Here is a 112,779-nt window from a genome sequence, read left to right as displayed (position 1 = left end):
TGCACGCTGTTGAGTTCTCAAGGATCGGATGCTCCCACACACCACCCACACGGGGCTTAGCTGCGGGGCAACTTCTCGGTGGATCGGGAGGCGTCGAACCTGTCCTGCTCCGAGGAGCCGGTGGCCGATGATCTCCGTGATCCGATTGTTTCATCTAGGCTTCGAGAGCCAGGCCCGGACGATCGTCCGTTCCTTCTTGATGAGGTGTTCTCCGCTTGAGGGGAGCTGGACCCGAGGGCCTCCGCTCTACCCTGTGGGGCGAACAGGAACTAACTTACGCCCATCCGGCCTCGCTGTCGAATCTCTCCTGCAGCCCGGGCGTGTCGCGGCCGGTGTCCCGCTAGCGTTCACCCATGACGTCCCTTCGCGACCGACTGCGCGCCCTCCCCTCGTTCGCTGTAGACCTGCCGCCGTTTCCCGTGGAGAGCGCACCGGCTCGGCCGCTCCCGCTGCTGGTCGAGTGGCTCGACGCGGCGATCTCTGCCGGCGTCCTCGTCCCCCACGCCGTCACTCTCAGCACGGTCTCGGTCGCGGGCACCGCGAATGCGCGCACACTCATCGTGAAGGACGTCAACGACGACGGTGTGGTGTTCGCCACCCGCACCGACGGCCGCAAAGTGGCGGAGCTCGAGCGCGTCCCGCATGCGGCGCTCACGTTCTACTGGCGCGAACTGGGCCGACAGGTGCGGGTGCGCGGACTGGTCAGGCGCGAGCCCGAAGCGGTGGCCCGAGCGGACGAACAGGCGCGACCCGCGCATTCCCGCGCGGCCGGGCGCCTGGGCACGCAGAGCTCACCGTTGCCGTCCCGTCCGGAGTACATCCGCCTGTTCCGTGACGAGCTCGAGCGCATCGAGGGCGGGGAGGCCGATGTCTCCGGCATCTGGGCGGTGTTCACCGTTGTCGCGGACGAGGTGGAGTTCTGGGCTTCCACCCCCGACGAGGGCCAGATCCGCCTGGCGTACACACGCAGTGGCGACGAGTGGACCCGTTCACTGCTGTGGCCGTGACCTCACCGAGATCACGACGCACAGGGCCAGCGTGACCAGGCCCCACGCGCCGAGGGCAGGAAGCACGCCGTAGGCGAGGTGCCCGGCCGTGAAGGTCTCCCCCTGCGGCGCGCCGCCCGCCAGCACGAGTGCCCCCGCGATCAGCAGCACGACCGGAAGCGACGCCCACCAGAGCACACGGACCTTCCAGCTCACGCGCCGCCGGATCGCACGGACCGGCTGCCTTCGCAACCACAGCGCGCCCCACACCAGGAGGATGAGCAGGCCCATCACGCCGGAGCCGTACTGCAGCCACTTGTAGCCGGGTAACGGCCCCCAGAGCGCGTCGAGTCCGGCGAACGCCGTCCCCCCGCGCCCCTCGTGGCTGAACGAGTCCCAGAGGATGTGCGATGCCGCACCGAGAGCAATGGAGACGACGAGGATCGGTACGGTCAGGGCTCTGCTCCGCCCGCGGGTCCACGTCTCCCGAAGCGCGGCCCGGGCCGTGCCACTCCAGGACGACGGCAGGCGCTCGGCGATCCAGCGCGGCGCGAGCTCGACGGTCGCCGGCCGGAGGATGCATCGCCACAGCAGCAGAGCAACCAGGGCGACGGCAACGGTCATCGGCAACCAGGCGTAGTCATGCGTGCGGGCGTACGTAACCCCGACCACTCCCAGGGGACGCAGGAACATGGGCAGATCGGGGATCATCGATCCGATGGCGATCGCCGACGGGACGAGGGGCGTCCTGAGAAACGGCAGCGCGACGACCGCGTGACTGACTGTGAGCGGCACACGCTCCCCCTCTCGGCGCCCGGAGACGGATGCCCCCCGCGACGGCACCGAGTCTACGGATCACGGCAGAAGGGACCCGGAGCCACCAGGTGGTTCCGGGTCCCTTCTCGGGATCACGTCAGGAGACGAACAGACCGGCAAGCGTCTTCTTGCCGCGCCGCAGCACAGAGACCCCGCCGGGCAGGGCGCCCGTGACGACGGCGTTCTCATCGTCGATCTTGACTCCGTCGAGGGAGACGCCGCCCTGGCTGATCGCACGACGCGCTTCGCTGGCGCTGCTGCACAGGCCGGTGTCCACCAGTGCCTGCACGACGGTGGATCCGCGAGCCACGTCGGCGTGAGGAAGCTCTTCCAGTGCCGTGCGCAGCGTGTCGGCATCGAGCGCTGCCAGATCCCCCTTGCCGAACAGCGCCTCGGAAGCCGCAATGACCGCGTCGGTCGCCTCCGGACCGTGGACCGTCGTGGTCACCTCGAGCGCCAGTCGCTTCTGTGCCTCGCGACGGAAGGGCTCCTCGGCCACCAGGCGGGCGTAGTCCTCGATCTGATCGCGGGTGAGGAACGTGAACACCTTGAGACGATCGATCACGTCGGCGTCGTCCGTGTTCAGCCAGAACTGGTACATCCGGTAGGGGCTGCACATCGATGCGTCCAGCCAGATCGCGTTGCCCTCGGACTTGCCGAACTTGGTGCCGTCGCTGTTGGTGATCAGCGGGGTGCCGATGGCGTGAGCACTCACGCCCTCGACCTTGCGGATGAGATCGGTACCACTGGTGAGGTTTCCCCACTGGTCGGATCCGCCGGTCTGCAGCACACACCCGTACTGACGGTACAGCTCCAGGAAGTCCATCCCCTGCAGGATCTGGTAGCTGAACTCGGTGTAGCTGATGCCCTCTTCGGAGTTGAGCCGCGTGGCGACGGCATCCTTCTTCAGCATCGTGCCGACGCGGAAGTTCTTGCCGATCTCACGAAGGAAGTCGATCGCGCTGAGCGGCGCGGTCCAGTCCAGATTGTTCACGATGCGTGCGGCGTTGTCGCCTTCGAAGCTCAGGTAGCGTTCCACCTGCGAGCGCAGACGGTCCACCCAGGCCGCCACGGTCTCCGGCGTGTTGAGCGTGCGCTCGGCCGTGGGCCGCGGGTCGCCGATCAGCCCGGTGGAGCCTCCCACGAGCCCGAGAGGACGGTGACCGGCGAGCTGGATGCGGCGCAGCGTGAGCAGCTGAACCAGGTTCCCGAGGTGCAGCGAGGGCGCCGTCGGGTCGAAGCCGCAGTAATAGACGATCGGGTCCCCGCCGAGCAGCTCACGAAGAGCTTCCTGATCGGTGGACACGTGCACGAGTCCGCGCCAGACCAGCTCGTCCCACACGTTCTCGAACGCGGGATCTGCTGCGGGCGGCGTCGCGATATCAACTGCGGTTGCCATGCGTTCCAGCTTAGGTCGTGCGCGCACCCCGGCGTGACCGCTGCCCTCGATAGGGTGGGCGGGTGAGCGCGAAGCCCGACTTGGACACCGTTCGCCTGCTGCGGCGGGCTCGCGACCTCATCGACCGGCGATACGCGGACGGTCTCACGATTCCCGATGTCGCCGCCCACGTGCACCTCTCCCCGGCCCATTTCACCCGGTCGTTTCGCGCTCTGTACGGCGAGAGCCCGCACCAGTACCTGCTGACGCGGCGTCTCGAGCGAGCCGCCTGGCTGCTGCGCCAGGGCGCGAGCGTCACGGATGCCTGCATCGCGGTGGGTCTCAGCTCCGTGGGCTCGTTCAGCACGCGCTTCCGGGAGGTGTATGGGGAGACGCCATCCGCCTACGCGCGGCGCGAGCATGCCGACATCGAGCTGGTCCCGCCGTTCGTGGCCGCCCGTTTCACCCGTCGCCGCCGCTACGAGGACTGAGCGAGGTGGACGAGCAGATTCGAAGAAGCGCATCCCGCCCGGCGTTCGTAGGCTGACCGCATGACGATCAATCTGCAGTTCACCACCGTGCTCTCCGACGACATCCCCGCATCCACCGCGTTCTACCGCGACACCCTCGGCTTCTCCGTGCTGACAGAGGTCAACTACGGCGAGTTCAGCTGGGTCACGCTCGGCTCCGAGGCAGGCGCTCCGGGTCAGATCGTGCTGACCAGCCCGCGCGTGGGCGTCTCCCCGGAGGACGGCGAGACACTCTCCCGGCTGCTTGCGGCAGGATCTCTTCCCCAGCTCGTCCTGTCGACCGACGACCTCGATGCCGCCTACCGGCGAGCGGTGGACGCCGGCGCCGAGATCGTGCAGGACATCCTCGAGCAGGACTACGGCGTACGCGATTTCGCGCTGCGTGACCCTGCGGGCACGGCCATTCGTGTGCAGCAGCCACGGGGCTGAAATATTTCACGAGGAGTTTTCCGCAACGCCGCCACACGCGCGTAACATTTCGTCATAACCGCGGGTGCCAGCCGACTGACGTGCATCCGCACGATCGAGAGGAGTCGGCTATGGACCAGATGACGGACATGATGAAGATGATGCCCGCGTCCATGATGCAGGACAGCATGATGCAGAACATGGACATGATGGTGATGCAGGAGTGTATGGAGGCGTGCAACGCCTGTATGCAGGCGTGCACGATGTGCTCCGACGCCATGTCGGGCATGGACGGCATGGGCATGTGCGCGTCGATGTGCGCGATGTGCGCGGACGTCTGCTCCACCATGATGAAGATGATGATGCGCCCGATGAGCATGTCGGCCGAGACGATGATGCCCATGCTGCAGGCGTGCATCGCAATGTGCCGCGCCTGCATGGACGAGTGCGCCAAGCACGCGGACATGAGCGAGACCTGCCGCATGTGCATGATGGCCGCCGAGACCTGCATGAAGGCCTGCGAGAAGATGATGGCCTCGATGGGAGCGTAAGCGTCCCGAAACGAAGAAGGGTCCGTGCCTACAGGCACGGACCCTTCTTCGCGTGCGCGGCTCAGACCGCGATGTTCAGATGGAGTGCGCCGGCGGCGAGCACCTCGTAGCGCTCGTGCAGAGCCACCGGCTCGCCGGACACCAGCACCTCGCTGAGATCGGCATGGTTCCAGACCCGCACGAGGTCGCCGTCGGCGAGCAGGCGCAGATCGATCCAGCCGTCCGCGTCGACCGACTCGATGACGGCATCTCGCCATCCCGAGCGGGTGGTGAGGGCCAGGCGCAGGCGGATGCCCGTCAGACCATGGCCGGAACGGTCGTGCACGCACATCGCGCCGTGCTCGCAAGCGGTCTGGATGGACTGCTCGAGGCGCGTGGTGGTGGACATCGTTCCGTTCCCTTCTCGGGTCTGCTGATCGGTTGGTCCACGGTACGTCTCACGCAGCGGCCACGTCACGCGAGGCGTCACATAGCGACATGCACGTCGTCACGATCGGTCATGATGGCGTCATGGAAATCGTCGCCTGGGAGTCCGGATCGTGGACCACCGCCCCCGTCTCATCGTCCACTCTCGACGGTGCGCTCGCCGTCGAGGCCGCGGAGGGCAGCGATGCGTGGCTGCGCACCGCCTACGGCTTCACCCATGACAACGAGCACGCGCTCCTCGCGCCGCTGGAGGTCGGTGAGTCGATGGAGGTGGGCTTCCGTGGCGACTTCACCGGCGAGTTCGATCAGGCGGGAGTGTTCGTCCGAGCGGACGCGGAACGCTGGGTGAAGGCCGGCGTCGAGTTCGCCGACGGACACCTCGGCCTGGGCGCGGTGGTCACGAACGGCGCCTCGGATTGGTCGGTGGGTCACGTGGACGAGTGGGCGGGACGCGGACTGATCCTCCGTGTCAGCCGCTGGGCCGACGCCCTCATCATCCGCGCGCGATCCGGCGAGGACGAGCACTGGCGGCTGGTCCGGCTCGCGCCGTTCCCCGGCGACGTCCCGGTCACGGCGGGTCCGTTCCTGGCGGCTCCCACGCGCAGCGGGCTCGTCGTGACGTTCACTTCCTGGACGCGCGGGGCCGCCGACACCGAGATCCACTGATCGCCCGGCACCGGGCCATCAGCTCCAGACGTCGCGCTGAAAGGGACGAGGTGATCCCGTGCGCGACTGGCGGCGTGCAACGGCGAGGAGAGCTGCATCGTCTCGGCTGTTCATCTCATGGAGCACCGCCGGGCCCACGCGGTCGTTCCACGCCTGCGCGAACGCCACCGCCGTGCCGCGCCGGCGGCCGAGGTCCTTCGGTACCGCCAGCAGATCCCCACGGCCCCGAGTCGCTCGCATGGCGAGTCGGGATAGCGGGTCACCGACCACTCCACGGTCGACCTCGAGCAGGAAGCGCGGTGTGCGAACACGTTCGAACAGTCCGATGAGGCTGCGCCGGAAGACGGCTTGCTCGCCGGAGCCCGCGCCCTCCAGCACGATCCGAACCTCCCGCTCCACGATGCTCGCCCGGACAGTGTGAGGGCGAGAGAGCGCTCCGTCGGCCACCAGCGCGTCGCGGACGGCATGCGCAGTCTGTGTCCACAGCGCCATGTCATCCGGCACGCGGCGGCGCATCCGCCACCAGGAGATGCCGGCCGGCACCGTGAGCGCAGTCGTCAGCGCAGCGGCGCCGCCGATCCAGAATCCGGCCCCCGGCTGTGTGCCGAGCGCGAGCAGGGCCGCCGACGCTGCCGTCGTGAGTGATGCCAGCACGGCTCCTCCGGCCGACGCGGCTCCCAGAGAGCGCGAGAACCGCGCACGGAAGGGTGCGGGAGGCAGCGCTCTGTCCACCCCCGCGACCACCGTCATCCGTCGCTCGATGTTCTCGATCGGCTCCCCCAGGCGCCACCGGTCCCGTGTCTCGGCGCGCGAGCGAATCGGGGTGAGCTTCTGCAGGCGTGCGATGACGTCGCCGGGTGCTCGCCCTTCGCGCACCTGTGTGAGCAGGCCGCGCTGCGCTCCCGTGAGGGTGTGGCTCGGGCCGCGAACGACGTCAGGGGCGTTCTCCGCGCGCACACCCCACAGGGCATCGAGCTTGCGCCCGAGCCGTTTCACATCCGCGAGCGCTCCCGTCGTCCGCGCGGCCGGGAGCAGGGTGACCACGCTCCAGTTGTGTGCCACCTTCTCCGGCCAGCCCGGGTCCAGCCGCATGGTCCGCCCCCGAAGCTGCTGAGCGGCGGCCGACGTCGATGCGGTCGTGAGGTCGATGAGGGTGTTGACGGCGGGACAGTCCCAGCCCTCTCCGAGGAGTCCGCGCGTGCCGACGAGCACGCGGACGACACCCTCCCCGATGAGCGTCGAGACCCCGGCGATGACGCGCGCACGCGTCACGCCCGTCACGACGAGCTCGGTGGTGTCCCCCTCGACCACGCCGAGCTGCGGGACCGTGCCCAGCACGCGCTGCAATCGCGGCAGCAGGAACGACAGGTCTCGCGACGCCACCCGCACGTGTCTGGCGGTGACGAGGATGGCGGTGGCCTGCTGCAGCCGCGGATCCGCGACGAGCGCATCGAAGCACCGCAGTGCGCCACCGCGGCGCGCGGTGCGTCCTGCCCGGTTGCCGTGCTCGGCGAAGTCGCACACCACGACCGCACGAACGCGATCGGCCTCCGCAGAGGCGAGCTCCTGTGCCAGGATGTCTGCCGCCGCGCGGTCTTTTGCCGCCGAGGTGGCGAGTGTCGACTCGATCGGGTCCCGGGCACGTCGAAGACCACGGTCCGTCAGGGCATAGCCGAAATCCGCCAGGGTTCGCCGTGCGCGGGCCCAGTCCTCCGCTCGCGCGGGGTCCGGGAGCACGTGCTGGACGAGGAAACGCGCGAGAAGCCGCAGGGCGTCATCGCCGATCAAGCGTGATTCGTCCGGGAGCAGGGGCAGGAGGTCGTTCGTCGGCGCGACATCGCGGAGCACGGCGGCCGCAGCAGCAGCCATCGGGAAGTCGTCGACGTAGGCGCTCGAGATGCGCGCGTCGATCTCATCGCGTGTGAGCTGCCGACCGGCTCCCCGATCGCCGAGAAGCACGTCGAGGAGGAAGACGACCCCCTCATCGCGGCCGAGGGTGTTGCGGATCAGCGCGGCCAGGAGTCCATCGCGTCCCGCGAGGAACGTCGCCTCCTCCATCGTGGGTGCGGTGAACCAGGCGAGGTCCCGATACGGCGCCAGGGCGCCTTCCCGCACGACAGCCGGGGTGGGCGCCTCATAGTCGACCTCGCCCAGCAAGCCGGTGTAATTCTCGTAGCCCGTGGCGTCCTGGGGGGAGGGAACGGTGGCCGTCAGGCCGACGAGGAGCGGTTCGCTGCCGGCTTGCGCGATCCGGGCGCGCAGATAGGCGATCACTAGGGCCCAGTGATCGGTGAGATGGTGACATTCGTCGAGGACCACCGTCGTGACGCCGGCGTCGACGAGATCGTCGAGCAGCCGGCGCGCGTTCGGGTGCAGACATGCCGCCAGCTCTTCGGTGCTGTGGCGCACGAGGCTGCGCCGCAGCCTCGTCGCCCGTCGCGCGATCCCCGATCGGTAGGCCGCCGGGTTCTCCACCGCCAGCGCGGCTACGAGCGCCGTGGCCTCGGGCCGAGTTTGCCCTCCGTCCACGAGCTCGGTCACCCAGAGATCGCGAGCCATCGGCTCGAACGCATCGGACCGGTCGGGAACGCTGATGCGCTGATAGGTCAGCACCGTGAGATCGGCGATCCGGGCGGGATCGTCGGACACCGCACCCGGATGCGGTGCGAGGGCCAGCGCCTGGGTCATCCACTGGTGCGCGATCGTCGTTGTGGGCGCCAGCACCACGGCACGCGACCCCCGGCGCATCGCCAGGAGGAGACCCATGAGCGTCTTTCCCGCACCCGGCGGCGCGACCAGGTGCAGCGGCTCCGGCGGCCGCACGTGCACGGCGTCCAGCAGGGCCTGCTGCGAGGAACGCAGAACGCCGGAGAATGCCCATGTGCTCAGGGCGCTCTCCGGCGGCTGCGCGGTCGGGGTCATGCCCAGACGGCGACCAGTTCCCGCGCCTCGGCAGCGAGCTGCGTGCGCTGTTCGCTGACACGCACCGGGGCGGTGCCGCCGATGCCGTCGCGACTGGCCACCGAACCCTCGATCGACAGGACGCTGCGCACCTCCGGTGTGAGGTGCTCGGAGACCGCCGCGAGGAGGTCATCGTCGGCGTCCTCCAGCCCGATGCCCCGCTCCTCGCAGGCGCGAACGAGGGCTCCGGAGACCTCGTGCGCGACGCGGAACGGAACACGCTGCTTGACCAGCCACTCAGCGACGTCCGTCGCGAGCGAGAAGCCCTGTGGCGCGAGCTCCGCCATGCGGTCGGTGTGGAAGGTCAGGGTCGCGACCATGCCGGTGAAGGCGGGCAGGACCACCTCCAGCGTGGCGACGGAGTCGAAGACGGGCTCCTTGTCCTCCTGGAGATCGCGGTTGTATGCGAGCGGAAGGGCCTTGAGCGTCGCGAGCAGGCCGCTGAGGTTGCCGATGAGACGACCCGACTTCCCCCGCGCCAGCTCGGCGATATCCGGGTTCTTCTTCTGCGGCATGATGCTCGAGCCGGTCGAGTACGCGTCGTTCAACGTGACAAAGCCGAATTCGCGGGTGTTCCAGAGGATGATCTCCTCCGACAGGCGCGACAGGTTCACGCCCACCATGGCGGTGATGAAGGCGAACTCCGCCACCACATCACGGGCGGCCGTGCCGTCCATCGAATTGGGTGCCGGGCTCTGCAGGCCGAGCTCACGGGCGACGAGCGCCGGGTCCAGGCCGAGGGTGGAACCCGCCAGCGCTCCCCCGCCGTAGGGCGAGACGACCGCGCGGCGACGCCAGTCACGCAGGCGCTCCAGGTCGCGCACCAGCGGCCACGCCTGCGCCTGCAAGTGGTGTGCGAGAAGGACCGGCTGGGCGTGCTGGAGGTGCGTGCGCCCCGGCATGATCGCGGTTCCGGCCGCCTCCGCCTGCGCGAGCAGCGCGTCGATCAGGCCGCCGATCTCGCGGGCGATGATGGCCGCATGATCGAGCAGGAACATCCGCACGAGAGTGGCGATCTGGTCGTTGCGGCTGCGACCGGCGCGAATGCGGCCGCCCAGTTCTGCACCGGCGCGCTCGATCAGTCCGCGCTCGAGCGCACCGTGCACGTCTTCATCCGTGTCGGCGGCGACGAACGCACCGGAGGCGACGTCCGCAGCCAGCTGGTCCAGAGCAGCGTGCATGTCGTGCAGCTCGTCATCGGTGAGGTAGCCCGCAGCGTTCAACGCCGTGGCGTGCGCCTTCGAACCGCGGATGTCGTACGGCGCCAGCACCCAGTCGAAGTGGGTCGAGCGGCTGAGCGCGGCGAGGGCCGGCGACGGCCCCCCTGCGAACCGGGCGCCCCAGAGGGAGCCCTCGTTGGTTCCGTGCTGCCCGCTCATGCGTTCGCCTTCTGCAGCAGCCAGACCAGCAGCGCCTTCTGCGCGTGGAGGCGGTTCTCCGCCTCGTCCCAGATGACGGACTGGTCGCCGTCGATCACATCGGCGTCGACCTCGTATCCGCGGTCGGCGGGGAGGCAGTGCATGAAGATCGCATCCGACGCGGCCTGGGCCATGACGGCGGAGGTGACCTTGTACGCGCCGAGGGTGTCCAGGCGCGCCTGCTTCTCCTCCTCCTTACCCATGGAGACCCACGTGTCGGTGATCACGATGTCCGCGTCCGACGCGGCCTCGGCGATGTCCGTGGTCACGAGGATCGAGCCACCCGTCTGCGCGGCGATGGCACGGGCATCGGCGACCACATCGGCACGCGGCTCGTACCCCGCGGGCGAGGCGATCCGGACGTGCATTCCCGCGGTGGCCCCGGCGAGGAGGTACGAGTGGCCCATGTTGCTGGCCCCGTCGCCGAAGAAGGACAGGGTGAGCCCGGCGAGCTCGCCCTTGTGCTCCCGGATGGTGAGCAGGTCCGCCAGCAGCTGGCAGGGGTGGAAGTCATCGGACAGCGCGTTGACGACCGGCACGGTCGTGCCACGGGCCATCTCCTCGAGACCCGCCTGGCCGTAGGTGCGCCACACGATCGCAGCGACCTGGCGCTCGAGCACGCGCGCGGTGTCGGAGGGCGTCTCCTTCCCGCCGAGCTGGCTGGAGGCGGTGGTGATGATCAGCGGCGAGCCGCCGAGATCCGCGATTCCCACGGCGAAGGACACGCGGGTGCGCGTCGATGACTTGTCGAAGATCACCGCGACCGTCTGCGGTCCGGCCAGCGGCTTCGTCTGCCAGCGGTCCGTCTTCAGCTGCGTGGCAAGCGTCAGGATCTCCGCCTGCTCGGCGGGGGTGATGTCGTCGTCACGGAGGAAGTGACGGATCATGCGTGGTTCTCCTCGGGTGCGGTGCCGTTCACGTCCGCGAGCGCGGCGGCGAACAGACGGGTGAATTCTTCGACCTCGGCGTCGCCGATCGTGTAGGCCGGTGCGATGCGGATGACGTCATCGGTCGGCGCGTTGACGATCAGCCCGTGCCGGTGGGCCGCCTCGCGAACGGCACCGGCGTGCGGGCCGTCGAGCTGGATTCCGATGAGCAGGCCCGCTCCGGAGGTTCCGGCGACCAGGGGAAGATCGGCGACGGCCGCCCGCAGCTCCTCGCCGCGTGCACTCACGTTCGCGAGCAGGTCGTTGTCCTCGATCTCAGCGATGACGGCGATGCCGACGGCCGTGGCGAGCGGATTGCCGCCGAAGGTCGAGTTGTGGGTGCCCGGGTAGAACAGCTCGCTCGCATCGCCGAAGGTGACCAGCGCCCCCAGCGGGAAGCCGGCGGCGATGCCCTTGGCCAGCGTCATCGCATCCGGGACGATGCCCTCGCGCTGGAAGGCGAACCAGTCCCCCGTGCGTCCCATCCCGGTCTGCACCTCATCGACGATCAGCAGCGCGTCGTTCGCCGTGGCGAGCTCCCGGGCGCGGCGAAGGAAGCCAGCGGGGTGCTCGACCACTCCTGCTTCGCCCTGGATCGGCTCGATGAAGATCGCCGCGACGTCGGACCAGTCCAGCTCCTCCAGCGCGTCCAGGGTGTTGTCGATGTAGGTGACATCCGGCAGCAGCGGCTGGAAGGCGTCCTGATAGAGCGGCTTCGGCGTGAGCGACAAGGCCCCCATCGAACGACCGTGGAAGGCGTGGTTGAGGCTGACCAGCCCCTTCTTGCCGACCTTATTCCCGTGCAGACGGGCCAGCTTCACCGCCGTCTCGTTCGCCTCCGTGCCGGAATTGGCGAAGAAGACCCGCCCCGCGTCTCCGGTACCGGCCAGACGCTTCAGGGTGGCGGCAAGCTCGAGCTGCTGAGGGGTGGCGAAGTAGTTGGACACGTGCGAGAGCACCGCCGCCTGGTCTGAGACCGCCGCGACGAAAGCCGGGTGCGCGTGACCGAGGCTGTTGACGGCGATGCCGCCGAGGAAGTCCAGGTAGCGGTTGCCTTCTGCGTCCCACACCGCGGACCCCTCGCCGCGCACGAGCAGCGCCAGGCGGCCGCCCAGCCCCATCAGATCGCGCGTCGCGTCGTCCTGCCATGCGCTCATTGCGCCACCACTTCCGTTCCGATTCCCTGACTGGTGAAGAGTTCGACGAGCACCGAGTGCGGCACCCGTCCGTCGATGATCGCGGCGCTGCTCACACCACCGGAGACGGCGTCGAGACAGGCCTGCATCTTGGGGATCATGCCGCTCTCCAGACTCGGCATGAGTGCGCGCAGCTCCTGTGCGTTCAGGTGCGAGACGAGAGAGTCCCGGTTGGGCCAGTCCGCGTAGAGGCCGGCGACATCGGTGAGGATGACCAGCTTCTTCGCCCCCAGCGCGGTGGCGAGAGCCGCGGCCGCCGCGTCGGCGTTCACGTTGAGCGACTGACCGGGGTGATCCAGATCGGGCGCGATCGAGGACACCACGGGGATGCGCCCCGCGGCGAGATGATCGAGCACGGGGGTCGGATCGACGGTGACGACGTCGCCGACACGGCCCAGGGACTCCTCGACACCGTCGATCACCACGCCCCGGCGGCGACCGCCGAACAGGCCCGCATCCTCACCGGACAGTCCGGTGGCGATCGGCCCGTGGGAGTTGATCTTGGCGACCAGCTGCGGATTGATCTGGCCGGTGAGCACCATGCGCACCACGCTGATCGCCTCGGTGGAGGTGACGCGGTATCCGCCGCGGAACTCGCTCGGGATGGCGAGGCGATCGAGCATGTTCGAGATCTGCGGCCCCCCGCCATGCACAACCACCGGCTGGATGCCGACGTAGCGCAGATAGGCCATGTCGGCGGCGAACGCGTCTTGCAGCTCCTCGGACACCATCGCGTTTCCGCCGTACTTGACCACGATGATGGCGTCGCGGAACTTCTGCAGCCACGGCAGGGACTCGATCAGCATGGCCGCGCGCTCGGAGGCGGCGATCGGATCGGTGTGCTGGAGGTTGTCGTCGGTCATGAGGCGTAGGCGCTGTTCTCGTGCACGTAGTCGTGGGTCAGGTCGTTGGTGAGGATCGTTGCGGTGGCGTCCCCCGTCAGCAGATCGATGACGAGTTCGGTGGCACGCGGGGAGAGATCGACCTCTTCGCGCGGCGCGTCCGGCCCGCCTTCGTGGCAGACACGCACGCCGTTCATCCAAACGTCCACGTTGTACGGGTCGAACTCCGCCTGTGTGGTGCCGATGGCGGCGAGCACGCGGCCCCAGTTCGGGTCGTTGCCGAAGATCGCAGCCTTGAACAGGTTGTTGCGCGCGACGGAGCGCCCCACCTCGACGGCGTCGTCCTCGTTCGCCGCTCCCCGCACGACGATCGTGATGTCGTGACTGGCTCCCTCGGCATCGCCCTGGAGCTGCCGCGAGAGGTCTGCGCTCACCTCGGTCAGGGCCGCGGTGAAGTCGGCCAGGTCAGGGGTGATGCCCGAGGCACCGGAGACCAGAAGCGTGACCTGGTCGTTGGTGGACATGCAGCCATCGGAGTCCAGCCGGTCGAAGCTGACGTGCGTCGCGGCGCGCAGCGCGGTGTCGGCCTGCTCGCTGGTGAGCACGGCATCGGTGGTGATCACGACGAGCATCGTGGCCAGCCCCGGAGCGAGCATGCCCGCACCCTTCGCCATCGCGCCGATGGTCCAGCCATCGCGAGAGATCACGGAACGCTTGGGACGCGTGTCGGTGGTCATGATGGCGAGGGAAGCGTTCTCGCCGCCATCGGCGGACAGCTCCGCGATGCCCTGCGCAACACCCTCCAGCACCTTGCCGCGGAAGACCTCGTCGCCCGTGCCGATGAGACCGGTGGAGCACACCAGCACGTCACCCGCGCTGACGCCGAGGAGCTCGGCTGCGCGTTCGGCGGTCTGGTGCGTGGTCTGGAAGCCGAAGGAACCCGTGAAGCAGTTCGCCCCGCCGGAGTTCAGCACGATCGCCTCCACGACGCCGTCCTGGATCACCTGCTTCGACCAGATGATCGGGTTGGCCTGAGCGCGATTGGAGGTGAAGACGGCGGCGCCCACCTTCAGCGGACCGCGGTTGACGACCACCGCGACATCGCGGTTGCCCGTCGATTTGAGGCCGACCGCGACACCCGCGGCTTCGAATCCCTGTGCGGCCGTGACGCTCACGGTGCGACTCCGTTCACGGTGAGGGCCCGGTCCTCGGGGAGGCCGAGCGCGATGTTCATGGACTGAATAGCGGCACCGGCGGTGCCCTTGGCGAGGTTGTCGACAGCGGTGACCACGATCACGCGCCCGGCGCGGCGGTCGATGGACAGGCCGATCAGCGCGGTGTTCGCGCCGGTGACGTCGGCCGTCCGTGGCATCTGCCCTTCGGGCAGCAGCTGGACGAAGGTCTCGTCGCCGTACGCGTGCTGCCAGGCCTCACGGATCTGTGCGTCCGAGACGCCATCGGCGATCCGCGCCGTGGTGGTGGCGAGGATCCCCCGGGACATCGGGACGAGTACGGGGGTGAAGCTGATGCGCACCGGCCCGGTTGCTCCGGCCCACCGCAGCCCCTGCCGGATCTCGGGGATGTGCCGGTGGGTGCCGCCCACCGCGTAGGGGTTTGCGGAGCCGAGGATCTCGCTCGCGAGCAGGTTGGGCTTGAGGCTCTTGCCGGCACCGGAAGGTCCGACTGCGAGGACGGAGACGATGTCGTCCGCCTCAATCACACCGGCGGCGATCCCGGGGGCAAGGCTCAGCTCCACCGTCGAGGCGTTGCAGCCGGGAGCAGCGATGCGCGTGGCACCGGCCAGGCGCTCGCGCTGCTTGCGCGCGCCGCCGTCGATGAGCAGCTCCGGTACGCCGTACGTCCACGGTTCGTGGAAGTGGCCACCGTAGAAGTCATCCCAGTCACTCTGGTCCGTCAGGCGATGATCCGCGCCGGCGTCGATGACCAGGGCCACATCCGCCAGCTGGTCGGTGTACTGCCCGGACTGACCGTGCGGAAGGGCGAGGAACACGATGTCGTGGCCTGCGAGGATCTCCGGGGTGGTGTCCTGCAGCGTGAGATGTGCGAGGGACCGCAGATGCGGCTGGTGGAGGGCGAGCGGTTGACCGGCGTTCGAATGAGCCGTCACCGTGCGGATCTCGATGTCCGGATGGTTCGCGAGCAGGCGCAGGATCTCGCCGCCCGCGTAGCCGGATGCGCCGGAGACGGCGACCGAATACGTCATGTTTCTACCTTAAAGTCAGCGGAACGGGGCCAGGAAGGCGACACCGGCGTTCCGCCGCATGCAGACGCGACGAAAGCGGGGTCGCCTAGATTCGGCGTCCCGCCTGACGTCGACGCGCCACGACGCTCGTGACGAGCGTGATGCGGGTGAGCGTCTGCGACATAGAGGCCATGCTAGCGCGCCGGGCCCTGCCGCCCGAAATCGGAGTCCGTTCATGACCGCGCGGTGTTCCCGAGCGGGTCGTGAATCGAGGAGAATGCGCCGAAACAAGGAGAATGCGCCGAAACAAGGATGAATCGGTGGCTTCGGTCCTGTTTTCGCGCCCCGGTCCTGGATTCGAGACCGAGCACCGGCACACCGCACGCACGAGGGGCGGGCACCGGTCGGTGCCCGCCCCTCGTGCTCAGAGCTCAGTCGCGGATCTGTGCGCCCAGGCGCTCGGTGGCCACCGCCACGCCGGCGAGCTTCGCCTCCGTGGCCTCGGCCGCCGTCAGCGTGCGATCGGCCGCGCGGAAGCGCAGCGCGAAGGTGAGGCTCTTCGAGCCGTCCGGCAGTCCCTCGCCGCGGTAGTCGTCCACCAGCCGCACGGACTCCAGCAGATCACCCGCGCCTTCGGTGAGGGCGGCGGCGAGCGCACCCGCCGTCACCTCGGAACCGACGAGCAGCGAAACGTCCTGGGTGGCCGCGGGGAAAGTGGACAGCGATGCCGCCACGGTGCGCTCGGCGGCCGTGGAAAGCAGCAGGTCCAGGTCGAGCTCGGCGACGTACACCCGGCCGGGGATGTCGGCCTCCGCAGACACCTGCGGCAGGACCTCGCCGACATAGCCGACCTCGACCCCGGACACCGAGAGCACACCCGTGCGCCCCGGGTGCAGCGCTGCCCGCTCCCCCTGGGCCACATCGATGCTCACCCCGGCAGCCACGCCGATGGCGCGGACCGCATCCAGAGCGTCGACGAGGTCGTAGGTCTCGGCCGACTGGCCGGGCGCCTTGGCCACGCGGTTGCCCGTGAGCAGGATGGCGACGTGACGCGGCTGCGGAGGGATGGACGCGTTCAGCTCGGACAGCACCTCATCGCTCGGCCGTACCCCGAGCGGAGGCACGGTGTCGGTGCCGTACTGCACGCCCTCGACGGGGAGGAACACCGAGCCCACCTCGAACAGCGCGAGGTCGACGAGACCGCGCGACTGGTTGCGGTGCGCCACAGCGAGCAGACCAGGGATGAGCGAACGGCGCAGGAACGGCGCCGCGCCGTCGATCGCGTTGGCGAGACGGATCATCGGCACCGGTCCGCCCGCGGCTGAACCGTGCAGTTCGTTGGCGGCCCGGCCGACGAACGGGAACGACGGCGTCTCGACGAAGCCGGCGGCGGCCAGAGTGTTGGACACGCGACGACGGCCGGTCTGGGCTGCGGTGAAACCACGACCCGAGGGCGGGGTCGGCAGGACGGAGGGAATCCGGTCGAGCCCGTAGACGCGGGCGACCTCCTCGGCCAGGGTCCACTTGTCGGTGAGGTCGGGACGCCAGGTCGGAGGGATCACGACCGACATGGCGTCGGAATCGGTACGTGCGACCTGTGCGCCGATGGCCGTGAGGGCACCGACGATCTCCTCATCGGAATACTCGACGCCGATGAGTCCGGAGACGAAGCCATCGGGAAGGTCGATGCCGACCGACACCACTTCGCCACCGAGTTGTCCGCCCAGCTCGTCCAGCGTGCCTCCGGCGAGCTCGACCATGAGGTCGGCAGCGCGTCGAGCGGCGACGAAGCTCACCAGCGGGTCGACGCCGCGCTCGAAGCGGCGCGATGCCTCGCTGGGCAGCTTGTGGCGGCGTGCGCTGCGCGCGATCGAGACGGTGTCGAAGTTGGCGGCCTCGATCAGGACGTTACGCGTGGTCTCGCTCATCTCGGTGGTGAGCCCGCCCATCACGCCGGCAAGACCCAGCACCTGAGCGTCGTCGGTGATGAGCAGATCCTCGTCGCTGAGCGTGCGCTCCACGCCGTCGAGCGTGGTCAGCTTCTCCCCCGCGACGGCACGGCGCACGGTGATACCACCGGTGAGCTTGTCGAGGTCGTATCCGTGCAGCGGCTGACCGAGCTCGAGCATCACGTAGTTGGTGATGTCGATGAGGACACCGAGGGAGCGCATGCCCGCGAGGGACAGGCGCGCGATCATCCACGCGGGCGTGGGCGCCGACGGGTCGACTCCTCGCACCACGCGGGTGACGAACTCGGTGGCTCCCACGTTTCCGCGGATGGGGTTCTGGTCGTCCACCACCACGGAGAAACCGGTGCCCTCACCGATCTCCTCGGCGGGACGATCGGCGGGATCGGTGAAGTCGATACCGGCCGCGAGCGCGTACTCGCGCGCAACGCCGCGCACCGAGAGCGCGTAGCCGCGATCCGGTGTGACGTTGATGTCGATGGCCTGGTCATCCAGCCCCAGCAGCGCGATGGCGTCGGAGCCCACCGGCGCGTCGTCGAGCCCGAGCTCGACGAGTCGCAGGATGCCGTTGTGCTCGTCACCGAGGCCCAGCTCGCGCGCCGAGGCGATCATGCCGTCGGACACGTGGCCGTAGGTCTTGCGCGCGGCGATGGGGAACGGTCCGGGGAGGACGGCGCCCGGAAGGGTCACCACCACCTTGTCACCGGGGAAGAAGTTGCCGGCACCGCACACGATCCCGTGCACGGCGTCGCCGCCGTCGGCGGCCTTCTCGCCCTCGGGCGCGACCTGGACCTGGCACCAGCGGATGGTCTTGCCATTGGACTGGGGCTCCTCCTCGAAGGAGAGCACCTGCCCCACCACGATGGGACCGGACACGTCGAAGCCGTGCACGTCCTCCTCTTCGAAGCCGACCTTCACGAGGGTCGCGAGGACGTCCTCGGGGGTCGCATCTGCGGGGACCGCGACGTACTCGCGGAGCCAGGAGAGCGGGATACGCATCAGATCACCATTCCGAACTGCTCGCTGAAGCGGACATCGCCCTCGGCCATGTCTCGCATGTCCTGCACGTCGCTGCGGAACATGAGCGTGCGCTCAATGCCCATGCCGAAGGCGAAGCCCGAGTAGACCTCGGGGTCGATGCCGGCGGCGCGCAGGACGTTGGGGTTCACCATGCCGCAGCCGCCCCACTCGATCCAGCGGGCTCCGCCCGGGAACGTGGGGTGCCACAGATCCAGCTCCGCGCTGGGCTCGGTGAACGGGAAGAAGTTGGTGCGGAAGCGGGTCTTCGCCTCCGGGCCGAACAGCACCTTCGCGGCGTGATCCAGGGTGCCCTTGAGGTTCGCCATCGTGATGCCCTTGTCCACCACCAGACCTTCGAACTGCGTGAAGACCGGCAGGTGCGTGGCATCGAACTCGTCTGTGCGGTACACGCGCCCCGGGCACAGGACGTAGATGGGGACCTCCCGATCGAGCATCGAGCGCACCTGCACCGGGCTGGTGTGCGTGCGCATCACCAGGTGGCGGGCGACAGGGTCGACGAAGAACGTGTCCTGCATCTGCCGCGCGGGGTGGTCCACGTCGAAGTTGAGGGCGTCGAAGTTGAACCACTCGTGCTCGAGCTCGGGGCCCTCCGCGATCTCCCACCCCATACCGACGAAGATGTCGCTGACCTCGTCCTGCAGCAGGGTGAGGGGGTTGCGGGCGCCGACGGCGCGACGCGAACCGAGCGCGGTGATGTCCACGCGCTCAGCTTCGAGCTTCGCGGCCGTCTCGGCCGCCTCCAGCTCCTGCTCGCGGGCGACGAGAGCCTGCGTGACGCTGCCGCGAGCCTGACCCACCAGCTTGCCGAAAGCGGCCTTGTCGGCGGGGGCGACGGAGCGCATCGCGGCGTTGAGGGACGCCAGCGGCGACCCCTCGCCCTGGTGCGCGGCACGGACGGCCTTGAGCGCTGCGGTGTCGGGCGCGGCCGCGATCGCGGCGAGAGCGTCCGTCACGGCGGCGTTGACCGCTTCAGGAGTGATCACGGGAGATTCAGACACGCTTTCCAGTCTACCGGCGGGCATCCGACACGACGGACGGCCCCGGGCATCGCCCGGGGCCGTCCGTCGTGGGCACGGGTTCACACCCGAGGCGGGGTGTTCCCCTGGTCGTAGGTGCCCGACAGCGACTGCAGGCCGATGACCTCCGTGGTGGTCACCTCATGCTGGAGCGCCGGGTTCCCGCCGGTACCCTCGGCGTCGGACGCCAGTGCTCGCTGACGACGAACCATCCGTGTCTCCACCCACTTGGCGATGCCGGAGAGGATCAGGCACATGGAGATGTAGATCACCGCGACCACGAGTCCGGCCTGCAGCAGGGGACGTCCCGGCTGCGAGGAGAGGAACTTCGCGTAGTACAGCAGTTCCGGATACGTGATGATGAAGCCGAGCGCGGTGTCCTTGAGGGTCACCACGAGCTGCGCGATGATCACCGGCAGCATGTTGCGCACGGCCTGCGGGAGCAGGATCAGCGTCATCACGCCCGACTTGCGGAGCCCGATCGCGTAACCGGCCTCCTTCTGCCCGCGCGGGAGCGCCTCGATGCCGGCACGCAGCGCCTCCGCGAGCACGGAGCCGTTGTACAGCACCAGCCCGAGGACCACCGCGATGTACGGGGTCATCTTGAACGGAATGCCCGGGATCGAGTTGATGCCGTAGAAGAACAGCATCATCATCACGAGCACCGGGATGGCGCGGAAGGCCTCAGTAATCCACGTCACCGGCAGGCGGACCCATGCGTGATCGCTCAGCCGGCCGATGGCGAGCACGAACCCGAGGATCAGGCTGCCCACCGCCGCCACGAGGAACGCGCTGACCGTCGCCCAGAGCGCGGAGAGCATGCCGGTCCATACCGTGGTGTACGTGAAGATGTTCCACTTCGAGGCATTGAACTGGCCACTGTCCGCGAAGCGATAGATGATGAACCCGAGGATCGCAGCGACCAGCACCACGGTGACGACACCGAGGATCCGGTTGCGCAGGATCGCGCGGGGTCCGGGGACGTCGTAGAGGACGGACGTGCTCATCGTGCCACCTTCCACTTCTTCTCCATGCGGTTCTGAATCCAGCTGAGCACCAGCACCAGGACCACGAACACCACGGCCACCAGCAGCAGGATCTCCAGCATGGTTCCGGGGCGATCAGCGGAGTCGGCGACGGTCGCGCGCAGCGCGGCGAGATCCTTGATGCCGAAGCCGGCCGCGATCGTGGTGTTCTTCAGCAGGGCGATGAACACGCTCATCATGGGCGGCATCACCGAGCGGAACGCCTGCGGCAGCACGATGAGCGACATGACCTTGCCGAACGGAAGGCCGATCGCCCGGGCTGCTTCGGCCTGCCCCACCGGCACGGTATTGATACCGGCGCGCAGCACCTCCGCCACATACGTCGCCGTGTAGATGCTGATGGCTGCGATGCCGAGCACCAGCGGCGAAAGCGGCGGAAGGTCGAGCTTGGGATATCCGAACACGAAGAAGAAGAACACCAGCGTGAGCGGGGTGTTACGGATGATGTTGACGTACACGGTTCCGACCGCGCGCGCGACGGGAACCGGCGAGACGCGCATCGCGCCGACGATGAAGCCGAGCACGAGGGCGATAACCCCGCCGACGAGGAACAGGATCACGGTGTTCCCGATCGCCTGGCCCCACAGGTCGGCGTTGCCGAAGATGGCATCCACTGCCACTCCTTTCGAATATGCCGCGGCCGTCGCCCGAGGGACGACGGCCGCGGCACAGGTGGATTACTCCTCGACCTTGGGCTGCTCGACCGTGAGGCCGGTGGCACCGAGGTTGTTGTCGTAGATCTTCTGCCAGACGTCGTGTCCGTCGGTGAACATCGTGTTGACGAAGTCCTTCAGTGCGGTGTCGCCCTTGGGCAGACCCACGCCGTACTTCTCCGTGGTGAACGGTTCGCCGACGACCTTCAGCTCATCCGGGTCCTGCGCGGCATAGCCGAGCAGGATGGCCTGGTCGGTGGTCACGACGTCGACCGTCTTGTCGATCAGCTGATCGACGCATGCGGAGTAGAGGTCGAGGCCGACGGCCGTGGCACCGGGGAAGTTCGCCTCGATGTTCTGCAGCGGGGTGGACCCGGTCGCCGAGCACACCTTCTTGCCGTCCAGGTCCTTCTCGCTCTTGATGGTGTCGTCGTCCTTGCGCACCAGCAGGCCCTGACCGGTGATGAAGTACGGACCGGCGAAGTCGATCTGCTCCTTGCGCTTGTCGGTGATGGAGTAGGTGCCGACGTAGTAGTCGATGTCGCCATTGACCAGCGACTGCTCACGGTTGGCGGACGGGATCGCCTTGAACTCGATCTTGTCCTCGTCGAAACCGAGCGACGCTGCGATCCAGCGCGCGATGTCGACGTCGAAGCCCGTGCGATCACCCGTGGCCGCATCCTTGTAGCCGAGACCGGGCTGGTCCTCCTTGACGCCGATGACGATCTTGTCGGCCTTCGTGATCTTGTCGAACGTTGGCGAGCCTTCGAGCTTCACGTCGGTGGCGACGGTCCACGGGGTGGACGAGGCGCCGTCGCCCGCCCCCTCCGTCGAGCCGGTGCCGGCGCCGGTGGAGCCCGTCGGAGAGCCGCTGTTGCAGCCCGTCAGAGCGATGGCGGCGATGGCGATACCGCCGAGCGCCGCGAGAATACGTGCCTTGGACATGTGTTCCTCCTTGTTCGGTACGTTTTCGGGGGACGGGGGTCAGTGAGTGAGGAGCTTCGAGAGGAAGTCCTTCGCGCGGTCCGTCTGCGGGTTCGTGAAGAACTCCTCCGGGGTGGCCTGCTCCAGGATCCGGCCATCCGCCATGAAGACGACGCGGTCGGCGGCCTTGCGGGCAAAGCCCATCTCGTGCGTGACGACGATCATGGTCATGCCGCTCGCGGCGAGCTCGATCATCACATCGAGGACCTCGTTGATCATCTCCGGGTCCAGCGCGCTGGTGGGCTCATCGAAGAGCATCACCTTCGGTTGCATGGCGAGTGCGCGGGCGATCGCCACGCGCTGCTGCTGTCCACCGGACAGCTGTGCCGGCAGCTTCGAGGACTGCTGGTCGACGCCCACGCGACGCAGCAGCTCGTGGGCCTCCTTCTCGGCGTTGGCCTTGCTCACACCCTTCACCTGGATGGGACCGAGCGTGACGTTTTCCAGGATCGTCTTGTGCGCGAAGAGGTTGAACGACTGGAAGACCATTCCCACGTCGGCTCGCAGCTTTGCGAGCGCCTTCCCCTCCGCGGGCAACGGCTGGCCGTCGATCGTGACCGTTCCGCTGGTGATCGTCTCCAGGCGGTTGATCGTGCGGCACAGCGTCGACTTCCCCGAGCCGGAGGGGCCGATGATCACGACCACCTCTCCCCTGTTGACCGTGAGGTCGATGTCCTTGAGCGCATGGAAGTCGCCGTAGTGCTTCTGCACGTCCTTCACGACGACGAGCGGTTCACCTGTCTGTGGCATGGAGTCCACCTTGTCAGCACGACGCACGTTGCGGGGGCTGTTTACCGAGGCGTTATGTGAGAGGTTTCTCATCCAACTCGCCCCGCGGTAAGCGAATTGCTCGCCGCGGTCCCACGGTCGCCGCGCGACCGAGTCGCACGGATGAGTGCTATGGCAAATCTCGCCCGGCGAATCAGGCAATCAGGCCGGTCGAGAGCGGGTGGCGCGCCTCACGCTCGGAGAACACCGGGCGCTCTCAAAATGAGAGAGTTCTCATAGAGCACCCCCACATTCATCCACCGGCGGCGTGTCGTTGGGGTCAGGACCTGTGGGCGAACGCGCTTTCGTAGAGGCACACGCTGGCCGCCGTGGCGAGGTTCAGCGACTCTGCCCGGCCGAAGATCGGTAGCCGTAGCGCGGTGTCGGCCATCGCCAGAGCTTCGTCGTCGAGCCCTCGCGCCTCGTTACCGAACAACCAGGCCGTGGGCCGGGCCAGGAGGCCCTCCCCGCGGGCGGCGAGCAGATCGTCGCCCTTCACGTCGGCCGCGATCACGGTGAGCCCGCCCTCATGCGCAAGCGACACGACTTCGGTGAGATCAGCATTGAAAGCGACCGGGAGGTGGAAGAGGGATCCGGTGGTGGAGCGCACGACCTTCGGGTTGTACGGATCCACTGTCCGCCCCGTGAGCACGACGGCGTCCGCGCCTGCCGCATCGGCCGCGCGGATGATGGTCCCGAGGTTTCCGGGATCGCGCACCTGCTCACAGATGGCGATGAGGCGGGGACCAGCGGCGAATACGTCGCGCAGCGAGACGTGACGCTGACGGGCGACTGCGACCACGCCCTGTGGCGTCACGGTGTCGGCCATCGCCTCCAGCACGGAATCCCGCGCGTACGTCACCGTGATCCCGGCGCGTTCAGCGCTCGTGCGGAGATCCGCGTGCTTGTCCCAGGCAGCAGGAGTCGCGTACAGATCCTCGATCGTCTCCGGAGCGTACGCGAGAACCTCGCGAACGGCCTGCGGCCCCTCCAGCAGGTACAGGCCGGTCTCGGTGCGGGCGCTGCGCTTGGTCAGCTTCGCGACTGCGCGAACGCGGGGCGAGCGGGGGTTCTCGAGCACGCATCCAGTCTAGGCAGTGGCCCCGCTGTGACGCGAAACAGCGGACGTCGTGACCGGAAACGAAACGGGGCGTCCTCCCGCAGGAGGACGCCCCGTGTGGTGCGTGAGCTTACGCAGCCGACTTCGGCGCGTTCACGTCGGCCGGCAGCGCAGCCTTGGCGGTCGCGACGAGCGAGGCGAAGGTCGCCGGCTCGTTGACGGCCAGCTCAGCCAGCATGCGACGGTCAACCTGCACGCCCGCGAGGCCGAGGCCCTGGATGAAGCGGTTGTAGGTCATGCCGTTGGCGCGGGCCGCAGCGTTGATGCGCTGGATCCACAGGCGGCGGAAGTCGCCCTTGCGCTTGCGACGGTCACGGTACGCGTAGACCAGCGAGTGGGTGACCTGCTCCTTGGCCTTGCGGTAGAGGCGCGAACGCTGACCGCGGTAACCGGATGCGCGCTCGAGAATAACGCGACGCTTCTTGTGGGCGTTTACCGCCCGCTTGACACGTGCCATGTCTGTATTTTCCTAACTAGTACCGGGCGCGTTTCAGCGGCCGAGAAGCTTCTTGACGGCCTTGACGTCAGCCTTGGCGAGGACCTGGTCCTGGTTCAGGCGACCCTTGCGGCTGCTGGACTTGACCTCGAGCTTGTGGCGCATACCCGCCTGCTGCTTCATGATCTTGCCGCTACCGGTGACCTTGAAGCGCTTCTTGCTGCCCGAGTGGGTCTTCTGCTTCGGCATCTTTCTTCCTTACTGGTTACGCCCGCGCGGGCGTGGTTGCATCGCCACGGGGGCGGGGTCTGGGACTTACTCGGCTTCGGGCGCGGAGGCGCTCGCGCTCTTGTCAGCCGTCTTCGCGTCGCGGGCGGCCTGCTTGGTCGCTGCGCGCTGGGCGTTCTGCTCCGCCTTGGCATCGGACTTGTTGCGATGCGGGGCGATCACCATCACCATGTTGCGGCCATCGATGGTCGGGTTGGACTCGACCGTTCCGAACTCTGCGACGTCCTCCGCGAACTTGCGGAGCAGGCGCACACCCTGATCGGGGCGCGACTGCTCGCGTCCGCGGAAGAGGATCATCGCCTTGACCTTGTCGCCTGCCTTCAGGAAGCCCTCGGCGCGCTTGCGCTTGGTCTCGTAGTCGTGAGCATCGATCTTCAGACGGAAGCGGACTTCCTTGAGGACCGTGTTGGCCTGGTTACGACGTGCTTCCTTGGCCTTCTGAGCGGCTTCGTACTTGAACTTCCCGTAGTCCATGATCTTGACGACGGGAGGCTTCGAGTTGGGAGCCACCTCGACCAGGTCGAGGTCGGCCTCCTGTGCCAGGCGCAGCGCAACCTGAATGGCGACAACGCCAATCTGCTCGCCACCGGGGCCGACGAGTCGGACCTCCGGAACGCGGATGCGCTCGTTGGTGCGGGGATCGCTGATGCGGAACTCCTCTGCCTATGGTTTCTGTCAGCCACCACGACACGAGGGTTCGAATCGCGGGCGAAGTGATGCCATCTCCACCCACAGGCGTTGTGCACGCCGGCTTCGTGCGCCCTGGCAACCCCTGCGAAACAGAGGCGGAGCGCAAGACCCGGTAGCCTGGAACGGCAAGCGCGGGTGGGAATGAATCCACTTTCGTTCAGGGCAAAAGCCCCGAAGCCCGCACAAGTCTATCAGAGAGTGACACGTGAACACGATTCCCGTCGATCCGGTCCGCGATGACGGCGCTGAGCGCCAGGCCCGCTGGGAGGCGGAAGAGGCTGCCGCCGCATCCGCGAGCCGCGACATCGCCGACGTCCCCGCCGTCGAGGTCATCACCACCACGGCCGTGCACCTGCTCAGCGCCGCCGCGGTGAAAACCGGCCTCGCCGACGATCCCGAGCACCAGAAGGACCTCGATGAGGCCCGCAAGCTCATCAACGCCCTGGCGGGGCTGGTGACCGCAGCGGCCCCTGACATCAGCGACATGCATGCCCGCTCGCTGCGCGACGGCCTGCGCTCCGTGCAGCTGGCCTTCCGTGAGGCCTCCGCCATCCCGGACCCCATCGGCCAGGGCCCCGGCGAGAAGTACACCGGGCCCGTGAACTGACCCCTCGACGCGAGAGACCCCAGCACGTCGTGCTGGGGTCTCTCGCGTGAGGAGCCGGCGTCAGGAGGCGCGGCGGAGGCGGACGGAGAGCGAGTCCGCGAGGGTGGCCATCCGATCGTCGGCGGCCCACCGCTGTGCGAGGCGCTGGAGCACGGCATCGAGCTCGCGCTGATCCAGGCCGTCCATGAGCTCCAGCGTGATGACGAGCTCGGGTCCGCGCAGCCGGGCCTCGGGGTCGCCGGCAGACACCGTGGCGTCGATCACGGCCAGCTCGGTCCCCACCGACTCCTGCAGCGCAGTGAACACCGCGGGCGACTGCGGACTGGGCGTCCACGGCTGCTCCTGAGCGATGGCCCAGACCGCCGGACGACGCACCACGAACTCCGTGGATGAGGTCGGATCGATGACGATCAGCTCGGTGCCGTCCGAGGCTGCAGACACCGCTGCCCGCACACCCGCGACCGGGATCGGTCGCGCCTGCGGATCCCAGGCGCTCAGCGTCGCGACGCTGGAGAAAACGGGCAGCACGGTACGGCCGTCCGGAGCAGCCACGGTGATGAGCGAGAGCTCCTGCGTCTTGTCGACGGTGAGGCCCGTCGGCCCGACGCCCTCGTCGCCCTTCTCCGCCACGAGCGGAACGAGCACGCGCGCCTGTCGCAGCGCGTCGATCACGTCTTCCTGACGCGCCGTTCCGTCACGGAAGCCGCGCAGGGCGGCATCGAGCTTCGGATCAGCCGAACCGTCGTCCGCCGCGTTGCGGTTCTCCTCGAACCGGCGCCCCTCCCAGGGAACACCGGCCGAGTCGCCGAGATTACGCGCCGGCGACATCCAGCGCCTCAGCCAGCGTGAACGCGCCCGCGTAGAGCGCCTTGCCCACGATCGCTCCCTCGACGCCGAGCGGGACGAGCTCACGAAGCGCCGCAATGTCGTCGAGGCTCGACACACCGCCGGATGCGACGATCGGCTTGGGCGTGCGCTGGGTCATCTCGCGCAGCAGCTCCAGGTTCGGACCGCGCAGCGTGCCGTCCTTGGTCACGTCGGTCACCACATAACGGCTGCAGCCGGCGTCTTCGAGGCGGTCGAGCACCTCCCAGAGGTCACCGCCGTCCTGTGTCCAGCCACGAGCGGCGAGGGTCGTGCCCCGCACGTCCAGGCCCACCGCGATCGCGTCGCCGTAGCGGGCGATGACGTCGGCGGCCCACTCGGGGTTCTCCAGCGCCGCCGTACCCAGGTTGATGCGCGTCGCCCCGCTCTCCAGCGCCGCCTCCAGGGACGCGTCGTCGCGGATGCCGCCGGAGAGTTCGATGCTGACGCCGCGCAGAGAACGGATCACCTTGCGGAGGATGCCGGTGTTGTTGCCACGCCCGAAGGCGGCGTCGAGATCCACCAGGTGCACCCACTCGGCACCCTGCTCCGCCCAGGCGAGCGCGGCATCGACGGGGTCGCCGTAGCTGGTCTCCGAGCCGGCCTCACCCTGGGTCAGGCGCACCGCCTTGCCATCGGCGACGTCGACGGCGGGAAGCAGCGTGAGTGCGGGGGTGGACGCGAAGTCGTTCATTTTTTCCTCGTGTACGGCGGTCACAACAGGTTCAGAGACTAGCTCGGTCGAGACTGCCGATCCAATTCGCGAGCAGGCGGATGCCCGCGTCGCCCGACTTCTCGGGGTGGAACTGCGTGGCCGACAGGGGGCCGTTCTCGACAGCCGCGAGGAAGCGGTCACCGTGGGTGGCCCAGGTGAGCTGGGGCTTCGGGAAGCTGCCGTAGACCTCCAGGGGCCATTCCTTGGCGGCATAGGAGTGCACGAAGTAGAAGCGCTCATCCGCGATGCCGCGGAACAGCACCGAGTCCTCCGGGGCCTCGACGGTGTCCCACCCCATGTGCGGGAGGACCGGGGCGTTCAGCTCGGTGACCGTCCCGGGCCACTCATCGAGACCGTCCGCTTCGATCCCCCGCTCGATGCCGCGCTCGAACAGCACCTGCATGCCCACGCAGATGCCGAGGACAGGTCGGCCCCCAGCGAGGCGACGTCCGATCAGCTCGTGGGCGCGCTGGGCTCGCAGAGCCTCCGCCACCGCGGCGAACGCGCCGACGCCGGGCACGACCAGCCCATCGGCCTCAAGCACCAGGGCGCGGTCGTTCGTGAGGCGGGCGTCCGCCCCCGCGGCCTCGAGCGCCTTGACGGCGGAGTGGACATTGCCCGAACCGTAGTCCAGGACCGCGACGACGGGGCGGGTCCCGGCGCTCACAATGCACCCTTGGTGCTGGGAACGCCGTCCACCAGCGGGTCGAGCGCCTTGGCCTGCCGGAACGCGCGGGCGAACGCCTTGAACTCGGCCTCGGCGATGTGGTGCGGGTCGCGACCCGAGACGACGTTGACGTGCACGGTGAGGCCGGCGTTGAACGCGATGGCCTCGAAAACGTGACGGACCAGCGAGCCGGTGAAGTGCCCCCCGATCAGGTGGAACTCGTATCCGTCAGGCTCGCCCGTGTGCACCAGGTAGGGCCGGCCGGAGATGTCCACGACCGCCTGCGCCAGTGCTTCGTCGAGCGGGACGAGGGCGTCGCCGTAGCGGGCGATGCCGCTCTTGTCGCCGAGCGCCTCCCGGATGGCCTGCCCCAGCACGATCGCGACATCCTCCACCGTGTGGTGGGCGTCGATGTCGGTGTCGCCGTGCGCCCGGACGGTGAGGTCGGTGAGCGAGTGCTTGGCGAACGCCGTCAGCAGGTGGTTGAAGAACGGCACGGTCGTGTCGATCGTGCTGCGCCCCGTGCCGTCGAGGTCGATCTCCAGTTCGACGGTGGACTCGCTGGTGGCGCGCGAGCGACGGGCGGTGCGGTGGGTGAGATCAGCGGTCATATCAGGCTCCGAGAGAGGCGAGGGCGTCGAGGAATGCGGTGGTCTCCTCCTCGGTGCCGGCGGTGACGCGCAGCGATCCGGGGATACCGACGTCGCGGATGAGCACGCCCTGGTCGTAGAGGGCCTGCCAGGTGGCCGCGGGATCGTCCACCCCACCGAACAGGATGAAGTTGGTCCACGACGGCGAGGGCTCGTAGCCGAGCGCCTCCAGGGTGGCGAACATGCGATCGCGCTGGACGACGATCTCGTCGACCATCGCGAGCATCTCGTCGGCGTGCTCCAGAGCGGCCAGCGCCGCCGCCTGCGTGATCGCACTGAGGTGGTACGGCAGGCGCACCAGACGCAGCGCGTCGATGAAGGCGGGATCGGCGGCGAGGTAGCCGACGCGCGCGCCGGCGAAGGCGAACGCCTTGCTCATCGTGCGCGACACCGCGAGGCGCGGGCGTCCCTCCAGCAGTGTCAGAGCGCTGGGCTGATCATGGGGGGCGAACTCCCAGTAGGCCTCGTCGACGACGACGATGCCGTCCGTCGCCTCGTAGACCGCCTCGATCACGTCCAGAGTGAGGGGCGTGCCGGTCGGGTTGTTCGGCGAGCAGAGCAGCACGATGTCGGGTGCGGCGGCCCGCACCTGCGCCGCAGCCGACTCCGCCGTCAGGGTGTAGTCCACACCCCGCTCCCCCACAGCCCACGTCGCGCCGGTGCCGCGGGCGAGCAGACCGTACATCGAATAGGTCGGGCCGAAACCGTACACCGTGCGCCCGGGCCCGCCGAAGGCCTGCATGATGTGCTGAAGCACCTCGTTGGAGCCGTTCGCGGCCCAGATCTGCTCTGCGCCGAGGCCGTGCCCCAGGTACTTCGCGAAGGCCTCACGGAGCGCCGTGAACTCGCGGTCGGGGTACCGGTTGACGTCGCGGATGATGAGGGAGATCGCGTCGATGATCCCACTCGCCACATCGTCGGGAATCGGATGCGTGTTCTCGTTGACGTTGAGTGCCACCGGCAGAGCGGCTTGCGGGGCGCCGTAGGGCGTCATCCCGCGCAGATCATCACGAAGGGGAAGGTCACCGAGAGAGGCAGTCACCGCTCCATGCTAGGCCGCGCGGCACCGCGACGCCCATTCTGAACCGTCATGATCGGACACGGCCGGACGATGCGTCCCCGTCGGGGCATCCCGTGCACCGATCCGGCACCGGGATGACGACCCTCCGCAGGACGGACGAAAATCGCGCGGCACCGGGACGAGGTGTGCCCCACCGCACGCGCAGACTGTCCGTCCGGCCACCCCGACGCCGTACGGGATCCGCTCAGTCACCCGGGAACGACGAAGCCGGTCCGTGCACGAGAGGGAAGATGCGCGGACCGGCTGAATCGAACGGGGACCTCGCGCACCAGTCGGTGCGGCAGGCCCGGAGGATTACTCGGCGTCGAAATACGAGCTCGGGATGGCGAGGGTCTGCCCCGCCGACAGCGTGTCCGAGTGCAGGTTGTTCAGGCGGGAGATCTCCGCGACCACGTCGCGCGGGTCCGCCTCCGGAGCAACGGTGGTCGCAATGCTCCAGAGCGAGTCACCGGGCATCACCGAGATGTTGGTGAAGGTACCCGCCGGGGCCCCGGCCTCGTGGGAGGCGATGGCCGACCCGCCGCTGAGCACGGCGACGGCGATGGCGGCGATGAGGGGAAGGCTCGCGAGGACGGCGAGCACGCGGCGACCGCGGGTGGTGATGCGCAGACGTGTCCGGGGAGACGCCGACGTGAGACGCGGGGCCTGCGGGGCGGTGACGCCGGTGGTGACGCTGATGGTGCTCATGATCTGTCCTCCCTCTCGGTATGGTTCGCATCCGGTCCTCGGCCGGGAGGGCCGGATGCGAACCTACGTACCGAATATATGTTCGATGTACGAATCCGTCAACCCGTTTTTCGAAACCCGGCTGATCAAGATCAGCGACACGCTCGAACAAAAGTCCTCGGATCGTTCGAAACTCGGATACGGTTTCGATACGCACAGCACACCACGGACCACCGACATTGGCGTTTTCGCCCGAAGGAGCAAGGACATGAGCGAGGCATCCGGCCCCGACACCACGCTGGAGAGCGGCCCCGCGACAGGCTCCGATCGCCCCGTGGAGAGCACCGGTCGCGCGGGAACGCGGCGCCGTCGCAGCCTGAGCGAGAAGCAGCTCGCCATTCTGGAGGTCATCCAGCGCTCCATCGCACGCAACGGCTATCCGCCGAGCATGCGCGAGATCGGGGACGCCGTGGGCCTCAAATCCCTCTCCAGCGTCACGCACCAGCTCGGCCAGCTCGAGCTCAGCGGCTACCTGCGACGCGACCCCGGCAAGACGCGGGCGATGGAGGTCCTGATCGACCTTCCCGGCACCGCTGCCGAGAATCCCGCTGACGCCATGACACCAGTCGGAGACGCCGCGCTCGTGCCGCTGGTCGGGCAGATCGCAGCGGGTGTGCCGATCACCGCGGAGCAGCAGGTGGAGGAGATCTTCCCGCTGCCCCGACAGCTGGTGGGCAAGGGCGAGCTGTTCATGCTGAAGGTGAACGGCGAGTCGATGATCGACGCCGCGATCTGCGACGGCGACTGGGTGGTGGTGCGCGTGCAGAACGACGCGGACAACGGTGACATCGTGGCGGCGATGCTGGATGGCGAGGCGACGGTCAAGACCTTCCGTCGTCGTGACGGTCACACCTGGCTGCTCCCCCGCAACACGGCGTTCGAGCCCATCCTCGGCGACGAGGCCACGGTCCTGGGCAAGGTCGTGGCGGTGCTGCGCGCCGTCTGATCCTCCTCACCAATGCCAGAGGGCCCCGGATCCGAGATCCGGGGCCCTCTGGCGTTGTCAGCTCAGGCGCTGATGCCGGCGCGGACGTTCTTCGTGGCCGCCACGAGGTTGCGCAGCGACTCGACCGTCTCGTCATAGCCACGCGTCTTCAGACCGCAGTCCGGGTTCGCCCACACCAGCTGGTGCGGCAGCGCGTCCACCGCACGCTGCAGGATCGCCTGCTGCTCGTCCACCGAGGGAACACGCGGCGAGTGGATGTCCCACACCCCGGGTCCGACGCCGTGCGGGAAGCCGGAGTCGCGGATGTCGTCGATCACGTCGCCGCGGCTGCGAGCGGCCTCGATCGAGGTGACATCGGCGTCCAGCGCGGTGATCGCGTCGATGACGACGGAGAACTCGGAGTAGCACAGGTGCGTGTGGATCTGCGTGGCGTTTCGCGCGCCCGCGGTCGCGAGCCGGAACGATCCGACCGACCAGTCGAGGTACGCCGCCTGGTCGTCCGCCTTCAGCGGCAGGAGCTCGCGAAGAGCGGGCTCGTCCACCTGGATGATCTGGATCCCGGCGTTCTCCAGGTCGGCGATCTCGTCCCGCAGCGCCAGGCCCACCTGGTTCGCGGTCTCGGCCAGCGGCTGGTCATCGCGCACGAAGGACCACGCCAGGATCGTCACCGGGCCGGTGAGCATGCCCTTGACGTGCTTCTGGCTGAGCGACTGCGCATACTCGGCCCAGCGCACCGTCATCGGCGCCGGACGGGAGACGTCGCCCCAGAGGATCGACGGGCGCGTGGCACGGGAGCCGTACGACTGCACCCAGCCGTTCTGGGTGACCGCGAAGCCGTCGAGCAGCTCGGCGAAGTACTGCACCATGTCGTTGCGCTCGGCCTCGCCGTGCACCAGCACGTCGATGTCGAGGTCGTGCTGCAGATCGATCACACGGGAGATCTCCTCGCGCAGGAATCCCTCGTAGGCGGCGTCATCGATCTCGCCCTTGGCGTGCGCGGCACGAGCACGGCGGATGTCACCGGTCTGTGGGAACGATCCGATGGTGGTGGTGGGGAGCACGGGAAGCCCGAGTGCGGCGGTCTGCTCGGCGACGCGCTCCTCCTCGTTGCCGCGCTCGAAGTCCGCGGCAGCAAGGGACGCGGTGCGGGCGCGTACGGCATCGACGCGCACGCCCGGTGCCGCGGCGCGATCCGCCAGCGCCGCGGTCGCGGCCTCCAGATCGGCGGCGATCGACTCACGGCCATCCACCAGACCGCGCGCCAGGACGACGACCTGCTCGACCTTCTGGTCGGCAAATGCCAGCCAGGAGCGCAGTCGCTCATCCAGCTGCGCCTCATCCGCCACGTCGTGCGGCACGTGCTGCAGGGAGGTGGACGTTCCCACCGAGACCTGAGCCGCGCCGAGGCCGCGGGCGGCCTCGAGCTTGTCGAACGCGGCCGCGAGATCGCCTCGCCAGATGTTGCGTCCGTCGACGACACCGGCTACGAGAACCTTGCTGTCCAGGCCAGAAGCCGATGCCGGCAGCGATCCGCGGGTGAGATCGATCGCGAGAGCCTCGATCGGAGCTGCGGCCAGCACGCTCCATGCCTCGGCGGACAGCTGCGCGTATCCGGCGGCGACGAGGATCTGCGGACGATCGGCCGCGGCACCGAGCACCGCATAGGCGCGCTCGGCGGCGGCCGCCAGCTCGGCGTCCGCATACGGCAGGCTCTGGCTGACCAGCGCCGGCTCATCGAGCTGCACCCAGTCGGCACCGGCGGCGCGCAGGGATGCGAGAAGCTCGACGTAGACCGGAAGCACGTCCTCCAGCCGATCGAGCGGACGGTAGTCCGCGCCGGCCTCGTCGGACGCCTTGGCCAGAGCGAGGAAGGTGACGGGGCCGACCAGCACGGGGCGGGTGGTGAAGCCATCCTCACGCGCCTCGGCCACCTGCTGGGCGAAGCGGCCGGACGACAGCGAGAACGCCGTCTCGGGGCCGATCTCCGGCACGAGGTAGTGGTAGTTGGTGTCGAACCACTTGGTCATCTCGAGCGGGGCGTGCTCACCCACGCCGCGCGCCGCGGTGAACAGGGCGTCGAGGCCGAACGAGCCGTCCGCGCCGCGGAGGTTCTGGAAGCGCGTGGGCAACGCGCCGAGCGCCACGGACAGGTCGAGCACCTGGTCGTAATAGGAGAAGGACTCGGGGATGGAGGAGTCGGTGCGACCGAGACCGAGGTCGGCGAGGCGACGACGGGTGGCGGCGCGCAGTTCTGCGGCCGTGCTCTCCAGCTCATCGGCACTGCTCTTTCCCGCCCAGTGCGCCTCCACTGCTCGCTTGAGCTCGCGGCGGCGTCCGATGCGCGGGTAGCCGAGGATCGTCCCGGCGGGGAAAGCGGTCATCGTGCAGTCTCCTTATGTGAGGTGAGGATGCCGGCCTCGCGGAGCACCGCGAGGACCGTGTCGTGATTGTTGAACGCATAGAGATGGACCCCGGGGGCGCCGCCGTCGACCACGGCACGCGCGAGCTGTGCGGCGTAGGCGACGCCGAGCGCGCGCTGGCCCTCGGGAGTCGGCTCGATCTCGAGGCCGACGGTCAGCTCGCCCGGGATGTCCTCGCCGGTGAGCTCGAGCACCCGGCGCAGCCGCTGTGGGGATGTGATCGGCATGATGCCGGGAAGGATCGGGATGGTGACGCCGGCCTCACGAGCGCGGCTGACGAATCCGAGGTAGTCCTCCGGGTGGAAGAAGAGCTGGGTGATCGCCAGCGTCGCACCGGCCGCCTGCTTGGCCAGCAATGCGTCGATATGCTCGCGCGGAAACCGGGACCGCGGATGGCCGTTGGGGAATGCGGCAACGGCGATGTCGACCCGTTCCCGCGGATCGACGCGAGCCGCTCCCGGAAGACCCGGCAGGTCGGCCTCCACGTAGGGGGCACGCTCCGCCTGGACGCGATCGATCAGCTGCACGAGCTGCGCGGCGGATTCCAGATCCCCCTCGAACGCATCCGCCTCGCTCATCCCGGCGGGAAGGTCACCGCGCAGGGCCAGGAAGCTGCGGATGTCGGCATCCAGGAACTCACGGATGAGCGTAGCGGCGCCGGTGTAGGTGTTGCCCACGCAGGTGAGGTGTGCCAGCGGCTCGACCGCGGTGTGCTGGCGGATGTACTTCAGGACCTCGAGAGACCGTCCGCCGACGGACCCTCCCGCACCGTAGGTGACCGAGATGAACCGGGGACCTGCCGCCGCGAGGGCCTGGATGGTGGTCTGCAGGGCCTCCCGCGACTGCTCAGAGCGCGGCGGGTACAGCTCGAAGGAGAACGGTACGGAGGAGGTGGTACAGGACATCGGTCAATCTCGGTGAATGGGGACGGATGGCGGGCCCCCTCCGCGCCGTCGCTGGACTCCGCGGCGGTGGGTCAAAGATAGGTCACGATCACAGGGGCATCGAAATGGGTGTGACGCCGTGTGTCAGCGGTGTGACGCCGTGTGTCGGCACGCTGTTGTGCCGCAGCTTCGCACCCCCGCCAGCGGGCGATGTCGGCACCGCCGAGTAGGGTCGAGTCATGAGCGAGACCCTCCCCTACGGAACCTGGCCGTCGATCATCACCGCGGCTGACGTCGCCGCCGCGGCGCCCCGGTACGACGGAGCCGCGTTTGTCGGCAGCGAGGTGTGGTGGGCACAATCCATTCCGTCGGAGGGCGGACGCATGGCGGTCTTCCGGGACGGGGCCGACACTCCCCTCCTCCCGGCACCGTGGAGCGCCGGCTCCCGCGTGCACGAGTACGGCGGCGGCGCATGGGCGGCGGACGAGGCGGGTCAGCTGTTCTTCGTCGAGAAGAGCGATCAGCGGGTGTACCGGTTCGCCGCGGGCGGCGATGAGCCGACTCCGCTGACGCCGATCGACCCTGCTGCGCGCTTCGGAGGGCTGCGCCTCCAGCGCGGCCGCCTGCTCGCCGTGCGTGAAGTGCACACCTCCTCCCCCGTTCCGGAGCGGGACGTGGTGGACATCCCGCTCGACGGCTCGGCGGTGGACGATCCCGCTGCAGTGACCTCGCTCGCCACCGGCAGCGACTTCGTCGCCTGCCCCACCATCAGCCCCGACGGCACCCGTCTGGCGTGGATCGCCTGGAGCCACCCGTCCATGCCCTGGGACGCCGCCGAGGCGCGCGTCGGCATCCTCGGTGCCGACGGCGTGCACGATGTCCGCACCGTGTCGCGCACGTGCGCCACACAGGTCGCCTGGACAGCGGCCGGCTCGCTGCTGTTCACCGATGACCCGACCGGACGCTGGAACCTGTACCTCACGTCGCCGGACGACGACGCGCCGCGCGCCGTCGCACCGGCGGATGCCGATACCGGGGGTCCACTCTGGGTGCTCGGCTCGCGGTGGTTCGCCGCGCTGGATGACGGGCGCATCGTCGCGGTTCGCACCAACGGCACGGACGAGCTCGTGCTCATCACGGGCGACCATGTTCAGAGGGTGCCCCTCCCTCTCACCAGCGACGTCCACATCGAGGACGTCGACGGGTCCCGGATCCTGGTGTCCGGGAGCAGCGCCACCATTCCCACCGGATTCTGGGTGATCGACGTGGATGAGAACACGGCGCCACAGCGGGTCGCCGGCGGTGTGCTCCCCTGGGACCCTTCCTGGCTGCCCGTGTCGCGTCAGGTCAGCTTCTCCGGCGAGCGCGGCGAGATCCACGCCTTCGACTACCCCCCGACCCATCCCAGCGCGACGGCGCCGGCCGGAGAGCGGCCTCCGTACGTGGTGCTGGCACACGGCGGTCCGACATCCCACGTGTCCGGCGGCGTGTCCTCGGTGATCGCCTACTTCACGAGCCGCGGAATCGGCGTGCTGGACGTGAACTACGGCGGATCGACCGGCTACGGGCGAGCCTACCGTGAGCGTCTCGCGGGGGCCTGGGGCATCGTCGACATCGACGACGTATTGAACGCGGCCTCGTCGTTCGCCGCGACCGGCGCGGCCGATCCCGAACGGCTGGCCGTGAAGGGGGGCTCCGCCGGCGGCCTCACGGTGTACGGCGCGCTGGAGCGCGGCAGCACCTTCTCGGCGGGTATCAGCCGGTACGGCGTCGCCGACCTGCGTACACTCGCCACGGACACCCACGACTTCGAGGCCCGCTACCTCGACGGGCTGATCGGCCGGTTCCCCGACGACGAGGACGTCTACATCGAACGCTCTCCGCTCACACACGCCGATCGCATCGCCGCCCCCGTGCTGATCCTGCAGGGAGCCGATGATCCGGTGGTGCCACCGTCCCAGTCCGAGATGATCCGCGATGCTCTCGCCGAACGCGGTGTCCCGCACGCGTATGTCCTCTACCCCGGTGAGTCCCACGGCTTCCGCAGTCGCGAAACGGTGATCGATGCCACCGAGCGTGAACTGGCATTCCTCGCCGCCGCGTGGGGCTTCGATCCCGACGGTATCGCTCCGCTGAGTTTCGACTGAGATCCAACGACGAAACGGACGGCGCCCGGAAGGAGGCACCGTCCGTTTCGTCCGGGTTACTTCGACGTTCCCTGTGACACGGAACCCTGCAGCTGGCGCTGGAACAGGATGTAGACGATGAGCACGGGGATGATCGTGATCATCACGGCCGCGAACATCTGACCGAAGTCCAGGGCGTAGCCCGCCGACGACGCATACGATGCCATGCCCTGCGAGAGCACGTAGTTGTCCTTGTTCGTGTTCAGCGAGATCGGCAGCAGGAACTGGTTCCACAGGCCGAGGAAGTTCATGATCGCGACCGCCGCCATGCCGGGCTTGGCCATGGGGAGCATCACCTGGAAGAACGTGCGCCATTCACTGGCGCCGTCGACGTAGGCCGCCTCCTGGATCTCGTACGGCAGCGACTTGAAGAACGAGAACAGGAAGAACACCGTGAACGGGAGCGCGAAGGCCACATAGGTGATGATCAGACCGGGCAGCGTGTTCAGCAGTCCCATGCCCTGCAGGATGAAGAACAGCGGCACGATCGCGAGGAACACCGGGAAGGTGAGACCCGCGAGCATCAGGTAGTAGATCACCCGGCTTCCCGGCAGCTCGAAACGCGCCAGCACATACGCGCACATCGCGCCGAGCACCATGACGAGCACCAGCGAGACGCCCACGACGATGACGGTGTTGATGAACATCCGGCCGAACGCGTTGTCGACCCAGGCGCTGACGTAGTTGTCGAAGTTCCAGTTGGCCGGCAGACCGAACGGCGACGCGAAGATCTCCTTCGTCGTCTTGAACGAGCCGATGAGGGTCCACACCATCGGAAGGATCACGACCAGAGACCACAGCGCCATCACGATGTGAGAGGCGCCCCCGACCACCTTGTCGCCGGCGGTGGACTTCACGGTCCGCACCGGCGGCTGGGCGCGGGACTTGCGGTTGATCGTCACGGAGGCACGGGTGTCGTCGCTCATGAGCGATCTCCTTCATCCCGGCCGGCGAAGAGACGGAACAGACCGATGATCAGGGCGGCGAACAGCAGCGTGATCACGGCGAGCACGATGCCCATCGCAGTCGCGAGGCCGAACTGCCCCTTCTCGAACGCCGTGCGGAACAGGTACTGGCTCATCACCAGCGTGCTGTTGCCCGGGCCACCGGTGGAGTTCAGGCCGGCCATGTACACGAACGCGTCGAGCGCCATGATGCCGAGGTAGATGTACGCCGTCTGCACGTTGTCGCGCATCTGCGGCAGCAGGATCGATCGCACGGTCCGCCAGCGGCCGGCACCGTCGATGCGGGCGGCCTCCAGCGTCTCCGCAGGAATGCCCTTGATGGCGGCGATGAACAGGATCATGTAGAACCCGACCATGCTCCACACGATGACGAAGATGGTCGCGCCCATCGCGGTGCGTTCGTCACCGAGCCAGGAGAACTGGTGGGTGTCGATGCCCACGAGTCCGAGCAGACCGTTGAACAGCCCCGTGGGGGCGTAGATCATGTTCCACAGGATCGCAATCACGATCGCCGGGATCACGTACGGGAAGAACGAGATCACGCGGTAGAAGCTGGAGCCCTTGAGCCCGCGCACCTGGCCGTGGCTGGGTCCGCCCACCGTGATCATGCTCGCAAAGATGAGGGCGATGACGATGGTGATCAGCGGCACGATCAGGGCGAGCACGATGTTGTTCAGCATCGCGCGCATGAAGATCGGGTCGTTGAAGAGGGTGACGAAGTTCTGGATCCCGGTGAACTGCATGTTCGGCGAGAAGCCGGTCCAGTTGGTCATGCCGTAGTACAGGGCCTGCACGAACGGCGAGATGACGAAGATCAGGAAGATCGCCAGCGGCACCCCGAGGAAGACCACCAGGAAGGAGACGAAGTCGAACGTCAGCTTGCGCCGCCCCAGGCGGGGCGGCTTGCGCCGCCCCGCCCGAGCTGTGGTGACCGCGGCCGTCGCCAGGGCCGGTCCACCGCTGACGGTGGAATTGCTCACTTGATCTCGATCTTCTCGACAGAACTGTCGTTGCGGACCTTGTCGACCAGCGCCTGCAGCTGCTTGGTGATCTCCTCGACCGTCATCTTGCCGTCCAGGAACGAGTTCCAGATGGGCAGCTGGTCGGAGTTCATGCCGTACAGGTTCGTCGACTTGATGGTGAACATGCCCGAGCCCGCGGCGTCGATCATCTCGACCTGAGACACCAGCGCGGTGGAGCCGAAGCCGTCATCGGGCACCGTGCCCTTGACGACGGTGGGAGCGAGCTTCTCCTTGGAGAACGCGGCAGCCGCCTCCTTCGACAGCATGGTGCGCAGCAGCTCCTTGCCGCCGGCGGGGTTCTTGCTGTTGCTGGGCACCACGAACGGCTCGCCGGCCTCGGCGCGCATGTACCCGGGAGGGGTGGTGGCCTTGTCGTCCCACGGCAGCTCGCGCACGCCCTTCATCTGGAAGTTGTCGGCCGTGGTCTTCTTCATCTCGTTCTCGATCCACGAGCCCGAGGGGTACAGCAACGCCTCCTGGTCGAGGCTCCACTGCGACTGCGCCTGCGTGAACTGCGTGCCGCCGCCACCGGGCTTGACGTAGCCCGCCTGGATCAGCGCGTAGAACTCGGTGAGGATCGCCTGCAGTGTGGGGTGGGACCAGCAGTTCTCGGCGAGGTTCTCGAGGGGAAGACGCACGTCGTCTCCCGACTGGATGACAGCGGAGTCGATGACGAAGGTCTGGTAGTAGGTCGCGGCCTCCTTGCCCCACAGGAAGAGGTACTTGCCCTTCTCCTTCGCGGCGGCACCGAGCGCCTTGAGGTCCTGCCAGGTCTTGGGCGGCTCCCAGCCGTTCTCCTCGAACAGCGATGCGGAATACCACAGGCCGTACGTCGTGAACACGTAGTTCAGTGCAGCGAACTTGTCGCCGAACGTGCCCGGGGCCTTCACACCATCGAACAGCGTGTCTGCGATCTTCTCGCCCTCGAGGTTGTTGGCCTCCAGCACCTCGCTGAGGTCTTCCAGCTGGTCGAGGATGGTGTTCCAGCCGATGGAGTTGGCGCCCGAGTTGTCGATGAGGTCCGGCGGGTTGCCACCGACGAAACGCGGCTGCAGCTCCTGCGCGATCTTCGTCGAGGCCGAGACCTTCACGCTGACGCCGGACAGGCCCTTGTTGCCCTCCATGATCTTCGCGGCGTTCTCGACGTAGTCCACGCCGTAGCCACCATCGAAGATGACCGCGTCGACGGTGGAGTCCGCGGCGACACCGAACGGGTTGTCGGCGGTGACCTCACCGGCCGGGGTGGTGGCCCCGCCGCCGCCGGTGCTGCCACCGGGAGCAGCGCACGAGGCGAGGGTCATGCCGAACGGCACCAGAACCGCTGCGGCTGCCGCACCACGCAGCACAGTGCGACGACTGATGGACGCTTCGTTGAGTTCCATCTTCCTACCTTCCATGGTGATGTGATGTTGACCGGAGGGGGAAATTCCGGTCAGGTCCCCCGTCGGATGCGCCCACGGTACAGGGCTTCCAACGCGGAGTTGTGCTCATCGCCGCCGGGAATGTTGGCGGAGATGTAGACAGGGGGAACCTCACCGCGGGCCGCGATCGTGCGGGCCACGCCGAGGGTGAGGGACTGGGCGATGAACGCTCCGGTCATGGAGGAGACGGCTCCCACACGGACATCGTCATTGATGTCGAGAGTGGTGTCGCCGTACGGGGCCAGGTTGTCGATGACGACATCGGCGACCTCGCTCAGCCGCTTGCCGCTGGGGTGTTTCGGCTGCACACGCGCGGTGTGCTCGAGGCTCGTCACCGCGATGACACGGTGACCGCGTTCCTTCGCCCACAGCGCTGTGCCCACGATGGATCCGTTCACGCCGGAGTTGGAGGCGATGAGGAACACATCGTGCTCTCCGACCGGAACGGTCTGCATGAGCTCGTCGACGAGTGAGGGCTCCCGTTCCAGCGTCGCGGTGAGCTCCGAGGTCTGGCGGTTGCCGTGAAGGACCAGGTCGGTGAGCGAGAAGCTGTTCGTGGGGATGAGGCCACCCGCACGGCCGGCGATCTCCATCGCGAAGGCCTGCGAATGTCCCGTGCCGAAGGCCTGAAGCACTCCGCCCGCATCGAGAGCCTCGACCATGTACGCCACGGCGGTATCGAGCGCGCCCGCATCCGCATCGGCGGCGAGCCGCTCCAGGCGGGTGGTCGCCTCCCGGAGGAGGTCGGCGGCAGTGACCGTCATCGTGTCATCTCCTCGGGGTTGTGCACCGACAATACCGCGCCGGTGACCAGCGCAACACCCCGAACGTTTGCGCTATCATTTCGAACCTTCGTCGGTCTCGGCATGATCGTCACCTGCTCCCCGGTACTCTCACAGGCAAACTATGCGCATGCGGCGCAAACGTCAAACAGCACGTCGTCACGAATGAGTCACGAATGAGTCACGAACCTCTGGTCCTCGGCATCGACGCCGGCGGCACCTCGACACGCGCCCTGCTCAGCAACAGCCGCGGTGACAGCCTCGGGTTCGGGGCTGGCGGGCGCGGAAATCCCGTATCTGCGGGAGCTCAGCGCGCCGCGACCGGTGTGCTCACCGCGGTGGAGGCGGCGCTCGCCACCAGCGGCGCATCCCTCGCCGAGATCCCCGTCATCGTGGCCGCGATGGCGGGGATGCAGTCCTCCGCGAACGCGGACTGGCTGCTCGGCCCGCTCACCGAACGCGGCTTCCGCGGAACCCTGACGTTCGAGGCGGATCTCCTGGCCATCTACTTCAGCGGCGCGGCCGCCGCAGCGGGATACGCGATGGTGTCCGGCACCGGCGCCTGCATGATCCGGGTGGAGGACGGCGACGTCGCCGGAACCGCCGACGGACTCGGCTGGTTGCTGGGAGATCGCGGCAGCGGCTTCTGGATCGGCCAGCAGGTGATCCGTGCCGTGGCAGAAGACCTCGACGGCACCGGAGCAGGCACGTCGCTGACGCGGCGGGTGCTGGAGCACTACGACCTGGCGACGACGCCGGCGACGAGAGAGGGGCGCCCGGAGGCGCTGTGGCGCCTGGTGGCGACCGCCTATGATCGGGCACCGATCGAGCTCGCCGCTCTCACACCGGCCGCCTTCGATGCCGCCCAGGAGAACGACGCGGTCGCGATCGGCATCCTCCGGGAGGCGGGCCAGCAGCTGGCGCGCTCCTTGCGTGCGATCCTGCGAGCACCCGGACCACTGGTGATCGGGGGCAGCGTGCTCTCACGCGCCGGGGTGGTGCGGGATGCGTTCCTCGCGACGCTCGGCGAGGCGGCCGATGCTCTGGTGCTCCGGAACGTCGGCGATGGCGCCGTCGGAGCCGCGATGCTCGCACTGCGGGCCCACGGCACCGCCCCGGATGAGACGGTCCGGGAGCGACTGACCGCGACGCTGCAACGATTCCGGTGAGGTCGACGATTCCGGTGAGGTCGCGGGCCGGCACCCTGGCAGGTGCCGGCCGGCGACATCACACGGCGTAGGGGCGAAGCTCCGCCGCGAGACGTTCGCCCACGTGGGCGTGGACGAGCGTTCCCGCTTCCTGATGCTCCGACGAGAGCAGGAAGCCGGTCTCATGAATGGCGGAGACCAGATCACCGCGGTCGTACGGAACCACCGCGGTGATCTCGACCGCGGGCAGCGGCAGTGCGGCCTCGACCGCGGCGCGCAGCTCCGCAATGCCCTCGCCCGTGCGCGAGGACACGAAGAACGCCTGCGGCTGCAGGCCGCGCAGCACGAGCCGGGTGTCGTCGTCCACCAGATCGGCCTTGTTGAACACCACGATCTCGTGCGCGTCCCGCGCACCCACGTCGGCCATCACGTCCCGCACCGTCTGCAGCTGGGCCGCCGGGTCCGGGTGCGCAGCATCCACGACGTGCAGGATGACATCGGCGTCGCCGACCTCCTCCAGTGTGGAGCGGAAGGCCTCCACCAGCTGGTGCGGAAGGTTGCGCACGAAGCCCACGGTGTCGGTCAGCGTGAAGATCCGCCCGTCCGCCGTCTCGCTGCGCCGAGTGGTGGCATCGAGAGTGGCGAACAGGGCGTTCTCCACGAGCACGCCCGCGCCGGTGAGCTTGTTGAGCAGACTCGACTTGCCCGCGTTGGTGTAGCCCGCGATCGCGACCGACGGGATGGTGTTGCGGCGACGTTCCGCACGTTTGGCCTCACGAGCGGGCTTGAAGTCGGCGATCTGCTTGCGCAGCAGCGCCATCTTCGTGCGGATGCGCCGCCGGTCGAGTTCGATCTTGGTCTCACCGGGACCACGCGACCCCATACCGGCGCCGCCGGCGCCCACCTGGCCTCCGGCCTGGCGGGACATGGAGTCACCCCACCCGCGCAAGCGCGGGAGGAGGTACTCGAGCTGAGCGAGCTCGACCTGCGCCTTGCCCTCCCGGCTCTTCGCGTGCTGGCTGAAGATATCGAGGATGACGGTTGTCCGGTCGATCACCTTGACCTTGACGACGTCCTCCAGCGCACGACGCTGCGAGGGCGCGAGTTCGGAGTCGGCGATCACGGTGTCGGCACCGAGAGCCGCGACGATGTCGCGCAGTTCCTGGGCCTTGCCGCGACCGATGTAGGTGGCCGGGTCCGGGTGGGGCCTGCGCTGCAGCAGGCCGTCGAGCACGATGGCGCCTGCGGTCTCGGCCAGCGCAGACAGCTCACGCAGGGAGTTCTCTGCCTCCTCGGCCGACCCCTGCGGGTAGACGCCGACGAGCACGACGTTCTCCAGCCGCAGCTGGCGGTACTCGACCTCGGTGACGTCCTCCAGCTCGGTGGACAGTCCTGCCACACGGCGAAGCGCGTGACGCTCCTCGAGGTCCCACTGCTCGCCGTCGGCGCTTCCGTGGCCGGCGGTGGCATCGTCCTGGAGTGCCTGCGCCGCGCCGAACACGCGGACACCGGATCGGGCATCGGCGTTTGCGAGCACGCGCTCCACCGGGTCGGTGCCGTCGAACTCTGCGGCGTCGTCGAATCGGTCGTCGTTGGGGGTGTTGTTCATGTGTCCTTTCGGGGGCGACCGCCATCGTCGGCGGGCGCGGATCAGTAAAGCCTAACCTCCGCAGCGACGGTCGCTGCGGTAATGTGGCTCCTCATGGCAAGCGACCACTACTTCAGCTCGGAGCCCTCCAGCGCCGAGAGGCCGCGCCGTATCACCGTGACGCTGGCTGGCCGCTCTGTGGAACTCAACACCGCAGGCGGCACTTTCAGTCCCGACCACCTGGACACCGGCACCGCGGTGCTCCTCTCGCACACCCCGCCACCGCCGCCCGGGGGCGACTTCCTCGACCTCGGCTGCGGTTGGGGCCCCATCGCGCTCACCATGGCCATGCTCTCCCCGCACGCGCGTATCTGGGCCGTCGACGTCAACCAGCGATCCCTGGAGCTGACGCGGCGAAACGCAGCGGAGCTGGGGTTGGACAACGTCACCGCGGTCACGCCGGACGAGGTTCCCGATGACGTGACGTTCCGCACGATCTGGTCGAATCCCCCGATCCGGGTGGGCAAGAACGAACTGCACGGACTGCTGCAGCGATGGATCCCACGCCTGGACGAGCGCAGCGACGGCTGGTTCGTTGTTGCGCGCAACCTCGGTTCGGATTCACTGCAGCGATGGCTCGCGGCGGAGTTCCCGTCGGGCTACAGCGTTCACCGCGCGGCGACGAGCAAGGGCTTCCGCGTGCTGCGTGTGCGACGCCACGGTTCCACCCCCACCGACTCGATCGTTCTGCCCTGACCCGACCGGAACATGCGCGCCTCTTGACGGATCGAGCGTCGCGCGCAGACTGGAATGATGGGCGAACTCGACACACGGATACGGCACTACTACACCGACCTGTTCGACGAGGACGCCCGCCTGACCACCCGCTCACCCCAGGGCCCCCTGGAGTTTGATCGCACACAGGCGCTGCTGGCTGCCGCGATCGCCGACGGCTCCCGCGTGCTGGACATCGGCGGGGGCACGGGGCATCATGCGCGCGCCCTCGCTGAGCGCGGCTGCATCGTCGAGATGCTCGATCCCGTTCCCGCACACGTGAAGACGGCAGCCTCCCAGGGCGTGCGCGCGAGCGTGGGCGATGCCCGCGCCCTCGACTATCCGGATGACTCCTTCGATGCCGCGATCTTGCTGGGGCCGCTGTACCACCTGGATCGCGCCGGCCGCGAACGGGCACTCACCGAAGCCGTGCGTGTGACCCGCCCCGGAGGCGTCATCGCCGCCGTCGGACTCTCGCGCTGGGTGGCCTTCCAGCGCGCCGCCTCCGGCGACGGCCCGCTGAGCGCGGAAGCGCTGGACGTGCTCCGGCACGGGCGGCCCCTCCGTGGCCAGCGTTTCCCCGCCGCGCACTTCCACACGGCGAACGAGCTGGCGGCGGAGCTTGCGCGCGCGGGCATCGACCAGGTGGTCGTCCATGGCGTCGAGGGACCGGTCGGCACCCTTCTGGAGTCCGTCAGCGCCGAGGATGCCCTCGCCGTCGCGGAGTCCGCACGCCTGATCGCCGAACTCGCGGACGACGTTCCCGCGCTGCGCGACCAGAGCGTGCACTTGCTGGCCATCGGCGTCGTGGACTGAGCCACGGCGCCGCGCGGTCAGTCGGCGAGCGAGATCTGTCCGGTGTAGACGAGCTGGGCAGGGCCCGACAGGGCGACGTGCTCGCCATCCTGAGTGGGGAACATGCGCACGGCCAGCGTGCCGCCGGGCACCTCCACGCGCCAGTGGTGGGGTGCCAGTGCGCCGGCCCAGTGACGCACCGCCAGGGCAGCAGCCGCGGTGCCGGTCCCACAGCTCAGGGTCTCCCCCACACCGCGCTCGAACACGCGCATCCGGATCTGACCGATGCCGTCCTGAACGAGCGGATCGGACGGAACGACGAATTCGACGTTGGCCCCCTCCGGCAGGGCGGGATCCAGGATGGGGATCACCGACAGATCCAGGGCCTCGAGCTCGGCGATCGAGCTGAGTGCGACCACGACATGCGGGTTGCCGACGTCGATGCCCAGCGCCGGTCGCGCCACGTCCAGTCCACGAGCGCGCACCAGCGGATCATCGCCGGAGAGCTTCCACCGGCCCAGATCGACCTGGAATCCCTGCGCACTGGCCGTGAGGTCACGAACGCCGGCCCGGGTTCCGATCGGCAGGGTCGATCCGGCCGGAAGCTGGGCGAGCCCGGATTCCAGCAGGTACTTGACGAACACGCGGGTCCCGTTGCCGCACATCTGCGCCTTCGAGCCATCAGCGTTGCGGTAGTCCATGAACCACTCGGCCTCGGGCTCCTCCGCGAGGCTCGCGGCGCCCTCGGCGATGGCGCGCGATCGCACCACGCGCAGCAGTCCATCCGCACCGATGCCGAAGTTGCGGTCGCACATCGCGGCGACCTGGTCGTCGCTGAGGTCGAGTTCCCCGTCGGGGTCGGCGACGATCACGAAGTCGTTGCCGGTGCCGTGGCCTTTGGTGAACGCGATGGTGGGCATGCCTCCATCCTACGGAGCAGGCGCACCGGCATCGCCCTCAGGAGTCGGCGATCAGGCGCTTCGCGGCGTTGTGAACCTGGAACGGCTCGTATCCGTTCGTCGCATAGAAATCCAGCACGCCTTCGTTGCCCTCGCGGACCATCAGGTTCACCTTCGGGCAGCCGAGGGCGATCAGCAGTTCCTCGGCACGTGCGATGAGGGCCGCTGCGATCCCCTCCCCCCGGCGATCCGGGTCGGTGCCGACGTAGTACAGCCACCCGCGGTGACCGTCGTAGCCGGCCATGGTGGTGCCGATGACGCGATCGCCGTCCACGGCGACCAGGAACAGCTCCGGCTGGACGGTGAGCTTTCGGGCGATGTCGGCGCGGGCGTCGTTCCACGGGCGGGTGAGACCGCACGCGTCCCAGAGGGCGACGACCTGATCGGTATCGGCGGGCTGAAAGGCACGGACGTGATGAGGCACTCCCCCATCCTCTCTGAACCACCCGCGCGCCCGCGAGTCCTCCGCGCGCGGGTGACCATCAGCGCACCGCGGCGATGACCGCCCGCAGGCGGACGCCTCGCGTCAGGTGGCGAGGATGCGGGCTGAACGCACTCGCGCACGGTAGGCGGCGGCCTTGGCCCGGTTGCCACACGACTGCATCGAGCACCATTCGCGGCGATGTCCACGCGAGCGGTCGAGGTAGATCGTGGTGCACTCCGGACGGGAGCACTCCCGCAGCAGTGCACCCTCCTCGCCGCCGACGATCTCGATGGCCTCGCGCGCGAGGTCGGCCAGACACGCGGTGGGGTCGCCGTCGCGCACCACCCCCCGTGCCGTGAGCGCGGGCGACACCGGAGGGTCCTGGGCGCGCGCGTTCACGACGGCGAGAGCGCCCTCCGGAATCGAAGCGCCGTTCAGGCGATGCCAGAACACCGTGTAGAGAGCCTCACGCAGCTCGATGGCCGCGACAAGATCGGCGTCGTCGGTCACCCGACCCGAGGTGCGCACTCCCGACTCCACCCACCACGAATCCAGAGACCCGGCATCCGCGAGGAACTCGTAGGGCTGCTCCTCGCGACGGGCGCGCAGGGTCGCGACGAAGTCCAGCACGCGCGTGCCGCAGGGGAACTCGTGATTCACGTAACCATCTTGACAGGTGACGATGGGTGCGGCAAGCTCGTCACCAGTTCAACCGGTTACCTTCGTCAGCCGGAGTCTGAGAGGAAAACATGTCCACGCAGCCCTACGTCGCCGTCGCCACCTCCACGGGAGACGGACGCGACGGCCACGTCGAAACCAGCGACGCCGTCCTCGCGCTCGACCTCAGCATGCCGGGTACCGGTCGCGCCGGCACCAACCCCGAGCAGTTGTTCGCCGCCGGGTGGTCGGCGTGCTTCCACTCCGCGATGAAGCTTGTCGCGCGCCGTCAGGGACTGACCCTGACGGACTCCGCCGTCGTCGCCGAGGTCACGCTGAACCTGGACCCCGAGGCCGGACCGTCGCTGAGCGCGGCCCTTCACGCGGAAGTGTCGGGAATCGACCAGGAGGCCGCGGACGCGCTCGTCGCCGCCGCCCACCAGGTGTGCCCCTACTCCAAGGCCACTCGCGGGAACATCCCCGTCACCATCGACGCGACCGTCGCCTGAGACAACGCGGACCGGCTCCCTCTCCGCCCGGTGAGGGAGCCGGCTGCTGTCTCGCACAGGGGCACGCAGCCGCTCCAGAGCACGCATCGCGGGTTCTCGATCCTGCAGCCAAATCGCCTACGCTCATCGCCGTCGGTCGAGACGTGCCCGAGCGATCACCGCCTCCCCGGGCGGCCGGCGAACATCCGCCGCACATCGCCCCTCACCACGCGTCCCGCCGTCCCGGCCAGGCCATGCACCCGCCGCCCATCGGGGACGGGCGGCATCGGTCCGCCAGCCCGTGACGAGGGCGCCGGTCCACCCGCTCACCCGGAGAAGGCGTCGTCTCCACGAATTGGCTGCCGATGAGAGGCCGGATTCGTCACAGGACGGCGGAGGGGCGGGTCTGCGATGGATCGATCCACTCGGCATCCGCGTAGCGGCGGAACCAGGACACCTGCCGACGCGCATAGCGGCGCGTCAGGGCCTGTGTCTCGGCGATGGCCTCGTGCTCGGTCATCGTGCCGTCGAGCTGGGCGAACGCCTGCGCGTAGCCGATGGCGCGCGCCGCCGTCGTCCCCGGCTCCAGACCGGCCTCTCGCAGGCTGCTCACCTCCGCCAGGAGTCCCTGCTGCCACATCCGCTCGACGCGCGCGTCCAGCCGGAGGACGAGCTCCTCCCGCGGTGCGGACAGGGCGAGGATGCGGTGCGGCGCCCACGGCACCGGCGCCTCCGGCAGGGCAGCACCATGCGTGCTCTCCCCGAGCTCCAGGATCTCCAGCGCCCGGATGACCCGGCGACCGTTGCGCGCATCGATGCGCGCCGCCGTGGCGGGATCGAGGGTCCGCAGCCGCTCGAACAGCACGCCCGGTCCCTGCGCCTCGAGCTCGCCCGCCAGGCGGGCCCGCAGGGCCTCGTCGCGCGGCGGGAAGCGGAAGTCCCATAGCACGCTGGAGACATAGAGCCCGGACCCGCCGACGAGGACGGCGTCATGGCCGCGGCTCCAGATCTCCGAGATCGCCTCGCGCGCGGCCTGCTGATACCACGCGACGGCAGCGTCCTCCCCCGGCTCCAGAACGTCGATCAGGTGATGCACGATGCCGCGGCGTTCGTCGACGGGCAGCTTCGCCGTGGCGATGTCCATGCCCCGGTAGAGCTGCATCGCATCGGCCCCGACGATCTCGGCGTCGCGACCCCGTTCCCGCAGCGTCTCGACGAGATCCAGCGCGAACTCGCTCTTGCCCGTCCCGGTCGCGCCAACGACGGCGAACAGGCCGGGAACGGCCGTCACGCCTGGGGACGCAATCCGGGAAGCCCGAGCCCGATCACGCGCTTCCCGTCAGCCGACAGTGAGGCCGGTGCCGGCACACCGCACGACTCCGCCTGCGCCCGATCCCAGGCGTCGCCCGCACGGGTTCGGCGAAGGCGCAGCGGCTGCCCGGCGGGGGCGTCCGCGATCAGGTAGTGCGGGGCGGCGCGCGTGATCGTCACGGTCACGACATCGCCGGGACGCGGAGTCTCGGCACCGTCCGGGAGCGTGAAGTGGACCAGCCGGTTGTCCTCCGCACGGCCGGACAGGCGGCGGGTGGCGGCGTCCTTCTTGCCTTCGCCGGTGGAGACGAGGACGTGGACGTCCTGGCCGACCAGCTTCTCGTTCTCCTCCAGGCTGATGCGCTCCTGAAGGGCGATGAGCCGGTTGTACCGGTCCTGGACCACGGCCTTGGGCACCTGGTCCTCCATCGTGGCAGCCGGAGTGCCCTCGCGGATCGAGTACTGGAAAGTGAAGGCGCTGGCGAAGCGGGACTGCTCCACCACCCGCATGGTCTCCAGGAAGTCCTCCTCCGTCTCACCGGGGAAGCCGACGATGATGTCGGTGGTGATCGCCGCGTTGGGGATCTTCGCCCGCACCCGGTCGAGAATGCCGAGGAACTTCTCCGAGCGGTAGGAACGTCGCATCGCCTTGAGGATGCGGTCGGAGCCCGACTGCAACGGCATGTGCAGCTGAGGCATGACCGCGGGAGTCTCCGCCATGGCATCGATCACGTCGTCGGTGAACGCCGCCGGATGAGGGCTCGTGAAGCGGATGCGTTCGAGACCCTCGATCTCGCCCGCCGCGCGCAGCAGCTTGCCGAAGGCCTGGCGGTCGCCGAATTCAACGCCGTAGGAGTTGACGTTCTGTCCGAGGAGCGTGACTTCGATCGCGCCGTCGTCCACGATCAGCTTGATCTCGCTGAGGATGTCGCCAGGTCGACGGTCCTTCTCCTTGCCGCGCAGGCTCGGCACGATGCAGAACGTGCAGGTGTTGTTGCAGCCGACCGAGATCGACACCCATCCGGCGTACGAGCTGTCGCGCTTGGTCGGCAGTGTGGACGGGAACACCTCCAGCGACTCGAGGATCTCCACCTCCGCCTCGTGATTGTGTGCCGCACGCTCCAGCAGGCCGGGGAGCGAGCCCATGTTGTGCGTGCCGAAGACGACGTCCACGTACGGGGCCTTGTCGACCACGGCCTGCTTGTCCATCTGCGCGAGGCATCCGCCGACCGCGATCTGCATGCCGTCGCGCCGGCGCTTCACCGAGGCGAGGTGTCCCAGCGTGCCGTAGAGCTTCGACGACGCGTTCTCGCGCACCGCGCAGGTGTTGATGACGACGACATCGGCCTCCTCGCCGAACTCCGCCTTCACGTAGCCGGCGCTCTCGAGCGAACCGGACAGGCGCTCGGAGTCGTGCACGTTCATCTGACAGCCGAGAGTGCGCACCTCGTAGGTGCGGGCGGTCCCATCCGGGCGCAGCGCCGAGGGCGATGCGGGGATGATCGTCGGGGCATTCGAAGGCGAAGACATGATTCCGCCATTCTACGATCCGTCGCCGGCCTCGGCGCCGTCCCCCGGCCTCGGCGCCGCGCCCTGCCTCTTCACCGCGTCTGGGGCATCAGAGGAGGACAGGGAGCACCGCGTCATCCGTCGCGTCTGCAGCACCCCCGTCCCGCCGCCCCTTGCGCGACGACGTCCGGCAGGGCTGAATGGACGGGTGCCCGTCGCCCGGTTGTTCGTGGAGGGCCGCAGCGACGTCGCCGCGGTGGTCGCGCTGGCACGCTCCCAGAACGTTTCGCTGGCGGCGGTGGAGGTCGTCTCGCTCGAGGGCATCACGAATGTGCGTCGTGAGTTGCGAGCGCAGCACGATGGCGCACGGACCGCGGTGCTGTGCGATGCCGGAGAGACCGGATTCGTGACGCGCGCGCTCGCCGCCGACGATCTCCCCAGACTTCCGCCCGTACGTGTCTTCGTCTGCGACCGGGATCTCGAGGAAGAGCTCATCCGCGCACTCGGGGCACGGCGCGCGGCCGAGGTGGTGCGCCAGGTGGGTATCGGCGACAGCTTCGACCGGATGTCACGGCAGCCACAGTGGCGTGATGAACCCGTCGCCGCCCAGCTGCGACGGTTCGCCGGTGCGGGGGCGGGCCGCAAGGAGCTTCTCGCAGCAGCCTGGGCGACCGCTCTTCCGGCGGACGCGGTACCGCGCCCGCTGGCGGATGCCGTGGCATGGCTGCGCGCGACGCCCTAGCCGCGCGTGCGCGGGCCGCCTGGTTCCGGCGCATGTCCGCGAACACTCTCCGGTCCGCCCCATCAGCGTCTCCAGAACACGGGACGGCGACAGGTGCCCGCCCGCGCTCGGCGTCTGACAGGGCTTCGAGAACGGGCACGCACGTCTGATACCGCCCCGGCACCGCCAGCGACAGCGACAGCGACACCGCCACCGCCACCGCCACCGCCACCGCCACCGCCACCGCCACCGCCACCGCCACCGCCACCGCCACCGCCACCGACAGCGACAGCGACAGCGACAGCGACAGCGACAGCGACAGCGACAGCGACAGCGACAGCGACAGCGACAGCGACAGCATGCTACCGACGGCGTGGTGTGGGGGCGTCAGCGGAACCGAACCGTCGATCCGCCGGCTTCGCTGAGCGCGGTCTTGGCAGCACGCATGGCGCTGCTCCCGCCGAAACCACGCCGGGCGAGCTGCCCGAGCAGCCGTCGCAACGCCACCTCCGGCTCCAGCTTCGCAAGGGAGCGCGCCTTTGACCGGGCGAATTCGAGCGCCCGTTCATCGTCATCGTCGGGCAGTTCCTCGAGGGCCGCGTCGATGACCTCGCGAGGGATCCCACGCGCGGACAGCGACTGCGCGATCACGCGGCGTCCCTGACCCTTGCGAGATGTCGCCGTGTAGATCAGCTGTTCAGCGAGGACTGCGTCATCGAGATAGCGGAGGGAGAGGAATTCGTCGACGAGGTCGTCGGCGATCTCCGGTGCGATGTCGAGTCCGATCACGAAAGCCCGCGCCTCCCGGACCGACAATCCCCGTCCGCGTAGCTTCTTGAGTAGTGCCGCCTCGCCCCGTTCACGCTGCGTCTGGGGGTCCTCCGGTGCCGCGTGGTCATCGGGCTCCGGCGCGGACGACTCCAGCAGACGGAGCCGGGGCGCCCGCGCTGGCTGCGCAGGACGCGAGGGGCGGGCGTCGAGACCTGCACGGAGGTCGGAACCCTCGGCAGCGGTAGCGTCCGCAGCCGAACGCTCGCCGTGATCCGCGACGACCTCCCCGGGCGGCCGGCTGCTCCGATCGCCGTGCGCGTGCGGCGATGACGAGCGGTCATCCGCGGAGGATTCGCCGGATCGCGAGTCTCGCCACCCCCGAGTCGGAAGGGCAACTGGCTGGCTCGATCGCTCGCCATCCGGCTTCAGGAGATCAGATGCCCGCATGAGCGGGGGCGTGTTGTCGCGCTCCCCCACATCCGCCCCGTTCGTGGCACGCATGGCCGGGCTACGTTTCACCGACGACCCCGTGCGCGGCTCTGGCTCGACGCCAGACCGACGCTTCGGGCCACTGCCCGAGGAGCTGTCGGACTCGGAGTCCTGCGGTGCCGGATCCGCATCAGGATCGATCCACCAGCCGTCGGCGTCATACCGATCCACGGATCCGGCGCGGTGACGCCCCGCGGCGGATGCACCGGACGCTCCGCCAGGACGAGAGCGCCCGGCTTCGTCCGATGTGGAATCCTCGACTTCGGTGAATCGCACCCGGCGCGGCGCGCCGATTTCGCGTGGCTGCCGAATCGGGTCGCTGCTGGCCGCCGATCCGGCTTGCCGGGGGTGCTCATTCTCAGCACCCGTGCGCGCGTGCCCCGTACCGGAGGCCGGCTTCTCTCCCCGCCGTCCGAACAACGGGGTGACGGGGGCGAGGTGCTCCCCGCCCCCGTTTTGCGTGTCATCGATCATGGATGTCGACAATCATGTTCGAGCGCCCCCGTCGGAGCGCATTTCGGGCCGCTCGCTCAGCCTTACGCCGTCTTCAGCGCCGGCGCCGGAGCGGCCTGCGGTACTGCCTGGTCCTTCGGCTGGCCGATACCGAGCTTCTCGAGGATCTTGCGCTCGATCTCCGCAGCCACGTCCGCATTCTTGATGAGGAAGTTCCGGGCGTTCTCCTTGCCCTGACCGAGCTGCTCACCGTCGTAGGTGTACCAGGCCCCGGACTTCTTGACGATGCCCTGCTCGACGCCGTAATCGATCAGCGAACCCTCACGCGAGATGCCGACACCGTAGAGGATGTCGAACTCCGCCTGCTTGAACGGCGGGGCCATCTTGTTCTTGACCACCTTGACGCGCGTGCGGTTACCGACGGCCTCGGAGCCGTCCTTGAGCGTCTCGATGCGACGGATGTCCAGACGCACCGACGCGTAGAACTTCAGCGCCTTACCACCGGCGGTGGTCTCCGGAGAGCCGAAGAAGACACCGATCTTCTCGCGAAGCTGGTTGATGAAGATAGCCGTGGTCTTGGTCTGGTTCAGACCGCCCGTGAGCTTACGCAGCGCCTGCGACATAAGGCGCGCCTGCAGACCGACGTGGGAGTCGCCCATATCGCCCTCGATCTCCGCCTTGGGCACGAGCGCCGCCACGGAGTCGATGACGACAAGATCGATGGCACCGGACCGCACCAGCATGTCGGCGATCTCGAGGGCCTGCTCACCCGTGTCGGGCTGCGAGACGAGAAGCTGGTCGATGTCGACGCCCAGCTTCTGCGCGTACTCGGGGTCGAGTGCGTGCTCGGCGTCGATGAAGGCTGCGATGCCGCCGTTGCGCTGAGCATTGGCGATGGCGTGGAGCGTGAGGGTGGTCTTACCGGAGGACTCCGGACCATAGATCTCGATGATGCGTCCGCGCGGCAGGCCGCCGATGCCGAGAGCGACATCGAGGGCGATGGAGCCGGTGGGGATGATCTCGACGGGCGCGCGCTCGTCGCTGCCCAGGCGCATGATCGCACCCTTGCCGAACTGACGGTCGATCTGTGCGAGGGCTGCGTCGAGCGCCTTCTCGCGGTCCTTTTCCGATGGCATGTCTTGCTCCTTCTGCGTGTTGTGCGGCTGCCCAGAGGCTGTCGTGTCCGAGGAACGGATCTCCGACAAGGCGTGTGGCCCGTTCGCCGTGGATCACGCTACGCGGGGCCTCCGACATTGATCGGGGACGGGTGCGGAATGTGAGGGAACCGGCGATCGATTCCACCTGTGCAGGAGCTTACGCCGAATCGAACACGCGTTCGAGTGCGACACGGCGGCGTGTCGAACATTCTCCCGGTGAAGGTCAGATGGTCTCGTCCGCCGCGAGGAAGGCGAAGTCGTAGACATGCACATCGCCATCGGGCTCGATCCGCATGCCCGCCGGTCGGCGCTCGGCGAACTCATGAATCGCCTCCTGCACCCGCTCCGACAGCTCACGGAACTCCTCGCGTGTCACGCGCACCGACCCCGCCATCGCCATGCCGCGCAGTTGCGGGTCCTCCCCCGTGACGTACTTCGCACTCCAGGCACTGACTCGTTCCAGGAGCTCGCGCTGCTCCGCCGCGAATACCGTCAGAACGGCGAGTCCGGCGTCGCGGTCTTCCGCCGGGTGCTCGGGGGAGCCGACGTTCAGCGCACTCGGCACGAGACGCCAGACACGATCGCGACCATCGCGCGCGAGTTCCGGCGCCTCCTCGAGCCAGCCGATCTCACTCAGGGCCCGCAGATGGAAGCTCACCTGATTGGCGGGCTTGCCCACGATGCGCGCCAGATCCGCCGCCCGGCCGTACCCCTCGCGAGACAGCACACGCATGAGCTGGCGGCGCAGCGGGTGGGCGTATGCCTTCAGCTTCGCCGAGGTCATGTACTCGACATCGGCGGCAGCAGACTCGCGCTCGGACGGCTCCTTCTCACCCATGACACCGAGCCTATCCAGTCGGCGGGAATCCCGCACGCGCAGTTGCGCACGTACACTTGCGCAACTGCGCGTGCGCAATCTATCGTGATGCCATGAGCGATTCCCCTCCCGTCGCGGACACCCGCGAACCCGCCGATGTCGTGGTGCCGCTGCGGCACACGCCGTACCCGTACTGGCTCGTGAGCGACACCGGCAGCGGCCTGTCGATGCGGATGCTGTCGTTCGCGATGCCACTGATCGCCCTGATGATCACGAACTCCCCCGTGCAGGCCGGCATCATCTCCGCGGTCACCGTGGTGGTCACCATCGTCGCCACGATGCTCGGCGGCGTCCTGGCCGATCGCCACTCGCGCGGACGGATCATGGTGGTCGGTGGCGTCGCCAGCACGGCGCTCTCCGCGGCGTTCACCGCATTGGCCTGGAGCGGGTCGCTCACGTTCGCCACGCTCCTCACGGCGAGCATCGTGATGGGGTTCTCCTCCACCGTGTTCGCGATGGCGACGGATCCGATGCTGAAGGACATCGTGCCGGCCGCGATGGTCGGCCGCGCCACGGCCGCGAACCAGGGCCGCGATGCGACGATCAGCCTCGCGAGCGGGCCGCTCAGCGGCTCCCTGCTGGGGGCCGGCGCCTGGCTAGTGGGCGCGGTGATGACGGTGGTCGATGCCATCGCGCTGGTGGCGTCGGCGCTCCTCGTGCGCCGGACCGAGCGCGATGCGGCCCGCCCGTCCGCAACCGAACGCGAAAGCGCGGCGGCACCGACGTCCCGCCGCGGCCTGCGTGCAGCACGGGCCGAGCTCGGCGAAGCCTTCGGATGGTTGTGGCGGCGAGGCGATCTGATGAACCTGATCGTCATCGTCATGCTCATCAACATGGGCCTCGGCGTCATCGTGACGACCACCATCTACGCGCTACAGCAAAACGGCGCCTCCGGCTTCGAGATCGGACTCGTCTCCGCATCCGGAGGCGTGGGCATGCTCCTCGGTTCTTTCGCTGCACCGTGGGCCGTGCGCACAGTGCCGACCGGGATGCTCGTGGTGGTCGCCCTCGCGTGGTTCACCGCCGGCAGCGCGCTGCTCGTGGTCATCGACTCCCTCTGGGGCATCGCGGTCACACTCATGCTGTGCTGCCTGGTGTCCCCCGCGGTGAACGCGTGCATCGGCGGATACATGATGGTGGCGACACCCTCGGCAATGCTCGGCCGCGTGAACGCCGCCGAGTCCGTGATGATGGGGATCGTTGCCCCGGTGGCGCCGCTCGTCGCGGGAATCGGATTCACCTTTCTCGGCCGGTCATCCACGATCGGCATCGGAATCGCCCTCACCGTCGCCTCGATCGTCGTGATGCTCGCGACGAAACCCACTCGCTCGATCCCCGTCGATTCCGGATGGGAAGCGCACGCCGCGTCGTTCCAGCGGGAGCCGGTCGTGGCACGCGCCTAAGCCGACACGCAGAACAGCCCCGGAGTCCGCGAACTCCGGGGCTGTTGTGCGTGTCAGCGACGGCGCTCGAGGCGGCCGGCGCCGTGTCGGTGGGATTCAGGCACGTCCATCTCGACACAGAGCGCCAGCCACACCTCACGCGGCGGGACGCCGGCTTCGATCGCTTCGGTTGCGGTGCGCTGCCCCACCGCCGTCAGGACGAGGTCCTGGACGATGGACGGGGCCCGCGCTCCGAACTCCGCGTCGACGGCGCGATGGAATTCGCTGCGCCGCACGCTCAGCGCAGCGACAGCTCGGACTCGACCGAGGCCATCAGCTCGTCGGGCACCACGTCGGGAACGGTGGAGATGCCCTCAAGGACGGCGATGCGGTCTCCGACTTCCCGCATGATCATCGAGATGGGCACATCGAGTGCGTCGGCGAGAGATGCGAGGATCTCGCTGGACGCCTCCTTCTGGCCGCGCTCGACTTCACTGAGGTATCCGAGTGCGACGCTGGCGCGTGACGCGACCTGCCGAAGGGTCTGGCCCTTCTGCTGTCGGAGGTCACGAAGAACATCGCCGATCTCCTGGCGTACAAGGATCATGTCGTGCCTCCCTCTGTCTGGTGGGTGTTTCCGGGTGAGTAACTGTACAACATCCGTGGCCCCACTCTAGCCGTGTGTTCTGGAGTTTCTCCCAGAACCCATTGGAGTGAACCCCCGTTGACACGAGGGTATTCCCCCGCACACGGGCAGAGCGTCAGCGGGCGCTGAGGGTCTGCTGTGCGAGGGCTATGACCTCGGCGACCGTGGCGTGACGGATCGCGGTGCGATCCCCCGTCAGCTGAAGCCCGCGCACCTCGGCGCCGTCCGGCCACGCCACCGCGACGAACACCGTTCCCACCGGATGCCCGTCCTGGGGATCAGGGCCGGCAACGCCTGTCGTGGCCAGGCCCACCTGGGCCGGCCCGGCGGCCGTGGCGAGCGCGGATCGCACACCGTGGGCCATCTGACGGGCCACGTCCGGGTCCACCGCCCCACGCCGGGCGAGCAGATCCGCATCGACGCCGAGAACGGCGCGCTTCACGTCGGTGTCGTAGGCGACCACGCCGCCACGCACCGCGCGTGAGGCTCCCGGAACGTCCACCAGTGCGGATGTGAGCAGACCGCCGGTGAGCGATTCCGCGCACGCCACGCTCCACTGTCGCTGGATCAGGCTATCCAGCAGCGCCGCCGCGGTCACGGCGTCTTCCGGCGGCCGCGGACCTCGCTGACGATGTAGTCGATACCGCTGGCGATCGTGAGCACCACGGCGATCGTCATGAAGACGCCGTTGACCCACCAGATCCACTCCCCGACCACGTGCCACAGCGGCAGCAGCGCGAGCGAGAGCGCGATCGCCTGGAACACCGTCTTCAGCTTGCCCATCCAGGCGGCAGCGAGCACGTGATCGGAGATGACCACAAAGCGGTACACCGTGATCCCGATCTCGCGGAGGAGAACCAGAATGGTGACCCACCAGGGCAGCTCCGCCAGAATCGACAGTCCGACGAAGGCGAGCCCGGTCAGTGCCTTATCGGCGATCGGATCCAGGAGCTTGCCAAGGTCGGTGACGATCTCGTACTTGCGGGCAAGGTACCCGTCGATGCCGTCGGTGGCGATCGCCACGATGAACAGCACGGCTGCCCACCAGCGCAGCGCTCCGTCTGCTCCTGCGTCGGCAAGGAGCATCCAGAGGAAGACCGGTGCGCACAGGATGCGCACGATCGTGATCGCGTTGGGCAATTGCCGGGGAACGGCCACGGGAGGCTCCTTCTGTTGGCGGACGCTCAGTCGCGGCCGGTGAGCTGCCAGGCGTCTTCGTCGCCCTCGTCGTCCTCCACCGGGCGACCCGCGAACTGGGCCTCGATGGGATCGACGTCATAGCGATCATCACCGATGACCGTCGTGGGCGCGGTCTCGGACGCGGCCGGCGCAGCCGGGAGCTCATCGGCGGAGTCGGCAGCTGGCGCGGCGGCAGCCGGGGGCGGAGTCTCCCCGCGCAGGGTCGCCAGGATCACCGGCAGCTGCTCCAGCGTCACGAGCACGTCCCGAGCCTTGGATCCCTCGGACGGACCGACGATCTCGCGAGACTCCATGAGGTCCATGAGCCGGCCGGCCTTGGCGAAGCCGACGCGGAGCTTGCGCTGCAGCATGGAGGTGGAGCCGAACTGGCTCGAGACCACCAGTTCGACGGCCGCGAGGAGCAGTTCCAGGTCGTCTCCGATGTCGGCGTCGACCTCCTTCTTCTCCGTGACCGCTTCGACATCGGCACGGTACTCCGGCCGGGCCTCCGCCGTGACGTGCTTGACGACCTTCTCGATCTCCGCCTCGGTCACCCAGGCGCCCTGAACGCGCAGGGGCTTGGCTGCACCCATCGGCAGGAACAGGCCGTCACCCTGACCGATGAGCCGGTCGGCACCCGGCTGGTCGAGGATGACGCGGCTGTCGGTGACGCTGGTCACCGCGAACGCGAAGCGGGACGGGACGTTGGCCTTGATGAGACCCGTGACCACGTCGACGGACGGACGCTGCGTGGCCAGCACCAGGTGGATGCCGGAGGCACGGGCGAGCTGAGTGATGCGCACGATCGAGTCTTCGACGTCACGCGGGGCCACCATCATGAGGTCCGCGAGCTCGTCGACGACCACCAGCAGGTAGGGGTAGGGCTTGAGCACGCGCTCGGAGCCGGCCGGGAGCTGGATCTCGCCCGCCACCACGGCCTTGTTGAAATCGTCGATGTGACGGAACCCGAACGACGCGAGGTCGTCGTAGCGCATGTCCATCTCCTTCACGACCCACTGCAGCGCCTCTGCGGCCTTCTTGGGGTTCGTGATGATCGGAGTGATCAGGTGGGGCACGCCCGCATAGGCGGTGAGCTCCACGCGCTTGGGGTCCACCAGCACCATGCGCACCTCGCTGGGCTTCGCGCGCATGAGCAGGCTGGTGATCATCGAGTTGACGAAGGAGGACTTACCCGAACCCGTGGATCCGGCCACGAGAAGGTGGGGCATCTTCGCGAGGTTCGCGACCACGAACCCGCCGCCGACGTCCTTGCCGACGCCGATGGTCATGGGGTGCTTGCTGCTGGTGGCAGCCGCGGAGCGCAGCACGTCACCGAGGGTGACCGTCTCGCGATCGGTGTTGGGGATCTCGACGCCGATCGCGCTCTTGCCCGGGATCGGCGCGAGGATGCGGACCTCGTTGGAGGCCACCGCGTATGCGATGTTGTTGGTGAGGGCGGTGATTCGCTCGACCTTGACGCCGGGCCCGAGCTCGATCTCGTACTGCGTGACCGTCGGTCCGCGCGAGAAGCCGACGACCTTCGCGTCGACCTTGAACTGCTCGAGGACCTCGGTCAGCGCCGCCACGACGGCGTCGTTGGCCGCAGAACGGGTGACCCCCGCGGGACCCGTTCCGAGCGTGGTGATGCTCGGCAGGTGATAGGGCGCCGCAGGAGCCTGCGGGCCGCCGGGAGCGGGGCCGTCCGTGCCGAAGCTGGACAGTCCGGGAAGGTCGTCGTCCTCGTCCTCGAGGTCGACGCCGAGATCGTCCATCATGCTGGTCGCGCCGTGCGGGGCCGCCGGGCTGCTCAGCGAATCCGCGACGGCACGCACGTCCGAGAGGACTTCCGTGGCGGCATCCGGCGAGGCAGCCGGCACGCTTCGTGTGGGCGTGGGTGAGGTGATGGCCTGCTCGAAGCTGCCCTCGATACTCGGCTCCAGGAGCGCGGTGAGATCGTCGGAGCCGAGGTGCCCGTCCTGGTCCTCCTCGCGGCCGGTCTTGTTGCGCCGCCACCACGGCAGATCCGCCTGAGCGGGATCCGCGTTCTCTTCCTCATCGGACGGCTCGAAGCGCGGTTTGCGCTCACGCGGCTCGCGCGGCTCGGCGCCGAAGAGCCAGGCGTACAGCTCACCCAGACGGGAGAAGATCTTGTTCGGCGGCGTCTTGGTCAGAATCAGCACGCTCAGCAGGGCGAGGATCGAGAGCACGATGTACGCGCCGATCGCGGACAGCAGGGAAAGTGGCTGACCGAGCATCCAGCCGAACAGGCCCCCGGCACCGCTCAGCGCAGGCAGGCCCTTGGTTGGCTGCGGCAGGCCACCGGCCACGTGGCAGAAGCCCGCCAGCGAGAGCGTGAAGAGGATGAAGCCGATGCCGATGCGGCCGTTGTCGTGCACGGAGGACGGGTGGCGGAACAGCCACGCCGCCAGCAGGACCAGCATGACGGGGAAGACGAACGCGACACGGCCGATCAGCGCGCCGAACGAGTACGCGGAGATGTTGGTGGCGACCTCGGCGCCGATGAAGAACCACTCCACCACGGCGCCCGCGATGGCCAGCAGCACGAGGAAGAAGGGCAGCCCGTCGCGGCGCTGATCCTTCTCCAGGGTCTCCGGACCGAAGGCGCGGAACAGCCCGCCGACGGCGTGGGCCAGTCCGTTCCACGCGCGCACGGCGACGGGAGGCCTGTCGGCCTCGTCGACGAACTTCTTCGGCGCCGGTTCGGTCTTCCGTGCGCGCGGCGTCGTCTGCTTGGCCGGGGCGCGCTCCGTCTTGGCGGGCAGGCGCTCGGTCTTGGCCGTGCTGTTGGACGAACGTGGCATGCTCCCACGGTACGTCCGGCGTCCGACATCAGCCCGGATCGACGCGGCTTTTCAGCGGAGAGACGGGACGGCGAAGGCCGCTGCCGCAACGCGGCAGCGGCCTTCCGACGCTCTCAGGCGGAGATCACCAGCGGGACGATCATCGGCCGGCGACGCAGCCGCTGGTTCACCCAGCGCCCGATCGTGCGCCGGACGATCTGGCTGAGCGCATGCGTGTCGCGAACACCGTTGCCTGCGGCCTCGGCCAGCGCTGCGGCGATCTTCGGCTTGATGTCGTCGAATACGGCGTCGTCCTCGGCCATGCCGCGGGCGTGGATCTCCGGCCCCGAGATCACCTTGCCGGTCTTGGCGTCCACCACGACGATGATCGAGACGAACCCCTCCTCCGCGAGGATGCGGCGGTCCTTCAGCTCGTTCTCCGTGACGCCGCCCACCGAGGAGCCATCGACGTACACGAAGCCGAGGTCGAGCTGACCGACCACCTTCGCATCGCCGTCCTTGAGGTCGACGACGGTGCCGTTCTCGCCGATGATGGTGCGATCTGCCGGGATGCCGGTGTCCTGGGCCAGCCGGGCGTTGGCGACCAGGTGACGGTACTCGCCGTGGATCGGCATCACGTTGCGGGGCTTGAGGATGTTGTAGCAGTACAGCAGTTCGCCGGCGGCCGCGTGGCCCGACACGTGAACCTTGGCGTTGCCCTTGTGGACCACCGTCGCACCGAGCTTGGTGAGGCCGTCGATCACGCGGTAGACCGCGTTCTCGTTGCCGGGGATGAGGCTGGAGGCGAGGATGATGGTGTCCCCCGGGCCGGGCTCGATCGCGTGATCGAGGTTGGCCATGCGCGAGAGCACGGCCATCGGCTCGCCCTGCGAACCGGTGGACATGTAGACGATCTTGTCGTCCGGCAGGTCCTTCGCCTTCTTGTAGTCGATGAGCACGCCGTCGGGCACGTGCAGGTAGCCCAGGTCTTCGGCGATGGTCATGTTGCGCACCATCGAGCGTCCGAGCAGCGCGACGCGACGGCCGTGCTTGTGGGCTGCATCGATCACCTGCTGCACGCGGTGCACGTGGCTGGAGAAGCTGGCGACGATGACGCGGCGCGGAGAGCGTCCGATGACATCCTCCAGCACCGGGCCGATCGCGCGCTCGGTGGGCGTGAAGCCGGGGACGTCCGCGTTCGTGGAGTCCACCATGAACAGGTCGACGCCCTCCTCGCCCAGCCGGGCGAAGGCGCGCAGGTCCGTGATCCGGCCGTCCAGCGGGAGCTGGTCCATCTTGAAGTCACCGGTGCCGAGCACCGTACCCGCTGGCGTGCGGATGACCACGGCGAGGGCGTCGGGGATGGAGTGGTTGACCGCGACGAACTCGAGGTCGAACGGGCCGACGGACAGCCGCTGGCCCTCGCGGACCACGCGGGTGTCCGCCTTGATGCGGTGCTCCTTGAGCTTCGCCTCGGTGAGGGCGAGCGTGAGCGCCGAGCCCATCAGGGGGATGTCGTTGCGGTTGCGCAGCAGATACGGCACGCCGCCGATGTGGTCTTCGTGGCCGTGCGTCAGCACGACGCCCTCGACGTCGCGGAGGCGATCGCGGATCGGCTCCATGTCGGCGAGGATGAGGTCGACGCCGGGCTGGTGCTCCTCGGGGAAGAGCACACCGCAGTCGACGATGAGGAGCTTGCCCTCGTACTCGAAGACGGTCATGTTGCGACCGACCTCGCCGAGACCGCCGAGCGGTGTGATGCGGAGGGTTCCCGCCGCCAGTGCGGGAGGAGTGACGATCGTGGTGCCTGCCATGTGGGCCTTTCAGCGTGTTGTGCCGTGCACCTTCGGCAGGGCTCCACCCGCCGCCGCGTTGCGATCCGGGCGGAAGTTGGAGAAGTCGACGCCCTCGACATCGGTCACGAGCGCCAGCTCGTCCTCGATGATCGCGGCTTCCCACTCCTCCGGCCCCACCAGGGGAAGGCGAACGCGGGGGCTGGAGATGCGTCCCAGCCCATGCAAGATGTACTTCGCGGCGATGGTCCCCGGCACATGCGTCATGGTGGCGCGAACCAGCGGTTCGAGCTTCTTGTGCTGCGCGGTGGCTGCCGCGAGGTCGCCGCGGTTGACCGCGTCGACGATGGTCCGATAGGGCGCTGCGGCGATGTTCGCCGTGACGCCGATGAGTCCGGTGGCGCCGATCGCGAGGTGCGGGAGCACGTTCGCATCGTCGCCGGAGAAGTACATGAGGTCGGTCTGGTTCAGCACGCGGCTGACCTCGCTGAAGTCGCCCTTGGCGTCCTTCACGGCGAGGATGTTCGGGTGCTTGGCCAGACGAAGGATGGTCTCGTACTTGATCGGGACGCCGGTGCGTCCGGGGATGTCGTACAGGATGACCGGGAGATCCGTCGCGTCGGCGACGAGACGGAAGTGCGTGAGGATGCCCGCCTGGGTGGGCTTGTTGTAGTACGGGGTGACGATCATGATGCCGTCGGCTCCGGCCTTCTCACTGGCCTTGTAGAGCTCGATGGCGTGCGCGGTCTCGTTCGAGCCGCCGCCGGTGATGATCTTCGCGCGACCGGCTGCGACGTCCTTTCCGACCTCGACCAGGCGCAGCTTCTCGGCGTCGGTCAGGGTGGAGGTCTCGCCCGTGGTTCCCGTGACCACGATGCCGTCCGCACCGCTGCGGATGACGTCGTCGATGTGCTTCTCGACGGAGGGCCAGTCGACCTCACCGTCGGCCGTCATCGGAGTGACGAGCGCGACGAGCACCTGTCCAAAGGGATTGCTCGTTTGCGTCATGCTCTCAGGGTACCGGTCCGAGGCGGTGCCGACGCACCGAGCCGTCACCGCACGTCTCGGGAGACGGCACAGCGCGCCGGTGCGTGCGTAGGCTGAGCGGATGACGTGGACGACGCGCGGATCGCGCACGGTGTACGAGAACCGCTGGATCAGCGTGCGCGAAGACCAGGTGACCGGTCCCGCGGGCGACGGCGTCTACGGTGTGGTGACCATGCAGCATCCGGCGGTCTTCATCGTGGCGGTGGACGACGCGGAGCGAGTGTGCCTGGTGCGTCTGGATCGATACACGACGGGGACGGGGTGGGAGGTGCCTGCCGGCGGAACCGACGGCGAGGAGCCGGAGATCGCCGCGCGACGGGAACTGCGCGAGGAGACCGGTCTCGTCGCGACGGAATGGGCGATGATCGGCCGCATGAACGCCCTCAACGGCATCGCCGAGGCCCCGGAGTACGTGTTCCTCGCCCGCGGTGTCCGCGCGACGGCCGACGACGGCGCCGAGCAGGCGCTGGAGGGCATCGACGCCGTGCGCTGGGCGGCTCTGACGGACGTGCTCGCCATGGTGCGCGACGGCGAGATCTCCGACGGCGAGAGCGTCGCGGCTCTGCTGTACGCGCTGATCCATCTGCGTCCGGAGCTGCTCGCGCGCTGACAGATCACTGCCCGGCCTCGGCGGCCCGCACGCGATCCTCCAGCGCTCGCACGCTCCCCCGCAGCGCGCGTTCGGCGTCCCACCCGTTCTCGCGGGCCTGCGCGACGAGTGCGAGCAGGGCGTCCCCGAACTGCGCCTCATCGGCCGGCGCGACGCCGGGCGCAGCCGCCCGCACCCCGACCGACGACGCGCGACCGAGCACCTTCTGCGCGCGCGCCAGCGCAGGCATCGCGGCGGGGATGCCGTCGAGCACGCTGCGACGCTCGCGCTTCTCCGCCGCCTTCGCCGCGTTCCAGTGCCGGAGCACTTCCTGCGGAGTGCGGGCGATCTCGCCCGCGAAGACGTGCGGGTGGCGTCGGATCATCTTCTCGGCCAGATCATTCGCGACATCGTCGATGCCGAACTCCCCCGCACGCGCCGAGATCTCGGCATGGAAGAGCACCTGCCAGAGCAGGTCTCCCAGCTCCTCCCTCAGGTCGGCGCTCGTGCCCGTCTCGACCGCCTCGACGACTTCCGCACTCTCCTCCAGCAGGTACGGGATCAGCTCCTCGTGCGTCATCTGCTGCGTCCAGACGCATCGTTCTCGGACGTCGTGCATCACCGCCGCCGCGCGATCGAGGCTGGATGCATCGGAGAGGTGATCGCTCATGAGCCCGACGATACCCGCGCGGGAGGTGTCAGCCGCGCGCGGCCCGCGCCGCGTGTGACTGAGCGCGGCGGTAGGCGCGCGCTCGCACGCTGACGAACACCGCGGATGCGAGCATGGCGATCACGGAGCCGCCGAGCACGGCAAGCGTCACCTCGGCGCCGAGCTCGTGATCCGCACCGAAGGCGAGCTGTCCCAGCAGGAGGGAGACGGTGAATCCGATGCCACCCAGCGTTCCCGCCATGAGCAGATCCACGAGCGGCAGGCGCGCCGCCGTGCTCGTGCGCAGCAGCCGCTGGCCGATGAGCCCGGCCGCAGTGATGCCCACGATCTTGCCGACCGGGAGGGCGATCAGCACGCCCCAGAAAGCGGGGCTGAGGTTGGCCGGCTCGACAGCGGGAACGACCACGGCCGCCGCGACGAAGGCGAACACGGGCAGCACGACGCCGTTGACCGCCGGCTCCAGCACATGGGCGGTGCGATCCGCGGGGCGCGGGGCCATCGCCAGTCCCAGCGCGACACCCGCGATGGTCGCGTGCACACCGCTGGTCAGCACGGCGGCCCACGTCGCGACCGCGACCACGACGAGGAGGGCGACCCACAGCCCGCGTCCCCGCTTCGGACGCATGCGGCTGAGGAACGCGAACAGACCGACGAGGACCACGGCCAGCACCAGCGCGCCGATCTGCAGGTCCGCGGTGAACAGCACCGCGATGAAGACGATGCCCACGATGTCGTCGAGGATCGCCAGTGCCAGCAGGAAGACCCGGATCTTCGCCGGGAGCCCGGTACCGAAGACGGCGAGTACGCCCAGGGCGAAGGCGATGTCGGTGGCCGTGGGGATGGGCCAGCCCTGCGCGGTCCCCTCCCCCGCCGCGATCGCCAGGTACATCGCGACCGGGACGACCACTCCGCCCGCGGCCGCGATCGCCGGCACGAGCGCCTCCTTCGGCCGACTCAGGCGACCCACCGTGAGCTCGTGTCGCAGTTCGACCGCCGCCGTGAAGAAGAAGACGGCCAGCAACCCGTCGGACACCCAGTGGGCGATGGACAGCTCGAAGGGAGTGCCCGGGAAGAGCGGATGCGCCTCCAGCACGGAGATCAGGCCCGCGCCGACGGGAGAGTTGGCGAGGAGGAGCCCGAGGGCCGCTGCGGCGAGCAGCACGACGGCCGGAAACCGCGCCGAGCGGAGCAGGGCGACGAAGCGATGCGCGGGCGCCGGTGCGGCGGCATGCTGCGGGGACGTGGGCGCAGGGGTGTTCTTCTCGTTCACGGGTGCCTTTCGCGTCATCACGAGGAGTTCTCTCCTCGCGGTCGACCAGGCTTCCCGACACACCGTGGCCCGAGGGCCTCACCCAGTCTACCCGGTCGGGTGATCGCTGCCCTCAGAGCGCCCGATCGGAGCGGTGCCGGGACAGGGACCGGCCGTAGCGCTCCGTCAGCTGCACCATGACGTCCGGGGTGTCGCGATCGACGCCGAACACGAAGCCGGGGAAATCCAGCTCCCGTTGCGCGGCGGCGATGCGGTCGTGCTCGTGCGGCGGGAGGATCTCGACCGGATCACCGATCGCGACCCACCCGATCGGGACGACGGTGTCCGGCGGAAGCACCGTGCGCAGATGAACGACGGCGCTGATGCGCACTTCGCTGCGCTCGCCGATGCGTGCTCCGTTGAAGACCCGTGTGCCGGTGGCGAGGAAGACCTCGTCGCCCACAGTGGCACCGCTGATGCTCGCCCCGGGCCCGATGAGGGTGTGGTCGCCGATGTGCACCGGGGCGGATGCGACGGCGCGGATCACCGCGTTCTCCATCACGATGACGTTCTCGCCGAGCGTGATGGCACCGCCCTCCGCCGTGATCACCGCGCCGTGCAGGATCTGGCAGTCTGCTCCGACCGTGACGTCCCCCGAGATGACCGCGGTCTGTGCGACGACCGCGTCGGGGTGCACCCGCGGTCGCACTCCCTCGTGCTCGAACTCCATGCCGTCACGCTAACGCTCCGCCGCACGGGGCGCCAGGAGGGGATCAGGCGGCGGGCTTCGGCTCCGGCAGCGGGTACAGCGCGGTGAAGAGCTGATCGACCCAGGCGATGAGTTCCGCATCCGGCATGGCCTCGCCACCGGGACGGGGAATGGGAACCACCACGGCCTCGCCCGAGGCGATCAGCTTGGCGTTGGGGTAGAGCCGCTGCATGCGCACGCGAATCGAGTCGGCGAAGTGCGCCGGGGCGATGCGCAGGTTGGGGCCCATCGCGACGACGTCGGTGAGACCGGCCTGCGCCGCTCGGCGTCGGAGGCGGGCGACGGCGACAAGGCCGACGACCTCCTCCGGGAGCGGGCCGTATCGATCGACCAGCTCGTCGATGACGAGATCGATCATGTCGTCCTTGGAGGTGGCCGTGGCCGAGGAGGACAGCTTCTGATACGCCTCCAGCCGCAGACGCTCGCTGTCGATGTACGACTCGGGGATGCGAGCATCCACCGGCAGCTCGAGCCGCAGCTCCGTGGGCCCCTCGGTCTCTTCGCCGCGGAACGTGGCCACGGCTTCCCCGACCATGCGCAGGTAGAGGTCGAATCCGACGCCCGCGATGTGGCCCGCCTGCTCAGCGCCGAGCATGTTGCCGGCGCCGCGCAGCTCGAGGTCCTTCAGTGCCACCTGCATGCCGGAGCCGAGATCGTTGTTGACGGCGATGGTCTGCAGACGATCGGCGGCGGTCTCCGACAGCGGCTTGGTGTCGTCGTAGACGAAGTAGGCATATGCCCGCTCGCGGCCGCGGCCGACCCGCCCGCGCAGCTGGTGAAGCTGCGACAGCCCGTACTTGTCGGCCCGGTCGATGATGATCGTGTTGGCGTTGGAGATGTCCAGGCCGGTTTCGATGATGGTGGTGGACACCAGGACATCGAACTTCTTCTCCCAGAAGTCGTCCACCACCTGCTCCAGCTGGTGCTCCCCCATCCGTCCGTGCGCCACTGCGATGCGCGCCTCCGGGACGAGTTCGGCGAGTTCGTGCGCGACCCGCTGGATGGACTGCACCCGGTTGTGGACGTAGAACACCTGCCCCTCGCGCAGCAGCTCCCGGCGGATGGCCGCGGCGATCTGACGGTCGTTCTTCGGCCCGACGAAGGAGAGGATCGGGTGACGGTCCTCCGGCGGGGTGGCGAGCGTGGACATCTCCCGGATGCCGGTGACAGCCATCTCCAGCGTCCGCGGGATGGGGGTGGCACTCATCGCCAGGATGTCGACGTTCGTCTTGAGCTTCTTCAGCGCGTCCTTGTGCTCGACCCCGAAGCGCTGCTCCTCGTCGATGATCAGCAGACCGAGATCCTTGAAGATCACCTTGTCGGTGAGGATCCGGTGGGTGCCGATGACCATGTCGACCGTCCCGTCCAGCAAACCCGCCAGCACGTCGCGCGCCTGCTTGTCGGTCTGGAAGCGCGAGAGCGGGCGCACTTTGACGGGGAAGCCGGCGAAACGCTCGGTGAACGTCTCGAGGTGCTGCTTTACCAGGAGGGTGGTGGGCACGAGCATCGCCACCTGCTTGCCGTCCTGAATGGCCTTGAACGCGGCGCGGACGGCGACCTCGGTCTTGCCGAAACCGACATCGCCGGAGAGCAGACGATCCATCGGGATCGGGCTCTCCATGTCGTGCTTGATCTCGTCGATGGTCTGCAGCTGGTCGGGCGTCTCCGCGAAGGGGAACGCCTCCTCCAGCTCGCGCTGCCATGGGGTGTCGGGTCCGAAGGCGTGGCCCTTCGCCGCCATGCGCGCCGAGTACAGCTTCACCAGCTCCACGGCGATGTCGCGCACCGCCTTGCGGGCCTTCGACTTGGCGGCCGCCCAGTCGCTGCCGCCCATCTTGGAGAGCACGGGGGCCTCGCCGCCGACGTAGCGGCTCAGGAGGTCGAGCTGGTCAGTGGGTACGAACAGCTTGTCGCCCGGGTAGCCGCGCTTGCTGGGCGCATACTCGATCACCAGGTAGTCGCGCAGACTCTTCTGGGCGTTGCGACCGCCGGTGGACACCTCGCGCTGGGTCATCTCGACGAAACGTCCGATGCCGTGCGTGGCGTGCACCACGTGGTCTCCCGCCTTGAGCTGGAGCGGGTCGACCACGTTCTTGCGGCGCGACGCCAGCTTCTTCACCACCTGCGAGCCACCGATGGTACGGCCGTAGAACTCGCTCTCGGTAAAGACGGCCAGCTCCGCTTCGGCGGAGAGGAATCCGCTCTCGATGGTGCCCCGCACGAGCGTGGCCACACCGCGCTCCGGCGCTTCGGTGAGTTCCTCGACCACACGAGCCCCGAACCCGCGTTCGGACAGCACGTCGCGGGCTCGTTCGACCAGCCCGGTTCCCGCGGCGGCGACCACCACGGCCCAGCCACGGGCGAGCAGGTCGCCGATGTAGCTCGTGGCGCCCTCCACGTTGCCCTGGAACGACGGCACCGGTGAACCGGGGACCCGCACGTCGTCCGCGTCCTCCGCATCGCCCGGGTCGAACGGGCTGAGACTCCACCACACGCCGCGGCGGGCGTGCACCGCTTCTCGCAGCGCGCCCAGGGTCAGGAAATCGCCCGCACCGAGGTCGACGGGCGCGTCCGCTCCCCCCGTGGCGGCGTTCCACGCGGCCTCCAGGAACTCCCGGTTGGTCTCGCCGAGAGTGATCGAGCGAGACGTCGCGCGCTCCGGATCCACGAGTGCCACCGCGGCACGCTCCGGGAGGTAGTCGGCGAGGGAGACCAGCGGCCCGGCAACGGCGGGGCTGAGGGATTCCATGCCCTCCACCGGAATGCCCTCGGCCATCTTGGCGAGCATGCCCGCTACCCCGGGAAACGCCGGTTCGAGTTCCGCCGCCCGCGCCCGCACCGGCGCCGTCAGCAGCAGCTCGCGGCTGGGCGGGAGCACGACGGCGTCGATCTCACCCGGCAGCGAACGCTGATCGGCCACCGAGAAGGCACGGATCTGATCGACCTCGTCGCCGAAGAACTCAATGCGGTACGGGTGGTCGGCCAGAGGCGGGAAGACGTCCAGGATGCCGCCGCGCACCGCGAACTCGCCGCGGCGGGACACCATGTCGACACGCGCGTAGGCGAGCTCGACGAGAGTGGTGACCACCGTCTCCAGCTCGTGTCCGCGCTGGCGCACGGCGAGCTCGATGGGTGCGATGTCACCGAGCCCCGCGGCCAGGGGCTGCAGGGCTGCGCGCACCGATGCCGTCACCACGAGAGGCGCGGACTCGTCCCACTTCCGCAGCCGCCGCAGCACCGCCATCCGGCGGCCGACGGTCTCGGCGCTGGGGCTGAGGCGCTCATGGGGCAGCGTCTCCCAGGCGGGGAAGCTCATGACCTCCGCGCCCGGGATGAGGCACTCCAGGGCGGAAGCAAGGGATTCGGCACGGTGTCCGGTCGGGGTGATCGCCAGCAGCACCGGCGGACGGCCCGCGGCCGCACGCCGGTCCAGCAGCGCCGCGAGCGCTGGAGCGTCCAGCCCGTCGACCAGCGCGAAGTCGGCGTCGGCGGGCGCGGCGTCGCGCAGCGGCGCGAACGATTCGTCGGTGTTCAGAACGCGGACGATCCCAGACAACATCACCGAACGAGTCTACGCGGGGCCTCGGACACCGACTCCGCGGGCCCACGGCCGCAAAGCCCCTCGGGCCGGCCGGCGGTGAATGCCGGAGTGTGCGGCGCAAGCATGAGGGTGTCCGCAGATCCGTCATGACTTCGCCGCCTGGTCCTCGGTTCGCGACATCGTCGGGTGTCCCTGCGGGCTCCTAGGATGGGCGTGTGAGCGACGCGAATCAGCCGCAGTACGACCCGACGACCGGCTTCGGATCGGATACCCCGGTGCCGCCCCCGGCCGCTGCCCCCTGGGGGCCCGACGCCCCCACGACTCCGGTTGCTCCGCCGACAGCACCAACGTACGGTTCCGCACCGGCGTATGGTGCCCCACCGATCCCCGGCGCCGTCTCTCCGGGCCCGGTCGACGCTTATGGAGCGCCGGCTGCTCCCCCTTACCCGGGCGCACCGGCGTATGCAACGACGCCTGCACCGTCGCCCGCCGCACCGCAACTCAACCCGGGCACTTCGGCACAGCCGTATGCGTCACCGTGGACGCAGCAGGTGAATGCCGCCTACGGCACCGGGCTGGATAACCCGCTGGGCCCGCGCCCGAGCACGCTCGGCACCGTCGCCCTGGTGCTGAGCCTGATCGCGACCGTGGGAGCCTCCCTCACCGCGGGCATCGCGGCGGTGCGGATCAGTCCGGCCTTTCTGGAGTTCGCTGCCAGCGGCGCGGACATCTCGGGCAGTCTCGCGTGGCTGAGCCCCGTGGCCGGATGGGAGCTCCTGGCGGAGATGTCTTTCTACGCCGGCACGGTGCTGGGCATCCTCGCCATCGTGCTGGGATTCGTGGCCGCGGCGCAGCGACGTGGACGGGGACGGGGCATCTGGGCGATCGTCCTCGGTTTCCTCGGGCTACCGGTCTTCTCCGGTGCGGTCGTCCTGGGCCTGGTCATCGGCGCGACACTCTGAGGTCCGCAGCCACGGTGTCAATCGGCCACGGTGTCAATCAGCCGCGGTGTCAGTCCCGCGGAGCGTGAAAGCGCTGCTGCGCCGCGAGCAGGCCCTCGTCCACCGTCATCTCCACGGCGTCCGCGGCATCGGCGATCAGCATCGCCAGTTCCTGGCGCTGCGACGCAGGGAAGGGTGACAGCACCCAGTCCGCGGGATCCTGCCGCCCGGGCGGACGACCGATGCCCACGCGCACGCGCGGGAACTCGGGGGTGCCGAGCGCCTTCGCGACGTCCCGGACGCCGTTGTGCCCACCGTGGCCGCCGCCGACCTTCAGCTTCACGGAATCGAACGGGATGTCCAGTTCGTCGTGGATGATCACCACATGATCGGGCGCGATGCCGTAGAACTTCGCGAGCGAGGAGACCGGACCCCCCGAGACGTTCATGAAGGAGTTCGGCTTGGCCAGGATGAGCTTCGCCGCTCCGGGACGCAGCCAGGTCTCCGAGACGCGTGCACCGGCCTTGTGAGAGCTGAAGCGCTCGCTGCGGCGGGCGGCCAGCTCATCGATCACCATCTGCCCCACGTTGTGACGGGTCGCCTCATACTGCGGTCCCGGATTCCCGAGCCCGACGATCAGCCAGGTATCGGCCATGTTCCCTCCCGAAGAAAGCGCAGCAACAGTCTCTCAGCACCGTGACGGTGACCGGAGACGACGAAGGGGGCACGCCGAGCGCACCCCCTTCGCGAAGATCCGGATTACTCGGCGGACTGCTCCGTGGCCTCGGCCGCGTCGGCCTCGGCGATCTCCTCGGCTGCGACGTCGGTGGCGACCGGGATCGCGACAGCGACGATCAGCGTCTCCGGGTCGGCGGCCAGCGACGCGCCCTTCGGGAGCTTCAGGTCGGCAGCCGTGATGTGGGTACCGTCCTCGAGGCCCTCGACGGAGACCTCGACGTGCTCGGGGATGTGGGTGGCCTCGACCTCGAGCGCGATGGTGACCGCGTCCAGGTTGGCCAGCGTGCCGGGAGCGGACTCACCGACGAGCACGACGGGAACGTCGACGGCGATCTTCTCGCCCTTCTTCACCACGAGCAGGTCGATGTGCTCGATGATCTGGCGCACCGGGTCCTTCTGCACGTCCTTGACCAGGGTCAGCTGGTCCTTGCCGTCGACCGACAGGTCGAGCAGGGCGTTGGCCTTACGGATGATGAGGCTGACCTGGTGGCCGGGCAGGGCGACGTGCACCGGCTCGGTGCCGTGACCGTAGATGACGGCGGGGATCTGGCCGGCCGCACGCAGACGGCGGGCGAAACCCTTGCCGAAGTTGGTGCGGAGCTCCGCGATGACCTTGTTGTCGTCAGACATAGTGGTTCTCCTTCAAGCACACGGAATCGTGTGGTGGTCTGTGTTGGAGCCTCGACACGGGGGAAGCGAGCGTGGAGGCGTCCCGGAAGGGCCACTCACCACGTCGATCACGGACGCACGAATGCGTCCCTCGCCGAGGCCGATTCACCATCTTACCCGACGAGCCGGTAGCGTGGAACCACACCGAACCTGGAGGAGTGCGCATGACTGCCGCTGACGTCACCCACATCATCTTCTGGGCGATTCTCGCTCTGACCGGCCTCGGCACGGTGGGCGCGATCGGTGCCATGTTCTCCATGGGCCGCTCGGGCTACCGCAAAGACTGATGACAAACGCCACAGGCCGCCGTCGATGACGGCGGCCTGTGGCGTTTGTGCGTCACTGCACGCCGGAGCGGAGATCTCGCACGACGCGTTCGATCACCATGTCCAGGGGGTCGGCGATGTCCACCACACTCGCGTGCTCGTCTACGTCGGGACGCTCCAGGGTGTCCAGCTGCGACTGCAGCAACGCGGGCGGCATGAAGTGACCGGTGCGCGCCGCCGCCCGCTCGGCGAGCAGCTCTGCCGAGCCGTCCAGCAGCACGAAGTGCACGTGCGGCGCCGCCGCCCGGATCCGATCGCGATAGACGCGGCGCAGCGCGCTGCACGCGATCACCACGCCAGCACCGGCGTGAGCGGCGAAGGTCTCCCCCACCACGTCCAGCCAGGGCCACCGATCGTCATCGGTGAGCGGTGTCCCCGCGGCCATCTTGCGACGGTTCGCCTCCGGATGCAGGTCATCGCCATCGATGAAGGGAACGCCGAGCTCGGTCGCCAGGCGGGCGCCCACGGTCGACTTCCCCGATGCGGACACCCCCATCACGCACACCTGCGGATTCGTCACCAGTCGTGCACCGTCCCATCGGCCAGTCGGTTGAACGGCAGGTAGGCCTGCTCGTACGGGTACTTGCCCGCCTCGTCCTGGTTCAGCTCGACGCCGAGGCCGGGCCGGTCGCCGGGGTGGAGCAGGCCGTCCTGCCACGTGAACGACTGCTCGAACACCTGGTCGGTGGCCTCGGAATGCTGCATGTACTCCTGGATGCCGAAGTTGTGGATCGCCAGTCCCAGGTGCATCTGCGCAGCCATGCCGACCGGGGAGATATCGGTGGGGCCGTGGAAGCCCGACTTGATCTGGTACATCGCCGCGTAGTCGACCGTCTTCTTGAGGGGGCTGATACCGCCCATGTGAGTGACGGCACCTCGAACATAGTCGATGAGCTGATCGCGGATGAGGTCCTTGAAGTCCCACACCGTGTTGAAGATCTCCCCAATGGCCAGCGGCGTCGTGGTGTGCTGGCGCACGAGCCGGAGTGCCTCCTGGTTCTCCGCCGGCGTGCAGTCCTCCAGCCAGAACAGGTCGTACGGCTCCAGGGATTTGCCGAGCTTGGCGGCCTGGATCGGCGTCATCCGGTGGTGCCCGTCGTGCAGGAGCGGCAGGTCCGGTCCGAACTCGTTGCGGACGGCCTCGAACACGCCGGGCAGGTGACGAAGGTACGCGCGCGTATCCCAGTCCTCCTCCACCGGCTTCGCCCCGCGTCGGGCCGGCTCGTGGTCGTAGCGGGCATCCCCGCCGCCTGCGTCCGCCGACTGCGATGCGATCCCGTAGATGGCTTTCAGGCCCGGTACGCCGGTCTGCACGCGGATCGCGCGATAGCCCTGTTCCTGGTGAGCGCGGATCGAGTCGAACAGCTCGGGGATGTCGGTGCCGGATGCGTGCCCGTAGGCGAGCAGACCCCGGCGGCTGGCCCCTCCCAGCAACTGATACAGCGGCAGCCCGGCGGATTTGGCCTTGATGTCCCAGAGCGCCATGTCCACGGCGGCGATTGCGGCCATGGTCACGGGACCACGGCGCCAGTAGGCGCTGCGGTACAGGAACTGCCAGGTGTCCTCGATGCGATGAGCGTCGATCCCCTGCAGCAGCGGCACCACGTGCTCGGTGAGGTACGCGACCACGGCCAGTTCACGACCGTTGAGGGTCGCGTCTCCGAGACCCGTGATCCCGTCGTCGGTGGTGAGCTTCAGGGTCACGAAGTTGCGGCCCGGGCTGGTGACGATCACTTCGGCGCGATCGATGATCATGTCAGTCTCCTTCTGCTGCGAAACGGCGCAGCACCTCGGTTCGTTGTGACGCTGCCGGCAGCGCCCGCAGGTCGTTCGCGAGCGCCGCGGCGGCGGCATCGGGCGGGGCGAGCTCCACGATCGAGCGGACCCAGGTGTCGATCGCGAAGAGCTGGGCTGCTCCCGCGGTCAGGCCCGCGCGTTCCCGGGCGCGCAACGGCGCCAGCAGACGAGGGCCGATCTTGTGCTCGCTCCCCCGCGCGATCTGTTCCAGCCGGTGAGAGATGCGCGGGTTGTCGAAGCGGGTGCGAAGCTCCTCCAGCCAGGCATCGATGTCGTCGGCGTCCAGGTCGATGATCACCCGCTGCTCGGCCCACAGCGCCTCGGTCTCGGCGCGCAGCACCGGATCGGCGAAGGCCTGGTCGACCGTCTCATAGCCCGCAAGCCGTCCGGCTGCGGCAAGGTGGGTGTGGCCGGCGTTGAGCAGCCACAGCTTGCGCTCCTCGTACGGCGTGACGTCGGCGGTCAGCACGGCGCCGGCGATCTCCCAGGCCGGGCGGCCCGCGGCGAAGGCGTCGGCGATGACCCATTCGGAGAACGGCTCGCAGACGACGGGAACCCGGTCGTCCTCACCGGTGAGCGTCTGAACGGCCCGCACGTCGTCGGCGGTGACGGCCGGAGTGATCCGATCCACCACCGTGTCGACGAACGCGATGTTCTCGGCGATCCATCCTGCGTCATCGCCCGCCGCTGCCAGCACCGCGGCCCGCAGCGCAGTGCCGTTGCCCAGCAGGTTGTCGCAGCTGACCACGCTCAGCGGCCCGCCCCCGGCCCGGCGCCGGGCCGCCAGTCCTGCGGCGATGCGCGCGGGCGGCTGTGCACCGGAGCGGTATCCGGCTTCCGTGACCGTGACGGTGAGCACCTCGACGTCGCCGCTCGCGATCGTCGCGACCCACGTGTCATCGCCCGCGACTCCCGTTGCCGTGATCGACTCGATGATCGTCGCAGCATCACCGTCGGCCGAGCGCTCCAGCAGGGTGTACACGCCGTCCTGCGCCTTCAGCGCGTCGGCGAGCTCGCGGGAGCGGGATCCGAACGAGGCGATGCCCCATCCGTCGTCCGCAGCCGCATCGTTCGTCCGCTGCGTGTACCAGGCCTGATGGGAGCGGTGAAAGGCGCCGAGTCCGAGATGTGCCACGCGGACGGGCGGACGACCGCTGTGCGCCCTCATACGGCATCGACGGGTGCGTCACGCAGCTCGTGAAACAGTGCCAGCGCATCGCGCAGACGCTCTTCCAGCGGAAGCTGTGTCGTGAAGTCCTCCAGCGTGACCCATCCGTCGTAGCCGAACTCCCGCAGTGCCCGGAAGTAGTCGGGAACGCTGGCCTGACCGCCCCGCAGTGAGGCCCATTCCGGCGCCCACCGCACGTCGCCGTGGGGCCCGACCTCACCGGTGGGCTTCCACACCGCGTTCTTCACGTGGACGTGCGCGAGGTGATCGCCGAGGATCGACAGCGCGGCGCGGGTGAGCTCGTTGCCCTCGATGATCAGGTTGCCGAGATCGTGGATCACACCGATGTGCGCAGGATCGAACCGGTCGATGATCCGCATCGCGGCCGACGCCGAGGGGGTGATGGTCCGGTGGTGCAGCTCGATCAGGACCTTCACGCCCAGTTCCGCCGCCAGGGCCGTGTGATCGCTCAGCTCGCCGCGGGTGCGATCGGCGACGACACGGTAGTCCGCGACGTCGTTGGAAGGCATGGTGACCCGCACCTGCCCGGCACCGAGCGTCGCGGTGGCGCGCAGCATACGCTCGACATCGGCGGCGTTCGACGACTGCGCATAGCCGCCGAGGCCGCTCATCGCCAATCCCGATTCCGCGGTGATCCGGGCGATGTCGGGCAGCGAGTCCTCCAGGCCGGTGAGCGGCCAGGTGGAGCGGTTACCCGCCCAGAATCCGGGAGGCGTGGCATCCTCCTGGTCGGTGATGCGCCATTCGATACCGTCCCAGCCCTGGGCGGCGATGTTTCGCGCCGCCTCCTGCGGAGTCCAGTCCGGCGTCGATGCGGTGAAGACCGAGAACCTCATGCGATCACCCCTCCCGTACGCACGCCGGCATCGCTCAGTTCGCCGCTGAGGATCGCGTCGATGCGTACCGGCTCTCCGCTGGTCGCCGAGACGTACATTGCGCGGACGACGGCCAGCGACAGCAGGGCCTCTGGGACGCCGACGCGGGGCGCGCGCTCCTCCCGGATCGCCGCGAGGACGTCCCGGTACTGGCGGGCGTGGGCCTCGGCGAAGCTCGCGGGCCCCTTGTCGTCGCCGACGCGCTCGCCCTCGGGCACCACATCGGCGCTGCGCTCGCGCTCGTCGCCGTCGACGTAGAAGGCACCCAGCTGATCGTCCTCGACCGTGCCGGATCCGGCTGATCCGTAGACCGCGACGCGCACGGGAGCATGCGGGAAGGCGGCCGTGGTGGCGTGGAAGACTGCGAGAGCACCCGACTCGAAGCGGAGGGTGGCCGTCGCGACGTCCTCGATCTCGATGCGCTCGTGGGCGAGCAGGCCGGTCTGGGCGAAGATCTCCACCGGACGTCCCAGGAACCACACCAGCAGATCCACCGTGTGCACGCCCTGGTTCATGACCGCGCCGCCGCCATCCAGAGCCCATGTCCCCCGCCAGGCGCCGGAGTCGTAGTACTCCTGCGACCGCCACCACGGAACGCTGGCCACGGCGCTGGTCACGCGGCCGAACCGGCCGGAGTGGGCGGCCTCGGCGACGACGACCGCGCCGGGGTCGAACCGGTGCTGGCTGATCACGGAGACGACGAGCCCGCGTTCGGCCGCCGCTTCGGCAGCACGTGCCAGACGCAGACCCCGCTCCATCGACACATCCAGCGGCTTCTCGAGCACGACGTGGGTGCCGCGGGCGAGAGCGCGTTCGGCGAGGTCGACATGCGTGCCGCTGGGCGTGCAGATGGCCACAAGGTCGACGTCGGCCGGCAGGTCCTCGATCCGCGCGTACTCCGCCGGCCGCTGGCCGCTCTCCGCCGCGATCTGGTCCGCGAGCGCGGTCGCCATGGCGGGGACGTCGTCGACCAGTGCGGTCACGCGCAGCCCCTCGACGCGGGCGATCGCCTGAGCGTGGTTGACGCCGATGATGCCGCAGCCGACGATGGCCACGGACAGGGGTGAAGGGGTGGTCATGACAGCGTGACTCCGATCCGGTCGGTGAGTGCGCGGAAGGCCCGGCCCGCGCGACCGAAGGCCGCGGGGCCCGAGAAGCCGCCCAGCGCGTTGTAGTCGGTGAGGTGAGGCTCCAGCGATGCGAACCCGGTGAAGCCGTCGTCGCGCAGCGCGGTCACGGTCTCCAGCAGTTCCCCGTCACCCTCGCCCGCGGGCACGACCACGCCGGTGGCGGCGATCGCGTCCTTCACCTGGAGGTACTCCAGATGCGGGCGGAGCATGGCGTACCCGTCGCTGAACGGGCGAACGCCCACCTGCACGAAGTTGGCGTTGTCCCAGGCCACACGCAGCCGGTCCGATCCGACCGACTCGATGACATCGAGCACGCGTTCGGGGACATCGCCGTAGATGTCCTTCTCGTTCTCGTGGACGAGGGTCACGCCCTCGCGCTCGGCGAGCGCCGCGAGTGCCGCCATCCGCACCAGCACGTCGTCGCGGATGCTCTCGGCGGTGCGGCCCTCCGCACGGAAGAAGGAGAAGATGCGGATGTAGGGCGCCTCCAGCACACGTGCCGCGGCGATCGCGCGCTCCAGCCGCGCGACCTCATGCTCCACCGGCAGGGAGACATCCACCTTGCCGATGGGCGAAGCGATCGCCGACACCCCCATGCCGCGATCCACCAGGAGCGAGCGCAGCTGCCCCAGCTGCTCATCGGAGAGGTCGACGATGTTGACGCCCCAGGCGCTTCGCACCTCGATGTGGCGGGCCCCGAGCGCCTGCAGCACGCCGATCTGCAGTACCGGGTCCGCATCGATCTCGTCGCCGAACCCCGAGAGGGTCCAGGCTGGTGACGTTTCGGTCATTTCACTCCTCCAGCGGTGAGGCCTCCGACGAGGTAGCGCTGGAACACGAGGTACAGCACGACGACGGGCGCGGCGCAGATGAGGGAGGCGGTCATCATCTGTCCGTACAGCGGAAGGGCACCGGTCTCCTGAGTGGCGCCGAATGTCTGCAGCGCCACCGCAGCGGTGCGTGAGGTGGCATTGGTCATCACCGACGCGAACAGCACGTCGTTCCAGCCCTGCAGGAAGGCGAAGATCGCGGAGACCACGATGCCGGGCCAGCTCAGCGGCAGCACGATGCGCGTGAGGATGCGGATGTTCCCGGCGCCATCCATGCGGGCGGCGTCCTCGAGCTCGCGCGGCAGGCCGCGGATGTAGGTGACGAGCACCCAGGTGGAAAACGGCAGGGCGAAGGTGAGGTAGGTCACGAACACAGCCCAGTGCGTGCCGATGGTGGGGATCCGCAGCGCTGCCGACATCGTCGAGAACACGACGAACACCGGCAGCAGCATGAGGGTGCCGGGCACCGACTGCAGACCGACGAGACCGCGGAGGATGGTGATCCGGCCGATGAAGGTGAAGCGCACAAGCACCCATGCCATCGACAGGGAGACCGCCGCGCACACGATCGCGACGGCGCCGCAGATCAGCAGGCTGTTGACGAGGCCCGTGCCGAGGTCGACGGAGGACCACACCTTGATGTAGTTGTCCAGGCGCAGCTCCCGCGGCCAGAACTCACCCGCCGCCACCGAGACGTCCGAGTTGATCGAGGCCAGCACCATGTAGAGCACGGGCCCGAGCACCAGCACACACAGCACCGTGTTGATCACGGCCAGCAGTGGCGTGGGCAGCAGGCGGGTGATGTGGGAGGAGCGGGTGGAGCGGCGCTGGCGCGGATTGACCTGCGCGATGGTCGTGGTCACACTCATGACTTCGCCTCCTCACCGGTGTCGAGACGGACAGCGCGGAGATAGATGAACAGCGGGATGGCCACCAGCGCCAGCGATGCGACCGCCATGGCCGCCGACAGCCCGAAGCGGAAGCTCTGGAAGCTCGTCATGTACGTCAGCACCGGCAGGACCTCGATGTCCTTCGGGGCCGGGATGCCGAACAGCACGAACGGCATGGTGAAGGCGTTGATGTTGTGCAGGAAGGTCAGCAGGAACGCCAGCAGGACCGATCCGCGCAGGTAGGGCAGGATGACGCGACGAAGCTTGATGCCCCAGCCGGCCCCGTCAATGGCCGCGGCCTCGTGGACCTCGGGATCCACCGCCTGCAGGCCGGCAAGGGTCAGCAGGTAGATGAACGGCCAGCTCACCCAGAGCTGCGCGATGACCAGCGTCCAGTAGCTCAGCGGACCGTTCAGCCACAGTCCCGGCTGCACCCCGATCAGGTTGAACATGTGATCCACCGCGCCCGCGGGCTGGAACATCGTGCGGAACACGCTGGCCACCACGAATGCGGGCAGGATGTAGGGGATCAGATAGACCGAGCGCACCAGACCGCGACCGCGGAACGCATTCTGGGTGGCGAGGGCGGCGAGCACCCCGATGGGTACGCTCAGCACCGAGACGATGAGGGCCACGCTCGCGCTGATGGCGATGCCGTGCAGAAGCGGAGACGACGTGACCGCCTCGACGAAGTTCCTGATCCCGATGAACGGGGCCGCCGTCCACTGCCGGATCGTGTACTGATCCAGATCGAGCAGGCTGATCCAGAAGGCGATCGCCAGGGGGACCAGGATCACCAGCACCATCAGCAGTCCGCCCGGAGTCAGCATCCAGAGCGGACGGGGGCGCTCCGCCGGCGGCACCTGCGAACGGCGCACGCGCCCGATCGATCCGCGGCGCGGGGAGACGGTGACGGCGGCCGCCGTGTCGGCAGGGCTCTCCCCTGCCGACACGGGTGTCGCCGACGTATCGGAGACGGGATTCATCGCGGGTCGCTCACTTGGCCTTGTCCAGCGATGACTGCGCCGCGGAGTTCGCCTCCGCGATCGCGGCGTCGATGTCCGATGCGGCCAGCCCGCCGGACTGCAGCTTCGGCAGCGCCTGGACCACGACGTTCGTGAGGGCGAGCTGGGTGTCACCCCACGCTCCCGTGAAGGGGGTGCCGACCGACTTGGCGGCGGCATCCAGGAGCGGCGCGAGGGTGGGGTTGTCCTTCTGCACCTGCTCGGCGGCAGCCACCGTGGTGGGCATCTCGCCGAAGGTGGCGAAGTACTCCAGCTGGGCCTCCGGCTCGGTGAGGATGCGGATCAGCTCGAAGGCCAGATCCTGGTTCTGGGAGTAGTTGGCAACCACCCAGTTGTCACCGGAGAGAATGCTGGCGGCCTCCACGCCGTCGGCTGGACGGGTCGTCTGCCCGGGCGGAACGGTGGGAAGCACCGCGTAGGCATAGCTGTCCTTGACGGCGGAGGCGTCCAGCGCCACCTTCGAGCTGGCCGAGACCATGGGAAGGAACGCAGCCTTGCCGTCCGCGAAGGCGGCAACGGCGTTGGAGTTCTTCCAGCCGATCGATGCCGGATCCACCGAGCCGTCGGTGAACCAGCCGAAGTAGGTCGCGTACGCGGCTGCCACAGCGGGGTCGTCGATGGTGGCCTTCTTGTCCTTCAGATCCAGGATCGGGTTGCCCGCCTGCTCGGCCATCCCCCAGATGAACTTCCACGGGTCGTAGCCGTCGGCATATCCGACCGCCAGTCCGTAGACGCCGTTGCCGGTGAGCTTCTTGGCATCCGCCGTGAGGTCGTCCCACGTGGTGGGCGGTTCGGTGATGCCGGCCGCAGCGAGCAGTTCGGTGTTGTACGCCATCACGAACGGACGGCTGGCGAAGGGGATCCCCACCTCCTCGGATTCGCTCGGGCCGGAGATGCCCAGGAGCGAGCTGACGAACTTGTCCCGGCCGCCGAGCTTCTCCCACTCGGCGTCACCGAGGGTGACGAAGGCACCGGTCGAGAAGGCGGTGGGGGTGAACGTCGTACCGAGGCCGTAGATGTCCGGGCCCTGACCGCTGAGCACGGAGGTCTGGATCTTCGTCAGCTCGTCGTTCGCGGAGGCGAAGGTCTCGAATGCCACCTTCGCGCCGGTCGCCTCCTCGAACTTGTCGCTGACGGACTGGAACCACGCCTTCTGCTCCTCGGGGTACAGACCGTTTGCACCGACCAGGACGTTGAGCGTCTTGCCGGTGCCGTCGATCGTGGTGCCGGACGTCGCGGAGTCCCCGCCTGCGCCGCCGGACGTGTTCGGATCACTGGATCCACTGCAGCCGGCGAGCGCGAGCGATGCGATCGCGAGGGCTGCGATCCCGGTCACCGTGTGCCGCAGAACATGCCGTTCTTTCATCGGAACTCTCCCTTGAGTGTGCGAGTGCTGTGCCCTCACAGTACGAACATGGCAAGCATGCCGCAAGCGCTTGCCACACTTTGCCACCGTGTGGTTATGTGTTCGCATGCCCACCGAATCCGCCGGCCAGCGTGGCCCGCGCGCGACCCTCGCCGACGTCGCCGCGGCCGCCGGCGTCAACCCTTCGACGGTGTCCCGTGCCCTCGCGACACCCGGACGCGGCAATCCGGAGACCCGCGAGAGGATCATCCGGATCGCCGAGGAGCTCAACTACACGCCGAGCCCCTCGGGACGTGCTCTCGCCTCCGGGCGCACCGGCGCCGTCGCGGTGCTGGTGTCGGATGTGACGAACCCGTTCTACTTCGGCATCATCCGCGGTGCCCAGCATGAGCTGCGCACCGCGGGGTACTCGCAACTGCTCGTGCACACAGAAGAGGATCCGAGCATCGAGGAGAGCACGCTCGTGCGAATGCGCGGCTCGTTCGACGGCGCGATCCTCTCCGCTCCCCGCCTGTCCGACGCGCGTCTGGCCGAACTCGCCGCCGAGATTCCGCTCGTGGTCATCAACCGTCCCACAGCGGGGGTGCCGTCGGTGTTCATCGACACCCCGCGTGGATTCGAGCAGTCGGTGGAGCATCTGGTCTCCCTCGGCCACCGGCGCATCTGCTACGCCGCAGGTCCCACCAACAGCTGGGCCAGCGACATCCGGTGGCGGGCGGTGCGAGCGAGCGGAGAACGGCTCGGCATCGAGACCATCCGCATCGGGCCGTTCGAACCTCGCACCCGCTTCGGCGGCGCTGCCGCCGACGCCGCCCTGAACACGGGCGCGACGGCGTGCGTCGCCTTCAACGACCTGCTCGCCATCGGGATGCTCTCGCGGTTCGCCGAACGCGGCGTCCGCGTCCCCGAGGACATGAGCATCGTGGGCTGCGACGACATCTTCGGCGCCGACTTCTGCTCCCCGCCGCTCACCACGCTCACGGCGCCGATCGAGCGGGCGGGCCGCGTCGCCGTGTCGATGCTCATGGAGATGATCTCCCCCACCGCTCCTCAGGTCCCCGCGCGCACCGGTGTCCTGCTGGCCACACACCTCACCATTCGTTCCTCGACCGGCCCGTACTCCCCATCCGAACAACCCACCCCGTCTGGAGCGTCATGACAACGCTGTCCCCGCACCCCGACCGCCTCTTCCCCGCGGACACCGCAACGCGTGAGCTTGCGCGCAGACTCTACGAGTCCGTCCAGGCCGCGCCGATCCTCTCCCCCCACGGCCACGTCGATGCTGCCCTGCTCGCCGAGGACGAGCCCTTCCCCGACCCCGCGACGCTGCTCATCACCCCCGACCACTACGTCCTGCGCCTGTTGCACGCGACCGGGACCTCGCTCGATGCACTGGGGCGGGGGCCGTCTCCGGCTGATCCGCGCGAGGTCTGGCGAGCGTTCTGCAGCAACTGGGACGTGTTCCTGGCCACGCCCGTGCGCTTCTGGTTCGAGAGCACCTTCGCAGATCTCTTCGGCATCGATGAGCAGCCTTCCGCCGCGAATGCCGACGAACTGTACGACCACATCGATGCCCTGCTGCGCACCGAGGAGTTCCGCCCCCGAGCGCTGTTCTCACGGTTCAACATCGAGGTGCTGGCGACCACCGACGATCCGGCGGACGACCTCGCCGCCCACGCCCGCCTCGCTGCGGACCCGACCTTCACGGGCCGGGTCCTGCCCACCTTCCGGGCAGACCGCTACATGACGCCCACCGCGTCCGGATGGACCGAGTCGCTTGATCGCCTGAGCGCCAGCGCCGGCATCGCCTGCGACACGCACGCCGGATTGCTCTCCGCGCTGCGCGCGCGCCGGGAGGCCTTCCGGGCGGCGGGCGCAACGGCCACCGACACCGGCGTCGCCGATGCCGGCTCCGAGCCGCTGAGCGACACCGAGGCCGAGCGCATCCATGCCGCCGCCCTGCGCGGCCAAGCCACCGAGGCCGAGGGTGTCGCCTACCGGCGCACCATGCTGTACCGGCTGGCCGAGATGGCGGCCGAGGACGGCCTGGTCATGCAGCTGCATCCGAGCGTGATCCGCAACCACCACGCGCCCACGCTGCGCCGGTTTGGCCCGGACACCGGCCACGACCTGCCCGACGTGGCGTCCTACACCCGTCCGCTCACTCCGATCCTGCGCGACTTCGGCACCTCGGAGACGTTCCGGCTGGTGCTGTTCACCGTCGATGAGACGTCCTTCAGCCGGGAGATCGCACCGCTCGCCGGGTTCTACCCGAGCGTCTACGCGGGCGCCCCGTGGTGGTTCATCGATACCCCCGACGCGATCCTGCGCTACCGACGCGCCGTCACCGACAGCGCTGGTTTCACGAAGACCAGCGGGTTCATCGACGACACGCGCGCGTTCTGCTCGATCCCGGCGCGTCACGACATGTCGCGTCGCGTGGACGCGCGGTATCTCGCCGAGCTCGTCGTGGAGCACCGCCTCGACGAGGAGAGCGCGTTCGCCGTGGCGCACCGCCTGGTCGACGACATCCCGCGCCAGACCTTCCGCCTGTGACAGGCGGCCGTCACATCGCCGGGTCCGCACCGGCGAGCGCGGTAGCCTGAAAATCCACCTCTCACGTCTGGAGCAATCGCGTGTCTGAAACCACTCCTCGTGCCAACATCGGCGTCGTCGGCCTGGCCGTCATGGGATCGAACCTCGCCCGGAACCTCGCCAGCCGCGAGGGCAACACCGTCGCCGTGTTCAACCGCAGCTACGAGAAGACCGCCGATCTCATCGAGACGCACCCGGAGGCCGGATTCATCCCGGCGAAGGACTACGCCGAGTTCGCGGCTTCGCTGCAGACCCCGCGCACCGCGATCATCATGGTCAAGGCCGGCCGGCCCACCGACGCCGTGATCGAGTCGCTGCTCGAGGTGTTCGAGCCGGGTGACATCATCATCGACGGCGGCAACGCGCTGTTCACCGACACCATCCGCCGCGAGCACGCCGTGCGGGAGACGGGTGTCCACTTCGTGGGCATGGGCGTCTCCGGCGGTGAGGAGGGCGCGCTGAAGGGCCCGTCCCTCATGCCGGGCGGCTCGGACGAGTCGTGGGTCACCCTCGGCCCGATCCTGCGCTCCATCGCCGCCGTCGCCGAGGGCGAGCCCTGCGTCACGCACGTGGGTCACGACGGCGCCGGCCACTTCGTCAAGATGGTGCACAACGGCATCGAGTACGCCGACATGCAGCTCATCGCCGAGGCTTACGATCTGATCCGTCGTGGCACCGGCAAGACCCCGGCCGAGATCGCGGATGTGTTCGCCGAGTGGAACACCGGCGAGCTGGAGAGCTACCTCATCGAGATCACGGCAGAGGTGCTGCGCCAGGTCGACGCCGCCACCGGTCAGCCGCTCGTCGACGTGATCGTGGACGAGGCCGGTGCCAAGGGAACCGGCGCATGGACCGTGCAGACGGCCCTGAACCTGGGGACGCCCGTGTCGGGCATCGCCGAGGCGACGTTCGCGCGCTCGCTCTCCTCGCACCGCGAGCAGCGGGACGTCGCCGGCGTGCTGCCGAGTTCGGCCGTGCCGCTGTCGATCGACGACGCCGACGCGTTCATCGAGGACGTCCGCCTGGCGCTGTACGCCTCGAAGATCGTGGCCTACTCGCAGGGCTTCGACGAGATCCGCGCGGGTGCGGCCGAGTACGACTGGAACATCGACCTCGGCGAGATCGCCAAGATCTGGCGTGGCGGCTGCATCATCCGCGCGCAGTTCCTGAACCGCATCACCGACGCCTACCGCTCCGGCGAGGACCTGCCGGTGCTGATGGCGGCGCCGTACTTCGTGGAGGCTCTCGAGCGCGCACAGCAGGCGTGGCGCCGCGTGGTGGTGGCGGCGGCCCAGTCCGGCATCCCGGCACCTGCCTTCTCCTCCTCGCTGGCGTACTACGACGGCCTGCGCGCCGAGCGTCTCCCCGCCGCACTGATCCAGGGTCAGCGGGACTTCTTCGGTGCCCACACCTACCGTCGCACCGACAAGCCCGGCACGTTCCACACGCTGTGGTCCGCCGATCGCTCCGAGATCGAGGCCGAAGACACGCACTGATCCGCGGCCGCCTCCGCGAGAGATCCCGCAAGTCCGAGAAGCCCCGCCAACGCGGGCTTCTCGGACTTGTTCCGGTTTCGGGCGTTGTGTGGCGAGCGCAGCGCCGCGGGTGAGAACACCCTCATGCAAGACTTCGTGCCATATGTGCGAGGTCTTGCTAATGTTCCAGACACCCCACCCCACGCATCCCACGGAAACACCTATCGAAGGAGATAGACATGTCCACTGCGGATGTGAACGACCGCATTTCCACAGCGATGCTGCACGCGATCGTCGGAGGCGAGATGAGGGCGCACCGCTACCTCACCGTCCGCCAGGATCGCGCCGTCTGGCTGATCATCATCGCCATCGCCGTCATCATCCTGATGGGGCTGATGGCGGCCTGGTTCGCCTACTGCCGGTGGCAGGGCGGATGGCCCGCCCTGAGCATGCCGAGCTGGACCACCGGCGGGGTCTGGAAGCTCTACTGCGAGAACTGATGCGAGGTGATGACGTGGTGGCAGCGACCCCTCGGTCCCGTCCGATCCTCGACGTGCAGGGTATCGGCAAGAGCTATCGGAAGACGCCTGTGCTCGTCGATTTCTCCCTGGCGATCGCGCCCGGCGAGATCCACGGCCTGCTCGGCCCCAACGGGTCTGGCAAGACCACCTGCCTCCACGTCATCACCGGACTCATCGGCGCCGACTCCGGATCGGTGCTGATCGCCGGGCTCAGCGTCGCGGACAAGCGCAGCAGGCACAGTTTCGGTTTCGCCCCGGATGATCTTCCCCTCCCCGAGGCCCTCACCGGCCGGGAGCTGCTCGCTTTCCACGATGCCCTCCGGGGCCGCGATGACCGCCGACGAGCCGCGGAGTTCGCCGGGCTGCTCGGGCTGGACGATGCACTCGACCGGCCCGTGGCGGAGTACTCGCACGGTATGCAGCGCAAGATCCAGCTCATCGCCGCCACGATGCACGACCCCGACCTCCTCATCCTCGACGAGCCGTTCCGTGGTCTCGATCCCGAGGCCGCCGCCACCCTTCGCACCCTCATCTCCGCGTTCGCCGCCTCGGGGCGCGCGGTACTCATCGCGACCCACGACATGCTGCGCGCGGAACGGGACTGCGACCGCGTCACGATCCTCTCCACAGGACGCACCGTCGCCACCGGTTCTCCCCACCGGCTGATCAGCGCGCACCCGGGCGCTGCCACATTGGAGAACGTCTTCATGTCGGCCACGGGACGAGCCGAGACCGCCACCCATCGAGCCGCGGCGATGTCCGTCGCCTTCCGTCAGAAAGAGAGCAGCAGATGAGCGTCACACTTCGCATCATCGCGCACGCCATCGCGGGCATCGTCATCGGCTTCAGCAGCGTGTTCATCGCGGCGGCCGCGTGCCTCGTGGCCGCCTTCGTCGGTCGCTCCCGGGTTGTGCTGCCCGGCATCATCGACGCGTGGACCACCACCGAGAACGGCGCCGCGGCGATCAACATCGATCCGAGCTTCACGGGAATGCTCATCGCGGCGCTCGTGATCGCGGTGGTCTACACAGCACTGAGCAGCGCCGCGGTGATGCGCCAGCGGCGACGAGCCACGGAGACGCCATGAGCGCGACCTCTGCGGTGGCTCGTGCCACCCTGACGCTCTGGGTGCGGGATGTGGCGCGCGTGACCCACACCTCGACACGCCAGGTGTTCGCCGGGGTCATCGTCTCCGCCGTGCTGGCGACCGCGCTCGGAGCCATGCTCGCTCTCATCGCCGCCGGTCAGATCGTCAGCGATGTACCCGCGGAGCTTCGCACCTCGATGCTTCGCAGTTCGCTCGGTGGCGGCGTCATCACCGCCGCAGCGATCGCCGTGGCGGTCGGTGCGTCGGCCCCACCGCGCACCGCGCTGCAGAACCTGATGGACCTGCTGCCGGTGGGACGCGCTCAGGCTCGGCTCGGTCAGATGCTGCCCTCGTTTGCCGTCAGCGTGGCATACACCGTGGCCCTGTCGACGAGTGGTGCGCTCGTGCTCGTGCGGCTGAACCCGCATCCGGCCGCGAGCGCCGCCTCTCTCACGCTGTACGCGCTGCTCCTCGTCACCGCGCTCGTGTTGTCCACCGGGATGATGACCCTCCTGCACAGCGCGGCCTGCGCGCTGCGGCTCCCCCACCAGTACGGGATCGCCATCGCGGGAGTTCTCACGCTCGGTGCCGCGATGGGTGCGACCGTCCCCGACATCTTCGCGACCCAGCCGGCGGATGGGTCGGCGTGGGGGCCTCTCGACCTGCTCCCCCACCGGGCCTTCGCGCGATTCGCAGACGCATTCGCCCCGATCGACGGTGCGCTGCCGGTGCTGTGGATCGCCGCCGCCGCCGCGCTGATGTGGGCGGCGTCACGCACGACGGTGGCCGCCTCGGCGTCCCGCCGGCCCTCCTTCCCGCGCGGGACCCGGCCCCCGATGGCGACGGCGTTCTGGGCGCATGCGTGGGCGGAATCTCTCATCGCCGTCCGCAGCCCGCAGTTCCTGACTGTGGCGGTGCTCGCCCCCGTCGCGATGGCGGGGCTCTGGGCAGTCGCCGCGCACCCCGTCGTCGCCATGCTCGCACCGTCGCTGTCCGGCGCGGTCGTGGTGCTTCCCTTCATGCTCGCGCTCTACGCGGTCGGGCGCACCGCGACGTTCTCGTGGATCGCGCGTGCCTCGGGCGCGAGCGTGAGAGCCCACCTGGGCGCACGAGCGCTCGCCTACATCGTGGTGCCCACGCTGCTCGCTGCGCCGCTCGCGCTGATCGCGGTCAGCGCCGGTCTCCTTCCCCTCGCGAACCTCGGCACCACGGCGCTGCGCTGTCTTCTCGCCACCCTCGCGGCCCTGCTGGCCGGCGCGCTGGTGCCCTACAGCGAGCAGCAGCCCCTCTCAGCCACGGCAGGCGGATTCGTCCTCGCGGTCATCTACCTGCTGGTCTCACTCGGCATCACCTGGGTATCGACCGACGTGCTGCCCGGTACGGAGGTCGGTCTGACCATCGCCGCCATCGCGGTGTTCGCGGGCGGATACGCGATGATCGGTGACCGCCTGCACGGGGCTGACGGACCACGTGCAGCCTGACTTCCCGGTGACACCCGGTGTACGCCGCGTCGATGGCCGTCTGGTCCACGTGGGGCTGGGTCTCGCGATCCCGGACGACCCCGATCATCACGCGCTGGCTGCGGACCTCGGCCTGATCTCGACCCGCACCCGTGTCACGCTCGGGCGGTGGTCCTTCCTGTCGCCGCCCTGGTGGGGTTCTGCCGCGCGTCCGCTTCCCGCGACCCGGGGACGAGCGGTGCTGGCATCGATCGTCCACAACGCGGCGGGCATGGCGCCACAGCTCGTGCTCGCCCTCGGCGCCGTGGCGCTCGGCGGCATGGTCGCATCCACGGGCCTCGTCACCGTCGGCACCGTGGCGCTGGTGTGCCTGGGTTCGCTCCTGGTGCACGAGGCGGGCCACGTGCTGATGTTCCGCCTGCTGCTGCCCCGCGATGCGCCGGGGATCCTCGTCGTGCGCGGTCTGTCCTGCCGTCTGGTGCGCCCCAGCGGTGGCGCTGTCCGCGATGCGGCGATCGTCGCCGCCGGGGCTGCGGTGCCGATGCTGGTCGCCACCCTGCTGCTGCCCGCCCTCGCGGTGGCGCCGCTGCTGGTGGCTTTCTGCGCGATGATCGCGCTCGCCCACGCCGCGGCACTGGTCATCCCCGCGGGTGACGGGGCCGCCCTGCGCGCAGCGCTGCGAGAGCGCCGGCGATCACAGCCAGTCGTGTCGTTTGAACACCCAGTACAGCCCACCGCCCACGGCCACCATGAGGAGGAGGGCGGCGGGATATCCCCACGGCCAGGACAGCTCCGGCATGGCGTGGAAGTTCATGCCGTAGATGCCGGCGATGAGTGACGGTGCGAAGCCGATGGCCGCCCAGGACGAGATCTTCTTCACCTGATCGTTCTGCCTGATCGAGAACTCGGTCATCTTCGCCATCTCGGCGTTGCTCTGCTCCCCGACCAGGGTGGCGTGCACCGACAGCGCGTTGTCCAGCGTCTGGCGGAACCCCACCACCCGGCCGTGAGCGTGCTCAGCATGATCCGAGGCGGAACGATAGGCGGAGCGCAGGAACGCCGCCGCCGCGGGAAGGGCATCGCCGAGGTCGTCCAGCATGTCGGGGACGGGAGATGCCGCGTGCTGCAGCCGGACGAGCTCACGCTGCAGGGCGAAGATGCGCCTCGACACGTCCGTGGTATCGGTGGCGAACAGCTGCTCCTCGATCTCGTCGATGTCCTGTTCGACGCCCTCCAAGACGGAGGCACTGTCCGCGAGCACGGTCTCGCAGATCCCCCAGGTGATGCCGTACGGCCCGGCCCCGGCCGCAACGGGATGTGCGCTGAGGAAGTCCCGCGCCGCATCGACGTCAACCCAGGCGGCGCCGCGGATGGTCACGACGCTCGCGGGGCCGACCACGATGGCCAGACTCGACAGCTCCACCTCCTCCGGCTCGTCCAGGTACCGCGCCGGCAGCAGCACGAGCACGGTGGCCGACTTCGTGTGCTCCACCTTTGCGCGTTTGTGGGACTGGCGCAGCATCGCGGGGATCACCTCGTGCCACCCCAGAGCGGCAGCGACCTCCTCCAGCGCCTCATCGTCTTCCAGGAGCAGATCGGCCCAGACCACGCCGTTGCCTGCGGTCGCTGCCGCAAGCGCATCGGCGTAGTCCTCTGCGGTTTGGGCCACGCCATCGATGTAGGTCCGCACGTCGAGCATGGCCACACCCTACGCGCCCCGGGCCCGCAGCGACGACGGATGGGGGCGCGTCGCCGGGCCCCCATCCGTCAGCCTCAGCGCGTGATGTCGCGCACCACCCCGTTCTCCAGGCGCAGGCGCCGGGTGGCCCGCCGCGCGACGGCCGAGTCGTGAGTCACGACCACCAGGGTCAGCCCCTCGCCGTGCAGTCGCTGCAGAACGTCGAGGATCTCGTCACGCATGCTCTCGTCGAGGTTCCCGGTGGGCTCGTCCGCGAGCAGGACCCGGGGCCGTTTGACGATGGCGCGTGCGATGGCCACGCGCTGCTGCTGACCGCCGGAGAGCTCGCTCGGACGGTGGTCGGCCCGCTCCGAGAGCCCGACGTGCTCTAGCGCTTCCTGCACTCGTCGCGCTCGGTCCGCGGCGGGCAGGTGCAGCGGTTCGAGCGCCATGTCGACGTTCTCCGACGCACTGAGGGTGGGGATCAGATTGAAGGCCTGGAAGACGAATCCGATCTCCTGCGCACGCACCTCGGTGAGGCGGCGGTTGCTGGCGCGGGCGATCTCGGATTCTCCGATGCGCACCTCACCGGTGCTCGGCCGATCCAGGGCCCCGAGGATCTGCAGGAAGGTGGACTTACCGCCACCGGTGGGCCCCTGGATGGTGACGAACTCGCCGACGCCGATCTCCAGGCTGGTGCTGCGCAACGCGGTGATTTCCCGCCCCTTCTGGCGGTATGTCCGGGTGACGTCGGTGAGGCGGAACATCGCACGGGGAAGATCGAGCGTGTCGTCCGGGGCCGTGATCTGCGTCATGGTCATGATGTGCTCCTGGAAGTGTGGGTCAGTTGACGGCGCGAAGCGCCTCGGACGGGCTGAGACGGGCCGCTCGCCAGCCGCCGAAGATGCCGGCGACCAGTCCGCCGAGAACGGCGACGCCGACGGCCGCGAGGATCACCCAGAGAGTGATCGGTGCGGACAGGGTGATCTCCGATGCCGTTTGCGCGCTTCCCGGGAACCCGCCTCCGGGGAAACCGCCCGGGCCGCTCATACCGGCGGTGGGCGCGGTGGAGATGGTCGGTGCGATCACGTTGATGGTGATGATCGCCGCGAGCCCCAGCACGATGCCGATGACGCCGCCGAGCAGTCCCTGGACGAGGGACTCCCCCGCCACCTGGGAGACGACGCGCGCATCTGACCAGCCGATTGCCTTCAGGGTTCCGAACTCGCGGGTGCGCCGCGTGACACCGCTCACCGTCAGCAGCACCGCCAGCAGCAGCGCGACGGCCAGCACGAGGATCGACAGCCACAGGCCGAGGTTGGAGATGAGGGAGGTGGCGCTGGAGAGCGAGCCGCTCACCGTCTCTGCGAGATCCGACTGGGAGTTGACGGTCGCGTCCGGAAGAGCGGCCGCGAGCGCGCTCTGTACGGCGCCGATCTCACTTGCGGAGGCGGCCTGCACATAGACGGTGGAGACGACCGCGCCCGCCTCGGAGAGGGTCTGCGCGGTGGTCAGCGGCAGGAACACATCCGCGGCGGTTTCAGCCGCAGAGGAGCCCGATGCCACGATCCCGACGACCTCAACGTCTGTGCCTCCGACATCGATGGTGCCGCCGACGCTGATCTCGTTCGCGGTCGCGTAAGTGGCATCGACGACGGCGACGGCCGCGTCATCGTCCGCGGAGGTGAGGAGGCGCCCGTCGGTGAGGGTCACCGAGGACAGCGGGCCCACGGTGGTCGCTGCCGGGTCCACTCCCAGCACGCTGAAGCTGTCGACCCCGAAGCTGCTGCCGCCGGCGCCGTCCGGGCCGCCCTGCGGCGGCGTTGCCCCCGGAGCCCCCGGGCCGGTCTCCGTCCCCCCATCGGTGGTGCCGGGGTTCTGCTGCATCTGGGAGAAGTCGGGCAGCTCACCGCTGAAGGTGGTGTTGGTGAGGCTGAGCGTGCCGGTGGCGGCGGCGACCCCGTCGGTCGCGGCGACCGTCGCCACCGTGGTGGCGTCCAGCGTGCCCCGCATCATGTCCGTCATCAGCCGCGACGAGCTGAGGGAGGTCGTCCCGTCCGCGGTCTCGCCCGCGCCGGATCCGAAGTCGAACCGCTGTCCGCGCTGGCCATCGCCGGGCTGGATGGCGCTGCCGGTCACCGTCAGATCGGTCCCCACGCCATACACGCTCGACAGCGCCTGTGCCTGCGCTTGGCTCACCCCGCCCGAGAGCGCGTTGACCACCATCACCAGCGCGATCGCGACGGCGAGTCCGATCGCGACGATGATGCTCTGCTTCTTGCGCCCGCTCAGCTCGCGGCGCAGGTATGTGAAGTACATCGTTCTCCGTCTCTGCTTCTGCGCCTGCGGTGTTCCCGGCGCCCTTCGACGCTAGGGATCGCTCTCATGCGTTCCGCCAGTGCTGGTTATGCGAGGCCTATGGATACCGCCCGCTCACTCACAGCGAGGACATAGGCTCCTCCACAGGAACTGCATAGGTAGGCGCGCACAATACCCACATGGCACACACGACTTCCGCACTCACTCGGCCCGACGGCTCCCCGGTCCGCGTCGCCGTCGTCGACGACGAGCAGATGCTTACCGACCTGCTCTCCATGGCTCTGCGCATGGAGGGCTGGGACGTCAAGACGGCCGCATCCGGCCTCGAAGCGCTCGCTCTCGCCCGCGACTTCGCCCCCGACGCCATGGTGCTCGACATCATGATGCCGGACCTGGACGGCATGGGGGTGCTGCAGCGATTGCGGCAGTCCGGCAACGAGGTGCCCGTGCTGTTCCTCACCGCGAAGGACGCAGTGGGCGACCGTGTCGCCGGTCTCACGGCGGGCGGCGACGACTACGTCACCAAGCCCTTCAGCCTGGAGGAAGTGGTCGCGCGCCTGCGCGCGCTGATGCGCCGCGCCGGTACCGCACTGTCCGCGGAGGCCGAGCCGATTCTGCGGGTGGCGGATCTCTCTCTCAACGAGGACAGCCATGAAGTCATGCGCGGTGACGAGGAGATCGAGCTGACCGCAACCGAGTTCGAACTGCTCCGCTTCCTGATGCGTAACCAGCGACGCGTGGTCTCCAAGGCGCAGATCCTCGACCGGGTGTGGAACTACGATTTCGGCGGCCGGTCGAGTGTGGTGGAGCTGTACATCTCGTACCTGCGCAAGAAGATCGACGCCGGCAGGGAGCCGCTCATCCATACCGTGCGCGGCGTGGGATACATGGTCAAGGCACCGCAGTGAGCACGACCGACGCGGCTGAGCCGCGCGTAGCGGCGTCGCGTCGGCACTGGACTCTGCAGACGAGGCTGATGGTGACGGTGCTGAGCATCGTCTCGGTGCTGCTGATCCTCGTCGCCATCGTGGTCAGCGTCGTGCTGCGCGCGACGCTGGATCAGCAACTCAGCGACCGGGTGAAGAGCACGTCGGATCGCACCTCGGGCCAGATCGCCAGCGCAATCTTCCAGGGCTACACGGATCCCGCGCAGATTCTCGCGGCCGTGCACTCCCAGCCCGGCACCCTCCTGATCCTCCCCGATCCCGACGGCTCCTCCTACAACGGCGCCGTGGTCTCTGAGACCAGCATCACCTCCCTGGATTCCGAGGCCGTCACCGGCGGCATCCGCGACGCCCTCACCCGGCTCATCACTTCTGATCGTCCGCAGCCGCGCGGAACCGTGGACGTGCACATCGATGGCGGCGGGAGCTATCGTGTCACGGCCATCGTCATCCCGAACACGCAGGTCATCGGCCTGATCGGCCTCTCCCTCTCCAGCGTGGACGAACAGGTCACCATCCTGCTGTGGGCCGTCGCGATCGTCACCATCGGCGGGCTCATCATCCTCGCCCTCGCGACGGTGCTGGTGATCCGCTCGGGGCTGCGGCCGCTGCGCGAGGTGGTTGCCACGGCCGAGCAGGTGGCCCACCTCAAACTCGACGAGGGCCGCGTCGCCATCACCGATCGTGTAGCCCAGGAATCGGTCGACGACCACACCGAAGTGGGACGCGTGGGTGCCGCACTGAACACCATGCTCGATCACGTTGACGCCTCCCTGCAGGCCCGCGCCCGCAACGAGGAGCTGATGCGGCGCTTCGTCGCCGACGCCAGCCACGAACTGCGCACCCCTCTCGCCTCCATTCGCGGGTACTCGGAGCTGTCGCTGCGGTCGTCCGAGAACCCCGAGACCACCACCGCAGCGCTGGAGCGGATACAAGCGCAGTCGGTGCGCATGACCACCCTCGTCGAGGACCTGCTGCTGCTGGCGAGGCTCGACGAAGGCCAGGAGCTGGTGGTGGGTGAGGTGGATCTCACGCCCCTCGTCATCGACGCGGTCTCCGATGCGCGCGCCGCCGGTCGAGATCACAGCTGGAGCGTGGACGTCGAGGGCGAGTCGGTGATGGTGAGCGGCGACGCCGGCCGCATCGCGCAGGTCGTCACCAATCTCCTCGCCAACGCGCGCACGCACACCCCCGAAGGGACCGCGGTGGAACTGGGCCTGCATCGGGACGGGCACGAGGCCGTCATCACGGTGCACGACAACGGCCCCGGGATCGATCCGGCGGTGCGTGACGAGCTGTTCGAGCGGTTCTCCCGCGCCGACCGCTCTCGCGCGCGCAAGACCGGCGGCACTGGTCTCGGCCTCTCCATCGCGCGTGCGATCGCCGAGGCTCATCACGGCTCGCTCTCGGTGACCAGCGAGCCGGGCGACACCACCTTCACGCTGCGTCTGCCGCTGGTGCCGGTGACCGGCACCAGCGTGCCGCCCCCGGCGTCGCTCGCCGGCTGACCCACCCTCGCCGGTGCCCCCGGGTACCTCGCGCCCGGGGACTTCCGTCCGCGGGCGAGAATCATCGCATCGCGGCCAGTCTCGCCCATAGCGGGAAGTGTCACGGTGTGGCGGAGAGGTCGAGGCCGAGGCGGAGGGCGGGCGCACGAGGGCCGGTAGGATCGAGGGGGCGCGGGGACACCGCGCCGCAGAGAAAGGACAATCGTGCTGCGCACGCATGACGCGGGAACCCTCCGCGCTGAGCACATCGGACAGACCGTCACCCTCGCGGGTTGGGTTGCCCGTCGCCGCGATCACGGCGGAGTCGCCTTCCTGGATCTGCGCGATCGCTCGGGCATCGCCCAGATCGTGGTCCACGACGAGTCGGTGTTCTCGCCGCTGCGCAACGAGTTCGTCATCTCCGTCACCGGCACGGTGTCTCGTCGCCCCGAGGGCAACGAGAACCCCGACCTGCCCACGGGCGAGATCGAGATCAGCGCCGACGAGCTCACGGTGCTCAACACCTCGGCTCCGCTGCCGTTCCAGCTGGACGACCACGCCGAGATCGGCGAGGAGACCCGTCTGAAGCACCGCTACATCGACCTGCGCCGCGCGAAGCCGGCCGCCAACCTGCGGCTACGCTCGGAGGCGAACCGCGTCGCCCGTGACTTCCTGTACGAGAACGGCTTCCTCGAGGTCGAGACGCCCACGATGACCCGCTCGACGCCCGAGGGCGCGCGCGATTTCATCGTGCCGGCACGTCTTGCCCCGGGCAAGTGGTACGCGCTTCCCCAGTCCCCTCAGCTGTTCAAGCAGCTGCTGCAGGTGGGCGGCGTGGAGAAGTACTTCCAGCTGGCTCGCTGCTACCGCGACGAGGACTTCCGTGCCGACCGTCAGCCGGAGTTCACCCAGCTCGACATCGAGGCCTCCTTCGTGGAGCAGGACGACATCATAGCGCTGGGTGAGGAGATCGTGAAGCGCCTGTGGGCGCTCATCGGTGTCTCCGTCGACACCCCGATCGAGCGGATCACGTACCACGAGGCGATGCGCCTCTATGGTTCGGACAAGCCCGACCTGCGCTTCGGCCTGCCGCTGGTGGAGCTGAAGGAGTTCTTCAAGGACACCGAATTCCGCGTCTTCCAGTCGCCCTATGTCGGTGCCGTCGTGATGCCCGGTGGTGCGTCACAGGCGCGTCGCCAGCTGGATGGCTGGCAGGAGTGGGCCAAGCAGCGCGGCGGCAAGGGCCTCGCCTACGTGCTGGTCCAGGAGGATGGAACGCTCACCGGTCCGGTCGCGAAGAACCTCACCGAGTGGGAGTCGGCCAACATTGTCGAGGCGGTCGGGGCGAACCCCGGCGACTGCATCTTCTTCGGCGCCGGCGAGGCGAAGCCGACCCGCGCGCTCCTCGGCGCCGCCCGCGTCGAGATCGGTCACCGCACCGGCCTCATCAAGGACGGCGACTGGGCGTTCGTGTGGGTCGTGGACGCTCCGATGTTCGAGCCCGCCGCTGACGCCGTCGCCTCCGGTGACGTCGCCGTCGGCGCCGGATCCTGGACGGCGGTGCACCACGCGTTCACCTCCCCCAAGCCGGAGTTCTACGACACGTTCGACACCGACCCGGGCACGGCCCTCGCCTATGCGTACGACATCGTGTGCAACGGCAACGAAATCGGCGGCGGTTCCATCCGTATCCACGACCGCGAGCTGCAGGAGCGCGTCTTCGCGCTCATGGGCGTCACCGAGGAGCAGGCCACCGAGCAGTTCGGATTCCTGCTGGAGGGCTTCAAGTACGGCGCTCCCCCGCACGGCGGCATCGCGTTCGGCTGGGACCGCGTGGTCTCGCTGCTTGCCGGCGAGGACTCGATCCGTGAGGTCATCGCGTTCCCGAAGACCGGTGGCGGCTACGACCCGCTGACCGCGGCTCCGGCCCCGATCACCGAACTGCAGCGCAAGGAAGCCGGCGTCGACGCCAAGCCCGACGAGGCGAAGACGGACAAGGCTGCAGCCGAAGCCTGATTCCACGACGAAGGCCGGGTCCGGTGGGGCCCGGCCTTCGTCGTGTCCCGGCGCACACCGCGCGCGCTCGGCCCGCGCAGCGCCAGCCATGCACGAAGCCCCGCACCATGCACGACGCCGGGATAGGACAATCACGCCACACCAGGTCGCTCACCCGCGCACCACCCTCGGCCGACGATAGACGCCGACTTTCCTGACGCAGCGCGGTGGCGCCAGCAAGACGCCGGAGTTCCGGCCGGCTCAGTAGCCGGCGAAGGCGTCGGTGCGGACGGAGCGGGCGTCCGACAGCGCCGGGGCGAGCTCGGCGATCAGCCGCGGCGGCCCGGAGATCATCGCGTGACGCGCACTCAGATCGCCCACCACGGACGGCAGCGAGGCCGCGGTGAGCCGCTCGGTGACTGCCTCCCACCCCGCCGGAACAGTCTCCGGCGAGGCGTCGCGGGCGACCACGATGACGCGAGCCCCGGTGGTGGCGAGTTCGTCCGCATACGCGAGCTCCGTGACGGAGGAGACGACATAGAGCAGCACCGCGTCGCGCGCGGGCTCGCTGCGCAGCTGCGACACGAACGGGGTGACGCCGATCCCGGCCGCCACCAGCAGGACGGGCGCATCATCCGCAGGCAGCGTGAAGTCACCGTGCACACCGGTGGTCGAGACACGCGCGCCCTCGCGGAGAGCGCCCAGCGCCGTCTTGAACGAGGACTGGCGGCCATCCGGAACGCGGTAGGCGATGCGGATGTCCTCCCCCGGACGAGACACGATGCTGAACTCCCGGCGGGTACCGCGCGCGTCAGAACGGCGGTGCGGAACCTCCAGCTCCACGTACTGTCCCGGGGCGAAGGAGACCGGAGCGGTGGCGTGCAGCACCAGCTCCTCGATGGAGGGGGTGACGCGTCGTCGTGCCGCGAGAGTGAGACGAGCGCCGCGACGGACGCGGAACGCCAGAGCGAAGGCCAGCAGGTTGCCCACCAGGATGGCCACCTCGGGGAACATCACGAACGGGCCCAGGGCGAACGGCCAGCCCGCGAGCGCCCCCGCGACCACCGCCACGATGATCTGATCGCGGCGACGCGGCGGGAGGGTCAGTGGTTCTGTGATCATGAACAGTCCCGCGAAGAGGACCGGCGAGGACGCCACGGCGGTCCAGATGATCTGGCCGGGCGTCTGGGAGAGGCCGAACTGCGCGGCGGTGATGAGCCCTCGCGTCGCCCCCACGACGATCGCCACGGCCATGAAGAGCAGGGCGATCCGCAGCTTCTCCGCCCGCCACACGACGACCAGGCCGAGCACCAGCACGGCGATGGCGAGCTGCGGGGTCCCGATCCACCACATCGAGGAGCCGAGGCCGGTGACCGTGACGACGGCGGCGCCGAACGCGGCCGGGTTCAGCAGATGCCGGCCCCACGGGGCGAGGACGAACTTCGACGCACTCGCCGCACCACCCGCGAGGGCCAGCACCGCGAGCCCGGCCGGATCGGTGGTGGGAAACAGCACGAACAGCAGAATGAGCGCGGTGATGGCCCCGGACTCCAGTCGCAGCGGCCGACGGATGATGGCGTGGCCGATGACATCCACGACGCCGACGGATACCAGCAGGACCAGCGCGGAGAGCGCGAGCGATGCCGGCGTCGCCACGATACGCCCGGTGAAGGAGACCGCAAAGGCGATGCCGGCGAGCAGCATCAGAGCGAACAGGACGAGCCGGTACATGCCGACGGCACCCAGCACCGCGAGGATCCGGGTGCGGACGGAGGCGAGGAGGGCTCTCATGGGGGCTCCTGAGGGGTTCAGCGGAAGAGTTCGATGTTCGCGTCGGTCAGCTGGTATTCGGCGCGCCCGTCGGAGAGCACGCGAATCCACTGTGCACCCCACGCATGGGCGAGTTCGAGGCCACCGTCGAAAAACAGTGCCGTGGCGAGCGCATCGGCGTGCATCGCGTCGGGCAGGAACGCCCACGTGGCCACGACGACGTCCACCGGGAGTCCCGTGCGGCCGTCCAGCACGTGGTGGAGCCCGTCACCCCACACCCGGCGATTGGTGGCTGACGCGCAGACCGCCCCGCTGCTGAGGGTGGCGACGCCGATCGCGCGCGTCGGATCGTACGGATGCTCCAGCGCGATGCGCACGGTCTCCTCCGCGGCGTCGAGTCGGATGTCACCCGACGCGTCGACGATCACGGTGCCGGGCGTCCGGGAGCGGATGAGAGCGAACACGCGATCGGCGAGGCGCCCTTTACCGAGCGCACCGACATCGATCACGGCAGGCGCGGAAAGCACCAGCGCGCCCCCATCCCAGTGCAGCGCGTCTCGCCACGACGGCGCGGGCATCGCCCGGCCGGGGGTTCCGGGGCGCACCCCATAGCCGAGTGCCTCAAGCGAACCTCCGATCAGCGGATTCACCGCGTCGTCGGTCGCCTCCGCGAGTTCGCGATAGACCTCGAACATCGGAGCAGCGTCAACGGGCGCCGCTGCGCGGCCGCCCCCGGCCAGAGCGGTGACGAGGGAATCGGACCGGAAACGCGACCACTCCCGGTCAAAGGCGTCGATCAGGGACAGGACGTCCGCCCGCAGTGGTTCCGGAAGGTCCCGCTCGGTGCGGATGGTCCACGCCGTGCCGATCGCGTCGAATCGCCACGACGCGTCCGCGCTCATGCCGCGGCTTCCGCCTCGATGGCGTCCACCGCCTGCATGAATCCGCCGCTGGTCAGCGAGGATCCCGAGACGACGGTGACGTTGAGCTCGTCGATCTTCTTGCCCACGACCTCGTCGGAGATCCCGCCGATGAACAGCGACTGGTACTGAGCGCTCTCGGCACCATCCGTGGTCCCGGTCACATCGACGGATTCGACGGTGCCGTCGGCGGTGATTGTCATGCTGACGTGCACCTTCTCGATGTTCCCGTGCGGGTTGGAATAGCTGCCGTCGCCCTCGTAGGTGCCGGCGACGTAACCGCCGGTGGTGCCGCCGGCGGAGGCGGTGGCGGGTGCGGAGCCGCTGGTGGTCGTACCGGTGCCGGAGGCGGCGCCGGTGGTCGCGGTATCGGCTTCGGCCGCGCCGGCCGAGCAGCCGGCGAGCAGCGCGATCCCGGCGACCGACGCCAGCGTGGCGGCGGTGCGGACGGGCCGGTTCAGGTGGAGCGGGGTACGGGCCATGGGGTCCTCCTCAGGTCTTCTCCCTCAGATTAGGGATCGGACCACTCCGCTCCCCCTGAACGACCTATGCGTCTGCTGTGACCGTCAGGCCGCGCCGTCGAACATGCTGGTGACGGAACCGTCCTCGAAGACCTCCTGAATGGCCCGCGCGAGCAGCGGGGCGATCGGCAGAATGGTCAGGCCGGGGAAGACCTTGTCGGCGGGCAGCGGCACGGTGTCGGTGACCACGACCTCATCGATGGCCTCGCTCTGCAGGCGCTGCACGGCCGGGTCGGAGAAGATGGCGTGCGTCGCCGCGACGATGACGCGCTCCGCTCCGTTGGCCTTGAGCGCCTCGGCCGCCTTCTGGATGGTGCCGCCGGTGTCGATCATGTCGTCGACCAGGAGACAGACGCGACCGTCCACGGACCCGACGATCTCATGCACCGAGACCTGGTTGGCGACCTTTGGGTCGCGGCGCTTGTGGATGATCGCCAGCGGGGCGTTGAGGCTGTCAGACCAGGTGTCGGCTACGCGCACACGACCCATGTCGGGCGAGACGATGGTCAGCTTGTCGCGGTCGGACGCAGACAGGGTGCGCTCGAAGTAGTCCAGCAGCACGGGCTTGGCGAACAGGTGGTCGACGGGACCGTCGAAGAAGCCCTGGATCTGCGCGGCGTGCAGGTCCACCGACATGACGCGATCGGCGCCAGCGGTGGCCATGAGGTCGGACACGAGCCGCGCGCTGATCGGCTCGCGGCCGCGACCCTTCTTGTCCTGACGCGAGTAGGGATAGTAGGGGGCGACCACGGTGATGCGCTTGGCCGATGCGCGCTTGAGCGCATCGAGCATGATCAGCAGCTCCATGATCTGCTTGTTGACCGCGCCCTCGAAGGACTGCACCACGAAGACGTCGCAGCCGCGCACAGAGACTTCGAAGCGGGTGTAGAGCTCACCCGATGCGAAGGTACGGTGCTCGGTCGGGGCAAGCTCGGTGCCCAGTTGCGTGGCGACCTGAGCGGCGAGCTCGGGGTGCGAGCTTCCGGAAACGACAACGAGACGCTTCTTGGTCTTTACCTCGAGACCGGGCGCGATGTCGTTTTCGCGATCGAGATCAACGGTCTTCTTCTTGCCCTTGCCTGCCATCTGCAGCCTTCTGTGCGTTTCGGGCGTCCTCGGCTGCCGCCGCGGCACGGGTGCCCTGCCTGTTCTTCTCGACCCAGCCCTCGACGTTGCGCTGCGGCGCCACGCTCAGGGCCAGCGCGCCCGCGGGGACATCCTTGCGGATGACCGCTCCTGCTCCGGTCTTCGCGCCTGCTCCAATCGTAACGGGCGCGACGAACACGTTGTGCGAGCCGGTGTGCACTTCATCCCCGATCACCGTGCGGTGCTTGGTGATGTCGTCGTAGTTGGCGGTGATCGCGCCGGCTCCGAGGTTGACCCCGGTGCCGATGGTCGTGTCGCCCACGTAGGACAGATGCGGCACCTTGGATCCGGCGCCGATCTGCGAGTTCTTGATCTCCACGAAGGTGCCGATCTTGCCCTCTTGCGCGAGCGTGGCCCCCGGACGGAGGTAGGACCACGGGCCGACGGTGGCGCGGTCGCCGATGACGGCGAGGGTCGCGTCGGTGCGCTTGACCACGGCGTCCTCGCCCACTTCGCAGTCGACGAGCGTGGTGTCGGGACCGATCGTGGCGCCCTCCGCGATGGAGGTGGCGCCCAGCAGATAGGTGTTCGGGAGGATCGTGACGTCCTGGGCCAGCGAGACCTGGTCATCGATCCAGGTGGTGGCGGGATCCATCACGGTCACGCCGTCGCGCTGCCAGCGGCGCACGATTCGCGCGTTGAGGATGCGCGCGACGTCGCTCAGCTGAGCGCGGTCGTTCACGCCGAAGGTCACGCGCGGATCAGCCGCGACCTCCGCCGAGACGCGCTCGTTCTCCGCGCGCAGGATGCCGATGACGCTGGTGAGGTACTTCTCGTTCTGGGCGTTGTCGGTGCCGATCCCGGGGAGAGTCCGTCGCAGCGCCGCAGCGGTGAAGACATAGACGCCCGCGTTGGTCTCCGTGACCGCCGCCTCCTCCGGGGAGGCGTCCTTCTGCTCGACGATGCGGGAGACGGAGCCGTCGGCATCGCGGATGACTCGCCCGTAGCCGGTGGGATCGTCGATGATCGCCGTCAGCAGCGTGGCCGCCGCACGGGTGGCGCGGTGCGCCGCGACGAGCTCCCGCATGGTGTCCGCCTCCAGCAGCGGAACGTCGCCGGAGAGCACGAGCACGTCGCCGTCGAAGTCGTCGGGCAGCGCGTTGACGGCCACCTCGACCGCGCGTCCGGTACCGGGGACATCGTCCTGATCGACCACGGCCACGCTCGGGAAGAGGTCCGCCAGGTGAGCGACGATGCGCTCGCGCTCGTGGCGCACGACCACCTCGACATGGTCGGCAGCCAGCTTCTCGGCGTTGACCACGACGTGCGCCAGCAGCGATCGTCCGCCGATCTCGTGGAGCACCTTGGGTGTCCGCGAGCGCATACGGGTCCCCTGCCCTGCCGCGAGGATGATGATGGCGAGATTGTTCTCCGACATGCTCCGCCGCCAGGACTCGAACCTAGACCTCACAGCTCCAAAGGCTGTCGTGCTGCCATTACACCACGGCGGATCCGCGACGATTTGTCGCGCGTACAGTCTGCCATGCGTGGGGACCGGAGACCGTGCACGCCTGGCCCATAATGGACGGATGACCGGCAGCACGGACGAGGTGGACCGCATCGTCGATGCCTGGCTCGGCCAGCGCCCCGATCTCGACTTCTCCCCGCTGTCCGTGCTCTCACGCGTCGACCGGCTCTCCAAGCACCTGGACCGCGCGCGGCGCGAGGCGTTCCGGCGCAGTGACCTGGAGCCGTGGGAGTGGGATGTGCTGTCTGCCCTGCGCCGCGCCGGCGAGCCGTTCCAGCTCAGCCCGAAGCAGCTCCTGCAGCAGACGCTGGTCTCGTCGGGGACCATGACCAACCGCATCGACCGCCTTGTGGGCCGTCGCCTGGTGCGTCGCGAGGCGGACCCGGGCGATGGTCGCAGCGTCCTCGTGACGCTCACCGACGATGGTCGCATCCGCGTCGATGCCGCTATCACGCGGCTTGTCGACGCGGAGGCTCACATCCTCTCGGTGCTCACACGCGCTGACCGTGAGCGACTGGCGACGCTGCTGCGGAAGCTGAATCTGGAGTTCGACTCGGAGTGACGCCCACGCGCGCGGCACGACGTTCGCGCAGGCGCGCCACGGCATCCACGCCCAGCCCGAGCACCAGCGACAGTACGATGCCGACGCCGGCTGCGAGCAGCGGGGAGTGACCGAACCACGTGGCCGCCAGCACGGAGAGCAGCAGGCACATCGCCGACCACAGCACCGCCCCCACGATGCTGATGGGCAGGAAGCGCCGGTAGGACAGGCGCGTGGCGCCGGCGGTCATGTTCACGGCGACGCGCCCGATCGGGATGTAGCGGGCTGTGAGGATGAGCAGCGCGGGACGCGCGACCATTCGCGCGCCGGCCCAGTCGAGCGCCGTCTGCACGCGCGGCCGGCGCATCCACGCCCACCGGTCGGTGCCGCACGCTCGCCCGATCGCGTAGGCGATCGAGTCCCCGGCGGCGGCCCCGATCGCGGCCGCGACGAGGACCGCGGTGAGGAAGAGCAGATCACCGCCCGACGCCAGACCGAGGGTGACGGCTGCGATCACGGCCGTCTCGCTGGGCACCGGAGGGAAGAACCCGTCGAGCAGGCAGAACACGAGGACCACGAGCGGCACCCAGGGAGCGGTGCCGACGGCGGTGAGGATCTCGGCGAAGTTCATGATTCCACGCTAGGAATCCGCGCCGTGCCGCGCGTCCGACCAGGGTAGGCGCCGACCCCCTACTGGAGGATGATTCCCCCGCAGGGTGGGAGGATGGGACGATGCCCATGCCCTCTCCCCTGCCCGTCAGAGACGGCGTCGGAGCGACGCGACTGCACGTGCCGCTGACCGGCCCGTGGCCGACGATTGCCGACCATATGGTGGAGCGGTTCGGGCATCTGGATCCCGAGGGGCTGTATGCGCGCTTCGAGCGGGGCGAGATCGTCGCTGCAGACGGCTCCGCCGTGGCCCGAAGCGCTCCGCTCGGATCACATGAGTTCGTCTGGTACTACCGGGAGCCGCCCGTCGAGAAGGAGATCCCCTTCCCGATCGAGATCCTGCACGTCGATGACGATCTCGTGGTCGTGGACAAGCCGCACTTCCTGCCGACCACCCCGGGCGGCAAGTACCTCCAGAACTCCGCTCTGGTGCGACTGCGAAATGCACTGCACAACCCTGACCTCACCCCCATCCACCGGCTGGATCGGGCGACGGCCGGTCTGCTCATGTTCTCCGCACGCCCGGCAACGCGCGGCGCCTACCAGCTGCTGTTCGAGAACCGCGTCGTGCGCAAGACATACGAGGCGGTATCTCGTCTCACCGGCTCCGCCCCCGAGCTGCCGCTCACCTACCGCAATCGCATCGACAAGCTGCGTGGCAACGTGTGCGTCCAGGTGGACCCGGATGCGGAGCCGAACTCCGAGACGCTGATCGAGCTGATCGGGACGGGTGAGAGCGGCGGCACCGATGCGGGCACCCCGGTGATCCACACTCTCCTGCACCCGCACACCGGGCGCATGCACCAGCTGCGGGTGCATCTGGCAGCGCTCGGGCTGGGCATCATGAACGACGGGTTCTACCCCGTCCTGCTTCCCGAGGTCCCCGACGACTTCAGCCGCCCCCTGCAGCTGCTGGCGCGGGAACTCCGTTTCACGGACCCGCTGAGCGGCGCGGATCGCGTCTTTCGCACCCGTCGCACCCTGCAGGAGGCTCCGCAGGGCTGAGCACGCCTCAGTCGATCTCCTCGACCCCTCGCAGCTTCACCTCCACCAGGTCGAGCTGCGCCTGGATGCGCCACGCCACGAGGTCGTCGATAGTGCCCTCGCGCCGCAACCGCAGCAGAACCTCACGCCGGCGATCCATCAGGGCCAGCCGTAGTCGCGTGCTCTCCTCGCGCAGCGCGATGGGCGACAGCGCGATGGTGTCGATGTCGGAGCTGACCGCGAGCATCTGCAGCCCGGCGCCGGCTTCTCGCTCGCCGTCGGCCATGCGTCCGGGCGGCACCTGGTCGTTGCTCGCGGCGACGTCGATCATCGTCTCCAGCTCGGCGTCTTCGCTGAGCTCCTCGGCGATGTCTGCCGCGTACACGAGACCTCGCTGGCGAGCCAGCGCGCGAGCATTGGCGTACTCCAGCTGCTCGTACCCCTCGCTGCGAATGCGATCACGCACGGCGTCACTGACGCCGTGCTCGACGGCGAGATCGTCGATGGCGGCCAGCGCCGCCCCGGAGATGGCCCGTTCCGCGATCTCGTACTCCTCGTCCGCTGCAGTGTCGGCGGGAAGCTTCGCCCAGCGGGCGATCGCCGGCAGCATCGGGCCCTGCACCAGCAGGCTGAACACGATCACCCCCGCCGTGATGAAGATGATCTCGTCCCGGGCGGCGACCGGCTGACCCGACGCCGTGACCAGCGGCACGGACAGCGCGATCGCCAGGGAAACCGCGCCACGGAAGCCGGCGAACGTGGAGACGATCCACATCCGCATGGGTATCGTGCGATCGCCACCGCTGGTTGCCGCGCGCAGTGCGCCGCGCGGGAGAGCGAACGGTGCGGAGAAGAGCTGGAACAGCAGGCGCACCACGATCAGCACGACCCAGACGACCACCGTGATGAGCACGAGACGGCCCACCTGCCCCCAGGAGCTCTCGAACAGCACGTGCATGACCTCGGTGCCGATCAGCACGAACAGCGCGCCGTTGAGGATGTAGGTGAGCACGGGGTAGACGGACTCCGCCTGGCGCCGGGATGCTGCCGTGGTGATGCGCGGCGAGACCCAGGCCACGATCAGCCCCGCGATCACCACGGCGAGCACCCCGGAGGCGCCGATGAGCTCGGCGACCAGGAAGGCGACGAAGGGCACCAGCAGCAGGGTGAGGTTGATCTCGAGAGTTCCGGTGAGACGGCGAAGCAGCAGATAGGCGAGCGCTGCGACGACGATCCCGGCGAGAGCGCCACCGAGATACGAATCGACGACGGTCCAGGTGACGGACAGCGGGGAGACCTGATCGCCCACGGCCAGCGACACCGCGATGGCGTACAGCACCAGAGCCGTTCCGTCGTTCGTCAGCGACTCGGCCTTCAGCTTCATGAACATCCGCTGCGGCAACATACGTCCGAGTGCCGCCACAGCGGTGGCGTCGGGCGGGGCCACCGCGGCGCCGAGGATCAGGGCGGCCTCCCAGGGCAGCCCGAGCAGCACGGCGATCCCGGCAACGGCGAACGCCGAGGCGACCACCAGCAGGGTGGACATCGGTGCGATGTATCGCAGCGAGCGGCGGATCGCCCGCAGGGACGTGGTCATCGACTCCCAGAACAGCATCACCGGGAGGAACAACAGCAGTACCACTTCCGGCGGCAGCTGGATCTCGCGCGCCTGCGGCACGAACCCGATCACCACGCCCAGCACCAGCAGCACGAGGGGTGTGGCTACACGCAGGCGCGGCGCGAGCACGGTTCCGACCAGCACCGCCATCCCCAGCAGAACGGTGACTTCGAGCCCTTCCATACGGCTTCCTCTCCCCCGGCGGTCCGCGCGATGCGGACGGCGCGCAGCTCAGTCTGCGCCACGTCAGCCCCGGACGGAACGACATTCTCCCCAGGGCGACGCAAAGATTCAGCGTCCGAGTGGCCCCCGCGTATTCCCGGAACCGATACATTCGGATCGAATCGATTCAGCTTCCACCCCCGAGGACATCCACTCCCATGGACGCCGCCCTTCGCCGCCGCCGCATGTCGTTGTTCGTGCTCTTCTTCGTCCCCGGGATGATGTTCGCCTCCTGGGTGACCAGAACGCCCGACGTGCGCGACCTGCTGGAAGCCTCCACCGCCACGATGGGACTCGTCCTGTTCGGGCTGTCCGTCGGCTCGATGCTCGGGATCCTCTCGTCGGGCGCCCTCACCGCGCGCTTCGGCACCCGACCCGTCATCACGGTCGGCATATCGCTCCAGTTGCTCGCCACGCCCACGATCGGGGCCGGCGCCGCCATCGGCAGCGCGTGGCTCACCGCCATCGGTCTCGGTCTCATGGGATTGGGCATGGGCGGTGCGGAGGTGGCGATGAACGTCGAGGGCGCCGAGGTGGAACAGCGAGCGGGCGTTCCCGTGCTCCCCGCGCTGCACGGCTCGTTCAGCCTCGGCACCGTCGCCGGCGCGGTCATCGGTCTGGGCGCTGTAGCGCTGCACCTTCCCGTGCTCTGGCACCTGCTGATGGTGACCGTGATCGCCGTTCTCGCCGTGCTGTGGGCGCTGCCCGGCGTGCCGCGCTCGCAGGCATCGGGCCCGGTAGAGAAATCCCACCACGCTCCGGTGTGGCGCGATCGACGGCTGCTGATCATCGGGGTGATCGTCCTGGCGCTGGCGCTCGCCGAAGGCTCGGCCAACGACTGGCTGCCGCTGCTGATGGTCGACGGCCATGGATTCGATCCGGCGTGGAGCTCGGGACTGTTCGCCGTGTTCGCGGCGATGATGACCATCGGCCGCTTCTCCGGCGGTCCGCTCATCACCCGCTTCGGCCGCGCAGCAGTGCTCGGCGGCAGCGCGGCCCTCGGCGCGGTGGGACTGGCTCTCGTGATCTTCGCTGACAGTCCGGTCGTCGCCGCCTGTGCCATCCCGCTGTGGGGGCTGGGAGCCGCGCTCGGCTTCCCCGTTGCGATCTCGGCGGCCGGGGACTCCGGCCCGAACTCCGCGGCGCGCGTCTCCCTGGTCGCGACGATCGGCTACGTGGCGTTCCTGGCCGGACCGCCCGCCCTCGGCTTCCTCGGTGAGCACTTCGGTCTACGTCTCGCGATGATCCTCGTGCTCGTGCTGGTCGCACTCGCGGTCACGCTCACCCCCGCGCTGCGCGGCATCGGCGCCGCCGAGACGGAGGACGCCGCGCGCCAGCCGTGAGAGATCGAAAACGCAGCTCCGAGCCTCCTCGGAGCGGCGTTTTCGATCTCTGAGCGCTCAGCCGAGGGACTCGGCGAGCTCCAGCCAGCGCATCTCCAGCTCGTCGGCCTCGCCTTCCCACCCGGAGATCTCCGTCATGCGATTGCCGAGCGCGACGTAGTCGGACTGATCCATGTCGGCGAGCTTCGCGCGAGCGCTCGCCGCTGTCTGACGCAGCTTCTGGATGCGCCGTTCCAGCGACGCCATCTCCTTCTCGGCCTCACGCGCCTCCTTGCCGGTGAGCCCGGCGGGAGCGGCGGCATCGGGAGTCGCTGTGACGGATGCGGATGCGGTGCCCTGTGCCGCACGGCGCTTCAGGTATTCGTCCACGCCGCCCGGCAGGTGCCGCAGGTGCTGATCGAGGATCGCGTACTGCTGATCCGTCACCCGCTCCAGGAAGTAGCGGTCGTGGGAGACCACGATGAGCGTGCCGGGCCACGAGTCCAGCAGGTCCTCGAGTGCCGCGAGCATGTCGGTGTCGAGGTCGTTCGTCGGCTCGTCGAGGATGAGCACATTCGGCTGGTTGAGCAGGATCAGCAGCAGCTGGAGGCGGCGCTTCTGACCACCGGAAAGGTCCTTCACCGGTGTCGAGAGCTGGGCGCTCTGGAATCCCATGCGCTCCAGCAGCTGACCGGGAGAGAGCTCCTGGGCCTTCGACCCTGCGCCGAACGTGTAGGTGGTCTGCAACCGCCCGACGACTACGCGGACCGGCTCGTTGAGGTGCTCTTCGAGTTCGTCGAGGCGCTGTGTGAGTGTGGCCACCTGGACGGTCTTGCCGCGCTTGACCGTGCCGGACGTCGGCTCGATGGTGCCGGCGATGAGGCCGAGCAGCGTCGACTTGCCTGCTCCGTTCACGCCGAGGATGCCGGTGCGCTCACCGGGGGCGAGGCGCCACTCCACGTCTCGCAGCACGGTCTTGTCTCCGTACGAGACGCCGGCGTCGAGGAGATCGACCACGTCTTTGCCGAGTCGCGAGACGGCCAGCGCCGACAGCTCCGTCTTGTTGCGGATCTCCGGCACATCGGCGATGAGTGCATTGGCTGCATCGATGCGGAACTGCGGCTTGCTGGTGCGGGCTGGGGCGCCGCGTCGCAGCCAGGCGAGTTCCTTTCGAGCGAGGTTCTGCCGCTTCGCCTCGATCGAGGCAGCCTGGCGGTCACGCTCGACCCGTTGCAGAATGTAGGCCGCATACCCGCCCTCGAAGGGCTCGACGATCCGGTCGTGCACCTCCCAGGTGTTGTTCGCGACCTCATCGAGGAACCAGCGATCGTGGGTCACGACGAGAAGCCCGCCCTGGTTCGCGGGCCAGCGCCGCTTCAGGTGCTCGGCCAGCCACGCGATCGCCTCGACGTCGAGGTGGTTGGTGGGCTCGTCGAGGAAGATCACGTCGTGATCGCCCGCGAGGAGGTGGGCCAGCGCCACACGACGACGTTGTCCGCCGGAGAGGTCGCCGACACGGGCATCCCACGGCAGGTCGCCCAGGAGGCCCGCGATCACATCGCGGATCTTGGCGTCCCCCGCCCAGACGTGTTCGGGGGTGTCCCCCACCACGGCGTGCGCGATCGTCTCGTCGTCCTCCAGCACGTCCTCCTGGCTGAGCACGCCGATCCGCGTTCCGCCGCGTACCGTGACGCGGCCGCCATCGGGCTCGACCAGGCCCGCGAGCATGCGCAGCAGACTCGATTTTCCGTCGCCGTTGCGACCGACGATCCCGATCCGGTCGCCCTCGTTCACGCCCAGCGAGACGGAGTCGAAGACGACCTTGGTCGGATATTCCAGGTGCAGGGCCTCGGCCCCGAGAAGATGTGCCATCCCCTCCAGGGTACGGGGTGCATGCCGAACGGAGGGATGGCTGGGCTGCGCAACCGGGATCGTCCCTCGCCCCACCGCCGTCCATGCGGGGGCGAGGTCCGTCGGTCATACCTGAATGTCAGCGGGTCGGGCTACTTCACTGCCGTTCAGTCCCAGACGCGAGCGGCCAGTGCACCCGTGTCGATGCTGATCTGATTTGCGTTCGCGAGGCGCTTCGTCAGCTCTCGAAGGACGGTGCTCATCACGGCTTGTGCCGCACTCCACCGTGCGTGGGCGACGCGATAGGCCTCGAGTGCTTCACCGTTCCATTGCGACTGCAAGAGTGCTGCGGTGCGGTCCAGCTGTTCCAGCTCGTGAGCGATCTGGCGAGAAGTAACGGTCATTTCGGCGACCAGGCCCGCCACGCCGTCATGCTTCACCGATATCTGCATGGCGTCATCCGTCCCCGAAATTGAGCTCACGCAACTGATACGGCTGTGCAACAGTGTCGGTGAGGTAGAACGTCAAGAAGACCACGGCCGCCTCCTCAGCAGTGAATACTTCGTTCGACGAGACGGTGACCTGCGCACGGTCATTGATCCAGATCGTGGTGGGCGGCCCTTTCACCGGCTCCTGTCGTCCCACCGTGAAGAGACGGGCCGTGCCGTCCGAGGTCATCACCCGCGCCTCTACGGTCATCGCTTGCGCGGAGCCGCCCGCCTGAATGAAGGTCTCGCCCACCGCCATCGGGTCAGTTTCACCCGCTGGTATGCGCCAGATCGAGTATGCAGTTCTCTCCTGGCCGTCAAGCAGCTGGAGCATTCGCAGAATATGGTCTGCCACCGTGCCGCGAAGTGGGGTCAACCCACCACCTGTTTGCCGCAACGACCCGGCGGCGTAGAGGGTTTTCTGGCCGTGAGTGGGTGCCACCACAGGCATCTTCCCTTTCGAACTCTTCATCATCAATCTACCTGCACCAAAATTACACGAGTTATCCGAATCAAGTCATCATTGTGCACACCGACGGCAGGATTCGCTGGACTCACTCCGGCATCAAAAGCTCTTTGGGTATCGACTTCGGAGTTGTGATATCTGTTCCAGGCTCCACCTGACTTAACTTCAATTCCCGTAAAAGTCCCATCACCGTTGGGGTAATAGCCGTCATAATATCGGCCACCTTTCTGAGGCGATCCGTCATATTGAACATTGACCTTATCGCGGATAACCTCGATACCACCGAGGTCTTCCTCGACTCTATCCAGGCCGTTCTTCTCCGCCTGCTCATAGTCGCGAGGGGGCGCGTCCGGGTCTCGGGATGTGAAATTGCCTTTGTAGTCCCGTCCGTCGCCGCGGTCCATGCCCGGTCGGCGG

107 protein-coding genes and 1 tRNA gene are annotated in these 112,779 nt (G+C 68.7%); 30 read left to right on the top strand and 78 right to left on the bottom strand.

The window, feature by feature from the left end:
- Positions 1-353: 353 nt before the first annotated feature.
- Entirely contained in the window at positions 354-1,007 is a 654-nt protein-coding gene (locus ACIQJ5_RS17310) for a pyridoxal 5'-phosphate synthase (RefSeq protein WP_402845616.1), read from the top strand.
- Here the strand turns inward: ACIQJ5_RS17310 and ACIQJ5_RS17305 are convergent.
- Together ACIQJ5_RS17305 and tyrS are read right to left on the bottom strand one after the other, a co-directional pair.
- Positions 990-1,781, bottom strand: coding sequence for a DUF4184 family protein (locus tag ACIQJ5_RS17305; RefSeq protein ID WP_402845614.1), 792 nt, complete (start codon positions 1,779-1,781; stop codon positions 990-992). The two genes, ACIQJ5_RS17310 and ACIQJ5_RS17305, sit on opposite strands and share 18 nt — an antisense overlap.
- 118 nt (positions 1,782-1,899) lie before the next feature.
- Positions 1,900-3,201 (bottom strand): tyrosine--tRNA ligase, encoded by a 1,302-nt coding sequence (gene tyrS, locus ACIQJ5_RS17300; RefSeq protein WP_231093047.1) that lies wholly within the window; start codon positions 3,199-3,201, stop codon positions 1,900-1,902.
- A 62-nt stretch (positions 3,202-3,263) separates the two neighbouring features.
- Between tyrS and ACIQJ5_RS17295 the strand changes: the two genes are divergently transcribed.
- The 3 genes from ACIQJ5_RS17295 (at position 3,264) to ACIQJ5_RS17285 (ending at position 4,669) form a co-directional block, all read left to right on the top strand.
- Positions 3,264-3,671: a helix-turn-helix transcriptional regulator gene (locus ACIQJ5_RS17295; RefSeq protein ID WP_231093046.1), complete on the top strand. Its 408-nt coding sequence runs from the start codon at positions 3,264-3,266 to the stop codon at positions 3,669-3,671.
- Between the two features lie 60 nt (positions 3,672-3,731).
- Positions 3,732-4,139, top strand: a complete 408-nt coding sequence (locus ACIQJ5_RS17290) for a VOC family protein (protein WP_402845611.1) — start codon at positions 3,732-3,734, stop codon at positions 4,137-4,139.
- A gap of 110 nt (positions 4,140-4,249) precedes the next feature.
- A complete protein-coding gene (locus ACIQJ5_RS17285; protein WP_402845609.1) occupies positions 4,250-4,669 on the top strand; it encodes a four-helix bundle copper-binding protein in 420 nt (139 codons plus the stop codon).
- Between the two features lie 61 nt (positions 4,670-4,730).
- Here ACIQJ5_RS17285 and ACIQJ5_RS17280 read toward each other — a convergent pair whose 3' ends face one another.
- Positions 4,731-5,057 (bottom strand): hypothetical protein, encoded by a 327-nt coding sequence (locus ACIQJ5_RS17280; RefSeq protein ID WP_231093043.1) that lies wholly within the window; start codon positions 5,055-5,057, stop codon positions 4,731-4,733.
- A 122-nt stretch (positions 5,058-5,179) separates the two neighbouring features.
- Between ACIQJ5_RS17280 and ACIQJ5_RS17275 the strand changes: the two genes are divergently transcribed.
- Complete coding sequence (locus ACIQJ5_RS17275) at positions 5,180-5,761, top strand: DUF1349 domain-containing protein (protein ID WP_231093042.1); 582 nt, start codon at positions 5,180-5,182, stop codon at positions 5,759-5,761.
- Positions 5,762-5,779: 18 nt separating this feature from the next.
- Here the strand turns inward: ACIQJ5_RS17275 and ACIQJ5_RS17270 are convergent, their stop codons facing one another.
- The 17 genes from ACIQJ5_RS17270 to infC all read right to left on the bottom strand — a co-directional run bounded on the left by ACIQJ5_RS17270 (position 5,780) and on the right by infC (position 25,274).
- Complete coding sequence (locus ACIQJ5_RS17270; protein WP_402845606.1) at positions 5,780-8,683, bottom strand: DEAD/DEAH box helicase family protein; 2,904 nt, start codon at positions 8,681-8,683, stop codon at positions 5,780-5,782.
- On the bottom strand, positions 8,680-10,101 hold the full coding sequence (argH, locus tag ACIQJ5_RS17265) for an argininosuccinate lyase (protein WP_231093040.1): 1,422 nt from the start codon (positions 10,099-10,101) through the stop codon (positions 8,680-8,682). The genes ACIQJ5_RS17270 and argH overlap by 4 nt, the downstream gene beginning before the upstream one ends.
- On the bottom strand, positions 10,098-11,027 hold the full coding sequence (gene argF / locus ACIQJ5_RS17260; RefSeq protein ID WP_231093039.1) for an ornithine carbamoyltransferase: 930 nt from the start codon (positions 11,025-11,027) through the stop codon (positions 10,098-10,100). Before argF ends, argH begins: the two co-directional genes overlap by 4 nt.
- The gene (locus tag ACIQJ5_RS17255) at positions 11,024-12,223 is read right to left on the bottom strand and encodes an acetylornithine transaminase (RefSeq protein WP_402845604.1); all 1,200 of its coding nucleotides are present in this window, start codon (positions 12,221-12,223) and stop codon (positions 11,024-11,026) included. The genes argF and ACIQJ5_RS17255 overlap by 4 nt, the downstream gene beginning before the upstream one ends.
- A complete protein-coding gene (gene argB, locus ACIQJ5_RS17250; RefSeq protein ID WP_402845602.1) occupies positions 12,220-13,125 on the bottom strand; it encodes an acetylglutamate kinase in 906 nt (301 codons plus the stop codon). The genes ACIQJ5_RS17255 and argB overlap by 4 nt, the downstream gene beginning before the upstream one ends.
- Complete coding sequence (gene argJ, locus ACIQJ5_RS17245) at positions 13,122-14,279, bottom strand: bifunctional glutamate N-acetyltransferase/amino-acid acetyltransferase ArgJ (protein ID WP_402845600.1); 1,158 nt, start codon at positions 14,277-14,279, stop codon at positions 13,122-13,124. Before argJ ends, argB begins: the two co-directional genes overlap by 4 nt.
- Positions 14,276-15,328 carry an N-acetyl-gamma-glutamyl-phosphate reductase gene (gene argC / locus ACIQJ5_RS17240; RefSeq protein ID WP_402845598.1) on the bottom strand — a complete coding sequence of 351 codons (1,053 nt, stop codon included), beginning with the start codon at positions 15,326-15,328 and terminating at the stop codon, positions 14,276-14,278. Before argC ends, argJ begins: the two co-directional genes overlap by 4 nt.
- A 410-nt stretch (positions 15,329-15,738) precedes the next feature.
- Complete coding sequence (gene pheT / locus ACIQJ5_RS17235; RefSeq protein WP_402845596.1) at positions 15,739-18,273, bottom strand: phenylalanine--tRNA ligase subunit beta; 2,535 nt, start codon at positions 18,271-18,273, stop codon at positions 15,739-15,741.
- Positions 18,273-19,313: a phenylalanine--tRNA ligase subunit alpha gene (gene pheS, locus ACIQJ5_RS17230; protein ID WP_231093033.1), complete on the bottom strand. Its 1,041-nt coding sequence runs from the start codon at positions 19,311-19,313 to the stop codon at positions 18,273-18,275. The genes pheT and pheS overlap by 1 nt, the downstream gene beginning before the upstream one ends.
- An 80-nt stretch (positions 19,314-19,393) precedes the next feature.
- Positions 19,394-20,338, bottom strand: coding sequence for an amino acid ABC transporter permease (locus tag ACIQJ5_RS17225; RefSeq protein WP_231093032.1), 945 nt, complete (start codon positions 20,336-20,338; stop codon positions 19,394-19,396).
- Entirely contained in the window at positions 20,335-20,991 is a 657-nt protein-coding gene (locus ACIQJ5_RS17220; protein WP_402845593.1) for an amino acid ABC transporter permease, read from the bottom strand. Before ACIQJ5_RS17220 ends, ACIQJ5_RS17225 begins: the two co-directional genes overlap by 4 nt.
- Positions 20,992-21,054: 63 nt before the next feature.
- Positions 21,055-21,975: a glutamate ABC transporter substrate-binding protein gene (locus ACIQJ5_RS17215; protein WP_231093030.1), complete on the bottom strand. Its 921-nt coding sequence runs from the start codon at positions 21,973-21,975 to the stop codon at positions 21,055-21,057.
- Between the two features lie 39 nt (positions 21,976-22,014).
- Entirely contained in the window at positions 22,015-22,764 is a 750-nt protein-coding gene (locus tag ACIQJ5_RS17210) for an amino acid ABC transporter ATP-binding protein (protein ID WP_402845590.1), read from the bottom strand.
- Positions 22,765-23,062: 298 nt separating this feature from the next.
- Positions 23,063-23,863: a TrmH family RNA methyltransferase gene (locus tag ACIQJ5_RS17205; RefSeq protein ID WP_402845588.1), complete on the bottom strand. Its 801-nt coding sequence runs from the start codon at positions 23,861-23,863 to the stop codon at positions 23,063-23,065.
- Positions 23,864-23,972: 109 nt separating this feature from the next.
- Positions 23,973-24,359 (bottom strand): 50S ribosomal protein L20, encoded by a 387-nt coding sequence (gene rplT, locus ACIQJ5_RS17200; RefSeq protein ID WP_231093027.1) that lies wholly within the window; start codon positions 24,357-24,359, stop codon positions 23,973-23,975.
- 33 nt (positions 24,360-24,392) lie between these two features.
- Positions 24,393-24,587 carry a 50S ribosomal protein L35 gene (rpmI, locus tag ACIQJ5_RS17195; RefSeq protein WP_231093026.1) on the bottom strand — a complete coding sequence of 65 codons (195 nt, stop codon included), beginning with the start codon at positions 24,585-24,587 and terminating at the stop codon, positions 24,393-24,395.
- A gap of 66 nt (positions 24,588-24,653) precedes the next feature.
- Complete coding sequence (gene infC, locus ACIQJ5_RS17190) at positions 24,654-25,274, bottom strand: translation initiation factor IF-3 (protein ID WP_308071102.1); 621 nt, start codon at positions 25,272-25,274, stop codon at positions 24,654-24,656.
- A gap of 247 nt (positions 25,275-25,521) precedes the next feature.
- On the opposite strand from infC, the gene ACIQJ5_RS17185 reads away from it, so the two are divergent.
- Positions 25,522-25,923 (top strand): DUF1844 domain-containing protein, encoded by a 402-nt coding sequence (locus ACIQJ5_RS17185; RefSeq protein ID WP_231093025.1) that lies wholly within the window; start codon positions 25,522-25,524, stop codon positions 25,921-25,923.
- 60 nt (positions 25,924-25,983) lie between these two features.
- Here the strand turns inward: ACIQJ5_RS17185 and ACIQJ5_RS17180 are convergent, their stop codons facing one another.
- The 6 genes from ACIQJ5_RS17180 to ACIQJ5_RS17155 all read right to left on the bottom strand — a co-directional run bounded on the left by ACIQJ5_RS17180 (position 25,984) and on the right by ACIQJ5_RS17155 (position 30,587).
- Positions 25,984-26,751, bottom strand: coding sequence for an SseB family protein (locus ACIQJ5_RS17180; RefSeq protein WP_231093024.1), 768 nt, complete (start codon positions 26,749-26,751; stop codon positions 25,984-25,986).
- Positions 26,735-27,481, bottom strand: coding sequence for a bifunctional 1-(5-phosphoribosyl)-5-((5-phosphoribosylamino)methylideneamino)imidazole-4-carboxamide isomerase/phosphoribosylanthranilate isomerase PriA (gene priA / locus ACIQJ5_RS17175; RefSeq protein WP_231093023.1), 747 nt, complete (start codon positions 27,479-27,481; stop codon positions 26,735-26,737). Before priA ends, ACIQJ5_RS17180 begins: the two co-directional genes overlap by 17 nt.
- A gap of 31 nt (positions 27,482-27,512) precedes the next feature.
- Complete coding sequence (gene hisH, locus ACIQJ5_RS17170; protein WP_372459825.1) at positions 27,513-28,172, bottom strand: imidazole glycerol phosphate synthase subunit HisH; 660 nt, start codon at positions 28,170-28,172, stop codon at positions 27,513-27,515.
- A complete protein-coding gene (gene hisB, locus ACIQJ5_RS17165) occupies positions 28,166-28,780 on the bottom strand; it encodes an imidazoleglycerol-phosphate dehydratase HisB (RefSeq protein WP_231093021.1) in 615 nt (204 codons plus the stop codon). Before hisB ends, hisH begins: the two co-directional genes overlap by 7 nt.
- 1 nt (position 28,781) lies before the next feature.
- Complete coding sequence (locus tag ACIQJ5_RS17160; protein WP_231093020.1) at positions 28,782-29,861, bottom strand: histidinol-phosphate transaminase; 1,080 nt, start codon at positions 29,859-29,861, stop codon at positions 28,782-28,784.
- Between the two features lie 333 nt (positions 29,862-30,194).
- Complete coding sequence (locus tag ACIQJ5_RS17155; RefSeq protein WP_231093019.1) at positions 30,195-30,587, bottom strand: LysM peptidoglycan-binding domain-containing protein; 393 nt, start codon at positions 30,585-30,587, stop codon at positions 30,195-30,197.
- A 247-nt stretch (positions 30,588-30,834) separates the two neighbouring features.
- Between ACIQJ5_RS17155 and lexA the strand changes: the two genes are divergently transcribed.
- On the top strand, positions 30,835-31,572 hold the full coding sequence (lexA, locus tag ACIQJ5_RS17150; protein ID WP_231093018.1) for a transcriptional repressor LexA: 738 nt from the start codon (positions 30,835-30,837) through the stop codon (positions 31,570-31,572).
- 62 nt (positions 31,573-31,634) lie between these two features.
- Here the strand turns inward: lexA and metE are convergent, their stop codons facing one another.
- Positions 31,635-33,953, bottom strand: a complete 2,319-nt coding sequence (gene metE / locus ACIQJ5_RS17145; protein WP_402845581.1) for a 5-methyltetrahydropteroyltriglutamate--homocysteine S-methyltransferase — start codon at positions 33,951-33,953, stop codon at positions 31,635-31,637.
- Positions 33,950-34,897, bottom strand: a complete 948-nt coding sequence (locus ACIQJ5_RS17140) for a methylenetetrahydrofolate reductase (RefSeq protein WP_402845579.1) — start codon at positions 34,895-34,897, stop codon at positions 33,950-33,952. Before ACIQJ5_RS17140 ends, metE begins: the two co-directional genes overlap by 4 nt.
- A 218-nt stretch (positions 34,898-35,115) precedes the next feature.
- Between ACIQJ5_RS17140 and ACIQJ5_RS17135 the strand changes: the two genes are divergently transcribed.
- Positions 35,116-37,023: a prolyl oligopeptidase family serine peptidase gene (locus ACIQJ5_RS17135; protein WP_402845577.1), complete on the top strand. Its 1,908-nt coding sequence runs from the start codon at positions 35,116-35,118 to the stop codon at positions 37,021-37,023.
- Between the two features lie 56 nt (positions 37,024-37,079).
- On the opposite strand, the gene ACIQJ5_RS17130 is transcribed toward ACIQJ5_RS17135, so the two are convergent.
- The 4 genes from ACIQJ5_RS17130 to ACIQJ5_RS17115 are packed head-to-tail and all read right to left on the bottom strand — an operon-like array spanning position 37,080 to position 41,234.
- Complete coding sequence (locus tag ACIQJ5_RS17130) at positions 37,080-37,988, bottom strand: carbohydrate ABC transporter permease (RefSeq protein ID WP_402845575.1); 909 nt, start codon at positions 37,986-37,988, stop codon at positions 37,080-37,082.
- On the bottom strand, positions 37,985-39,007 hold the full coding sequence (locus ACIQJ5_RS17125) for a carbohydrate ABC transporter permease (RefSeq protein ID WP_231093013.1): 1,023 nt from the start codon (positions 39,005-39,007) through the stop codon (positions 37,985-37,987). Before ACIQJ5_RS17125 ends, ACIQJ5_RS17130 begins: the two co-directional genes overlap by 4 nt.
- Positions 39,004-40,431 carry an N-acetylglucosamine/diacetylchitobiose ABC transporter substrate-binding protein gene (gene ngcE, locus ACIQJ5_RS17120; RefSeq protein ID WP_231093012.1) on the bottom strand — a complete coding sequence of 476 codons (1,428 nt, stop codon included), beginning with the start codon at positions 40,429-40,431 and terminating at the stop codon, positions 39,004-39,006. Before ngcE ends, ACIQJ5_RS17125 begins: the two co-directional genes overlap by 4 nt.
- A 50-nt stretch (positions 40,432-40,481) precedes the next feature.
- Positions 40,482-41,234 carry a sugar isomerase domain-containing protein gene (locus ACIQJ5_RS17115; protein ID WP_402845572.1) on the bottom strand — a complete coding sequence of 251 codons (753 nt, stop codon included), beginning with the start codon at positions 41,232-41,234 and terminating at the stop codon, positions 40,482-40,484.
- A gap of 194 nt (positions 41,235-41,428) precedes the next feature.
- On the opposite strand from ACIQJ5_RS17115, the gene ACIQJ5_RS17110 reads away from it, so the two are divergent.
- Entirely contained in the window at positions 41,429-42,421 is a 993-nt protein-coding gene (locus tag ACIQJ5_RS17110) for an N-acetylglucosamine kinase (RefSeq protein ID WP_231093010.1), read from the top strand.
- A 58-nt stretch (positions 42,422-42,479) separates the two neighbouring features.
- Here the strand turns inward: ACIQJ5_RS17110 and hflX are convergent, their stop codons facing one another.
- Entirely contained in the window at positions 42,480-44,009 is a 1,530-nt protein-coding gene (gene hflX, locus ACIQJ5_RS17105; RefSeq protein ID WP_402845570.1) for a GTPase HflX, read from the bottom strand.
- A 93-nt stretch (positions 44,010-44,102) separates the two neighbouring features.
- Here hflX and ACIQJ5_RS17100 point away from each other — a divergent pair, with 93 nt between their 5' ends.
- On the top strand, positions 44,103-44,744 hold the full coding sequence (locus ACIQJ5_RS17100; protein ID WP_231093008.1) for a class I SAM-dependent methyltransferase: 642 nt from the start codon (positions 44,103-44,105) through the stop codon (positions 44,742-44,744).
- A gap of 57 nt (positions 44,745-44,801) precedes the next feature.
- Complete coding sequence (locus tag ACIQJ5_RS17095; protein ID WP_231093007.1) at positions 44,802-45,578, top strand: class I SAM-dependent methyltransferase; 777 nt, start codon at positions 44,802-44,804, stop codon at positions 45,576-45,578.
- A gap of 17 nt (positions 45,579-45,595) precedes the next feature.
- Here ACIQJ5_RS17095 and dapF read toward each other — a convergent pair whose 3' ends face one another.
- The 3 genes from dapF to ACIQJ5_RS17080 form a co-directional block, all read right to left on the bottom strand.
- Complete coding sequence (dapF, locus tag ACIQJ5_RS17090) at positions 45,596-46,477, bottom strand: diaminopimelate epimerase (protein ID WP_402845567.1); 882 nt, start codon at positions 46,475-46,477, stop codon at positions 45,596-45,598.
- A gap of 37 nt (positions 46,478-46,514) precedes the next feature.
- On the bottom strand, positions 46,515-46,940 hold the full coding sequence (locus tag ACIQJ5_RS17085; protein ID WP_402845565.1) for a GNAT family acetyltransferase: 426 nt from the start codon (positions 46,938-46,940) through the stop codon (positions 46,515-46,517).
- Positions 46,941-47,042: 102 nt separating this feature from the next.
- Positions 47,043-47,600: a CGNR zinc finger domain-containing protein gene (locus ACIQJ5_RS17080; RefSeq protein WP_402845563.1), complete on the bottom strand. Its 558-nt coding sequence runs from the start codon at positions 47,598-47,600 to the stop codon at positions 47,043-47,045.
- Positions 47,601-47,689: 89 nt separating this feature from the next.
- On the opposite strand from ACIQJ5_RS17080, the gene ACIQJ5_RS17075 reads away from it, so the two are divergent.
- A complete protein-coding gene (locus tag ACIQJ5_RS17075) occupies positions 47,690-48,106 on the top strand; it encodes an organic hydroperoxide resistance protein (RefSeq protein ID WP_231093003.1) in 417 nt (138 codons plus the stop codon).
- Between the two features lie 361 nt (positions 48,107-48,467).
- Here ACIQJ5_RS17075 and miaA read toward each other — a convergent pair whose 3' ends face one another.
- Positions 48,468-49,376, bottom strand: a complete 909-nt coding sequence (miaA, locus tag ACIQJ5_RS17070) for a tRNA (adenosine(37)-N6)-dimethylallyltransferase MiaA (RefSeq protein ID WP_402845562.1) — start codon at positions 49,374-49,376, stop codon at positions 48,468-48,470.
- Positions 49,373-50,926 (bottom strand): tRNA (N6-isopentenyl adenosine(37)-C2)-methylthiotransferase MiaB, encoded by a 1,554-nt coding sequence (gene miaB, locus ACIQJ5_RS17065; protein WP_402845560.1) that lies wholly within the window; start codon positions 50,924-50,926, stop codon positions 49,373-49,375. Before miaB ends, miaA begins: the two co-directional genes overlap by 4 nt.
- A gap of 187 nt (positions 50,927-51,113) precedes the next feature.
- Here miaB and ACIQJ5_RS17060 point away from each other — a divergent pair, with 187 nt between their 5' ends.
- Positions 51,114-51,647: a hypothetical protein gene (locus tag ACIQJ5_RS17060; RefSeq protein ID WP_402845558.1), complete on the top strand. Its 534-nt coding sequence runs from the start codon at positions 51,114-51,116 to the stop codon at positions 51,645-51,647.
- A 366-nt stretch (positions 51,648-52,013) separates the two neighbouring features.
- Here the strand turns inward: ACIQJ5_RS17060 and ACIQJ5_RS17055 are convergent, their stop codons facing one another.
- From ACIQJ5_RS17055 to ACIQJ5_RS17045, 3 genes are all read right to left on the bottom strand, one after another.
- A complete protein-coding gene (locus tag ACIQJ5_RS17055) occupies positions 52,014-52,898 on the bottom strand; it encodes a regulatory protein RecX (protein ID WP_402845556.1) in 885 nt (294 codons plus the stop codon).
- Positions 52,899-53,422: 524 nt separating this feature from the next.
- Positions 53,423-54,475 (bottom strand): recombinase RecA, encoded by a 1,053-nt coding sequence (recA, locus tag ACIQJ5_RS17050; protein WP_231092360.1) that lies wholly within the window; start codon positions 54,473-54,475, stop codon positions 53,423-53,425.
- 244 nt (positions 54,476-54,719) lie between these two features.
- Positions 54,720-55,334 carry an ArsR/SmtB family transcription factor gene (locus ACIQJ5_RS17045; protein WP_402845553.1) on the bottom strand — a complete coding sequence of 205 codons (615 nt, stop codon included), beginning with the start codon at positions 55,332-55,334 and terminating at the stop codon, positions 54,720-54,722.
- A gap of 92 nt (positions 55,335-55,426) precedes the next feature.
- Between ACIQJ5_RS17045 and ACIQJ5_RS17040 the strand changes: the two genes are divergently transcribed.
- Positions 55,427-56,776: an MFS transporter gene (locus tag ACIQJ5_RS17040; protein ID WP_402845551.1), complete on the top strand. Its 1,350-nt coding sequence runs from the start codon at positions 55,427-55,429 to the stop codon at positions 56,774-56,776.
- 53 nt (positions 56,777-56,829) lie between these two features.
- Here ACIQJ5_RS17040 and ACIQJ5_RS17035 read toward each other — a convergent pair whose 3' ends face one another.
- The 7 genes from ACIQJ5_RS17035 to dapA form a co-directional block, all read right to left on the bottom strand.
- Positions 56,830-57,051, bottom strand: a complete 222-nt coding sequence (locus ACIQJ5_RS17035; RefSeq protein ID WP_231092357.1) for a DUF3046 domain-containing protein — start codon at positions 57,049-57,051, stop codon at positions 56,830-56,832.
- Positions 57,052-57,053: 2 nt separating this feature from the next.
- Positions 57,054-57,362, bottom strand: a complete 309-nt coding sequence (locus ACIQJ5_RS17030) for a helix-turn-helix domain-containing protein (protein WP_231092356.1) — start codon at positions 57,360-57,362, stop codon at positions 57,054-57,056.
- Between the two features lie 154 nt (positions 57,363-57,516).
- The gene (locus ACIQJ5_RS17025) at positions 57,517-57,999 is read right to left on the bottom strand and encodes a CinA family protein (RefSeq protein ID WP_402845549.1); all 483 of its coding nucleotides are present in this window, start codon (positions 57,997-57,999) and stop codon (positions 57,517-57,519) included.
- Positions 57,996-58,559 carry a CDP-diacylglycerol--glycerol-3-phosphate 3-phosphatidyltransferase gene (gene pgsA / locus ACIQJ5_RS17020; RefSeq protein WP_231092354.1) on the bottom strand — a complete coding sequence of 188 codons (564 nt, stop codon included), beginning with the start codon at positions 58,557-58,559 and terminating at the stop codon, positions 57,996-57,998. Before pgsA ends, ACIQJ5_RS17025 begins: the two co-directional genes overlap by 4 nt.
- 26 nt (positions 58,560-58,585) lie before the next feature.
- Positions 58,586-61,402 carry a DNA translocase FtsK 4TM domain-containing protein gene (locus ACIQJ5_RS17015; RefSeq protein WP_402845547.1) on the bottom strand — a complete coding sequence of 939 codons (2,817 nt, stop codon included), beginning with the start codon at positions 61,400-61,402 and terminating at the stop codon, positions 58,586-58,588.
- Between the two features lie 113 nt (positions 61,403-61,515).
- A complete protein-coding gene (locus ACIQJ5_RS17010; RefSeq protein ID WP_402845545.1) occupies positions 61,516-63,195 on the bottom strand; it encodes a ribonuclease J in 1,680 nt (559 codons plus the stop codon).
- Positions 63,196-63,204: 9 nt separating this feature from the next.
- Positions 63,205-64,182 (bottom strand): 4-hydroxy-tetrahydrodipicolinate synthase, encoded by a 978-nt coding sequence (gene dapA, locus ACIQJ5_RS17005; RefSeq protein ID WP_231092351.1) that lies wholly within the window; start codon positions 64,180-64,182, stop codon positions 63,205-63,207.
- Positions 64,183-64,282: 100 nt separating this feature from the next.
- Between dapA and ACIQJ5_RS17000 the strand changes: the two genes are divergently transcribed.
- A complete protein-coding gene (locus ACIQJ5_RS17000) occupies positions 64,283-64,831 on the top strand; it encodes an NUDIX domain-containing protein (RefSeq protein WP_402845543.1) in 549 nt (182 codons plus the stop codon).
- Between the two features lie 4 nt (positions 64,832-64,835).
- Here ACIQJ5_RS17000 and ACIQJ5_RS16995 read toward each other — a convergent pair whose 3' ends face one another.
- The 4 genes from ACIQJ5_RS16995 to mfd all read right to left on the bottom strand — a co-directional run bounded on the left by ACIQJ5_RS16995 (position 64,836) and on the right by mfd (position 71,060).
- Positions 64,836-65,480, bottom strand: a complete 645-nt coding sequence (locus tag ACIQJ5_RS16995; protein WP_402845541.1) for a MazG nucleotide pyrophosphohydrolase domain-containing protein — start codon at positions 65,478-65,480, stop codon at positions 64,836-64,838.
- A gap of 28 nt (positions 65,481-65,508) precedes the next feature.
- Positions 65,509-66,768 (bottom strand): Na+/H+ antiporter NhaA, encoded by a 1,260-nt coding sequence (locus tag ACIQJ5_RS16990; protein WP_402845539.1) that lies wholly within the window; start codon positions 66,766-66,768, stop codon positions 65,509-65,511.
- A gap of 94 nt (positions 66,769-66,862) precedes the next feature.
- Positions 66,863-67,459 (bottom strand): gamma carbonic anhydrase family protein, encoded by a 597-nt coding sequence (locus ACIQJ5_RS16985; RefSeq protein ID WP_402845538.1) that lies wholly within the window; start codon positions 67,457-67,459, stop codon positions 66,863-66,865.
- Between the two features lie 43 nt (positions 67,460-67,502).
- Positions 67,503-71,060, bottom strand: a complete 3,558-nt coding sequence (gene mfd / locus ACIQJ5_RS16980) for a transcription-repair coupling factor (protein ID WP_372459807.1) — start codon at positions 71,058-71,060, stop codon at positions 67,503-67,505.
- 194 nt (positions 71,061-71,254) lie between these two features.
- On the opposite strand from mfd, the gene ACIQJ5_RS16975 reads away from it, so the two are divergent.
- Positions 71,255-72,001, top strand: a complete 747-nt coding sequence (locus tag ACIQJ5_RS16975) for a hypothetical protein (protein ID WP_402845537.1) — start codon at positions 71,255-71,257, stop codon at positions 71,999-72,001.
- A 49-nt stretch (positions 72,002-72,050) separates the two neighbouring features.
- Here ACIQJ5_RS16975 and pth read toward each other — a convergent pair whose 3' ends face one another.
- Together pth and ACIQJ5_RS16965 are read right to left on the bottom strand one after the other, a co-directional pair.
- On the bottom strand, positions 72,051-72,635 hold the full coding sequence (gene pth / locus ACIQJ5_RS16970; RefSeq protein ID WP_231092345.1) for an aminoacyl-tRNA hydrolase: 585 nt from the start codon (positions 72,633-72,635) through the stop codon (positions 72,051-72,053).
- A gap of 104 nt (positions 72,636-72,739) precedes the next feature.
- Complete coding sequence (locus ACIQJ5_RS16965; protein ID WP_231092344.1) at positions 72,740-73,348, bottom strand: 50S ribosomal protein L25/general stress protein Ctc; 609 nt, start codon at positions 73,346-73,348, stop codon at positions 72,740-72,742.
- A 203-nt stretch (positions 73,349-73,551) separates the two neighbouring features.
- Between ACIQJ5_RS16965 and ACIQJ5_RS16960 the strand changes: the two genes are divergently transcribed.
- Positions 73,552-73,674: a hypothetical protein gene (locus ACIQJ5_RS16960; protein WP_269143188.1), complete on the top strand. Its 123-nt coding sequence runs from the start codon at positions 73,552-73,554 to the stop codon at positions 73,672-73,674.
- Positions 73,675-73,726: 52 nt separating this feature from the next.
- Here ACIQJ5_RS16960 and ACIQJ5_RS16955 read toward each other — a convergent pair whose 3' ends face one another.
- From ACIQJ5_RS16955 to ACIQJ5_RS16915, 9 genes are read right to left on the bottom strand one after another with little or no spacing between them, the layout of a single operon-like run.
- A complete protein-coding gene (locus tag ACIQJ5_RS16955; protein WP_231092343.1) occupies positions 73,727-74,233 on the bottom strand; it encodes a gluconokinase in 507 nt (168 codons plus the stop codon).
- The gene (gene manD, locus ACIQJ5_RS16950; RefSeq protein ID WP_402845534.1) at positions 74,230-75,468 is read right to left on the bottom strand and encodes a D-mannonate dehydratase ManD; all 1,239 of its coding nucleotides are present in this window, start codon (positions 75,466-75,468) and stop codon (positions 74,230-74,232) included. The genes ACIQJ5_RS16955 and manD overlap by 4 nt, the downstream gene beginning before the upstream one ends.
- Before the next feature lies 1 nt (position 75,469).
- Positions 75,470-76,678, bottom strand: a complete 1,209-nt coding sequence (locus tag ACIQJ5_RS16945) for a mannitol dehydrogenase family protein (protein ID WP_231092341.1) — start codon at positions 76,676-76,678, stop codon at positions 75,470-75,472.
- Positions 76,675-77,535 (bottom strand): sugar phosphate isomerase/epimerase family protein, encoded by an 861-nt coding sequence (locus ACIQJ5_RS16940; RefSeq protein WP_402845532.1) that lies wholly within the window; start codon positions 77,533-77,535, stop codon positions 76,675-76,677. The genes ACIQJ5_RS16945 and ACIQJ5_RS16940 overlap by 4 nt, the downstream gene beginning before the upstream one ends.
- The gene (locus ACIQJ5_RS16935; protein ID WP_402845530.1) at positions 77,532-78,653 is read right to left on the bottom strand and encodes a Gfo/Idh/MocA family protein; all 1,122 of its coding nucleotides are present in this window, start codon (positions 78,651-78,653) and stop codon (positions 77,532-77,534) included. Before ACIQJ5_RS16935 ends, ACIQJ5_RS16940 begins: the two co-directional genes overlap by 4 nt.
- The gene (locus tag ACIQJ5_RS16930) at positions 78,650-79,495 is read right to left on the bottom strand and encodes a sugar phosphate isomerase/epimerase (RefSeq protein WP_231092338.1); all 846 of its coding nucleotides are present in this window, start codon (positions 79,493-79,495) and stop codon (positions 78,650-78,652) included. The genes ACIQJ5_RS16935 and ACIQJ5_RS16930 overlap by 4 nt, the downstream gene beginning before the upstream one ends.
- The gene (locus ACIQJ5_RS16925) at positions 79,492-80,403 is read right to left on the bottom strand and encodes a carbohydrate ABC transporter permease (RefSeq protein ID WP_231092337.1); all 912 of its coding nucleotides are present in this window, start codon (positions 80,401-80,403) and stop codon (positions 79,492-79,494) included. The genes ACIQJ5_RS16930 and ACIQJ5_RS16925 overlap by 4 nt, the downstream gene beginning before the upstream one ends.
- Complete coding sequence (locus ACIQJ5_RS16920) at positions 80,400-81,410, bottom strand: carbohydrate ABC transporter permease (protein ID WP_402845527.1); 1,011 nt, start codon at positions 81,408-81,410, stop codon at positions 80,400-80,402. Before ACIQJ5_RS16920 ends, ACIQJ5_RS16925 begins: the two co-directional genes overlap by 4 nt.
- 10 nt (positions 81,411-81,420) lie before the next feature.
- The gene (locus ACIQJ5_RS16915; protein WP_231092335.1) at positions 81,421-82,815 is read right to left on the bottom strand and encodes an extracellular solute-binding protein; all 1,395 of its coding nucleotides are present in this window, start codon (positions 82,813-82,815) and stop codon (positions 81,421-81,423) included.
- 106 nt (positions 82,816-82,921) lie between these two features.
- Between ACIQJ5_RS16915 and ACIQJ5_RS16910 the strand changes: the two genes are divergently transcribed.
- The 7 genes from ACIQJ5_RS16910 to ACIQJ5_RS16880 all read left to right on the top strand — a co-directional run bounded on the left by ACIQJ5_RS16910 (position 82,922) and on the right by ACIQJ5_RS16880 (position 89,974).
- On the top strand, positions 82,922-83,974 hold the full coding sequence (locus tag ACIQJ5_RS16910; protein ID WP_231092334.1) for a LacI family DNA-binding transcriptional regulator: 1,053 nt from the start codon (positions 82,922-82,924) through the stop codon (positions 83,972-83,974).
- Positions 83,971-85,371, top strand: a complete 1,401-nt coding sequence (uxaC, locus tag ACIQJ5_RS16905; RefSeq protein WP_402845525.1) for a glucuronate isomerase — start codon at positions 83,971-83,973, stop codon at positions 85,369-85,371. The genes ACIQJ5_RS16910 and uxaC overlap by 4 nt, the downstream gene beginning before the upstream one ends.
- Before the next feature lie 80 nt (positions 85,372-85,451).
- Positions 85,452-86,906: an NADP-dependent phosphogluconate dehydrogenase gene (gene gndA, locus ACIQJ5_RS16900; RefSeq protein WP_308071022.1), complete on the top strand. Its 1,455-nt coding sequence runs from the start codon at positions 85,452-85,454 to the stop codon at positions 86,904-86,906.
- 218 nt (positions 86,907-87,124) lie between these two features.
- Positions 87,125-87,385 carry a hypothetical protein gene (locus ACIQJ5_RS16895; RefSeq protein WP_402845522.1) on the top strand — a complete coding sequence of 87 codons (261 nt, stop codon included), beginning with the start codon at positions 87,125-87,127 and terminating at the stop codon, positions 87,383-87,385.
- A gap of 17 nt (positions 87,386-87,402) precedes the next feature.
- Complete coding sequence (locus ACIQJ5_RS16890; RefSeq protein WP_231092331.1) at positions 87,403-88,200, top strand: ABC transporter ATP-binding protein; 798 nt, start codon at positions 87,403-87,405, stop codon at positions 88,198-88,200.
- On the top strand, positions 88,197-88,493 hold the full coding sequence (locus ACIQJ5_RS16885) for a hypothetical protein (protein ID WP_402845520.1): 297 nt from the start codon (positions 88,197-88,199) through the stop codon (positions 88,491-88,493). Before ACIQJ5_RS16890 ends, ACIQJ5_RS16885 begins: the two co-directional genes overlap by 4 nt.
- Positions 88,490-89,974, top strand: a complete 1,485-nt coding sequence (locus ACIQJ5_RS16880; RefSeq protein WP_402845518.1) for a hypothetical protein — start codon at positions 88,490-88,492, stop codon at positions 89,972-89,974. The genes ACIQJ5_RS16885 and ACIQJ5_RS16880 overlap by 4 nt, the downstream gene beginning before the upstream one ends.
- Before the next feature lie 673 nt (positions 89,975-90,647).
- Here ACIQJ5_RS16880 and ACIQJ5_RS16875 read toward each other — a convergent pair.
- From ACIQJ5_RS16875 to ACIQJ5_RS16865, 3 genes are all read right to left on the bottom strand, one after another.
- A complete protein-coding gene (locus ACIQJ5_RS16875) occupies positions 90,648-91,652 on the bottom strand; it encodes a magnesium and cobalt transport protein CorA (protein WP_231092328.1) in 1,005 nt (334 codons plus the stop codon).
- 74 nt (positions 91,653-91,726) lie between these two features.
- Complete coding sequence (locus ACIQJ5_RS16870) at positions 91,727-92,452, bottom strand: ABC transporter ATP-binding protein (protein ID WP_402845516.1); 726 nt, start codon at positions 92,450-92,452, stop codon at positions 91,727-91,729.
- Positions 92,453-92,474: 22 nt separating this feature from the next.
- Positions 92,475-93,950 carry an ABC transporter permease gene (locus ACIQJ5_RS16865; protein ID WP_402845514.1) on the bottom strand — a complete coding sequence of 492 codons (1,476 nt, stop codon included), beginning with the start codon at positions 93,948-93,950 and terminating at the stop codon, positions 92,475-92,477.
- A 179-nt stretch (positions 93,951-94,129) separates the two neighbouring features.
- On the opposite strand from ACIQJ5_RS16865, the gene ACIQJ5_RS16860 reads away from it, so the two are divergent.
- The 3 genes from ACIQJ5_RS16860 to aspS all read left to right on the top strand — a co-directional run bounded on the left by ACIQJ5_RS16860 (position 94,130) and on the right by aspS (position 98,397).
- Entirely contained in the window at positions 94,130-94,858 is a 729-nt protein-coding gene (locus ACIQJ5_RS16860; protein ID WP_231092324.1) for a response regulator transcription factor, read from the top strand.
- Positions 94,855-96,402 carry a cell wall metabolism sensor histidine kinase WalK gene (locus ACIQJ5_RS16855; RefSeq protein WP_231092323.1) on the top strand — a complete coding sequence of 516 codons (1,548 nt, stop codon included), beginning with the start codon at positions 94,855-94,857 and terminating at the stop codon, positions 96,400-96,402. Before ACIQJ5_RS16860 ends, ACIQJ5_RS16855 begins: the two co-directional genes overlap by 4 nt.
- A gap of 204 nt (positions 96,403-96,606) precedes the next feature.
- Positions 96,607-98,397 carry an aspartate--tRNA ligase gene (gene aspS / locus ACIQJ5_RS16850; RefSeq protein WP_231092322.1) on the top strand — a complete coding sequence of 597 codons (1,791 nt, stop codon included), beginning with the start codon at positions 96,607-96,609 and terminating at the stop codon, positions 98,395-98,397.
- 240 nt (positions 98,398-98,637) lie between these two features.
- On the opposite strand, the gene ACIQJ5_RS16845 is transcribed toward aspS, so the two are convergent.
- The 6 genes from ACIQJ5_RS16845 to ACIQJ5_RS16820 form a co-directional block, all read right to left on the bottom strand.
- A complete protein-coding gene (locus ACIQJ5_RS16845; RefSeq protein ID WP_402845511.1) occupies positions 98,638-100,167 on the bottom strand; it encodes a ferredoxin--NADP reductase in 1,530 nt (509 codons plus the stop codon).
- A 17-nt stretch (positions 100,168-100,184) separates the two neighbouring features.
- On the bottom strand, positions 100,185-101,048 hold the full coding sequence (locus ACIQJ5_RS16840; protein ID WP_402845509.1) for an FAD:protein FMN transferase: 864 nt from the start codon (positions 101,046-101,048) through the stop codon (positions 100,185-100,187).
- Positions 101,045-101,548: an FMN-binding protein gene (locus tag ACIQJ5_RS16835; RefSeq protein ID WP_402845507.1), complete on the bottom strand. Its 504-nt coding sequence runs from the start codon at positions 101,546-101,548 to the stop codon at positions 101,045-101,047. The genes ACIQJ5_RS16840 and ACIQJ5_RS16835 overlap by 4 nt, the downstream gene beginning before the upstream one ends.
- Positions 101,549-101,632: 84 nt before the next feature.
- Positions 101,633-102,673, bottom strand: a complete 1,041-nt coding sequence (locus ACIQJ5_RS16830) for a ribose-phosphate diphosphokinase (protein ID WP_231092318.1) — start codon at positions 102,671-102,673, stop codon at positions 101,633-101,635.
- A complete protein-coding gene (glmU, locus tag ACIQJ5_RS16825) occupies positions 102,642-104,111 on the bottom strand; it encodes a bifunctional UDP-N-acetylglucosamine diphosphorylase/glucosamine-1-phosphate N-acetyltransferase GlmU (protein WP_231092317.1) in 1,470 nt (489 codons plus the stop codon). The genes ACIQJ5_RS16830 and glmU overlap by 32 nt, the downstream gene beginning before the upstream one ends.
- Before the next feature lies 1 nt (position 104,112).
- Positions 104,113-104,184: transfer RNA gene (locus ACIQJ5_RS16820), tRNA-Gln, on the bottom strand.
- Positions 104,185-104,262: 78 nt separating this feature from the next.
- Here ACIQJ5_RS16820 and ACIQJ5_RS16815 point away from each other — a divergent pair.
- The gene (locus tag ACIQJ5_RS16815; protein ID WP_231092316.1) at positions 104,263-104,763 is read left to right on the top strand and encodes a MarR family winged helix-turn-helix transcriptional regulator; all 501 of its coding nucleotides are present in this window, start codon (positions 104,263-104,265) and stop codon (positions 104,761-104,763) included.
- On the opposite strand, the gene ACIQJ5_RS16810 is transcribed toward ACIQJ5_RS16815, so the two are convergent.
- Positions 104,693-105,373, bottom strand: coding sequence for a DedA family protein (locus ACIQJ5_RS16810; protein WP_402845504.1), 681 nt, complete (start codon positions 105,371-105,373; stop codon positions 104,693-104,695). The two genes, ACIQJ5_RS16815 and ACIQJ5_RS16810, sit on opposite strands and share 71 nt — an antisense overlap.
- A 101-nt stretch (positions 105,374-105,474) precedes the next feature.
- Between ACIQJ5_RS16810 and ACIQJ5_RS16805 the strand changes: the two genes are divergently transcribed.
- Positions 105,475-106,416, top strand: a complete 942-nt coding sequence (locus tag ACIQJ5_RS16805; protein ID WP_231092314.1) for a pseudouridine synthase — start codon at positions 105,475-105,477, stop codon at positions 106,414-106,416.
- 7 nt (positions 106,417-106,423) lie between these two features.
- On the opposite strand, the gene ACIQJ5_RS16800 is transcribed toward ACIQJ5_RS16805, so the two are convergent.
- The gene (locus tag ACIQJ5_RS16800) at positions 106,424-108,196 is read right to left on the bottom strand and encodes a Na+/H+ antiporter (RefSeq protein WP_231092313.1); all 1,773 of its coding nucleotides are present in this window, start codon (positions 108,194-108,196) and stop codon (positions 106,424-106,426) included.
- A 197-nt stretch (positions 108,197-108,393) separates the two neighbouring features.
- On the opposite strand from ACIQJ5_RS16800, the gene ACIQJ5_RS16795 reads away from it, so the two are divergent.
- Positions 108,394-109,578, top strand: coding sequence for an MFS transporter (locus ACIQJ5_RS16795; protein ID WP_402845501.1), 1,185 nt, complete (start codon positions 108,394-108,396; stop codon positions 109,576-109,578).
- Between the two features lie 57 nt (positions 109,579-109,635).
- Here the strand turns inward: ACIQJ5_RS16795 and ACIQJ5_RS16790 are convergent, their stop codons facing one another.
- The 4 genes from ACIQJ5_RS16790 to ACIQJ5_RS16775 form a co-directional block, all read right to left on the bottom strand.
- Entirely contained in the window at positions 109,636-111,429 is a 1,794-nt protein-coding gene (locus tag ACIQJ5_RS16790; RefSeq protein WP_231092311.1) for an ABC-F family ATP-binding cassette domain-containing protein, read from the bottom strand.
- Between the two features lie 146 nt (positions 111,430-111,575).
- Positions 111,576-111,860: a WXG100 family type VII secretion target gene (locus ACIQJ5_RS16785; RefSeq protein ID WP_402845499.1), complete on the bottom strand. Its 285-nt coding sequence runs from the start codon at positions 111,858-111,860 to the stop codon at positions 111,576-111,578.
- Positions 111,861-111,864: 4 nt separating this feature from the next.
- Positions 111,865-112,371, bottom strand: a complete 507-nt coding sequence (locus tag ACIQJ5_RS16780) for a hypothetical protein (RefSeq protein ID WP_402845497.1) — start codon at positions 112,369-112,371, stop codon at positions 111,865-111,867.
- A partial coding sequence (locus ACIQJ5_RS16775) for a hypothetical protein (RefSeq protein ID WP_402845496.1) occupies positions 112,371-112,779 on the bottom strand: 409 nt, incomplete at its 5' end. The genes ACIQJ5_RS16775 and ACIQJ5_RS16780, both read right to left, overlap by 1 nt.

Origin of the sequence: Microbacterium sp. GXS0129 (genome assembly GCF_044769785.1) — a bacterium.
In the GTDB taxonomy this organism is placed as follows: Bacteria; Actinomycetota; Actinomycetes; order Actinomycetales; family Microbacteriaceae; genus Microbacterium; species Microbacterium nymphoidis.
Note: the sequence above shows the minus strand (reverse complement) of the source record. Positions and strands in the feature narration are given on the sequence as shown.

Coding starts and splice junctions, on each gene's coding strand:
- ACIQJ5_RS17010 (WP_402845545.1), bottom strand. CDS start 63,195: ATGGCAGGCACCACGATCGTCACTCCTCCCGCACTGGCGGCGGGAACC.
- glmU (WP_231092317.1), bottom strand. CDS start 104,111: ATGTCGGAGAACAATCTCGCCATCATCATCCTCGCGGCAGGGCAGGGG.
- ACIQJ5_RS17285 (WP_402845609.1), top strand. CDS start 4,250: ATGGACCAGATGACGGACATGATGAAGATGATGCCCGCGTCCATGATG.
- ACIQJ5_RS16920 (WP_402845527.1), bottom strand. CDS start 81,410: ATGAATCCCGTCTCCGATACGTCGGCGACACCCGTGTCGGCAGGGGAG.
- ACIQJ5_RS17180 (WP_231093024.1), bottom strand. CDS start 26,751: ATGTCGCCGGCGCGTAATCTCGGCGACTCGGCCGGTGTTCCCTGGGAG.
- ACIQJ5_RS17110 (WP_231093010.1), top strand. CDS start 41,429: ATGAGTCACGAACCTCTGGTCCTCGGCATCGACGCCGGCGGCACCTCG.
- priA (WP_231093023.1), bottom strand. CDS start 27,481: ATGAACGACTTCGCGTCCACCCCCGCACTCACGCTGCTTCCCGCCGTC.
- ACIQJ5_RS16875 (WP_231092328.1), bottom strand. CDS start 91,652: ATGCTCGACGTGCGGACCTACATCGATGGCGTGGCCCAAACCGCAGAG.
- ACIQJ5_RS16780 (WP_402845497.1), bottom strand. CDS start 112,371: ATGATGAAGAGTTCGAAAGGGAAGATGCCTGTGGTGGCACCCACTCAC.
- dapF (WP_402845567.1), bottom strand. CDS start 46,477: ATGCCCACCATCGCGTTCACCAAAGGCCACGGCACCGGCAACGACTTC.
- ACIQJ5_RS17210 (WP_402845590.1), bottom strand. CDS start 22,764: ATGCCACAGACAGGTGAACCGCTCGTCGTCGTGAAGGACGTGCAGAAG.
- ACIQJ5_RS16810 (WP_402845504.1), bottom strand. CDS start 105,373: ATGAACTTCGCCGAGATCCTCACCGCCGTCGGCACCGCTCCCTGGGTG.
- ACIQJ5_RS17135 (WP_402845577.1), top strand. CDS start 35,116: ATGAGCGAGACCCTCCCCTACGGAACCTGGCCGTCGATCATCACCGCG.
- dapA (WP_231092351.1), bottom strand. CDS start 64,182: ATGACGCAAACGAGCAATCCCTTTGGACAGGTGCTCGTCGCGCTCGTC.
- ACIQJ5_RS17290 (WP_402845611.1), top strand. CDS start 3,732: ATGACGATCAATCTGCAGTTCACCACCGTGCTCTCCGACGACATCCCC.
- ACIQJ5_RS16995 (WP_402845541.1), bottom strand. CDS start 65,480: ATGAGCGATCACCTCTCCGATGCATCCAGCCTCGATCGCGCGGCGGCG.
- ACIQJ5_RS16895 (WP_402845522.1), top strand. CDS start 87,125: ATGTCCACTGCGGATGTGAACGACCGCATTTCCACAGCGATGCTGCAC.
- ACIQJ5_RS17310 (WP_402845616.1), top strand. CDS start 354: ATGACGTCCCTTCGCGACCGACTGCGCGCCCTCCCCTCGTTCGCTGTA.
- ACIQJ5_RS17095 (WP_231093007.1), top strand. CDS start 44,802: ATGGGCGAACTCGACACACGGATACGGCACTACTACACCGACCTGTTC.
- ACIQJ5_RS16805 (WP_231092314.1), top strand. CDS start 105,475: ATGCCCATGCCCTCTCCCCTGCCCGTCAGAGACGGCGTCGGAGCGACG.
- ACIQJ5_RS16930 (WP_231092338.1), bottom strand. CDS start 79,495: ATGACCGAAACGTCACCAGCCTGGACCCTCTCGGGGTTCGGCGACGAG.
- ACIQJ5_RS16940 (WP_402845532.1), bottom strand. CDS start 77,535: ATGAGGTTCTCGGTCTTCACCGCATCGACGCCGGACTGGACTCCGCAG.
- ACIQJ5_RS17280 (WP_231093043.1), bottom strand. CDS start 5,057: ATGTCCACCACCACGCGCCTCGAGCAGTCCATCCAGACCGCTTGCGAG.
- ACIQJ5_RS17270 (WP_402845606.1), bottom strand. CDS start 8,683: ATGACCCCGACCGCGCAGCCGCCGGAGAGCGCCCTGAGCACATGGGCA.
- argB (WP_402845602.1), bottom strand. CDS start 13,125: ATGACCGACGACAACCTCCAGCACACCGATCCGATCGCCGCCTCCGAG.
- ACIQJ5_RS17140 (WP_402845579.1), bottom strand. CDS start 34,897: ATGTCCTGTACCACCTCCTCCGTACCGTTCTCCTTCGAGCTGTACCCG.
- argF (WP_231093039.1), bottom strand. CDS start 11,027: ATGATCCGTCACTTCCTCCGTGACGACGACATCACCCCCGCCGAGCAG.
- ACIQJ5_RS17275 (WP_231093042.1), top strand. CDS start 5,180: ATGGAAATCGTCGCCTGGGAGTCCGGATCGTGGACCACCGCCCCCGTC.
- ACIQJ5_RS16910 (WP_231092334.1), top strand. CDS start 82,922: ATGCCCACCGAATCCGCCGGCCAGCGTGGCCCGCGCGCGACCCTCGCC.
- ACIQJ5_RS17055 (WP_402845556.1), bottom strand. CDS start 52,898: ATGCGTGCCACGAACGGGGCGGATGTGGGGGAGCGCGACAACACGCCC.
- manD (WP_402845534.1), bottom strand. CDS start 75,468: ATGATCATCGATCGCGCCGAAGTGATCGTCACCAGCCCGGGCCGCAAC.
- pth (WP_231092345.1), bottom strand. CDS start 72,635: ATGGCCGATACCTGGCTGATCGTCGGGCTCGGGAATCCGGGACCGCAG.
- ACIQJ5_RS17030 (WP_231092356.1), bottom strand. CDS start 57,362: ATGATCCTTGTACGCCAGGAGATCGGCGATGTTCTTCGTGACCTCCGA.
- ACIQJ5_RS16945 (WP_231092341.1), bottom strand. CDS start 76,678: ATGAGGGCGCACAGCGGTCGTCCGCCCGTCCGCGTGGCACATCTCGGA.
- ACIQJ5_RS16870 (WP_402845516.1), bottom strand. CDS start 92,452: ATGACCATGACGCAGATCACGGCCCCGGACGACACGCTCGATCTTCCC.
- uxaC (WP_402845525.1), top strand. CDS start 83,971: ATGACAACGCTGTCCCCGCACCCCGACCGCCTCTTCCCCGCGGACACC.
- ACIQJ5_RS16865 (WP_402845514.1), bottom strand. CDS start 93,950: ATGTACTTCACATACCTGCGCCGCGAGCTGAGCGGGCGCAAGAAGCAG.
- ACIQJ5_RS16835 (WP_402845507.1), bottom strand. CDS start 101,548: ATGGCCCGTACCCCGCTCCACCTGAACCGGCCCGTCCGCACCGCCGCC.
- ACIQJ5_RS17130 (WP_402845575.1), bottom strand. CDS start 37,988: ATGAGCGACGACACCCGTGCCTCCGTGACGATCAACCGCAAGTCCCGC.
- ACIQJ5_RS17075 (WP_231093003.1), top strand. CDS start 47,690: ATGTCCACGCAGCCCTACGTCGCCGTCGCCACCTCCACGGGAGACGGA.
- ACIQJ5_RS17115 (WP_402845572.1), bottom strand. CDS start 41,234: ATGACGGTCACTGCCGCCGACCTCCTCCGGGAGGCGACCACCCGCCTG.
- argC (WP_402845598.1), bottom strand. CDS start 15,328: ATGACGTATTCGGTCGCCGTCTCCGGCGCATCCGGCTACGCGGGCGGC.
- lexA (WP_231093018.1), top strand. CDS start 30,835: ATGAGCGAGGCATCCGGCCCCGACACCACGCTGGAGAGCGGCCCCGCG.
- ACIQJ5_RS16985 (WP_402845538.1), bottom strand. CDS start 67,459: ATGGAGTTCGAGCACGAGGGAGTGCGACCGCGGGTGCACCCCGACGCG.
- ACIQJ5_RS16880 (WP_402845518.1), top strand. CDS start 88,490: ATGAGCGCGACCTCTGCGGTGGCTCGTGCCACCCTGACGCTCTGGGTG.
- ACIQJ5_RS17225 (WP_231093032.1), bottom strand. CDS start 20,338: ATGAGCACGTCCGTCCTCTACGACGTCCCCGGACCCCGCGCGATCCTG.
- ACIQJ5_RS17015 (WP_402845547.1), bottom strand. CDS start 61,402: ATGCCACGTTCGTCCAACAGCACGGCCAAGACCGAGCGCCTGCCCGCC.
- ACIQJ5_RS16965 (WP_231092344.1), bottom strand. CDS start 73,348: ATGTCTGACGACAACAAGGTCATCGCGGAGCTCCGCACCAACTTCGGC.
- ACIQJ5_RS16840 (WP_402845509.1), bottom strand. CDS start 101,048: ATGAGCGCGGACGCGTCGTGGCGATTCGACGCGATCGGCACGGCGTGG.
- metE (WP_402845581.1), bottom strand. CDS start 33,953: ATGACCGCTTTCCCCGCCGGGACGATCCTCGGCTACCCGCGCATCGGA.
- ACIQJ5_RS16960 (WP_269143188.1), top strand. CDS start 73,552: ATGACTGCCGCTGACGTCACCCACATCATCTTCTGGGCGATTCTCGCT.
- miaB (WP_402845560.1), bottom strand. CDS start 50,926: ATGTCTTCGCCTTCGAATGCCCCGACGATCATCCCCGCATCGCCCTCG.
- recA (WP_231092360.1), bottom strand. CDS start 54,475: ATGCCATCGGAAAAGGACCGCGAGAAGGCGCTCGACGCAGCCCTCGCA.
- ACIQJ5_RS16785 (WP_402845499.1), bottom strand. CDS start 111,860: ATGCAGATATCGGTGAAGCATGACGGCGTGGCGGGCCTGGTCGCCGAA.
- ACIQJ5_RS16990 (WP_402845539.1), bottom strand. CDS start 66,768: ATGACGCGAAAGGCACCCGTGAACGAGAAGAACACCCCTGCGCCCACG.
- ACIQJ5_RS17155 (WP_231093019.1), bottom strand. CDS start 30,587: ATGAGCACCATCAGCGTCACCACCGGCGTCACCGCCCCGCAGGCCCCG.
- ACIQJ5_RS16885 (WP_402845520.1), top strand. CDS start 88,197: ATGAGCGTCACACTTCGCATCATCGCGCACGCCATCGCGGGCATCGTC.
- ACIQJ5_RS17040 (WP_402845551.1), top strand. CDS start 55,427: ATGAGCGATTCCCCTCCCGTCGCGGACACCCGCGAACCCGCCGATGTC.
- ACIQJ5_RS16915 (WP_231092335.1), bottom strand. CDS start 82,815: ATGAAAGAACGGCATGTTCTGCGGCACACGGTGACCGGGATCGCAGCC.
- ACIQJ5_RS16860 (WP_231092324.1), top strand. CDS start 94,130: ATGGCACACACGACTTCCGCACTCACTCGGCCCGACGGCTCCCCGGTC.
- ACIQJ5_RS16935 (WP_402845530.1), bottom strand. CDS start 78,653: ATGACCACCCCTTCACCCCTGTCCGTGGCCATCGTCGGCTGCGGCATC.
- ACIQJ5_RS16925 (WP_231092337.1), bottom strand. CDS start 80,403: ATGAGTGTGACCACGACCATCGCGCAGGTCAATCCGCGCCAGCGCCGC.
- ACIQJ5_RS17100 (WP_231093008.1), top strand. CDS start 44,103: ATGGCAAGCGACCACTACTTCAGCTCGGAGCCCTCCAGCGCCGAGAGG.
- tyrS (WP_231093047.1), bottom strand. CDS start 3,201: ATGGCAACCGCAGTTGATATCGCGACGCCGCCCGCAGCAGATCCCGCG.
- argH (WP_231093040.1), bottom strand. CDS start 10,101: ATGAGCGGGCAGCACGGAACCAACGAGGGCTCCCTCTGGGGCGCCCGG.
- hisB (WP_231093021.1), bottom strand. CDS start 28,780: ATGACCGCTGATCTCACCCACCGCACCGCCCGTCGCTCGCGCGCCACC.
- ACIQJ5_RS16790 (WP_231092311.1), bottom strand. CDS start 111,429: ATGGCACATCTTCTCGGGGCCGAGGCCCTGCACCTGGAATATCCGACC.
- ACIQJ5_RS16800 (WP_231092313.1), bottom strand. CDS start 108,196: ATGGAAGGGCTCGAAGTCACCGTTCTGCTGGGGATGGCGGTGCTGGTC.
- ACIQJ5_RS16845 (WP_402845511.1), bottom strand. CDS start 100,167: ATGAGAGCCCTCCTCGCCTCCGTCCGCACCCGGATCCTCGCGGTGCTG.
- ACIQJ5_RS17000 (WP_402845543.1), top strand. CDS start 64,283: ATGACGTGGACGACGCGCGGATCGCGCACGGTGTACGAGAACCGCTGG.
- ACIQJ5_RS16830 (WP_231092318.1), bottom strand. CDS start 102,673: ATGGCAGGCAAGGGCAAGAAGAAGACCGTTGATCTCGATCGCGAAAAC.
- ACIQJ5_RS16795 (WP_402845501.1), top strand. CDS start 108,394: ATGGACGCCGCCCTTCGCCGCCGCCGCATGTCGTTGTTCGTGCTCTTC.
- ACIQJ5_RS17255 (WP_402845604.1), bottom strand. CDS start 12,223: ATGAGCGCATGGCAGGACGACGCGACGCGCGATCTGATGGGGCTGGGC.
- pheT (WP_402845596.1), bottom strand. CDS start 18,273: ATGCGTATCCCGCTCTCCTGGCTCCGCGAGTACGTCGCGGTCCCCGCA.
- ACIQJ5_RS17215 (WP_231093030.1), bottom strand. CDS start 21,975: ATGTCCAAGGCACGTATTCTCGCGGCGCTCGGCGGTATCGCCATCGCC.
- rpmI (WP_231093026.1), bottom strand. CDS start 24,587: ATGCCGAAGCAGAAGACCCACTCGGGCAGCAAGAAGCGCTTCAAGGTC.
- ACIQJ5_RS16815 (WP_231092316.1), top strand. CDS start 104,263: ATGACCGGCAGCACGGACGAGGTGGACCGCATCGTCGATGCCTGGCTC.
- ngcE (WP_231093012.1), bottom strand. CDS start 40,431: ATGGAACTCAACGAAGCGTCCATCAGTCGTCGCACTGTGCTGCGTGGT.
- ACIQJ5_RS17045 (WP_402845553.1), bottom strand. CDS start 55,334: ATGGGTGAGAAGGAGCCGTCCGAGCGCGAGTCTGCTGCCGCCGATGTC.
- rplT (WP_231093027.1), bottom strand. CDS start 24,359: ATGGCACGTGTCAAGCGGGCGGTAAACGCCCACAAGAAGCGTCGCGTT.
- hflX (WP_402845570.1), bottom strand. CDS start 44,009: ATGAACAACACCCCCAACGACGACCGATTCGACGACGCCGCAGAGTTC.